This is a genomic window from Planococcus sp. MSAK28401, from assembly GCF_018283455.1.
Lineage (GTDB): Bacteria > Bacillota > Bacilli > Bacillales_A > Planococcaceae > Planococcus > Planococcus alpniumensis.
In genome coordinates, this window is sequence record NZ_JAAMTH010000001.1 from 2,135,590 (window position 1) to 2,250,932 (window position 115,343).

Consider the following 115,343-nt stretch of genomic DNA (forward strand, 5'->3'; position numbering starts at 1 on the left):
GTCACAGCGATCAACTTCGTCCCGCTGCCAGCAAGCCCACGTTTTGCGGCTTCCATCATGGCAAGGCCGCCCGCTGCATGGACATTGACCATATCGACGCCGAGTTCTGCGATGCGGCGCATGGCAGATTCAACGGTATTTGGGATATCGTGTAATTTCAAGTCGAGGAAAATATCATGGCCGTAATGATTTAATGTCTGAACGAGTTCCGGCCCTTCCTGATAGAACAATTCCATTCCGACTTTCAAGAACAAGGGTTCCGTGAACTCCGATAAAAATTCTTCCACATCGAGCTTCGACGGGAAATCGAGTGCGATGATCGGTTTGCTGGTCATAGGCGGTGGCTCCTTCCGGTGAGTTCTTGAACAGATTCATAGCCCAGTTCATGCAAGCGTTCCGGCAGTTTATCGATCAGTTCCGGGCACACGAACGGATTGACGAAGTTTGCAGTACCGACCGCGACAGCATTCGCTCCCGCTGACAAAAAGTCGATGACATCATCCACTTCCGCGACGCCGCCCATGCCGATGATCGGCAAATCTGTATGGCGTCTCACTTCGTAAACCATGCGCAATGCCACCGGTTTGATCGCCGGGCCTGACAAGCCGCCTGTAATATTGGCGATGACCGGGCGTCCCGTTTTCGGGTCGAGCCGCATGCCGAGCAGCGTATTGATCATCGTGATGCCATCTGCCCCGCCTTCTTCAACTGCTTTGGCCAATTGGACGACATCGGTGACGTTCGGCGATAATTTCACATAAACCGGCACGTCCGATACGTCTTTAACCATGCGCGTCAATTCTTTTGCAACGTTCGGGTCTGTCCCGAAGGTGATGCCGCCTTGCTTGACGTTCGGGCAGGAAATATTCAATTCCAGCGCATGGACATTCGGTGCTTGTGAAATGGTTCTTGCCACTTCCACATAATCCTCTGCGAGCGACCCGGCGACATTGGCGATGATCGGCACGTCAAATTGATCGAGCCACGGCAGTTCCTCGCCGAACACTTTTTCAAGACCCGGGTTTTGCAGCCCGATGGCATTGAGCATACCGGATGAAGTTTCCGCAACGCGCGGTGTCGGATTTCCGAGACGCATCTCGGCAGTTGTCGCTTTGATCATGATCGAGCCGAGTTTCGACAAATCATAGAGCTGAGCGTATTCTTTCCCGAATCCGAAACAGCCGGATGCCGGCATGATCGGGTTTTTCAAGTCGAGGCCAGGCAATTTCACGCTTAAATCCGTCATGAAATCACCACCCCTGCTGGAAATACGGGGCCATCTGAACATACTTTGATGTAATCCGTTTCGCTTCTAGTCGTCCGGCAGACGCACGCAAAGCATGCCCCGATGCCGCAGCCCATGCGCTGTTCATAAGATAAAAACCCTTTTTTCTGCGGGTAAGCCCATTGCACCGCTTCAAGCATCGGCGTCGGCCCGCAGGAATAATAGGTATCGAAATCGTTCGGCAAGGCATTCAAAATATGGGTCACGAAACCTTCCGTCCCGTGTGAACCGTCGACTGTCGCAATATGCGTATCGCCGAGAGCGCGGAATTTGTCTTCATAAAACACCGCTTCGCTGCTTTCGAAGCCGAGAATGTGGACGGTTTCTACACCTCTCGCATTCAATTGCAATGCCAGTTCGTATAGCGGCGGCACGCCGATCCCCCCGCCGATCAAATAAGCTTTTTTTCCAGCTTCCTCAACCGGGAAACCATGTCCGAGTGGCCCCAGGACATCCAGTTTGTCGCGTTCTGTCTTTTGGGACAATAAGCTGGTCCCGCGTCCTTCCGACCGGTAGATCATCGTGAAGCTCGATGCTTCCTTGTCGATTTTCGCCACCGAGATCGGCCGGCGCAGTAATGGCTCGAAGCTGTCCGCTACGCGCACATGGACAAATTGCCCCGGTTCGTTCATTTCCTGCACTAAAGATCCTGCTACGGTCAGTTCAAAAATGTTCTTTGCGATTTCAGTTTGGGAGACAATCGCCATTTTCTCCTGTTTGATCATACACCTGCCCCCATTTCCTCTGCTTGGAATGTCATCGATTCGATGACTCTGAGCATCGCTTCCGCTGTATCGAGTGAAGTCAGGCACGGCACTCCGTTTTCAACCGATTCCCGGCGAATGCGGAATCCGTCACGTTCCGGTTGCTTGCCTTTTGTCAGCGTGTTGATGACGATCTGCGCGTCGCCGTTTTGGATGACGTCCAGCAAAGTACGGCCTTCCGCACCGATTTTTCCGACTTCAGCAACGGCAATGCCTGCAGATTCGAAAGCTTGAGCCGTTCCGCCAGTTGCCATAATTTGGTACCCGATATCCCTGAAGCGCTTCGCCAGTCCAACCGCTTCTTCTTTGTCCTTATCCGAGACGGTCAGAAGCACGGTGCCATGGTCTTTTACTTCCATGCCAGCCGCAGCCAATCCTTTATAGAGTGCTTTTTCAAGCGTGACGTCTTTGCCCATCACTTCTCCGGTCGATTTCATTTCCGGCCCGAGCGTAATGTCGACGCGGCGCAGTTTCGCGAATGAAAAGACCGGTACTTTGACGTAGACGCTTTTTTTCAGCGGCGCCAGACCCGTAGTATAGCCTTGTTCAATAATGCTCTGCCCTAAAATTGCTTTTGTTGCGATGTTCGCCATCGGAATGCCGGTGATTTTGCTGAGGAACGGCACCGTACGGCTTGAGCGCGGATTGACTTCGATCACGAACACCTCGCCTTTCGAGATGACGTACTGGATGTTCAACAGGCCGACGATGTTCAAGCCTTTGGCAAGCCTTGTCGTGTAATCCGTCAAAGTCTCGATTTGCTGTTGCGAGATATTTTGCGGCGGATAGACGGCAATCGAGTCACCGGAGTGCACGCCTGCCCGTTCGATATGTTCCATGATTCCCGGAATCAAGACATTCTCTCCGTCGCAGATGGCATCAACTTCAATTTCCTCGCCTGTCAAATAACGGTCAACTAATACCGGATGTTCCGGGCTTGCTTCAACCGCGTGTTCCATATAATGAATCAAGTCGTCTTCGTTATAAACAATCTCCATCGCACGGCCGCCGAGCACGTAAGACGGGCGGACCAGCACCGGATACCCAATGTCAGACGCGATGACCACCGCTTCTTCTGTCGATACCGCCGTTTTGCCGAGCGGCTGCGGGATGCCGATTTCATGGAGCGCCGCTTCGAATTTGTTGCGGTTTTCTGCTCTATCGATATCTTCAAGCGTCGTGCCGAGAATTTTCACGCCGTTTTTCTCGAGCTTGTCGGCCAAGTTGATCGCCGTCTGCCCACCAAACTGGACAACGACGCCTTTTGGTTGTTCGAGGTCGATGATGTGCATGACATCTTCAATTGTCAACGGTTCGAAGTAGAGCTTGTCGGAAATGGAGAAGTCGGTCGACACCGTCTCCGGGTTGTTGTTGATGATAATCGCCTCATAGCCGGCTTCTTTGATCGCCCAGACGGAATGGACCGTTGCGTAATCAAATTCGACGCCTTGGCCGATGCGGATCGGACCGGATCCGAGCACGATGACACTCTCTTTGTCTGTGCGGATCGACTCGTTTTCATCTTCGTAGCTAGCGTAAAAATAAGGCGTTTCCGATTCGAATTCCGCAGCGCATGTGTCGACCATTTTATAGACCGGCATCAAACCTTGCTCTTTGCGCCATTCATATACTTTTGCTTCTTGCGTATCCCATAGTTTGGCGATCGTTCTGTCTGCAAAGCCCATGCGTTTGGCTTTTCTCGTTGTCTCATAGTCAAATGGGGTTTGCTGCAAAACCTCTTCAAAGCGGACGATTTTATCGAACTTCTCCAGGAAGAACAAATCGATTTGGCTCCAGTCGTGGATCATTTCGATCGTCACCCCGCGGCGGAGCGCTTCGCCGATAAAGAACAGCCGCTCGTCGCCGGCTTTGCGGATGCGTTTTTCGATCCATTCGTCGCTCATCGTGTCGCCATTTTTCAGTTCCAGATGGAATTGCCCGGTTTCAAGCGAACGGACCGCTTTCAGCATCGATTCCTCGAACGTCCGGCCCATCGCCATGACTTCGCCGGTTGCTTTCATTTGCGTGCCGAGGTTGCGTTTGGCCGATTCGAATTTATCGAACGGCCAGCGCGGGATTTTCGATACCACATAGTCAAGCGCCGGTTCGAATGCGGCGTAAGTACGCCCCGTCACCGGGTTCATCATTTCCCCAAGTGTTAAACCGACCGCGATTTTAGCCGCCAGTTTGGCGATCGGATAGCCGGTCGCTTTGGATGCCAGCGCAGAGGAACGGCTGACTCGCGGGTTCACTTCGATGATGTAATAATCGAAGCTATGCGGATCGAGCGCGAGCTGGACGTTGCAGCCGCCTTCAATCTTCAAGGCGCGGATGATTTTCAATGATACATTGCGGAGCATCTGGTATTCGCGGTCCGATAAGGTCTGGCTCGGTGCAACGACAATCGAGTCGCCGGTATGGATGCCGACAGGGTCGATGTTTTCCATATTGCAGACGACGATGGCGGTATCTTCCGCATCGCGCATCACTTCGTATTCGATTTCCTTGAATCCGGCAATCGATTTTTCCAGCAAGCATTGTGTCACCGGGCTGTATTTCAAGCCTGATGCCACGATTTCGTGTAATTGCTCGTCGTTATGGCAGATGCCGCCGCCCGTTCCGCCAAGTGTGAAGGCTGGACGGACGATGACCGGATAGCCGATTCTCTCTACAAACCGCTTTGCTTCTTCCATATTGTGGATGATGTCAGAATCCGGTACCGGTTCGCCGAGTTCGTTCATCAAGGTGCGGAACAAATCGCGGTCTTCCGCTTTATGGATCGCTTCCAGCTTGGTTCCTAAGATTTCAATATCCAGTTCATCCAAAATCCCAGATTCGTCCAATTCGATGGCCATATTCAGCCCTGTCTGCCCGCCGAGGGTCGCAAGCAGTGCATCCGGCCGTTCCTTGCGCAAGATGCGGCTGACAAATTCCAAAGTGATCGGCTCGATATACACTTTATCGGCGATTTCGGTATCGGTCATGATCGTTGCCGGATTGGAGTTGATCAAAATGACGCGGTAGCCTTCTTCTTTCAAGGCGAGGCAGGCTTGTGTGCCCGCGTAGTCGAATTCTGCAGCTTGGCCGATGACGATCGGGCCTGAACCAATTACGAGGATGCTTTTGATATCTTGTCTTTTAGGCATATTGTTGCTCCTTCCGCTGTGCGTTCATCATTTCCAAAAATCGGTCGAATAGATAATTCGAGTCTTCCGGACCCGGTGAGGATTCCGGGTGATATTGCACGGTGAAAGCTGGGTAATCGAGATGCGCCAGCCCTTCATTCGTTCCGTCGTTGAGTGCGGTATGCGTCACTTTCAAGCGTGTGCCTTGCAAGGTTTCTTCATCGACAGCATAGCCGTGGTTTTGCGAGGTGATTTCGATTTTGCCGGTCACCAGGTCGCGCACCGGGTGGTTGCCGCCGCGGTGGCCGAATTTCAGCTTGAACGTCTCGGCGCCGCACGCTCTTGCGAACAATTGATGGCCGAGGCAAATTCCGAAAATCGGCACTTCGCCGAGCAATTCGCTGACGACTTCTACACATTCGGGAACGTTTTTCGGGTCTCCCGGGCCGTTTGACAGCATGACGCCGTCCGGGCCCCAGGCGAGAATTTCCTGCGCGCTTGTATTATGCGGCACGACGATGACGTCGCATTTGCGTTTGTTCAATTCACGCAAAATCCCGTGCTTCATGCCGTAATCGATCAATACGACACGCTTGCCGCGTCCCGGGCTTGGATAAGGGCGCGTAATCGATACTTGCGCCACTTGGTCGGTCGGCAAATGGGTTTCTTTCAGCTTCTCGACCACTTGTTCCACATTCGGCTCTTCCCCAGCAGCCGTTAAAATGCCTTTGATCGATCCGTTGACGCGGATCAGCCGCGTCAGCTTTCGTGTATCGATTCCTGCGATGCCCGGGATGCCCTTTTTCTCGAGCAATTCGCTCAAGCTCATCGTGCTTCTGAAATTCGACGGGAAATCTGCTGCTTCCCGGACGACCATGCCTTTGACGGCTGGGTCGATCGATTCGAAGTCGTCGCTGTTGATGCCGTAATTGCCTTGCAGCGGGTAAGTCATCGTGACGATCTGCCCGCAATAGGATGGGTCGGAGAGGATTTCCTGATAGCCGGTCATGCTCGTGTTGAACACCACTTCCCCGAATGATGCCGCTTGTGCGCCGAATGCTTCCCCTGCGAATACTGTGCCGTCTTCTAAGATTAAATAACGTTTCATCAGTTTTCCTCCTGCCATGCGATGTCACCGCCGAAAATGGTCATTACTGGCCAGCCGGTGCAAGTTTGTCCGCCAAATGGCGTATTCGTTCCTTTGGAAAGGAAATCTTCCGTGCGGATTTCCTGCTGTTTGTCCAAGTCGAGCAGCACCAGGTCGGCCGCTTGCCCTGCCTCAATCGTCCCGTAAGGAAGGCCGAACACATCCGCCGGCTTTTTCGTCAGCCAGCCGATCAATTGCCCGAGAGTCCATTTGCCGCTTTGGACAAATTCCGTATACAGGAGCGGGAACGCCGTTTCGAATCCGACGATGCCGAATGGCGCTTTTTCCATGCCGTTCGCTTTTTCTTCCGCAGCATGCGGGGCGTGGTCAGTCGCAATGAAATCGAGTGTGCCGTCGAGCAGCCCTTCGTGAAGCGCTTCGTAATCTTCCTGTGCGCGAAGCGGCGGGTTCATTTTGTAATTCGCGTCGTCGCCTGGGATGTCATCTTCCGTTAGCAATAGATGATGGGGCGTCACTTCCGCCGTGACGCGGACGCCTGCCCGTTTTGCGTCGCGGATGACGCGAACCGACTCTTTCGTGCTGACGTGGCAGACGTGATAATGGGCGCCAGCCGCCTCAGCGAGCAGGATGTCGCGTGCGATATGCACTGATTCCGCAACAGACGGGATTCCAGGCAAGCCCAGCTCGCGGCTTCGCTTGCCATCATGCATGACGCCGCCGTAGATCAGGCTATTGTCTTCGCAATGTGCGACGACAGCCATGTCGAGCGCTGCGGCCTCTTTCATCGTCTCGAGCATCATTCCTGCTTCCTGGATGCCAACGCCGTCGTCCGTGAACGCAAAGGCGCCGTGTTCTTTCAGTTCCTTCAAATTGGTCCGTTCTTTGCCCGCTTCGCGGATCGTGATGGATGCATACGGCAAAACCCGGATGAGCGCATTTTTTTCGATCAAGCCGTTGACGTGATCGAGATTTTCTTTCGTGTCGGGTACCGGCCGTGTATTCGGCATGGCGCAGATGGTCGTATAGCCTCCGCGTGCCGCTGATTTCGTGCCGCTTTCGATGGTTTCCTTTTTTTCTCCCCCCGGTTCACGCAGATGGACATGGACGTCCACAAATCCTGGTGCGATCATTCGGCCTTTGCCGTCGATTTCCGTTTCTCCCTGCCCGTTCAACTGTGCGCCAATCTCCTCGATGCGGCCATCCTTGACGCGAATGTTCGTTTCCTCCAATTGTTCCCCGTTCAACATCTTTACGTTCTTAATGAATAATCCCATTTTATTCTCTCCCTTTCATTGCATATTCGAGAACGGCCATCCGGACGAAGACGCCGTTTTCCATTTGTTTGAAGATTCTTGAACGCTGGCATTCGACGAGCGAATCCGCGATCTCCACTCCCCGATTGATTGGTGCCGGATGCATGATGATGGCGTCTTTTTTCATTTTGCGCTCGCGTGCTTCTGTCAACCCGAACTCAATATGGTAGCGTTCTTTGGAAAATAGTGCGGAGACGGCGTGCCGTTCATGCTGCACGCGGAGCATCATAACGACGTCCGTTTCGCCGATCAAGGCATCCAAATCATCGGTTGTGTCGTACTCGCCGCTCCATTCCTCCGGGCACACGAAGCTGACTTTCGCGCCGAGCTGTTTCAGTGCGGCTGCATTCGACTTGGCGACACGGCTATGGGCGATATCCCCGACAATCGTTACGTGGATGCCATCGATGCGGCCAAACTCCTGATGGATCGTGTACAGATCGAGCAGCGATTGCGTCGGGTGCTGGCCAGAGCCATCACCGCCGTTGATGACCGCTACCTTGCAGCCTGCTAGCTGCTGGTAATATTCTTCTTCCTCGTGGCGGATGATGACCGCCTTGACGCCGATCGCTTCCATCGTTTTCACCGTGTCATAGAGCGTTTCGCCTTTTAGAATACTGGAAAAGGCTGTTTCGAATGGCAATACGGATAGCCCAAGCCGATGTTCAGCCATCTCAAAGCTCATTTTCGTCCGAGTGCTTGGTTCGAAGAATAAATTGACGACCGCCCCGTCGAGTGAGGCCTTTTCGCCTCTTTCAAACCGCTCGGCACGCTTCAGCAAGTTCATGATTTTTTCGTTTTCGAGATTGTTCATTGTTAACAGATTCGGCAATTTGCTCACGCCCTTTCATTGACTGTACAAAAAAACACCTTCCCAGGGGCAGGAAGGTGTAAGGAAATAAGGGTAGACTTCACCCCTATCCATAACCCTTTCCATGCCTCTCTGGACATTCCTTAAAAGGTAAGTTTATTCAGTTCCATCATCCAATTCCTGTTTATCAAGCCCAGGGAGGATTATGTTCAGTATCACACCGACGATGGCGGCCAGCGCCATTCCTTCGATTGCGAACGATTCGCTGAACTCGAGTTTCGCGCCGCCGATCCCAATGACCAGAATGACCGACGAGATAACCAAGTTGCGGTTGTTGCCGAAGTCGATGCCGTTATCGACAAGCATCCTCAGGCCTGACGAGGCAATGATTCCAAACAATAGGATTGAAATGCCACCGAGTACCGCGGTCGGGATGGTGTCGATGACCGCCATCAGTTTTCCGAAGAAAGAAAACAAGATCGCGAATACCGCAGCACCGAGAATGACATAGACACTGAACACTTTCGTGATGGCAAGTACGCCGATGTTCTCGCCATATGTTGTTTTCGGCGGGCCCCCTACAAGCGAGGAGATGAACGTTCCGATGCCATCACCTAGAATCGAGCGATGAAGCCCCGGATCTTTTATGTAGTTGCGGTCAACAATTTTGCCGAGTACGAGCTGGTGCCCGATATGCTCGGAGATCGTGACAATCGCGATCGGCACCATGACGAACAGCAGTGTCGGTGTCACTTGGAAAGAATAATCGATTCCCGGCAAGAGAAATTCCGGGACTTGGAACCAACTAGCCGCCGCCACTGGAGCAAAATCAATGATGCCGATCAGTGTCGAGTACGCATAACCCGCGATGATGCCGATCAAAATTGGCATGAGCGAGATGATGTTCTTAAAGTAAATATTGCAGATGATCGCCGTAGCGAGCGTGACCAAAGCGGCTGAGAAATGCAGCAGGCTGTACTCAGAGCCGCCGTCTGCTGTCGGGATGTTCATGGCCATGTCGACCGCCGTGCCGGACAGTGCCAGCCCGATGACAATGATGACTGGGCCGACGACAATCGGCGGCAGCAGTTTCATGAGCCATTTGTAGCCGGTCTTCCATATGATCAGCGAGACGATTGCGTAGACGAGCGAGACGAACATCGCGCCGATCATCGCCGAACCGATGCCGCCAGTTTCCGTCGCAATCTGTATCGGGACGATGAAGGCGAATGAAGACCCGAGATAAGCGGGTACTTTAAACTGTGTGATGAGGACAAAGATGATGGTGGCGATGCCGCTCGTCAATAGCGCAATCGCAGGGCTCAAGCCGACCAGTTGCGGCACCAGGATCGTTGCGCCGAACATGGCGAACATGTGCTGCAGGCTAAGGGAAATCCATTGCCCCGTTTTTGGTTTATCGTGTATGTCTAGAATGGCATTGCTCAAGCTGTTTCTCCCCTGTCTCTGTAATGATTCTTAGTCGTTAATCGTAACGCGGTCGGTGCTGTCGCTTTCTGTCATCTCGACGACGATGCGTTCTTCACTCGATGTCGGAATGTTTTTCCCGACATAATCGGAGCGGATCGGCAATTCCCGGTGTCCGCGGTCGATTAGTACGGCGAGCTGGATTTGAGATGGACGCCCAAGGTCCATGACTGCGTCCATTGCTGCTCGCACCGTGCGTCCCGTATAAAGCACATCATCGACCAGGATGACTTTCTGGTCTTTGATGCTATGCTCGATATCGACTTGCTGGACAAGCGGTTCCTGGCCTGGATTTTTTTGGCTTAAATCGTCCCGGTAAAGCGTGATGTCCAGTACGCCTGTCAGAATGGGCTTGCCTTCGATTTGTTCGATTTTCTCCGCCAGACGCTTGGCGATGAATGCGCCCCGGGTTTTAATGCCGACTAAAATGCAGCCGTCGATTCCTTTATTGCGCTCGATGATCTCATGGGCGATCCGTGTGATCGCGCGCCCGATTGCTTTGTCATCGAGAATGACCGCTTTTTCTGCCATGTGTTCCACTCCTTTATGATTGCATCGAAATTTCTGCATGAAAAAACCCTCCGCCAAAGAGGCGAAGGGTGCATAAGCGCAGAAAAAAACCTTCCGGAAGACATACTTCCGGCTTTGCGAATATCCCTTTTCAGCCTCTCTGGACTGTTCTTAAAGGTGATGCGTATTCAGTTGACTGGTCTAAGTATAAAGAACAGCCATTTCATTTGTCAACCCCCTCAGCGGAGAGTCTCGAGAAGTTCTTCGAATTCTGTCGGCAGTGGAGCCGAGAATTCTAAGTACTCCTTCGTCCGCGGATGGATAAAGCCGATGACGCCAGCATGCAAGGCTTGGCCGCCAACATCCATCGTTTTTCTCGGGCCGTATTTCGGGTCCCCGACAAGCGGGAAGCCGATATAGCGCATATGGACGCGGATTTGGTGGGTGCGTCCTGTTTCGAGTCGGCATTCCACCAATGTGAAATCGCCGAAACGCTCAAGCACGGTGAAATGAGTTACTGCGTGCTTGCCTTTATCGACCACAGCCATCTTCTGACGTTCTTTCGGGTCGCGGGCGATCGGCGCTTCAATCGTACCTTTATCGTGCGCAATATGTCCATGGACGAGCGCCAAATATTTGCGCGTCACGGATTTTTCGACCAATTGATCCACCAATGAAGTATGGGCGAGGTCATTTTTCGCGACCATCAGTAAGCCAGACGTATCTTTATCGATGCGGTGGACAATGCCTGGGCGCACGATTCCGTTGATGCCCGAAAGATCGGTGCAATGGTACATGAGGCCGTTGACGAGCGTCCCGCTCGCGTGTCCTGGCGCCGGGTGGACGACCATGCCTTTCGGTTTGTTGACAACGAGCACGTCTTCATCTTCATAGACGATATCGAGGTCTAGGTTTTCCGGTTCTGCATCCAATTCTTCAAGCAGCGGCGGCGTGATGAGGATCTCATCTTGCAGGCGCACCTTATAATTCGGTTTCACCGTTTCGCCGTTCACTTTGATATGGCCATCTTTGACCCAATTGCTGATCTGTGAACGCGACCATTCTTCATCGACGGCAGAGATCACTTTGTCGATCCGTTCGCCTTTTTGTTCTTCTGTAATGTGTATCGTCAGTTCTTCCATTAAGACACCTTTTTCTTTTGTTGTTTTTCATCCATGATCACGTAAATGACCATTAAGACGACACCAATGGTCAATGCAGCATCCGCTACATTGAAGATCGGAAAGTCATAATTGATTATTGGAATCAGCACATCGACAAAATCGACCACTTCCCCGCGGTACATCCGGTCGATAAAATTACCGATTGCGCCTCCCAATAGCACCATCAGCGCCAATTGAAACAGCGGCTGCCCTCCGGCATGCTTATGGAAATAATACAGAATCGCCACGATCACCACGACAGTGATGATAGCGAACAGCCACATCTGCCCTTCCAGCATCCCCCACGCCGCGCCGCGATTGCGGTGGGAAAGCCATCCCAGATACGGTTCGAGCACAGGAATCCGTTCCCCGAGCTCCATATTTTTGACGACCAGCCATTTGGTCAATTGATCCAATGCAATAATTAGTAGAGCAATCCCATAATAAATCACTTGTATTTCCTCCGTCATTCATCAGTCTATTCATTTTAACACAGAGCGGGCGAAAAAAGAAAAAAGTCCGAAAACCGGACAACCGGCTTTCGGACCGTTCAAACTTAAGCGTATTCGATTTCAACGACTTCCGCACAACGCGGGCATAGCTCTGGGTGTGCTTCTGATTCCCCGATATGCTTGGAGATCGTCCAGCAGCGGCCGCATTTCTCGCCTTGCGCTTTTTCTACGATGACTGACACTTCATCGAGTGACAATGCATTTTCCGGCGCTTGCTCTCTCGCCCCGCCGAATTCATATTCGGAAACGATGAACAATTGCGCCAGATTCGAATCGATCGCTGGCAATAAGTTTGCCAACTCGTCACTTGCAAAGACCGTTACTTTCGCTTCGAGCGATTTCCCGATCGTTTTCGCCGCACGCGCTTCTTCCAAAGCTTTCAAGACATCGTCGCGAACGTCCATGAAACGGCTCCATTTCGCTTCAAGATCCTTGAATTCAGGACGCTCCACTGCTTCTGGGAAGTCCGTCAACTGGACACTTTCTTCAGATGCGGATTCCAAATACGACCACATTTCATCCGCCGTATGTGGGATGATCGGCGAAGCAAGCTTCACAAGCGCCATCAAGCTGTCGAACATGACTGTTTGCATCGCACGGCGATGTGGATGGTCGGCACGTTCGATATAGACGACATCTTTTGCGACATCCAGGTAGAACGAGCTGAGATCATTCGCGCAATAGCTGTTCAATGCCAAATAGACAGAGGCGAATTCATAATTGTCATAGCCTTTAGTGGCTGTTTCGATCAGTTTGTTCAATTTCATGACCATGTACTGGTCCATTTCACGCATGTCTTCAAACGGCACGCGATCTTTTGTCTCATCGAAATCAGCCAAGTTGCCGTGAAGGAATTTCAGCGTGTTGCGGATCTTGCGGTACACTTCGGAAACTTGTTTGAAGTTGTCATCCGATACGCGCACATCCGCCGTGTAGTCCACAGAAGAAACCCATAGGCGCAGGATGTCCGCACCCATTTGGTTCATGACTTTCGCCGGCACAATGGTATTGCCGAGCGATTTACTCATTTTGCGGCCATTGCCATCCAATGTAAAGCCGTGGCTCAAGACCCCTTTATACGGGGCGATGCCGTTGATGGCGACGCTCGTCGTAAGCGATGAGTTGAACCAGCCGCGGTATTGGTCAGAACCTTCAAGGTAGAGGTCAGCAGGGTATTGCAGGTCTTCGCGCTCATCGAGCACTGCCTGGTGGGACGAACCAGAATCGAACCATACGTCCATGATGTCCATTTCTTTCGTAAAGATGCCGTTCGGGCTGCTCGGGTGCGTAAAGCCTTCCGGCAATAATTCCGCTGCCGTGCGCTCGAACCAGATATTCGATCCGTGCTCGCGGAATAAGTCGGCAATATGCGCAATTGTTTCTTCCGTGATGACCGGATCGCCGTTTTCTGCATAAAATACCGGAATTGGAACACCCCATACGCGCTGGCGGGAAATGTTCCAGTCTCCGCGGTCGCGCAACATATTATAAAGGCGGGTTTCGCCCCACGCCGGTGTGAACGATGTTTCATCAATCGCTTTTAAGATCTGGTCGCGGAACGCATCAATCGATACGAACCATTGCGCCGTTGCACGGTAGATAACCGGCTTTTTCGTGCGCCAGTCATGCGGATAGGAGTGGGTGATAAATGATAGTGCTTCTAGTGCGCCTGCTTCGTCGAGCGCTTCGGTGATCGATTTGTTCGCTTTGTCATAGAACTCACCAGCAAATCCTGGCGCTTCGTCTGTCATGACGCCGCGCTCATCGACTGGGCAGAGCACGTCCAAGCCGTATCTCTTGCCGATCAAAAAGTCATCTTCCCCGTGTCCAGGAGCGGTATGGACGCAGCCTGTACCGGAATCGGTCGTGACGTGGTCGCCAAGCATGACGAGTGACGTGCGGTCGTACAATGGGTGTTTTGCCTGGATATGCTCCAGTTCCTGGCCTTTCACTGTGCGGACGACTTCGTAATCCGTCCATTCTAGCTCTTTCGCCACTTCTTCGAGCAAATCTTTCGCAACGACGAATTTCGAACCGCCGTGAGCGACTTCCACGTAATCCAAATCAGCATGTACAGAGATTCCGAGGTTGGCAGGGATTGTCCAAGGCGTCGTCGTCCAGATGACCAGCTTAACGCCTTCATCCAATACGCCTTTTCCGTCTGCAACCGGGAATGACACGTAAATCGAAGGTGATTTTTTATCGTGATACTCGATCTCCGCTTCAGCAAGCGAAGATTCACTGGATGGGGACCAGTAGACCGGCTTCAAGCCTTTATAGATATAGCCTTTATTGGCCATTTTGCCGAATACTTCGATTTGGCGTGCTTCATAGGAAGGCTTCAAGGTGACGTATGGGTTTTCCCAGTCACCGCGCACGCCGATCCGCTTGAATTGCGAGCGCTGGCTGTCGATTTGTTCGTACGCGTACTCTTCGCAGAGCTTGCGGAATTCCGCAAGTGACAATTCTTTGCGGTTGACACCTTTATTGGTCAACGCCTGCTCGATTGGCAAACCGTGTGTATCCCAGCCTGGGACGTACGGGGCATGGAAGCCCATCATGCTGCGCGAGCGGACGATCATGTCCTTCAATACTTTGTTCAATGCATGGCCCATGTGAAGGTCGCCGTTTGCATATGGCGGCCCGTCATGAAGCACGAAGAACGGACGTCCTTTTGTCCGGTCCTGGACTTTTTTATAGATGTCCATTTCTTCCCATTTCTTTTGCATTTCAGGTTCCCGGTTCGGCAAATTGCCGCGCATCGGAAACTCGGTTTTTGGCATCAATAATGTATCTTTATAATCCATTTTCCATTCCTCCTGTAAGCATAATAAAAAGCCCCCATCCCTGGAAAGGGACGAGAAGCTCGCGGTACCACCCTTGTTGCAGCTGTAAGCTGCCAACTCTACACCGTAACGTGGCGGGGACGGGCCCGGTTACTTGCGTTCACCGGTCCAGCTCAGGAGTGATTTTCCAAGACGGCACCGCGCCAGGCTTCCACCGCCCCCGGCTCGCTCGATCGGATTTCCGTTTCGTACTGTCTCCATCAATGCGTTTATAAGTATGTCGTAATTATAGAAGCAGAATAGGCCTCCGTCAAGAGCGGGCTTATTCCTTCGCCGCGCTTCCTGATTCTTTCTTTTCGAGCTGGTCGATATTTTCTGTATCCAGGTCGTATTCCAGCAAGGTGTTCCAGTCTTCCGTTTCGATCAAGTCCAGCTGTGCTTCCACCAGCATCTTGAAACGGTTGCGGAAAATCTTCGACTGCTTTTTCAACTCTTCGATTTCGGTCGCGATGCGGCGCGCTTTCGCAAGGGATTCATTGACGATGCGGTCTGCATTCTTCTCCGCTTCCTGGACGATCAAATCCGCTTCTTTCTGGGCGTTTCGGCGGACTTCTTCTGACGCTTCTTGAGCGACGAAGATCGATTTCTGCAAAGTCGTTTCCAGATTCGTGAAATGGCCCATGCGCTCATCCGTCGATTTCATGCGCTCTTCCATTTCAGTGCGTTCTTTAATGACTTTTTCATAATCCTTCATGATTTGTTCGAGGAATTCATTGACCTCATCTTCTTGATAACCACGGAATGCGCGGCTGAACTCTTTATTATGTATATCTAATGGTGATAAAGGCATCGTATCTCTCCTTACTCTCTGCATAGTTACACTCATTATACCGCTCATGGCGAGAAATTTCAGTAATATTCACCACATTCGCTGGTGTTTTATTTTTTCAATTCCAATTTGCCGACCTGCAGGCGGATCTTGTCCTTTTTCGTTCGCCCTTCAATCGCGATGATTTGCACGCGCCCGAGCCCTCTCGCTGAAATCAAATCGGATTCGTGGAGTTCAAACGACACACTTTCTTGTGCTGTCCAATTGACTTTCACTTTACCGCCATTAATCAATGCGGCTGCTTTCTGGCGGGAAATCTTATAGACCGAGCTCATGACCGTGTCGAGCCGCAGCGAACTGACCGTATGCGCCTCTTCCGTCCACTCCTCGATGACTGGGAGATAGTTGGCGGGGTCGGTCACTTCTTCGAGCTGGACTTTCACTTTGCCGGCGCTAATAAAATTGGCGCGCAAATACGGCGCTATTTCTGTCATCACTGCGAGCTGCACGGTGCCGTCGCCAATTCGGATATCCCCGAATTTTCCCCGCTCCAAGCCGAGCGACATGAGCGCACCGAGAATGTCCGGATGCTTCAATGTAACGAATTTGACAGGATACCGCAATTCGAACATGGTGACTTGGAAATCACTTTCTTCCGGAACGTAATACGAAGGATGCAGCAAGACGCGCTGGCGCTCTGCTTGGTTGAACAAGCCGGAAGCAGCCATTTCCACATCCCTGCCGCCGATCAGCGATTTGACGATAAAGCGCTGGCGCGGGTCCAGAAAATCCGTGAGCTTCGGTGCATACATATCTTCTACATCTCGCAGCCAGTCGGATGCCTGCTCGATAAATTGTTGTTCATCTTTGCGGAAATGCTGGAATATCTCTTCCATGTGCCGTTCCCTCCGGTTCTTGGATTCATTCGTTGTTTAACAAGCATTCTACAAACAGAAGAAAAACCCTCTCGCTGTTTGCTGCAAATAAAAAAGACAGAGAAATGGATTCTCCGTCTTCCTATATCAGCTGCTGTTGGTTCAGCTTCTTATCAGAGAAGGTAGTCAGCCAATGTGAGGATTCCTTGGCTTGCGAGGCTCAATGTGAAAATGGCCACAATCGGCGAGATATCGATCATGCCGATCGGCGGGATAAAGCGGCGGAAAATATCCAGATAAGGATCGGTGATGCGGGAAATGGCCTGCCCGAAAGCAGATTCCTTGATACTCGGCACCCAGCTCATGAAGACACTGATGATCAGCAAATAGAAATAAATGTTTATAGCTCCAAGTAGTATATTGATAAGAAGAATCATTCGATTTTTAGCACCTTTCTATTGTTGATCGTCGTGATAATAATCGGAGATGGCGCCATCCACTTCGACCGTGTCCGGCACGCACAGGAAGATGTCGGTCCCAATGCGCTGAATGTCCCCGCCTAGTGCATAAACAGTGCCGCTCAGGAAATCGATGATCCGGAGGCCTTGGTCCCGTTCAATGCGCTGTAAGTTGACCACGACGGCCTGTTTTGTTTTCAAGCTCTCCGCAATATCCTGCGCTTCCGCATAGACACGCGGTTCCGCCAAGCTGACTTTTGATGAAGAAGCAGATGAATTCTGCAAATTGACTATATTCTGCACGGTAGGTTCCTCCAAATTCTCACGGCGTTCTTTCATTGGCTTTGGTGCTTTCTTCTGCGGCTGTTCGGCAGCTGCTGCCGGGGCCGGCTTCTCATAACGCTGCACAGGACGCTGCTTGCGTTCTTCCTGGACAGGATCTTCCTCGTACTCATCCAGGTAAAAGAAATTCTTGAATTTATCCTTCATGCTCATCTTTCCGCCTCACTTTCCGACCCTACCAATGCGGTCCCGACGCGGACAAACGTCGCGCCTTCTTCAGCCGCAATCAAGTAATCATTCGACATGCCCATCGACAATTCTGTGCAAGGGGCGTGCGCCCATTTCTTGGCTGCAATTTGCTGCTGCAACTCTTTCAATCCTTTAAAAGTCGCTCTCAATAAAGCTTCATCATCTGTGTTCGGTGCCATGGTCATCAAGCCGACCACACGCACCTTATCGAATTCCTTCAAGGATTCGATAACAGCAGGAACTTCCTCAGGAGGAAAGCCGCTTTTGGAATCCTCACCGGAAACATTGACTTGGATAAAGCAATTGACAGGCTGATCGGCACGTTTTTGAATTTCTTTCGCCAAACTCATACGGTCCAGGGAATGAAGATAATCGATGAGACCAATCACGTCCTTGACTTTCCGTGACTGAAGCGTGCCGATATAATGCCAAACGACATCGCCTTTGATCTCCCCGTGTTTCAGCTTGAGGCCTTCCGGACGGTTTTCGCCCAGGTGGCGGATACCCGCATCAACGGCTTCCTGTGTTCTGTCGATTCCAACTTGTTTTGTGACTGCGACGATTTCAATGCCGCTATTGATTTCATTTAATGTATGGGCCATTTCTTCAAATATCGGTTTAATCGCTTTCATCTGCTCACAACTTTTCTATAGACGTTCACTTTATTGTACCAAGCCAAAGCAAATTTATCAATTCAGCCCGGCATTAAAACAATAAAGACAGCTATTTTTCAACGAATTTATGAAGGAATCGTGGCAACCGACTTTTTAAAAACCTCCATGCCCTCCTAAAAGAAAAAACAGCTGCCGAATCGGCAGCTGTTTTCGTATTAACGGCGTTTTTGTCTGTTGCGTAGGAATGTCGGGATGTCCAACGCATCTTCACTTTGCTTATCCTGGCGCTGAGGCTCCTGGTTGTAATAAGGAGTTTGCTCTTCGCGGCGCTGGGACTGTTCTTCGCGGCGTGCTTCACGAATAGAAGGAGCCGGGTTTTGCTGCTGAATCGACTGAATGCGGTTTGCGTTCAATCCAGATCCGCGTGGTGCGCGTCCAGCAGGGTTCAATTGTTCTTCGTTGAATCCAGTAGCGATAACCGTGACGACGATTTCATCTTTCAAGTTATCGTTGATAACGGAACCGAAGATCATGTTCACTTCTTCATCTGAAGCGGATGCGACGATATCGGCAGCCTCCTGTACTTCATACAAGCTCAAGTTCGAACCGCCAGTAATGTTCATCAAGACGCCTTTTGCCCCATCGACAGATACTTCAAGCAATGGGCTTGATACGGCTTTTTTCGCAGCTTCGGCAGCGCGGTTTTCTCCTGAAGAGACACCGATACCCATAAGCGCTGAGCCTTTGTTCGACATGATCGTTTTCACGTCGGCGAAGTCAAGGTTGATAAGGCCAGGAACCGCGATCAAATCAGAGATGCCTTGTACACCTTGGCGAAGGACATTATCCGCTTCACGGAATGCTTCAAGCATCGGCGTGTTTTTGTCGACGATTTCGAGTAGACGGTCATTCGGGATGACGATCAATGTATCGACTGATTCTTTCATTGTCGCGATTCCGCCGATAGCCTGAGTCGAACGCTTGCGGCCTTCGAATGTGAACGGACGAGTAACGACGCCCACTGTCAATGCGCCAAGTTCTTTAGCGATACCTGCGATGACCGGTGCAGCACCCGTACCGGTGCCCCCGCCCATGCCGGCAGTTACGAAGACCATATCGGCTCCGCGCAAAGCTTCTTCGATTTGTTCTTTGCTTTCTTCTGCTGCTTTTTTCCCGACATCCGGGTTAGCGCCGGCGCCAAGTCCGCGTGTCAATTTTCCGCCGATTTGCAGGCGTGTTTCTGCTTTCGAAAGGTTCAAGGCTTGCGCATCTGTGTTGACAGCGATGAATTCCACCCCTTGAACTCCATGTTCGATCATCCGGTTGACTGCGTTGTTTCCGCCGCCACCGACACCAATGACTTTAATTACGGCTAATGCATCGATATTTGTATCAAATTCCAACATTCTTTTTCCTCCTAAGATTGCTCAGCTTTTGAACATAAGCCGGACACAATGATGATTTTATTCAAAAAAACGATCAAACATTTTTTTGGCTTTGCTTACGACACCTTCGTTATCCTGTTTCGGTTGTTTCGGCTGTTTTTGCTTTTTCGGCTGCTGCTCCACATACTCAGGTTTCTGCGAATGTGCAGCTGCTGAACTATGGCCGACGTTTCCGTAGAACAAATCTTCTGCGTAAGCGTATTGGATCAATCCAACCGCTGTTGTATACTGCGGCTCGCGAACTCCGATAAACTCAGGCGTGAACAGGCGCACCCGCGTTTGGAGAATGCTTCTTGCCAGTTCTGGAAGGCCGTCCATTTTGGCCATCCCGCCTGTCAATACGACACCGCCAGGCAGCTCATCGATGCCAAGGCGATATAACTCATCCAAAATCAATTCGAAAAGTTCTTCCATGCGAACTCCGATTATTTCAGATATGTATTTTTGGCTATATTGTTCTCTTGAATCCGAACCGATCACCGGCACTTCGAATACTTCTTCTTCAGAAGCGTCGTCAAAGAACGCGTGGCCATGTTCGAGCTTGATTTTTTCAGCTTGCTCTGTCGGGGTTTTCAAGACAATCGACAAATCTTTCGTCACATGGTCGCCTCCGACGGGAATGACCGATGCCGCACGCAGGTGGCCATCACGGAATACTGCGATTGAAGTCGACCCACCGCCAATATCGATGCAGGCCGTTCCGTGGTTCTTTTCATCTTCCGTCAACGCATAGCTTCCGGCTACTAGCGGCTGAACATAAATCTCGCGGATTTCAAGACCCGCGCGTTCAACACAGCGAAGCACATTGTGCAAGACCGTTTTCGAAGTCGTTACCATTGTACCATCCATTTCAAGACGGATGCCGATCATGCCTCTAGGGTCTTTGATCTCGCCAAGGTGATCGACGACATATTCTTCAGGAATGATATTGACCAATTCACGTTCTGGCGGAATCGACATTACTTGTGCCGCTTCCAACACGCGTTCCAGGTCCTCATCCGTGATTTCACGGTTCTCGCTGTTTACTGCAACGATTCCTTTAACCGGCTGCAATGCCACTTGGTTGGCTGGAATGCCCAGCACGACTTCGTGGATTTCTTTGCCGATCATTCGCTCTGCCTGATCGACAGCTTTTTTGATGGACTGGACAGTTGCATCTATATCAACAATCGCACCTTTTTTAATTCCATTAGATTTGACGTTGCCGACGCCGATGACGTGCAACGATTTATTGGTCATTTCTCCGATTAATACTTTAACGGAGGAAGACCCGATATCCAAACTTACATATAATTCTGATTGACTCAACTCGTGGCACCTCCTTATAAAACTTCTCTACATTACATTCTATTGTAAAATACACACCTTGTCTAAGTAAAATAGCGAAACTTAGAAAATTTTCCTGCAATTCGTCAATTCGCCTCACCAAGCTTGTTTTTTTCGGTCCATTTCGAAAGCAAAATGCGGCGGATCACCGCAATATTCTGGAATAGCCGGACGCCGAATGCGAAAATGGCTGCCAAATACAAATCTACACCTAAATGGACACCGAGAAAAGCGAGGCCTGCGGCAAGAACAATATTGAAGAAAAACCCCGAAACAAAAACTTTGTCGTCGTATACTTGCTGCAAGTGAGCCCTTATGCCTCCAAAGAGTGTATCCAGGGAAGCAAGTACCGCTATCGATAAATAACTGGCGTATTCAGGCGGTATTTGGATATCCGTCAACAAGCCAAGCGAAATGCCCAACAGCAATCCAAGAATCGATATCCACATCCCTACTCCCCCTCCACAGCTTGTAGATGCTCCATGTTGATTTCTTTGTCAAAAGCCGGCAGCACCAATTCTTCCTGCAGCTCTGAAATAGTTATCGTCAAATCGTCTATGTAAAAATCATCATGAATCGCGGATGCCGTCAGATGACTTGCAAGTTTCCGCGCTTCCTCCATGCTCGTTGCCGTAATGCCGATTGTGAATGGCGGCGTCGAGATGGGGTCTGCGTTGACCGTGGTGTAGCCATTGATATCGCGTATTGCGGTCGTGTTGATGATACGCTCCCCTGCAATCGCTAACTCAATGCCGTCAAAGCGGTTGATTTCATTCACCAAACGAATCAATAAATCCGGCGGAATTTCCGTTATCTCGGTTCCAAGCGCAATCGCTTCAAGTGATGGGCGGATCTCGAGTTCGATTCCCGGCCCAGTCACTTGCGAAAAACCAGCGGTGCTCCGTAAATCTGCAACCGTTTCTTTCAAAACCGCTTCCGGGTCTTGAGTCGCTTCGTCGCTATACTTGCCAAGTGTGTCTTCAAGCAAACTGATTTCTGACAGCAGTTCCGAATAAAGTTGCTTTTCCCTTGATAATTGCTGGCGGATTTCCCACGTATCGCGGGAATCCCGGCTATCATCCGTATTTATAGTATTGTATTGTGTCGCTGTCATAAAACCGATAATAAAAAGAATGACCGTAAAACGGCCCGTGATTCGTTTTTGCATCCTCATCCTCCTGCCTCCAACTCCGACAAAAGTGCCGGCATGCGGATGACTTGCCCTGAATCAAGCGTAACAGTGAGGTTATCGTTGACGAGCTGATCCTGAACGCCGCCTGACAGCTGCATGGAGGCAGTCAACACCTCTGGACTGCCGATCGCTTCGATCATGAATGGCGCAGGATGCTGGATGCCGTCGACTGTGATGACAGGACCCGTGCAGACAATATGGGAATTGCCGTGAATCCGCTGCCCATTCACTGCAATCGCCTCGGCTCCGGAAAGATAAAGTTCGTTGATCACTTGAAATACATGGCTTTCATGGACAATATAGTCGTTCGGATTCACATTGTCAGCCGTGTAATCGCCGTCCTGCAAAGTCACTTTCAAACCTTGCCCTTTAACCGGAACAAGCCCGAGGAAGCGTCTCAACTCTTCTGCCTCCCGGGCGTAAACCATATAATTTTCCTCGCCATCCACCACAGAGCGCTCAAATTCCTGGACAGCTTTTTGCTTATCATCCAGCTCGTCGCGCAATTCTTTATTGCGCTCTTGCTGTTCGATCAATTCTTTCCTGTATTGTTCTTTTTGCTCGAAAAAACTGGCTCCCGTGAAATTACTTTCCGCTTCCTGCTGGTTCGACAAACTATACGAATAGGCCATGATAAATCCGAGAACCAAGAAAACGAGCGAGAAGACGATCGACTTGCTGATGCTTTTGCGGTCATTGTTCTTCGATGTTTTCAAGTTCCTCACCCGCTTCCGCCAATCCGAACACATCGTTATAGGAACGGAAATAGATGCCGACTTCCATATCGATAATGCCTTTGCGGTCTTCGAGTTGGGCGGTGACAGAAGGATAATAATTAATCTTTTCTGCCAAAGTCGATAAAATCGCCTTGATTTCGTTTCCGTCATTCATATAAATCGTGATGTAATCCGCGCGTTCCCGTTCCGTATCCAAAATGACTTGAGAGATGAGATTTTGCACTTCTGGGTCAGTTTTGACCAACTGCTCAATTAGCGCTTCACGTTTCGCTTCATCTTCGAAATTCAAAAAGATCGGTCCTTCCACGACGCTGATCGGCTGGTTGAGCACGACACCATTCGACAAGACCACCTGGTAGCTATTGCCTTGATCCAAATACCCCATCTCGACAAATTCCTCGATTTCGATTTCAACAGAGCTCAGCCATTTCTTTTCGACAGTTGCCGATTCGACCCATTCGAGCGATTCGATTTCTTGTTCAATCTCTCCGCTGTCAAATGACCACATCGAATCCCCAACTGCCAAAGTGCTGGCCTGCTCATAGCTCTCGCCATCGAATAATTCAGCGCCTGTCACTTTGATGTCACGGATCTCGCTATAAGTGGACTGGCTGTATAAAAGAATGAACAGCAACGAAAGAAAAACGGTCAATAAAGCCGCAAACTTGCGGTTCGACCTTTTTCTGCGCCGCTCCCGGAGCGTTGGTATGCGTTCTTCGATGTCTATAACTTTGTCCATAACCGCCGCTCCTTCGCCTTATTCGTTCGCTTCTGTATATTTTCGGGCCGCTTCAATGAACGCATCGCCCCGAACTTCAAAACTTTCGTATTGATCCCAGCTCGCACAAGCAGGAGACAATAGGATCGTATCCTCTGGCGACGAATTGCTGACCGCTTTTTCGACAGCATCGTCCATCAAGCCGGCTTTGATAATGTTTGGGACATGGCAGCTTTCTGCAAATTCAGCAAAACGATCCGCCGTCTCGCCGAAAGTGACAAGCACTTTCACGCGGTCCATGAATGGGCGCAATTCTTCTAAGGAATGCTGGCGTTCCAATCCGCCTGCAAGCAAAACGATGTTATCGTTGAAAGCTTCTAGCGCACTTTTGGTAGCAAGTTCATTCGTTGCCTTCGAATCGTTATAAAACCGTCTGCCTTGCCATTCCCCAACAAATTGTGAACGGTGCTTGACCCCAGTGAAAGAAGTTAGCACGCGGATGATGGTCTCTTTCGTCCCTCCGGAAAGAAGTGTCGCCGCAGTGGCGGATAAAATATTCTCGAGGTTGTGCTCACCTGCCAGCATGATCCGTTTGCGCTCGATTAACGGTTCGCCTTGCCAATAAATATATTCGCTGTCTGCGCTGATGCTTTCTTCTGTACGGCCTTTCAACGTGAAAGGAACACCTTGTGCTTTAACTGTCTTGGCATGGTCCACGAGCATCTGCTGATCGGCATTGTAGATGAAATAATCTTCAGCTGTCTGGTTTTCCGTGATTTTCTTTTTCGATCCGATATAATCTTCCAACGATCCATGATAATCCAGATGCGCTTCATATAAATTGGTGATGATCGAAATGTGCGGGCGGAAGGATTCCGTCCCTTTTAGTTGGAATGAAGAAAGCTCTGTGACGATAACGTGGTCAGCTGTCGCTTTTTCTGCCACGCCGCTTGCCACTGTGCCGATATTCCCTGCAATAAGCGGTGACTTGCCGTCCTGGTTGAGCATATGGAACAACAAAGTCGTCGTTGTGGTTTTACCGTTCGATCCTGTAATGCCGATAAACGGCGCTTCGCTGATGCGGTAGGCCAGCTCAATTTCCGTCCACACCGGAATGCCTTTTTCCAAAGCTTTCTGGATCAGCAGGTTTCGGTAAGGAATCCCTGGATTCTTGATGACAAGTTCAAAACCTTCATCCAATAAATCTTCCGGATGGCGCCCGCAAATGACAGTAACGCCCAAATTTAATAGCTCCTGGGCTTCGGGATTTTCTTCGAAGGGCTTGGAATCATTGACCGTTACGAATGCCCCGAGTTTATGTAACAGGCGGGCAGCTGTAAAGCCGCTTTTCGCCAATCCGAGTACAAGCACTTTCTTTTGATGCAATTGCGGCAAATCTTTCATTTACATGACCTCCAATAAAACGGCAACCGCGGCACTGATGAAACCGACACCCCAAAATACGGTGACCACTTTCCATTCAGACCAGCCGCTCAATTCAAAATGATGGTGGATCGGGCTCATTTTAAATATGCGTTTTTTCCGTAGTTTAAAACTTCCGACCTGCAAAATGACAGAAGCGGTTTCAATGACGAACACCAAACCAATCAAGAGCAGGAGCAATTCCTGTTTCAATAGGATCGACACCATGGCTAACGCACCGCCAAGAGCCAAAGACCCTGTATCGCCCATGAATACTTTTGCTGGGTATTTGTTGAAGATGAGGAATCCGATCAATCCGCCTGCTACCGTAAACGTGAACAAGGCAATTCCGGTTTCCTGCTGGACGATTGCCAGTATGCCGAACGCAGCAAAAGCGATGGATGCCGTTCCTGCGACAAGCCCATCAAGCCCGTCCGTCAAATTGACGGCGTTTGAGAAGCCGACCAACCAGAACACGATGAACAAGACGTATACCCAGCCGAGTTCGATGGATGCATCTGTGAACGGAATGCCCAGTGCCGTATTAAATTCGTTTGCACGCAGCAAAAAGAATGATAAAACGGCAATGACGATTTGCGCCAGCAACTTCTGAAGCGAAGTCAGCCCAAGATTGCGCTTAAGCACCACTTTGATGAAATCATCCAAAAATCCGATCAATCCGTAACCGAATAGGACAATCAATAATATGACTACTTGAGTACTCAATTCGCCATTGAAGGCGGCCACTAAGATGACCGTCACGATAATGGAAATCAGGAACACCAATCCGCCCATCGTCGGTGTCCCCGTTTTTTTCAAATGTGATTCCGGACCTTCCTCGCGAATGCTTTGCCCGAATTTCATGCGTTTCAATAGCGGGATGAATACTGGCATCAATGCGACGGTCATGATCAATGCGATCCCAAATCCAAATATACTTATACCTTCCATAAATAGAGCTCCTTTAAAGACGAGTACACTCGTTCATTTATTCGTTTTCATTATCCACCGGTTGTTCCGTTTGTTCTGCTGCTGGTTCTTCTGTTGCTTCTTCCGCTATTGGTTCTGTTGCGGGTTCTGTTGCTTCTTGGCTTTCCGCTCCAGCTGGATCCGTTTCAGTCTGTTGCTGTGCTTCTTCGGCATTCAGCGATTGCTCCGGATAGAATACTTCTGGCGGCTGCAATTCGATGATAACAGATTCTCCCTTTGCAGGCACTGCGCCTTCAGCAACGCTTTGCGTCATGGCAAAGCCTTGCCCTGCGATTTCAAGAGGCAATCCACTGAGCGCCTGGAATGCCAGCAGTTCACGTTTTGACCAGCCTGTGAAATCTGGAATTGCCGTGGTGCCGCTGGTTCTCAAAATGATGTTTTCACCGGCCAGCAATTTTTCACCGGCTGCTGGGTATTGATCACTTATTTGAGAATTATCACCAGCAACAACTGGGTTCACTCCCTTGGCTTTCAACTGCGAAACCGCCTCTTCCATGGCAAGTCCTTTGTAGTCTTCAATTTCAACAGTCTTTGCTTCCACAGAATTCTCAGGTGCAATGTTCAAATACTTCAAGCCATTTTCCATGACGGACGTGAAGATTTTTGAAACCGGAACAGAACCATATTCATCTGCAGGCAATTGAGGCTGCTGCACGCCGATATAAATTAACAATTCCGGATCATCTGCCGGGGCCATTCCGAGGAATGAGAACAAATAATTATTCCTGCCCGTCATGTAGCGGTCGTCTTCTCCAGGAACTTGCGCTGTACCGGTTTTACCGGCGACAGAATAATCCTGCAATGCGAAGCCTTGCGCAGAACCAACTTCCGAAGTGACAGTGGAAGCCATGATTTCACGGACTTTTTTTGCTGTTTCTGGTGAGATCGGTGTACCTGCTTCTTGAGGTTCAGATTTCACGGTCACGTCGCCTGTATCAGGATTCTTGATTTGATCGATGATATATGGCTTCATCATCGTGCCATCTCCGGCCAGCGCTGTCGCTGCCTGGATCATCTGGATCGGCGTAACCGTCGATCCCTGTCCATAGGAAGTAGTTAATTTATTGATCGGGTATTGATCCAGAATCTTCCCTGCCGCTTCATTCGGCAAATCGATGCCGGTTTTTTCGCCGAAACCGAATGCATCGATGTAATTCATGAAATTATCCGCGCCGAGGCGTTCAAGCAAATAGCCCATCGATACGTTGGAAGAACGCTGGAAGCCTTCAAGGAATGTGATGCTTCCCCATCCACGGCCGCTGTTGTGGTCGCCGATCGTGCGGTCCAACAATGTATAGGTTCCGGAATTATAATAAGCATTCGGATCCCATTTGCCTTCTTCGATAGCAGCTGCCAATGTGAAAACCTTCATCGGCGAGCCAGGCTCAATCGTTAGCTCAATACTTTCGTTCAACCAGTTGTCGGATAAACCTTCGCGCGTGTTTGGATTGAAGGTCGGGCGCTGAGACATGCCGAGGATCTCGCCGGTATCCGGATCAGCGATCACTGCGATCATGCGTGCCGGGTTGTATTCCTCCTGGACACTCGACATAGCATCTTCCAGAAAGTTCTGAAGCGTGCGGTCCAGCGTCAATTGGAGATTGGACCCGTCGACAGCGGGAGTGACCGCTTCTTGGCTATTCGGCAATAGATAGCCCCATTTGTCGGTATCGAACTCCATCTTGCCGTCTTTGCCTGTTAGGACTTCATCGTGGATCGATTCCAAGCCCATCTTGCCTTTTGTCTTGACTTGGCCATCCTCTAATTCTTCTTTCATGGCGAAGCCGATCAGATGGGAGGCGAATACACCGTTTGGGTAAAGGCGTTTAAGGTCCTTGACGAACAATAAGCCCGGCAAATCTTTTTCTTTCATCTCGAGCATCTGGGTGTGGCTGATTTCGCGTCCGGCTGCACCGAACTCCACTTGGTGACGGTCTTTTTCGATTCCATTCTCCAAAATGCTTAACAATTCTTCTTTCGGCGTACCCAATTGTTCAGACAAGTACGCCGCTGTTTCCTCGGCATCGATCACGTGGTTCGGTTTTTCAGGATTCGTCGTCATCGATTCCTCCAACACCGCCACTAATCTATACGTTAATGTGTCTTCTGCAATAATTTCCCCGTTGCGGTCCAAAATTTTTCCGCGTTCTGCGGTCAGTACTTCTTCCTGGCTGTATTTGGCAGCTGCTCTGGCAGCCAATTCCTGCCCTTCCACTTTGCCCGTCGCTTGAATTGTGATTATTCTGGCCATTAAAAGGAAAAAGAGCCCTGCAAATAGTAAAAATAGCAGAAAGGCTCCTCCTTGAAAACGAAATTTTTTCTTCATTGTCCCGGCACTACCTTTACATTTCGCTCATTTAATTTTAAGCCGTAATCCTTTGCTTTCGACCAAATGCGCTCATATGAAGACAGTTCACTTACTTGCACGGACAAATCGGTATTTTGTTTCGTTGTTTCATTGATTGAATTTTCAATTGTCTGGATTTCCTGCGTGGAAGCTTGGATTGTCGACTGATTTTGCAAGACGAGCAATGCACACATGATACAAACAGCCAGGAAAGCTGTGTAAAGGATTTTTTCGCCTTTTGTGATGCGTTTTTTCTTTTTTGCCGGCTGTCTATTCGGACTTTGCGGAACGGCCGGCTGCTGGATGTAGGTTTGGGTTCTCGCATTCAACGCCATTTAAACACGTCCTTAGAGTTTGATTTTCTCCGCAATCCGCAACTTAGCGGAACGCGACCGATTATTATGTGCCAATTCTTCTTCCGATGGCAGTATTGGTTTTCGTGTAATTAATTTCAATTTTGGTTCTAGCCCATCCGGGATGACCGGCAAGTTCGGAGGCAGTTCCGGAAGCGATGACGCTTCTTTGAACAACGCCTTTGTCAAGCGGTCTTCGAGCGAATGGAAAGTGATGACGCTGATTCTTCCGCCGATAGCGAGCATGTCGATCGCATCCTGCAAAGAAGTTTCAGCAGCCCCGAGTTCATCATTAACTGCGATGCGGATCGCCTGGAATACGCGTTTTGCCGGATGGCCGCCTTTACGCCTTGCTGGGGCCGGAATGCCGTCTTTGATGCATTCCACCAGCTGCGCGGTCGTTTCGATCGGTTGCTTGTCCCTGGCAGCTTCGATTTTACGCGCAATCTGCTTGGAGAATTTTTCTTCACCGTAACGGTAGAAAATGCGTACCAAGTCTTCGAAACGCCATTCGTTCACGACATGGTAAGCGCTCAGTTCCGCACTTTGGTCCATACGCATGTCGAGCGGTGCATCGTGATGATAGCTGAATCCACGTTCCGGCGTATCGAGCTGAGGCGATGAAACGCCCAGATCGTACAAAATGCCGTCAACTTGCTCGATTCCGCGGTTTTCCAGCTCTTCCTTTAAATCCTTGAAGTTTGCATGGATAAAAGTGATCTTATGTAAATGGTCTTTCAGTTTTTCTTTTGCATGTTCGATTGCTGTTACATCCTGATCAAAGCAGTACAGATGTCCCTGATCGGATAGCTGCTGGGCCAAATATTCACTATGGCCGGCACCGCCGAGTGTACAATCTACATATATGCCATCAGGACGAACGTTCAGCCCATCGACAGTTTCATGCAGCAAAACTGTAGTGTGATTGAACAACCCAGTCCCCCCGTTCGTTAATTAAAAATCAAAGTCAGTTAAGTTTTCGGCAATTTCATTAAAGGATTCTTCGGATTCTTCGAAATACGCTTCCCATGCATCTTTCGCCCATATTTCGAACCGGTTGGAGACGCCTAGAATGACGCATTCTTTTTCGATTTTGGCATATGACAAAAGGTTTGCAGGTATATTGACGCGCCCCTGCTTATCAAGTTCCACTTCCTGGGCCCCTGAGAAGAAAAAACGGGTAAATGCGCGTGCGTCTTTTTTCGTAACTGGCATTTCTTTTAATTTCTCTTCAATTTTATTCCATTCATTCATTGGATAACCAAATAAGCACTGATCCAGGCCTCTAGTGATCACAAAATGCTCACCAAGCAGTTCACGGTATTTTGCAGGAACGATTAATCTGCCCTTAGCATCAACATTGTGTTGAAATTCGCCCATGAACATGCCTTTCACCCCACTTATTATAATTAATGTACCACATTCCCCCACATGCCACCACTTGTTTTTGAAATATTTCACTATTGTTACAGCATTTCATCTCAAAGAGTTTACTTGACATAAAAAAAGCCTGCATATGCAGGCTTTTCCAAGTTAAAGAATGACAATTTTGTGGGTAACATCATATTTCATCGGCAGCGCTAGTAGGTCTTCCACTAAAGCTTTGCCATATTGGTTCAGATATGGGATCGGGTTATAAATTCGTTCCTGCAACCCTGATTCCGGCAATAAAGCATTTTCGATCGCTGCGAGTTGGTTGAATTGTGTGCTGTTCTGGATCGCCACTTCGTCTTGCAGCTTGTTTTTCAGAAAATCAAGCTGAGCCAAGTGGATGCGCAAATTCTTCTCAGCCAGAGGCGTAAGCCCGGCGCTGACCGCTGTAAAGCGGCCAATCAGTTCTTCGTATTCTTCAGTTAAACTGTTTTTGACTTTATCGATTTTCGCTTCCGTCTCGGCGTCTCTTATGTGGTCGAATAGTTCATTGCGCAGCTGGGGGATTTTCCGCTCAACGACGACCTCTTCGAAACTTAAGTCCCGTTTCTCCAACAGCGCCGCAGTCCGGCGGTCAATCAAGCTGACGCTGAGCCTTGGCATGACGATCGGCATCTCCATTCCCATGACTTCGAATGCGCCTTTTAACGCCGCCCAATATGCGATCTCGCCTGGACCTCCGACAAAAGCCAGCACCGGAAAGACGAGATCCTGCATCAACGGCCGTGTCACAACATTATTGCTGAGACGCTCCGGCTCATTCTTGGCAATTTCCAAAAGTTCCTGTTGTGTATAGGTGAGCGCCGTATTTTTGACGACAAAACGGCTTCCGTCCCGCTCAAGCAATAAGCGTTCGCCTTCGATCGTGATGAAGAGATGCGCCGCTTCCTCTTTGGCATCGATCCCTGCTGTATAGCCATCTTCTTGAAGCGCCGTTTCAGTTTCCACGACCGTTTTCGCTATCGCTTGGCTATTTTCAACGATCTTTGAGAAAAAGCTTGATTCATAAACACGCAATTGTTCGTAGGCAGCGTCAATATAAAGCAGGCCTTCTTTCTCGAAGAAATGGTTGAGCAGGCTCGCAAAAAATGACGTGAATGTATCAGATTTCTCGAGATGGGCGAATACTAAGGAATGAATTTCCTTCGTATGAGCGGTTTCAGGTAAGCTGCGGAAGTATTCTTCCAAAAACGACTCGATTTCATCCGCTTTAAGTGGCGCGTGTGAAGCAGCGCATTTCCCGAGTTTGGCATGCGGGTAATTCAGTTTTTCGACACGCCCGTTCGTTTCCCGGTAAATATGGCAAATCTCTGCCAAATCATGATCCTCACCGGCGATCCAAAACACTGGCACGACCGGTGTATCCAGTTTTTCAGTAGCTTCTTTCGCCAATAAAATCGAAGAAATCGCTTTGTGCACCGTATACAATGGACCGGTCAATAGGCCAGCCTGCTGGCCCGTCACGACGACCGATGCGCCTTCTTCGAAATACGCCAAATTTTGCTTGGACGCTTCAGATATGCCGAAAGGCTCCATATAATTTGAAATGATGGATGACAGTTTTTTTCGGTCGACCGGATGGCTTTCAAGGTTTTTAAGCCTGTTGCGGGCTTGTTCCAAAGAAGGCTTATAGGAAAAGTATTGCACTATCTTTTGTTCTTCGTTCGTATAATCAGCCATCAATTTGGAGGATGGCGGTATGTATTTCTCCTTTAATTTCATGAAGTTGAATCCCCTTTTCGCTTTACATTCAAAGACTACTATAACAAAAGGAGGATTGCTTGAGAAAAAATCCGCCTAGCGGAATGATTGAACTGCTAAAAAGATGAGGCCGGCAAGCCAAGTGACTGCATAAATTGCCGATAAAGCCAAAAAACAAATACGCCAGACTTTGCGCAGGAACTTGATCACTTCCAATTCCTTTTGAGTCTTCCATTCACGGATCAGCAGAATAATCGCAAACAATAAAGCCGCCATGAAGATGAACGGCTGAATTCCTAAGCCAAACAGCAATTCGATCGATGCCGGCACTGAAAAGAACAAGAGAAAAGCCGTAACATCAGCCGCGATGCCGAGCGCCTTGCGTTTTTGGGATTTATAGGTCAATGCGTAGACAAATAAAAACAAGATAAACGGGATGTATAGCAATACGTTCCCGGCAGTAGATATCCATTCCATCAGTTTTCCTCAACAGTCTTCAATAAATGATAGAACGCTTTGAATAAAGGCAAATCCAATTTCGAAATCTGCAGGATGTACAGCATCAGTCCATCCACATCCATTGGGTCCCCCGCCACGCGGTCTGCAAGCATGGCAGATATTTCTTCCGGACGTGATGCGCAATAGGCAGCGACGCGCTCGATCGGCTGCAAGCTTTCGATTTCCGGAAATGCCAAATACATCTCGTTGTACAGATTGCGGAACAGTTCGTAGGCATTCGGATCGGTGATCAAACGCCCTTTTTCGATTTTCATCAATGCCGTCAACGGGTTAATGAGGCTATCCCTCAATAGCTGTTCGAACAACCGATTCTCGATATCCTCTGTCCACTGAACCTTCATTTGATCCACTTTCGTGAGTGGTTCGAATTGTGCAGGCTCGCCTTTCAACACGCCAAGGCTGAGCTGAGGCGTTTTCGTATACTTTATTTCATGCGCATTAACTTTGACTGCATCGCAATCCAATGTGGCAGCCGCGATTTGGCGATGTGCCAATAAACGGGCTTTTTCGATGTAGAGCATCCCTTGCTGGACAAACACGAGCGGATTGCTCGGCCGGCGAATTTTCAACAACCTTAATATAGGCGGCAATTCTTCTGAATGAACCGTAATAAATATATATGCATCTGGGTCCACCTGTTCAAAATCGGTATAAACGGCGATTCGCTGTTGTTCTGTTCCACATATGAGTCCATGCGCGTTAAGCTCCGCGGCTTGTTCTTCATTCGTGATGATCAGCTGCACATCGCCTTCTTTTCTTAGTAGATGAGCCAGCAGCAATGCCTGGGCGTTTCCGCCGATAATTGCGAATTTCATGGAAACCCCTCCTTTTTTTCAGAGCAATCGTAGGCAGCAGACGCCGCCTTGTCTTGAGCGTCTGCTAAAAAAGAAGCCTGCCTTATTAGGCAGACTCCACGTCTATTACTCATTATACAGGAATGATCGGATGTTTTCGATATGGCAAAGGCAAATCTTTCGATGCATAAATCGATAAGCGCTTGGACAACTCTTCGCGAAGTGCATACGGCGCGACGATTTCATCGACAATAAGCTCTGATGCCAACCGGTAAATATTAATTTCTTCTTTATATTCCTGATGTTTTTGCTGGACGTAAGCAAGTCGTTCTTTCGGGTCTTCAATTGCTTCAATCTTGTTGGAATAGACCGCATTGACTGCCGCTTCAGGGCCCATGACGGCAATTTGTGCTGTCGGAAGCGCAATGCATACATCCGGCTCAAAGGCAGGACCAGCCATCGCATACAAACCAGCGCCATATGCTTTACGCACGACGACTGAAATCTTCGGCACAGTAGCCGCACTCATTGCAGAGATGAACTTAGCGCCGTGGCGGATGATGCCTGCGCGTTCCACTTTCGTGCCGATCATGAATCCAGGCACATCGGCTAGGAACAAGAGCGGAATCGAGAAGGCATCGCATAGATTGATGAACTTGGCGCCTTTATCGGCAGAATCCCCGAACAACACGCCGCCTTTTACTTTCGGCTGGTTGGCGATGATGCCGACCGCTTGGCCGTCGATGCGCGCAAGGCCAGTGATCAATTCCGGCGCAAACAGCTTTTTGATGTCGAAGAAGCTGTCTTCATCGATCAATTGGTCGATCAATTCATACATATCAAACGGCGCGTTCTGGTTTTCCGGAATGATCTCTTCCAGGCTGCGGCCCGCTTTTTTCGCTTTCGCTTCGAGCACTTCAGGCTTGCCGGCAAAATTCGCCGGGAAGAATGCCATATAGCGCCGCGCTTCCGAAATCGCTTCTTCTTCAGTGGATACGAGAACATCGCCGACGCCGCTCACGGTACAGTGCATGCGGGCTCCGCCCATTTCCTCGAGCGATACTTTTTCACCGATGACTTTTTCAGCCATGCGAGGTGAACCCAGATACATCGAAGCATTTCCTTCAACCATGATAACGATATCGCAAAACGCCGGGATGTAGGCCCCGCCTGCAGCAGATGGGCCGAACAATAAGCAAACTTGCGGCACCATGCCGGACATACGCACTTGGTTGTGGAAAATGCGCCCAGCGCCGCGGCGATTCGGGAACATCTCCAATTGATCGGTGATGCGGGCTCCTGCAGAATCGACCAAATAGAGCATCGGCACTTGCATCTTTTCAGCCGTTTCCTGGATACGGATGATTTTCTCCACAGTCCGTGATCCCCACGAGCCTGCTTTAACAGTGGAATCGTTAGCCATGACGCATACCGTTTCACCATTCACTTTGCCGATCGCTGTCACGACGCCATCTGCCGGAAGATCGCCCGCTTCCACATTCGCGAAACGCCCGTCTTCGATATAATCACCATCATCAAAAAGCAAATTCAAACGGTCTCTGACAAATAGTTTATTGCTTTCTTTCAATTTGTCATGGTATTTCTCTTGCCCGCCCGCGAAAATCTTGGAAAGCTTTTCTTCGAGCCTTGTATTATATCCTGTTGTTTCAGTCGTTTTCGTCATTTCTTCCACCCCTTTGGATTCAAATGCCTTATTCGCCGAGCGTCACCAATGTGTCCCCTTCGTTGACAAAGCTGCCAACCTCCACATCGACTTTTTCAACGTTTCCGCCAAATTCCGCTTCTACCGGAATCTCCATTTTCATTGATTCAAGGGTCATGACGGTTTGTCCCGCGGATACGGAATCCCCTTCGGATACTGCAATGTTCAAGACCGTTCCGGCCATAGATGCTGTTAGTTGTTTCATACTGTTTTTTCCTCCTTTTGTTGTGTAAGCCACTGAGCCAATACAGCGGTCGCATAATTTCCTTCTATAAATGGTTTGGATTCAATGAATTGGTCGAAGAGCGGCAAATTGGTCTTCACGCCTTCAATCGCTGTTTCATCAAAGAACTTCCTGGACTTCTCCAAGACCTCTTCTCGCGAAGCTCCTGTCAAAATCACTTTGGCGATCATCGGATCATAGAATGGCGTCACTTTATTGCCTTCTTCGTATCCAGTTTCAATGCGGGCGCCAGTGCCCCAGTTTAAGACAGCTAGCGTCCCTGGTGACGGAAAGAACGTTTTCGGGTCCTCCGCATAGATGCGGTACTCGATCGAATGGCCGTTTGAATGGATCGTATCTTGCCCAGGCAAAGTTTCGCCCCTTGCCACATTGATTTGCCATTCGACGAGATCGACGCCTGTCACTTCTTCTGTAATCGGATGTTCCACTTGCAGGCGGGTATTCATTTCCAGAAAATAGAAATCATTATTTTCATCGACAATGAATTCGACTGTCCCAGCATTTGTATAACCGACCGCTCGGGCCGCTTGAACGGCTGCTTCGCACAACTTGGTTCTGGCGGATTCTGGCAAATCCGGTGACGGCGATTCTTCAATGACCTTTTGGTTGCGGCGCTGCACAGAGCAATTGCGCTCATACAAATGGACGATATTGCCCGACTCATCCCCAAAAATCTGAACTTCGATATGGCGTGCATTGGCAATGAATTTCTCCAAATAAACGATATCGTTTCCAAAGTACGCTTTAGCACGGTTTTTCACCGAATCAAACTGCTGAGTGAGCGCTTGCTCATTTTCACACAGCACCATGCCGATGCCGCCGCCTCCCGCACTCGCCTTCAACATCAGCGGATAACCGATCGCTTTCGCTTCCAAGACAGCCGCATCAATGTCTGATACCCCTTCAGCTGTCCCAGGAACGACCGGCACGCCGGCTTGTTTCATCGTGCGCCGGGAGCCGAGCTTATCGCCCATCGTTTCGATGACTTCCGGTTCCGGGCCAATGAAGATCAGTCCCGCTTGTCTGACTTTGCGCGCGAAATCCGCGTTTTCCGATAGCAGGCCATAGCCTGGATGGATCGCTTCAGCGTTGCGCTTTACCGCTTCCTCAATGATTTTATCTGCTTGTAAATACGATTGCGCGACCGGGTTCGGGCCGATCGCTGCCGCTTCTGTCGCTTCACTCACATAAGGCAGATCCCCATCTGCCTCGGAGTGGGTCGCGATGGTTTCGATGCCGAGGCGGTCGCATGTGCGGATGATGCGCCGTGCAATTTCGCCTCGGTTGGCAATCAGGATTTTTTTCATGTATGAAATACCCCCTAAGTTTTCTCCCTCCTCTAGCATATACGAATTTTGTAAGCGATTTCAACTATTGAAAAAAATATTTTCCATAATGTTCCGTCTGTTCGCTTCATTCATAAGAAGATGGCATTGTTTTCCCATATAAAAAAAGACCCCTTAGGAGCCTTATTTTTTGCTTTTATTCAAAAACCCATCCACGGCTTGATGATGGGCTTCTTGTGCCCACAATCTGGCGCACTCGTGGATCTCCTGATCGACCCGCTGCTTTAATTTCGCTTCCTGCCATTTACGTATCGCAATCTCTTTATACGCACGATGCACGGACGGCAGCACACGGTTCATCGATGCCAGAAACTGTTCGATATCTCCGTCCTCTTTGATGATGGCACTGGCCCAGCCGTTCTCAAGCAATTCACCTGCCGAGTAGGCACGCGCATCACTGAGCATCTTCAGTGCCGCGTCATGCTTCAAAGTTTCAAAAAGATAAGTGCCGCCTCCCCACCCGCTCGTGATGGCCAGCGTCCCTTGAATAAAGCCGCATTTGGCGTGGCTCTTCACCAGCCGGTAATCGCACGCTGTCGCAATCTCACAGCCCCCGCCGACCGCGGTGCCGTTGACGAGCGCAATGACCGGGACGGGGATCGTCTTGATGCGATACAAAGCTTCGCCCATGCGGCTGAGCATCGGCCAAGCCTCCTGTTCTGTTTTCAGTTCATGGAACACAGACAAGTCGCCGCCTGAACAAAATGCCTGCTCGCCTGTTGCCGTGATGATGACATAGCGGATGTCTTCTTCTCTGGCACGTTTAGCGAGTTCTTCAAACCCTTCCATCACTTCGTTATTGATAGCGTTGCGGATATGGGGACGGTCGATCGTAAACGTCATTACCTGATTTTTGGTTTCGATTATGTATGCCATGTTTTGACTCACCTCTGGCTCTAGTTTACCTGTTTTTCGGCAAATGAAAAAGGTTATCCGGAGCCATGGCCTCCAGATAACCTTTTTCTAAGCAAATACTGTTTTATTTGCTAGCTACTACTTCTTTGCCTTTGTATGATCCACATGCTTTGCAGACATGGTGAGCCAATTTACTTTCGCCACAGCTTGGGCACGCTACCATACCAGGTACGGAAAGCTTGAAATGCGTACGGCGTTTTCTTTTAGCGGTTTTGGATGTTCTTCTGAACGGTACAGCCATTGGTGACACCTCCTTACAATGATTCTATTCATCTGTCTGATCGAAATACTTGGCTAAATCAGCCAGTCTTGGATCCGGTTTTGATTGTGCTTCTTCCTTCTCGGCCTGAACTTCTTCGTCTGACAAATAAGACCAGTCGTTGCCGCCTTTGATGACGGTTTGTTCTGAGTCTTCCTTGAAGACCTGTATAGGGACTTCAAGGGCGATCAGCTCTTCCAATATCGGCTGAAGATTAATGACTTCAGTCGTTACCGTGTGGACATATTCGTCCTCGCCTTCTTCACGGCCTTTTTCAGACCAATCGAAGATTTCCACGGTGTCGATGCTGATCGGGTATTCGACATCTTCCCAAGTTCGTGCACAGGGCAGCGTAAGCGTCCCTTCAAGATGGAGCATGCACGTCATTTGTTGCGAACCAATCGTACAGTGTCCTGTGACGTGTATAGGAGATACGGCGCGAATATCGCTATTGCGCTTTTTCGCCTCATCCAATTGAACATACTGGTCAATTGGCATCCCGTCGTTACGATACTTTTGTAGCTGTTGAATCGCTATTTTCATAAGTAATCACCTCAAGACAACAAAGTTGATTATATAATGTAGAACAAACGATGTCAAGAAAAAATCTTGTCACTATAATTCGCTCATCGTTATACTAGAACTAATCATACCAAAAGAAGGTGCTGTAATGAAAGCGACAGGAATCGTTGTTGAATATAACCCTTTCCATAATGGCCATTTGCATCACGCGGCAAAAGCAAAGGAACTGTCAGGCGCCGATGTGGTCGTCGCCGTTATGAGCGGCCAATTTCTCCAGCGTGGCGAGCCGGCGTTTGCGGACAAGTGGACACGCACGGAAATGGCACTGTCGGCTGGCGTCGACGTGGTCATCGAATTGCCCTATGCCTTTGCGACTGCCCAGGCTTCTGAATTTGCACGCGGCGCCATCGAATTGCTTGATGCAGCAGGATGCTCTTCTTTTTGCTTCGGCAGCGAACAAGGCGAGATCGAACCATTCCTGAGCACCTTGGAATTATTGGGCAAAGAAAGAGAGCAATACGAAAAAATCATCCATGACAGGGTCCAAACGGGCATCAGCTACCCGAAAGCGCTCAATGAGGCTTACCTTTCTTTAACGAAAGGCAGCAGCCGGTATGCCGACTTGACCAAACCGAACAATATTCTCGGGTATCATTATATAGAAGCCGCCCATACAATCAACAGCGCGATGGCACCGCTTACGATCCAACGTATCGGTGCAGGCTTTCATGATCCATTAGAGCCCGGCGTCGCAATCGCCAGTGCGACCGGAATCCGCAATGCCTTTTTCGAAGGCGAAGAGCTCGGGGAGCTAGCGCCGTATTTACCGTCGAGCAGCATCCGCTTGCTCGAACGTGTTCACGCGGAGCAGCAAGGATTCGTCGATTGGCAAAGATTTTATCCGCTGCTGCGTTTCACGATTTTGCGCGAAGGGCCAAAAGCACTTGCCCGCTTTGCCGAAATGACGGAAGGCATTGAAAACCTGATCCACGAGTCGGCAAAGCGCTCGGAAACGTTCGAAGTATTCGTCAACCGGGTGAAAAGCAAACGCTTTACCCGTACGCGCATACAGCGCATGCTAACCCATATCTTTACCGGCTACACACAGCAGGAAGCACAAGCTGCCAAACACCCTGAATACATCCGCTTGCTCGGCATGACGCAGAACGGCAGGCGTTATTTGAATGAACGAAAAAAAGCCATCCCGCTCCCTGTCATTAGCCGCGCTGCGGATTTGACTGGAAATATGGGACAGCTTGATATCCGTGCATCAACGCTTTACCTTCAAGCAATCGGTTCCGACTCATTGAAAAAAGAATACACGACACCGCCTATTTATCTTGGCGATAGTTCAGACAAATAATCAAGGGCCGCATCGATGTCCGTAACCGGGACAATATCCATCTCGGTGCCGATTTCTTCTGCCGTTTCCACCGCGACATCAAAATTGCTCGGCCTTTCGGATTCGCCCTCGTTGTCGGGTGCGAAGAAAACATCGATGCCTGCACGGTCTGCTGCAATGACTTTTTGGTCGATCCCGCCGATTGGCCCGACCGTACCGTCGCTTTCCATTGTGCCGGTCCCGGCGATGTCGTATCCGTGGGTAATGTCCTCATCGAGCAATTGATTCAGGATTTCCAAGGTGAACATTAATCCGGCGGACGGCCCGCCGATGGTGTCGGAATCGATCGAAACGTCCGGAGTCGTTTCGATTTCTTTGTCTTCCACAAACGAAATGCCGATGCCTGCACGTTCAGGCTCTGTCGGCAATGGGGCCAATGTGACTGTTTGCTTAATCGTGCGTTCATCACGCTCGATCACCAATTCCACTTCATCTCCCACCTTTTTGGTGCTCAAATAATCAAGGAAATCTTCCATCGAACCATAAGCTTGACCATCTATTTCCAACAACCGGTCGCCCGGCGACAATAAACCCGCAGCCGCCCCGTCTTCCAGCACGTTTAGGATGAATACGCCGTTGCTCGATACTTCATAAGGCTTCCCTGCTTCTTCAAAGGCCACTTGCAGCGCATTGACCTGTGAATCAGACATCAGCTTTAATTGCCTTACATTATATTCCTCATCGCTTTCATGGGGGCTTCTCACTTGTTCCGGGTCGAGCACCTTATAGCCTTCCTGAAATTGCGCCATGATATACAAAGCTGGAGTCGCATTGAACATCGTCACGGTCATCAAGCTGAGCGTACCTTCGTCGCCTTCATCCCGTCCTTCGACCTCTACTAGCGGCGATAGTTCGTATGCGTCGCCCGGTCGTGAAATGTAAGCATCCAGCCGGTAGGAGCTGACAAACACGACGAGCGCCATCACCAGCACAAAAAACCATAGTTTTTTATTTTTCATCGCATACCCTCTCCTTTTCGTTCGAACCACAACAAAAAGCCACGTGTCACGTGACTTATTTGAATTTTTCTATTAATGCTTTTTCCACAGCGTCCGGCACCAGCCCCGAAATATTGCCTTGATATTTCGCTACTTCTTTGACGATGCTCGAACTAAGGAATGAATATTGGTTGTTTGACACCATGAACAATGTTTCAATGTTTTCATTCAAAAAACGGTTCATGGATGTGATTTGCATTTCGTATTCAAAATCCGACACGGCCCGCAAGCCACGGATGATCGCATTCGCTTTTGCTTCCACCGCATAGTCAATCAGCAAGCCGGCGAAAGAATCGACGGTCACATTCGGAATGGCTTGTGTCACTTCTGCAATTAAAGCCATCCGCTCATCCACATCAAATAATGGATTTTTCGACGAGTTGTTCATGACCACCACTTTCACTTCATCAAAAATCGATGATGCCCGTTTGACGATATCCAAATGGCCCATTGTAATCGGGTCGAAACTCCCCGGTACTACTGCAATTTTAGTCAATGCGTTCTCCCTCTTCCCCCTGGTAACGGTAAATTGAAATAATAGTATTCCCATATAATTCCTTTTTAAAACGGACGCATCCGGCAGTTTCATCCGGCAATTCGATATCGCGCTCATGTTCGCAGACGATGATCGCGTCGTCCTCAAGCAAGCCGAATTCAACCGCTTTTGCCATCAGCCCATACGCTTTTTCCATATGGTAAGGTGGATCGAGAAACAGCAAGCGCGCCTTCACTCCATTTTTCTTCATGGCTTTCAATCCGCGTTCCGCATCGGCGCGGTACACTTCCGCTGATTCTGTCAACTTGGTTTTTTCCAAATTGGCCTGGATGGTCTCCACGGCTTTTTTGTCTTTATCGGTAAAAATCACATGGTTGATACCGCGGCTCAAGGCTTCGATTCCGAGCCCACCGCTTCCGGCAAACAAATCCACTGCCGTTCCGCCATCAAAAAACGGGCCGATCATATTGAAGATGGATTCTTTTACTTTGTCAGTCGTCGGTCTCGTCGAATTCCCGGGAACCGCTTTTAAAGGCAGGCCTTTCGCCTGTCCTGCTACTACACGCATACAATCGCCTCTTACTTTATCATTTTAGTACTGCAAATACCGCCCTTAATGTTAGAATGGATTCTGGAAAGGACGTGTTTTAGATGATACAACGTTTTATCGAACTTGGAGAAGGGTACGGCGATATATATGAACTTCGCCAATTGATGGAAAGCAATCGAGAACGGTTTATGCATGGGTTCGTTTTCGTTTCAAAAACAAAAGACGGCCAACCCGTCGTTTCCATCGCCGCTGCATTCCGGCCAGCCCCAGAAGGCAATTTCATGCCGATCTATCTGTGCCGAGAAGGTGTACCGGATGGGTCAAAACGATTGGCCGTGTTCGAGGATGCGGTCAAGGAGATGGGCCATGAGCCGATTCGCATGGACGTCAAGCATTCTTCACAATACGCAGACACCAAACTTTATTTCGGCCATCTCATCGCCATTCTCAGGCTCAACCATTATATTCCGCCGATGCAATGATCACAAGCCGATTTTATAATCGTATTCTTTCGCTTTATCAGGCTTGGCATTTTCATATTCCGTCTTAAGGAAAGGGCGCTGGGACTCCAGCACTTTCTTGACATACGGCAGTTTAGATAGTTTTTCTTTCGTGGCTTCGATTTTGTCCTGGTCCATATAGACGACGACATATTTCAATTTGCGGGAAATAAAATGGACGTGTCCATACTTCCGCAGCGATTTTGCTTGTTTTAGCTGATGCACATAGACAATCAGACCTTGGCGATCATGCATATCTATCCCTCTTTTCTAAACTCTAGAATACCATAGGTCTAAAAAAAGCCGCAACCGAATAAACTGACAGCAAGTGAAGCCTTCCGCTATAATGTGGATACTACCAAAACAGGGGGTTATACATATATGGGTAAGAAAACGAAAATCGGCCTGGCCGCAGCTGCTGTTGGCGCAGCGGCATGGGCCGGCTCAAAAGCATTTACAGAACCACAGAAACGGCCGCAAAAAGCGGTTCTTGATTATCAGCACCCGATTGTCCTGGCCCACCGCGGCGGCAGCTCGCTCGCACCGGAGCATACGATGGCAGCCTTTGACCGTGCCGCAGAACTCGGCGTACACGGGTTTGAAATCGATATTCGCATGACCAATGACGAAGAGATCTTAGTTTTCCACGATGAATTTGTCGACCGTACTTCCGGATCAGCCGGCCGCGTAGCCGAAATGACACTAGATGAATTGCGTGAGCTTGATCTCGGCTACCATTTCGTCGATGACAAGGGTGAAAATTCATACCGCGGCAAAGGCGAAAAAGTCGTCCTGCTTCGTGATTTACTGGAAAAATTCCCACAGATGTACGTCAATATCGACATCAAAGACGCACCTGATACGTATGAAGGCAGTTTGGTGCCATCGAAACTGTGGCGTCTGATTGAATCACTTGGTGCGGAAGACCGTGTCGTCGTCACCAGCTTCTACGACGAACAAATCGACCGCTTCAATCTATACGCCCAAAACCGAGTCGCTCTCGGCGCTGGAGAAAATGAAGTGCGCAAAGCTTTCACTTCCTTCAATAGCCAATTCGGCCATCTTTATACGCCGCGTGCGGATGTCGTGCAGATTCCGGTGAAACATTCGGTATTCCGCCTTGACTCTGCACGGTTCATTGCCTTCCTGGAACGACTGAATGTCCCGGTTCATTATTGGGTCATCGACAACAAGGAAGCGATGGAAAAATTGATCAACGCCGGAGCCAAAGGCATTATTACCGACCGGCCTGATATCGCTATCGAAATGATTTCGGCACTAGAAGAACAACGCTAATAAAAAAAGTGCAACCCGGTGGGGTTGCACTTTTTTTATTATGCGGAACAGGAACAGCCGCCGCCTGTGCCGCAGCCGCTTCCACATGAGGAATCCGAAGAAAAGAACGGATTGCTCGAAGGGATCTTAACGGCTTCCGACACTGACCGGCCAAGGATGAAACTCACTTGGTCCATCAAGTCCTGCAGCTCATTTTCCGCGAGCCGCAGCTCGGCCACCTTTTCATTGAGGTCCAGCCGGCGTTTATCCACGCGGATTTGCTTCATCACCCGTTTGTAATCCGGGTGGTATTTGCCAAAGCGCTGCACTTCCTCGTACAGCTCCTTCAGCCTGGCGAAGTCATGGATCTCCTTCGCCAATAGTTTATCGCTATAGACAGAATCATAGGCATCGCGGTATGTCGCAGCCTGTTCTGATTGCAGTATCATTTCACTCAGCTCGTCCGAAGAGTCAGTTATACCGACCCATTCGTAGGTCATGATCACTTTGCATTCCTCCTCTACGCTTCCATCATAGCAGATTGTTTTCCAGATTCATACACTGTTTATTCCTGAAAATAGCTGAAAGTAAAGGCTCGCCCTATTGGCTTTCATAAACGCCGGGATCCTGTTTTAATAGGATCTGGCTATAATACTTGCCGAATACGCCGACACCGACCTGGTTATACTGTGTATTCAATAAAGTTTCCCTATGGCTTGGCGAGTTGAACCAGCCATGCAATGTCTCAGCTGCATCGTAATAGCGTGAAGCCGTGTTGATGGCCGCCAGATCGAATAGAATATCCGCACCTTGCAGGCGAGCTTCCAAATCGGATACTTCCATCTCTACGGAAGTGAATTCCATGCGCGCCATTTCCTCACTCGTCTGCTCGGCCAATAAACTGATGCCGACGTTCTCCTTAACTAAGGAACGCTGATGGCGAAGCCGGTAGACATTGGTCAAATCGACCAATTGTTTTGCATTGGCATCATCAATCGACCGCTGCAAAGTCGATGATGGCCTTGGCGTCACCAATAAATCTCCCGAATACATCATATCGTAAGGCTGGTGGCGGATGAGCGTTTCTGCGTCCATGAACCTGACTGCCTCTAACTGCTGATCTTCTGCATCGATATACAATTGTGCATAGAGATCTTCAAAACTAACCAATATCCGTTTATCCATGTCCTGCTCGCTCAAATTAAAGGTATAGGTATTGGTGCCGTATTTCACAGTCACCTCGTTCTCAACGATTGTGAACCTGTACAAATCGGCTAGCGTTTGCCCGATTGTGTAAGGCTCTACATCCGTAGACTCCCCAGCTGCATATACTTGGATAACGCGCCCTTCCTTCACCCCGACCATGACAAAATTGGAATACGCGGCATCGTACACCCACCATTCATACCCAAAAGCAGATGGCTCGATGCGGTCGGGCTTGCCATGCTCTGCCAGCCATTCTTCCGATGACTCTCCGATATGTACGGAAAGCCCGCTCGTCGGCCGTTCAATATCCATCGCCGAATCCGTCAAATTATCGGCTGGCAAAGGATCCGCCGGCCGCGGAGCTTCCAGCAATTCATTTTCACTGATTGACGGGTCCAAGTAAAACAGTCCAATTAGGACAATCGCCAAGAAAATCATGATGCGTAACAAGTCCTTCACTGAATCAGCTCCTGACACCCATTTTCCCCATTATAACAGCCGCCTGCATTCTGACACAATCTAGCCATTGCATGTACCTAAAATATGATCTATTATTAAAGGAGCATTCAGTCTTTTTTTGTTATAGAGGAGGAGATCCCATGTATTTTGAAAATACAGGACTAGAGAACATCGAAGTGGATATTACATTGCTTGAAGACATCATGAACAAGCATGGCTTAACGAAAGAAGGCCAGTGGGATTATGAGCGTGTCACTTACGACCGCAAATTCATCGTCCGTGAAGGCACTTATTACTTGCGCGTTTTCGCTTACGCAATCGATGGAGACGTCGATGCCAACGATGCGACTATGCGTGTCTTGAAGCCGGTCATCGGCAAGCATTACTACCCGCACGGCATTGAATATGGTGAAGACGAGCATTTCCCGGATCACCTATTGAAAACTGGCGCTGAAATTTTGGCTTCCATCAAAAAAGAAATTTCCGAGTTCGAAATCAAAGCGTAAAATCTCCGCAGTTCAATACGAACTGCGGTTTTTTTAAACAAATGCTTTTTTCGTTTAATTTCACCTAGCCAATTGAAGGAGGTTTATTGTGGGCAAGTGGTTTAATAAAAAACTGGCAACGCTGTTGCTGGTCATCGCTATTGTGGTTTTAATCTCTATATACATATTGCCGATTGCCGTTCCGCTGATCATCGCTTTGCTCACCGCCATCTTCCTCGAACCTTTTGTCAAATTTGTTCAGAAAAGGTTCAAATGGCAACGCAAAGGTGCAGTCATCACGGTGTTTATTCTTTTCCTCGTCATTGCTTCGGGCTTGGTTTACTGGATTATCACACAGTTGGTCGGACAAATTATACAATTCTCAAAAATGGTTCCAGAGTATACAAATTCCCTCTCACATATGTGGGGTGAAGTGGAAGCCTTCTTCCTGCGCTCTACCGCCGAAATGCCGGTGGAAGTCGTCAATTCCTTCGAGACGGAAATGATCGCTTTTGCAGAAGGCATACGCGACTGGATCTTAACATTCGTCAATTACGATACGGTGACCAATTTATTGACGGGCATCCCTTCTTTTTTGGTCAGCTTTATCGTCTTCCTCATTGCCTTGTTCCTGTTCATGCTCGATTTGATGGATTTGAAAGGCATGCTATTCAACCGCCTGAAGGAATCGACGGCTGAAAAAGTGCGCTTTATGAGCGCAAGGCTGAACAATGTCGTCTTCGGCTTCCTGAAAGCCCAATTCCTTGTCAGCTTGATTATCTTTGCAGTTTCATTGATCGCCTTGTTGTTCATCGCGCCGGAATATGCTTTGGTCATGTCGCTCGTCATCTGGGTCATCGACTTCATCCCGATCCTCGGTTCGATTATCGTATTGACCCCTTGGTTCATTTATATGTTCATTGTCGGCGATATCGTCCAAGGAACGCAGCTTGCGATTTTGGCCTTAGTGCTACTGGTCATCAGAAGAACAGTCGAACCGAAAGTGATGGGTACCCAAATCGGGCTATCCCCCCTTGCCACATTGATCGCCATGTTCATCGGCCTTCAATTGATCGGTTTTCTTGGCTTCTTCATCGGACCGCTACTGGTCATTCTCTTTACTTCAGCACGTGAAGCCGGCATCATCAAAATGGAGTTTAAAGTTTAAAATGCAAAATAAAAGCACTGAGCAAATTATGCTCAGTGCTTTTTCAGAGTGTGGAAGAAATCTGAAATCGCTATAAATGAAAAAGGAGACCGCTTATTCCACATTCAAAAATCAATGTTCTATGCAAGTATTTGGAGAAGCGCTCGCTCGACTCCTGTGGATCAGCGAGACGACCGAGACCCCGCAAGCAGCGTAGCGGCTGAGGAGGCTTGGGCGCGAGCCCACGGAAAGCGAGCGATAAGCTTCGGAAAATACGGTGTCTAACCTTTCTCGAAAACCGAAAAAGCACTGAGCGAGTTACGCTCAGTGCTTTTTTTATCCACCCAGAATCGCTTTGAAAACCGAAGTCGTGTGTCCGCCTTCGTAGAATACATAAAGCAGTAAATAAACGGTAACTCCTGTAATTGCGGTGAAGAACCACACAACACTGGTGAATGGGCCGATCTTGCGGTGTTTGTCGAGGCGATTTTTCAATCCCCAATAGATGGTCACCAGCCCCATTACCGCCCCGATCGTTGCGAGCGTGATATGGAAGATCAGAAAGACGGTGTAGTAAATCTTCAGCTCATCCGGTCCCCCGAATGCTGTGTTTCCGACAAATAGAGTGCGCGAGACATAGATGATGAAAAACGTCAGCGCAGCGGCCCCAGCGCCAAGCATCACTTTTTTATGTGCTTCGATGCGGCGTTTGAGAATCAAGTTCCATCCGATCGCCACCAATATGGCGCTCAAGACGATAAAGAATGTACTGATGGTTGGCAATAGCGGCAAATTCATTTAATTAAACTCCTTTTGGGTCATTGCCCATTATGTCTGAAATACGCCATATCTTTGCGGTCTTGCAAAACTTTAGCGGTAATCTCATCGGCATTGGCTGTTTCATTTTTGAGCCATTCATGGAAGACCAGCCAAATGAATACGGTGAATACCAATTCCTGGATAATCTTCATTGTAATACCGCCAGTGCGTTGGTCTTCAATCAGCGACATGTTCGTGAAGAGTTCGGGGCCTGACAAGTTCAGCTGGGCCAATGTCCCTGCAGGTACGCATAAAGCCATCGCCTGCATCCAAGCTTCCCCGTCTGAATACGTTGCATAAAACGGTGTCGTGCTGAAAATGATCAAAGCACAAGCTGGCGTCATCAAAACGCTCAAACCGAATAAATAGCCCAATTTCTTGAGTCCGTGGAATTTATGCATGCCTTCTAGATTATTGACCACCGGCCACCAGTAAAGAAGTGCCGACACGAATAATAAAGTGCTGACGATGCTGTGGATCAGCATGTCCTGCTTGACGAAATCGAAGACAAGCGGCAAATGGTAAACGGAGAAAAACAAACTGAATAGCAGCAAGGCAATCAAAGGCTTTGTGAAAAACATGAACAGAGGGTTGATGACGGGTAACTCGATGAATGCCCGCCAAATATATGAAGGAATCCCCATGATCACCAGAGGGGCAGCCAATAGCAAGAGCAGCGCCATCTGAACCATATGCATCGTCAAGGTAATATGGCCAAGCAAGTCGACCGGCGAGCCTTTCAGGATGTAGATCAGGGCCATCCCTGAAACGAAGAGCAATGCCTGTTTGGTTTGAAGCGGTTCACTAGCAGTGAATTTATGTCTCCACTTAGTGGTGACCAGAAAATATAAAAGCGTAATCAGTACGAGAAATCCAAAATACCAGGGGCTCCATAACGCTTCGAAGCCAAAAATGCTTATTGGCATTAGACCGTACCTCCTTTTCCTTAAGTAACCTCATTATATAGGGGTTATCACGCTATATCAATGAACGAATCATGACATTTGCCTCTTCTCCCCTGCGTTAAAACAGAAAAACACTCCGGACTTGAAAAGTCCGGAGTGTTTTTTTGATTTTACCACCAAACGATAGTGACCATCGCAAGGACCGTCAAGAAAGCGACAAACATGCCGCTGAACATGAAGAATGCCATCATGCCGTGGCCTTTATTGCTCATGTGCATGAAATTATAAAGCTGAAGCACTACTTGGATTGCAGCCAATAACAAGATAATCGGCACGATCAAGTAATTCGAAAAATCTGCTGCTACTACAGTGAATGCGATTAGCGTCAAGAAGATCATCATAGCGAATGATGTCAACTGGCTGCGCATCTCGGTAGCGCGTTTTCTCTTGATAAATTCAAATTCTGCTCTGGATCTGTGAATATCGTGAGTATCGTGTGCCATATTAACCGATCACTCCCATCAAGTAGACTACAGTGAAGATGAACACCCATACTACGTCAATGAAATGCCAGTAAAGAGCGGCAAGGTAGAACTTCGGCGCATTGTACATGTTCAAGCCACGTTTAGCGTTACGGAGCATCAACGCGATGAACCAGCTAAGCCCGAAGACTACGTGCGCCCCGTGCGTTCCGACTAACACATAGAAGGCGGAACTAAAGGCACTATTGGTAAAGCCAAAGCCTAGATGAACATAATGGTTAAACTCATAAATCTCCAAGCCTAGGAACGCAAGCCCCAAAAGCACGGTAATTCCGAGCCATGCCTGCATTGCCTTGAAATTATGATTCTTCATATGATACATCGCGTAGACACTTGTCAACGAAGACGTCAAAAGAATCATCGTCATGGCAAAAACAAGCGGCAGTTCGAACAAGCCGGAAGCGGAAAATTCCATTCCGCTTGGGCCTTTATCTTTCAACGCAAGATAAGTTGCGAAGAGAGAGGCGAAGGTGACGGTCTCAGCTGCCAGCAGCAACCAGAAACCAACGAACTTGTTCTTCCCTTCGAGCGTCGCCGTTTCAGGATGATCGGGCCAAGTTTGTGGGGTATATCGTTTATTTAAGTCCACCTTTTTTGCCTCCTTCCAGCGCTCTTGCTTCTCTTTGAATGCGTTCGTTATCCGCAATCAATTCTTCTTTTGTTACATGGAAACCAAGGTCATCTTTCAAAGAACGCACAAGCATTGAACCGAATGTGATCGCAAGACCGCCGATCAATACAGGAAGCGCCCATGCATGCCCATCCATATGGTACATTGCGCCAAACGCTGCAATGAACATGCCGAGTGAGATGACGAAAGGAATGAATGATCCGTTCGGCATGTGGATATCGCCGAGTGGCTCAGCATAGACCATGCCTTCTTTATTGCCTTCCATTTTCTCGATCCAATACGGGTCAAGTCCACGGACAAGCGGTGTTTGTGCAAAGTTATAGAATGGAGGTGGTGACGGGATTGCCCATTCAAGCGTACGTCCGTCGCCCCATGGGTCGTTACCGACGCGTTCGCCCTTAACAACTGTCATGACGACATTGACGAGGAGGATGATAACCCCGATTGCCATGAGCAAGGCACCAGCCGAGCTGATTGCGTTAAATAGATCCCAGCCTTGGTCTGCTCCGAACGTATAAACGCGGCGAGGCATCCCCATAAGACCGAGGAAATGCTGGATAAAGAATGTCAAATGGAATCCAGTGAAGAAGAACCAGAACGTCCATTTTCCAAGTTTTTCGCTCAACATCGTACCGAACATTTTCGGCCAGTACAAATGCGTACCTGCCAAAATTGCGAGCACAACACCACCAACGATTACGTAGTGGAAGTGGGCGACGATAAAGTAAGAATCGTGCAATTGGTAATCAAGCGGCGCAATTGCCTGCATAACGCCTGTTACCCCACCGGCTACGAATGACGGGATAAACGCAACTGCGTAGATCATCGGCACTGTGAAGGAAATGTTTCCTCCCCAGATCGTAAGTAGCCAGTTAAAGATTTTAATACCAGTCGGAACTGCGATGATCATCGTTGCAAGGGCGAAGACCGCGTTTGCTGTCGGTCCAAGACCAACTGTAAACATGTGGTGAGCCCAAACCATGAATCCGTAGAAACCGATCAGGATTGTCGCAAAGACCAATGCCGTGTAACCGAATAGGCGTTTGCGGGAGAAGATCGCAAAGATTTCAGAGAAAATACCAAATGCTGGCAAAATCAAGATATAAACTTCCGGGTGGCCGAAGATCCAGAAGAAGTGCTCCCAGATAATGGTGTTACCGCCCATTGTTACATCAAAGAAATTAGCCCCGAACAAGCGGTCGAATACCATGAAGAAGATACCGACAGTCAGTGGAGGGAATGCCAAAAGAATCAACGCGGACGCTACGAAAGTCGTCCAAGTGAAAAGCGGCATTCTCATGTACGTCATACCCGGAGCACGCATATTGATGATCGTAACAAGGAAGTTAATCCCTGCGATCAATGTACCGAAACCGGATATCGTCAAACCAAGCGAGTAGAAATCGATTCCGTGGCCTTCAGAGGCAAGTGCCAAAGAAGCATAGTTTGTCCATCCTGCATCCGGTGCCCCGCCCAAGAACCACGAAAGGTTCAAGAATACGCCACCGAAGAAGAATAGCCAGAACCCAAGTGAGTTCAGGAAAGGAAACGCCACATCACGCGCACCGATTTGCAAAGGTGAGACGGCGTTCATGAATGCCAAGAGAATCGGCATCGCCGCTAGGAAGATCATGGTCGTTCCGTGCATTGTTAAAACTTCGTTATACGTTCCGGCGCTGAGGAAATCGTTTCCGGCTTTCATAAGCTGAATCCGGATCATCATCGCTTCTACGCCGCCGACTAGGAAGAAGAATCCGCCGGAGATCAAGTAGAGGATCGCGATTTTCTTATGGTCTACTGTTGTTAAGTAGTCCCATATTGTAGCGCCGAAACCCTTTTTCTGAGAGTTAGAACTCACAATAGTTTACCTCCTTTTTTAACTTTTACTCTTCAACTTTCAAGCTCATCAAATATGCAGCAAGTGCATTCAGCTCTTGATCGGAAAGTTCTTCGCCATTATTCAATGAAGCTGCGTCAGGCATCAAGTTGCCTGGCTTGTATTGCTGAGGGTCAGCAATCCAGTTTTTCAATGTTTCTTCATCATGCTCCATGAAACCGGCGATTGTTGTACGGTCACCGAAGGTTGTTAAGTTTGGTCCAACTCCTGTTGGCGCACCAGCACTGTTAACTGCGTGACATTGAATACAACTCAAACCATCTGGGCCAAATAGTTCTTCACCCTCTTGAGCAAGTGTTTCAGTAGGAGATTCTTGTTCTTCTTGCATTGCAGCTACCCATGCATCAAAGTCTTCGCGGTTAAGCGTTTTGACTTTGAAATCCATCAACGCGTGGGAAGGGCCGCAAAGCTCGGCACATTTACCGAAGTAAACGCCTTCTTCAAGTTCTGAAGATTCTTTATCGAATTCCAAATAGAAGGTGTTGACGTTTTCAGGGTTGACGTCGAGTTTACCGCCAACAGAAGGAATCCAGAACGAGTGCTTAACGTCTGCAGCAATTAAATTGAAGTAGACGCGTTCGCCAGTCGGGACGACCAGTTCCTGTGCAGTTCGAATTTCCTGTTCAGGATACTCGAATTCCCACCAATAAAGTTTGCCGGTTACATTGACCGTCAAGTTTTCAGCCGCGCCGTCTTCATCCTTTGCGTCCATCGCCGTGACATCAGCCAAGTCGAATGTTGAATAGACCGTCGGAACAGCAAGGATCAAAAGCAGGACGATTGGAATGGCTGTCCAGATAAACTCAAGACGCGCGCTTCCTTCGACTTGTTCAGGAATCATGTCCTCCCCTACTTTTGAACGGCGGAATTTCACAATTGCCAATACATAGATGATAGTGACGACGATAATAACGAATAACATGACAATGGATGACAAAATCAGCAAGTTGAACTGATCTTGTGCAACCTTACCAGCCGGTATCAGCGTCGAGATCTCTTCGCGCCCGCAGCCTGAAAGAAAAACAAGCAAAGCGGTCATCAATGCGAAGAGGCGCCATTTCTTAGGTCCTTTCATCATAGCTTTTCATACCCCTCTCTGAATAAAATGTTTTACAGTTAAGTAAAAGAGAAATTTAGACGAATACTGCGAAAATGATCATCGAGACAAATAAAATCGTCATATAGTTCAACGAGTAGATGAACATTTTCTTCGCCCATTTCAAATCATCCGCTGCTTTAAAGCCTTGTATCGCAAGGACAAGCCATCCGATATTCAAAGCTGTAGCTAAGATGATAAAGCCTATCCCAAGTTCCATAAGCAGGAACGGCAATGGGAAAAGCAGTAAAACCCATGCAAGCATCGATTTTTTTGTCCGGTGGAATCCTTTGACCACCGGAAGCATCGGAATATTTGCAGCCCGATACTCTTCCGTCCGTTTCATGGCAAGCGCATAAAAATGCGGCGGCTGCCAGATGAACATAATCAGAAACAGTGCCCATGCGCCCGTACCGAGCGTCGGCTCCACCGCAGCCCAGCCGATTAGCGGCGGGATTGCGCCGGAAATGCTGCCGACGATCGTGTTGCCGACATGCCGTCTCTTCGACCACATCGAATAGAGCACAACATAAGCCAAGATGCCGGCGATTCCAAACAGACCTGCTGAAACAGAAGCGGAAAACAAAAAGAGTTCGCCTATAACGATGAAAGAAATGGCGAGTGCCAAGACAGCGGATGGCTTGAACCGGCCCGTAACTGTCGGACGGGCTCTTTTGCTAGCCATCAATGGGTCAATATCTGTGTCGATATAATTATTCATCGCCGCTGACCCCGCAATGATCAATGCCGAACCGACGATGGTGTAGACGAGAATATCCATATGATCAAGGAAATTCTGATCCGAAAACTGGAAAGCGAGCCACAGTCCCGTAAAGACGGTAATTAAATTGGAATTCACAATCCCAATCTTAATAAGTGCCAGAAAATCTTTAGTGAACGTGCTCGATTCTACAGCATCGGTCGGTTCTGCAGACAAAGACCGGCCGTTTGACATATAACTCCCTCCTTTCAAAGTTGTAAGCATATTCCGCTAACCATAACTATATCTAAAATCCAGCTTGTTTTCTACATATTACTGAAATTTCCTGATATAAATGATGATTTCACGTAATTGGTCTTACAAATATTCATCTCTAATGATACAGTAGCCTCCTCGTTATTTTAAGATAGAAAAAACGTTGTTTTTGAACAGTTTGTGAAGGTCGCTATTATTATGTCCAATTCTTGAAACTTTAGGCGAACGCCCATTTCTCGTTGTATTTTAAACGTAGTTTCGCTATCATCGAGTATGCAGGTAATCGTTAACGCTAAAAGTTTTTCTAAAAAAAGTAGGTGGCATTTTGAAAAGCAACATTTATATAAAAATATTCGGTGTCTTGGCATCTGTCGGCATGCTGCTCATCCTCCTCGGCGGGGCTTTGGTGACCAAAACCGAGAGCGGCATGGGGTGCGGCCGCAACTGGCCGGACTGCAACGGCAATTTGATTCCGCGGGAAATCACTCCTGAAGTGCTGATCGAGTTCTCCCACCGCCTGGTAACAGGAGTAGTCGGAATTTTGATCGTTGTCTTGGCCGTATGGGCTTGGCGCAAGTTCGGCCATGTGCGGGAAACGAAGTTCCTCGCCTTCATGGCTGTTTTCTTCCTCGTATTGCAAGCATTGATCGGCGCTGCACAAGTGCTATGGGGCCAAGGCGATTTCATTTTAGCGCTCCACTTTGGGATCTCCCTCCTGTCGTTCGCCGCTGTCCTGCTGTTGACCTTGCTCATTTTTGAAGTGGATCGTAAATTCGATGCGGACCGCGTGCAAATCGGCCGCACGTTGAAGTTTCACACGCTCGGCGTAGCGCTATATTCTTATGTTGTCGTCTACACTGGCGCTCTTGTCCGCCATACGGAATCGAGCTTGATTTGTTCCGATTGGCCTTTATGCCGCAATGATCAGTTCGCGCTGCCAAGCAATATGTATGAATGGGTTCAGATGGGCCATCGCTTCGCAGCTGCGCTCATCGTTATCTGGATCGGCGTGATTGCGCTCCACGCGTATCGCCATTACCGCGACCAGCGCGTCATTTATTGGGGTTGGCTTATCGCCTTTACGATCGTGCTTCTCCAAGCCACATCCGGAATGCTCGTCGTCTTGACGAAATTGAATCTGGCGGTCGCCTTGCTCCACTCCTTGCTCATCTCGATGCTTTTCGGATTGTTATGTTATATGGTCCTTCTCGTATCCAGAAGCAAGTTCATTAAATCCAAATAAAAAAATCCGGTGCGAATTCGCACCGGATTTTTTTATTTTATTTTGCTTCCATTTCAATGAGCAGATCGCCCGTTGAAATGCCGTCGCCGGCTGTTACGTAAATTTCCTGGATCGTGCCGTCAAATGGTGCTTGAACGGTGGTTTCCATCTTCATCGCTTCTGTAACCAAAAGATGGTCGCCGCGCTTCACTTTCAAGCCTTTTTCCCCGACTACTTTCAGGACAGTGCCAGGCATTGTCGCTGCGATGTGGTTCTCTTTTGTCGGGTCGGCTTTCGGTTTTGCTGCCGAATCGGTTTCCACTGTCATATCTTGAATGCTGATTTCACGCGGTTGGCCGTTCAATTCGAAATAAATAATGCGCGTGCCGTCTTTTTGCGGTTCGCCGATGGACACCAGCTTGATCATCAAAGTTTTGCCTTTTTCAATCTCGACTTCGATTTCTTCGCTGAGGCGCATGCCGTACAGGAAGGTCAAGGTATCAAGTACCGATACATCCCCGAAGGTCTGATTCGTCAGGCTGTACTCTTCAAATACTTTTGGGTATAGCGCATAGGCCAGCACTTCATGGCTTGTGACCGGGCGCTCCAGCCGCTTAAACAATGTCTCGCGGATCGCGTCGAAATCGGCAGGCTCGAGCAGTTCGCCCGGACGCACTGTAATCGGATCGCGTTCTTTCAAGATCACTTTTTGCAATTCTTTCGGGAAGCCGCCGTGCGGTTGGCCAATATAGCCTTCAAAGAACTCGATGACCGATTCAGGGAAGTCGATATTCTCTCCGCGTGTCAACACCGTTTTCTCATCCAATTCGTTCTGGACCATGAACAAAGCCATGTCCCCGACGACTTTCGATGACGGTGTCACTTTCACGACATCGCCGAATAGCATATTTACGCGGGAATACATTTCCTTCACTTCTTCCCAGCGCATGCCGAGGCCGACCGCTTTTGCCTGCTGCTGCAGGTTGCTGTACTGCCCGCCTGGCATTTCGTGGACATAAATCTCGGAATGCGGGCTGTTCATGCCGCTTTCGAAATCACTATAATACTTGCGGACATCTTCCCAGTAATGGGACATGGTCTCAAGAGACTCGATATCCGCTCTGATTTTCCGCTTGCCGCCGCTCATCGCATAGTACAGCGAGTTGGCACTTGGCTGCGATGTAAGCCCGGCCATTGTGCCAAGAGCAGTATCCACGATGTCGACACCTGCTTCAATCGCTTTAGAATACAGGTAAATTCCGTTTCCGCTCGTGTCATGCGTGTGCAAATGGATCGGCAAGGAAACCGTGTCCTTTAGTTCAGAAACGAGGCGGTACGCAGCTTCCGGCTTCAATAGGCCGGCCATGTCTTTGATTGCCAGGATATGGGCGCCTGCTGCTTCCAGCTCTTTCGCCATATCCTTATAGTATTGAACCGTATATTTATCGCGGCTCGGGTCCAAAATGTCACCTGTATAGCAAATCGCAGCTTCTGCGACTTTGCCCGAGTTGCGGACTTCATCGATGGCAACTTCCATCCCTTTAATCCAGTTGAGGCTGTCGAAAATACGGAATACGTCGATGCCAGCTTCAGCCGATGTCCGTGCAAACTCGCGGATGACATTATCCGGATAGTTTTTATAGCCAACTGCGTTCGCTCCGCGGAACAACATCTGGAACAAGACGTTCGGAATGTCTTCGCGCAATTTGATGAGGCGCTGCCACGGGTCTTCCTTCAAGAAGCGGTAAGAGACATCGAATGTCGCCCCTCCCCACATCTCCATCGAGAATAAATCACTTTGAAGCCTGGCAGTTTCTTTTGCGACTGCAAACATATCGTGTGACCGCATGCGCGTTGCAAGCAGCGATTGATGCGCATCGCGTAAAGTCGTATCCGTTAGCAGCACATCGTCTTGCTCGAGTATCCACTTTGTCAAACCTTCTGGACCGCGCTCATCGAGGATTTGCTTTGTGCCTTGTGGAACTTCCGTAATGATGTCGATTTCCGGTTTGCGCGGTGCGGCATGGATCGGTTTCTTTTTCTGCTCGATTCCTGGGAAGCCATTTACCGTCACATTGCCGATATAGCTAAGCAATTTCGTTCCACGGTCTTGGCGCACAGGGAATTTGAACAATTCCGGTGTTGTGTCGATAAAACTCGTGTCAAAATCTCCATTAATGAAATTTTTGTGTTTTACCACATTTTCAAGGAACGGGATATTCGTTTTGATGCCGCGGATACGGAATTCCTGTAAATTGCGGTCCATCTTCGCTGCCGCTTCTTTGAACGTTGTTGCCCAAGTGGACACTTTAACGAGTAATGAATCGTAATATGGGGAAATGACCGCTCCCTGGAAACCGTTTCCGGCATCCAGGCGTACGCCAAATCCGCCGCCTGAACGGTAGACCATCAGTTTTCCGGCATCCGGCATGAAATCATTCAATGGATCTTCTGTGGTCACGCGCGATTGAATGGCGAATCCGAACAATGGGATATCTTCTTGTTTCGGAATGGCAATCGTTTCGCTATGCAGCATATGCCCGCGGGCAATATGAATCTGCGCATGGACGATATCGATGCCTGTAACCATTTCGGTGATCGTGTGTTCAACCTGGATGCGGGGATTTACTTCGATAAAGTAAAATTCATCTCCCGCTACCAGAAATTCCACTGTCCCGGCATTTATGTAATCGATGTTTTTCATTAATTTAACAGCAGCGTCGCAAATTTCATTGCGTAATTTATTGCTGATCGAGTTGGATGGCGCGATTTCCACGACTTTCTGGTGGCGTCGCTGAATGGAGCAGTCACGTTCATACAGATGGACGACATTTCCTTCTGCATCACCAAGGATCTGCACTTCGATGTGTTTCGGTTTGTCTACGAATTTTTCCACATACATTTCGTCGGAACCGAAAGCAGCTTTCGCTTCGGATTTCGCACGTTCGTAAGATGACGACAATTCACTGGCGTCTTTGACGATGCGCATGCCGCGTCCGCCACCACCTAGTGATGCTTTGATCATCAACGGGAATCCGGCTTGTTCAGCAAATGCCTCTACTTCAGCCAATGATTCGACAGGGCCATCCGTTCCCGGAATGACAGGGATGCCGGCAGCGATCGCCTGGTCACGGGCTTTGACTTTATCGCCAAACATATCGAGATGGCGGGATGTCGGCCCAATGAATACGATGCCTTCTTCTTCACAGCGACGCGCAAAATGCACGTTTTCGGATAAAAATCCGTACCCTGGGTGAATGGCATCCACGCCTGAGTCCTTGGCGATGCGAATGATGTCTTCAATGTCCAAATAAGCATCGATCGGCTTTTTTCCTTTGCCGACTAAATACGATTCGTCAGCTTTGTAACGATGAAACGAACCGCTGTCTTCCTGCGAATAAATCGCAACTGTCCGAAGATTCAGTTCTGTACAGGCGCGGAAGATCCGAATGGCAATTTCTCCGCGGTTGGCTACTAAGATCTTGTTAATCTCTTTCACTCCGACGCACACCCTTTACTTTTTCGTTTTTTCGTATTTATTGAACATGGAAACATTCATTAATACTCCCATAGCTAACGATAACAAAATTACCGAAGTTCCGCCATAGCTGATAAATGGAAGTGTCACGCCAGTCAGCGGGATGATGCCCGAAAGCCCGCCAAGATTGACGAAGGACTGGATGCCGATCATGCTTGCAACACCTGCTGCGAGCATGCGCGCAAGTGGGTCGCTGGTGGTCATGGCGATCCACAACCCGCGCAGGACAACGAAGCCCAATCCGCCGATAACGACGAAGACACCCAAAACGCCGAGCTCCTCAGCGATGACCGACATGATGAAATCCGTATGGGGCTCTGGCAAATAGCCGAGCTTCTGGATGGATTGGCCAAGGCCGAGGCCGCTGAGCCCTCCAGAGCCGATAGCCAAATACCCGTTGACGATCTGGAAGCCGAATCCGAGTTCATCGGAAAATGGATTGAAAAAGGCGTCGATGCGCCCCATGCGCTTTTCAGTAAAAATAAGATCCTGTGCGAATACCATCATGGGCACAATGACCACTGCTGTTGCAGTGATTACAATACCGGCTAACTTTACGAAGGGCTTCAAACGCACCCCGGAAGCAGCCATAACGCACAGGCCTACTGCGCCAATAATGACCATGGAACCCAGGTCCGGTTCGAAAAACACTAAAATTAATACAGCTGTCAAAATGATAACCGGCGGGATGATCGATTCATTCAGTTTGTTGATGGACCCGTTGCGGTATTTATTTGAAAACACCCCAGCCAAATAAAAGATCAAGCCGACTTTGGCGACTTCAGATGGCTGGATATTGACGAAACCAAGGCTGATCCAGCTTTTCGCACCACCTGCCGCAAATCCGATCATATGGACCAGTATAAGCCCGGCAAAAATGACAGCGAGCACCGTCGCCATCATCCATTTTTTCTTGAAATGTTTATAGGGGAATACAGCGGCAAGCAGGAATACTGGATAAGCGATGGCCAAGTTGACCAATTGCTGTATGTAGAAGCGGTCCGGTGAATCGTTATAATAGTTAACAGACCAGGCCATGCTGGAGGAGTAAATCATGATCAGGCCAAAAATGGTCAGCGCCAGGTATGCAAAGAGAAGCGGGTAGTCTATGTACTTGCCGTATTTCTTGATGTAGGATTTCATTGTTTTTATACCTCATTCAATTGGATTCATTAGTAAAAAAACTCAAACTGGAATCGTTTGAGTTTTAGGTCATTTATTTGTATACGCGTCATGGAGGATGGACAGTTTCTTCTCCAGCGTATCCATTAAATTTTTACCGGTCTCACGTTCGATCAAGCCAAGTTTGACAGCGAAATCGATTTCCCGTGATAAGCCAAACATTTGCGTATCAAGAACTTCTTCATATAAAGGGCAGGAAGGCAATGTAAGATGATCCATCTGCACCTTGATCAATTGCTCAATTTTCTCTGCATCAGCTTTAAGGAGTTCCAGCGCTTTTTCCTGATAAGTCTGTTCTTCTGTATGTTCCATGAGGACTCCCCCATCACTTGTATTTCTGCTCCATTAGCCTGTTTAAAGTGTATCTTCTACAGTGTCAAATTGCAAGTCTCTCATGAAAGGGATTAAACCCTTTGGGAATTGTATGTGAACAGTTATACTGAAGAAGAGAGATACTATAATGGAGGGTTTTATTTATGGAATTCATCATACCGTTCAAAGGGCAAGTCACATACAAACTGACCTTGGATCCAACCGTATGGATTTTTGACGACCGCAAACTGGATCTTAAGACATTCTTCACAGAAGAGCATGTCGACAAGGATGATCTTGAAGAATACAAACGCGGCATGGGCGAACATTGGTCGCGTGAAATCATGGAAGGCGCCACGGTTCCGCCAACCTTGAACTCCGAAAAGAAATACAAGCGCCAGGAAAAGCAAGACATGCTGACAGGTACATTCGGCATGCGCTTCCAGCCATTCCTCGACAATGCAGAGCCGGCTGATGGCGCATCGAAAGTTGTGTTCGAAACCACCTCAGGTGAACATGATTTCCCGATTGAAGATGCCAAGCAATTGATCTTTAAATTCAGCCAGGATGGAAAGCCGCTTCGCGAAGACGGGCCGGTCCACATCCTGTTGCCGGACGGCTCGAATGTTGATCAGCCGATTACCCACGTCTCTGCCATCCGGGTCGAATAGGAGGAATGACTATGCGTGTTCAATGCGTCATTTGCGATAAGATCGAAGAATTGGAAGACGATACGCTGCAAGCCAAGCGCTTGCGCAACCGGCCGATCCACACCCATATGTGCGAAGAATGCCACGACCGCATCACCAAACGGACCGAAGAACGGCTAGCGACGGGCCATTTCCATTTTTTCCGCAGCTCCCGCAGCATCGAGGATGATTTCTGATGAAAATACTCAAAGGCTTATGGATCGGTTTCTGGAGCGGCCTCATTCTTGGATTGTTGCTGAAGTGGATGCAGGCAGTGACCGGCGTCCGAAATTATGAATTGCTGTTGAATGTCGACTTCATCCCGCTGGTTAATCAAGTGAATTGGTCGGAACTGACCGAATTCGTATTTCATTTGATTATTTCACTGGTAATCGGCATCGTTTATGTGTATATCGCCAAGCGCCGCCGTTATACGTTCGGCCAATTGACGATTATCAGCCTGGTGCTGACCTTGCCAACCTATATCCTGTTTTTCCCGCTGTCCATGCTGGCGGTAGAAGCCGATGTTCCGGCACCGACCGATATGGGGGCATTCCTTTATTGGATTCTGGCCCATCTGACATATGCACTACTCTTGCCAATACTCTACAAAATGTTTGAACGCAAAAACGCTGCTTCTCATTGAGAAGCAGCGTTTTCGCGTTTTTCACGCCATAGGCGAATTTTGTAAAGGATGAGAATCAATGCGGCAATAACCAAGCCCTCGACAACGGGCAGGAAAAAGGCCAAGAATGTCAGGCCTAATCCTCCCGCAGCCAAGAACAAGATAATGACTGCATTTTTTCCGATCGATAATTTTTTGGCAAAGCCCAGCTTGTACACAAGTGCCGATAGCAGGAAGATGACTGCAAACAGTGCATATCCTGCCATTTCATAACTCGGCAAGTTTTGATAAAGCACACGGGCTACCGGATACATATTTTCATAGACAAAAGCCTGCTCGTCCACGGATTATACATCCTTCCAGTTGTTTATTCTTCGATGGCTACTTTCTTTTTCTTCGCCATGCGCTCGCGTTCATTCTTATCAAGAATTTTCTTGCGCAAACGGATTGACTGAGGAGTGATTTCGCAGTACTCGTCATCGTTCAAGTATTCCAATGCTTCTTCAAGGCTCATAAGACGCGCTTTTTTCATCGTAGTCGTCTGGTCTTTGTTGGCAGAACGGATGTTAGTCGCTGCTTTGATCTTGACGATGTTGACTGTCAAATCGTTGTCGCGGTTATGTTCACCGACGATCATGCCTTCATAGATTTCAGTTCCGACTTCAACGAATGAAGTTCCGCGATCTTCGATGCCCATCAAGCCGTAAGTTGAGGATTTGCCGCGTTCCATAGAAACGAGCACGCCTTGGCGACGGCCGCCTACGCGTCCTGAAGCAACTGGCTGATAGCTGTCGAATGTGTGGTTGATGATTCCGTATCCGCGTGTTTGCGTCAGGAATTCAGTTGTGTAGCCGATCAATCCACGGGCTGGTACGTTGAATACCAAACGGACTTGTCCGCTTCCGTTATTGATCATGTCGAGCATTTCACCTTTGCGTTCACCAAGTGACTCGATGATTGCGCCAGTGTATTCTTCAGGAACATCTACTTGAACGCGTTCAACCGGTTCACAGCGGACGCCATCCACCATGCGGACGATAACTTCAGGTTTCGACACTTGAATCTCGAATCCTTCACGGCGCATGTTTTCAATCAAGATCGATAGATGCAATTCGCCGCGGCCCGAAACGACCCATGCATCAGGGGAATCAGTAGGATCGACGCGCAAGGAAACGTCTGTCTCCAATTGAGCATCCAATCTTTCCTGGATTTTTCTTGATGTGATGAACTTGCCTTCTTTACCGGCGAACGGGCTGTTGTTGACAAGGAATGTCATTTGCAGCGTCGGTTCGTCGATGCGGAGAATCGGCAATGCTTCTTGATGGTCTTGTGGGCATACTGTCTCGCCGACGTTGATGTCTTCGAGGCCAGAGATTGCGATCAAGTCGCCTGCTTCGGCTTTTTGGATCTCAATGCGCTTCAAGCCCATGAATCCGTGGATTTTCGTGATACGGAAGTTTTTGACAGAGCCGTCCAGTTTCATCAAGGAAACGGATTGCCCAACTTCGATCGTACCGCGGAATACGCGCCCGATACCGATACGGCCGACATAGTCGTTGTAATCAAGAAGTGCCACTTGGAATTGCAATGGCTCATCGCGGTTATCGATCGGTGCCGGTACGTGGTCCATGATGGCATCATAGATGACCTGCATGTTTTCTTCTTGGTCAGATGGGTCAGATGATAGACTTGCCGTTCCGTTCATGCCTGATGCAAAAATAACCGGGAATTCCAATTGATCGTCATTTGCTTCAAGTTCGATGAACAATTCGATGACTTCATCGACAACTTCATCAGGACGCGCGAAATCGCGGTCAATTTTGTTGACGACTACAATCGGTTTGAGGTTTTGCTCAAGCGCTTTTTTCAACACAAAGCGTGTCTGTGGCATACAGCCTTCGTACGCATCGACAACGAGCAAGACACCATCAACCATTTTCATGATACGCTCTACTTCACCGCCGAAATCGGCGTGTCCAGGAGTATCCAAAATGTTGATTTTAGCGTCTTTATATTGAATCGCGGTATTTTTCGCTAGGATTGTGATTCCGCGTTCTCTTTCAATGTCGTTTGAGTCCATCGCCCGCTCATCAACATGTTCGTTTGATCGGAAGATTCCTGATTGCTGAAGCAACTGATCCACCAATGTCGTTTTGCCGTGGTCAACGTGTGCGATAATTGCAATGTTTCGTAAATCGTTTCTAAGGTTAGTCATACTTTCACTCCAATATTCTTTTTTCGAGCCTATAACTGTGCTAGTATAGCACATATAGGGGAAAAACCCTACGATTTTATTTTCTTGTATGCAGGAGGTTAAATGGTATGAAAGAAGCGATCATAGAATCATGGCATAATATAAAATGGATTTTTGTATTATATTCATTCGCGGCAATTGGGGCAATGGTGCTCATCGGCGTCGCAGTGGCACTTCGCAGCGTAACCGGCGTTTTCCTCTCCATCCTATTGCTATTGGTCATCATGGGCTTTGGATTCAAACGCAAAAAAGAAATGCGCGATGCAGGCGTATTATAAACAAAAAAAGGGGCTGCCCAAAAGGTCATATTCCATGACCTTTTGGGCAGCCCCTTCTTGCTTTCTAGCAAAGTATAAAAAAATCGCCCTTTCTGTTAAATGGGCATTGCCCCCCTCCTGCAGAAAGAACGATTTTATGCGCAATCCATTTTCAGCTTTATTATGTTTGCTTCGGCTTGATATAATCCTGGAGCAGTTTTCCGTGAATAGACGGATTAGCAGCTACGAAGGTATCCGATTTCAGGAGATTTGCCGCTTCACCTGAAAAATTACTCGCGACAGCCCCGACTTCTTTAGCCATGACCAAGCCACCGGCAATATCCCAAGGCGATAGCCGCATGGAAATATAGGCGTCGAGGCGACCGCTTGCAAGATAGGCGAGTTCAAGCGCCGCAGAACCATAAGAACGCATGCCGCGCGCTTCATGGACGAGGCGTATTGTCGCTTCATGCTCTACGTGCCGGTTCGGCGTTGCCCACATGGTGTTCATGCCGATAATCGATTCGCTGATATCTGTCTCGATCAAAGGCTTCAGCCGTTCATCGTTGTAATAAGCTCCGCCGCCTGCAATTGCATGATATAAATCGTCATTGATGACGTCATAGATATACCCCATCTTCCCTACGCCATCTTCATAAATACCGAGAGAAATGGCGAAATTGCGTCTTTGGTGCACAAAATTCATCGTGCCGTCTATTGGATCGAGCATCCATACAGTGCCGCTCAAATCCTCGATTCGATCTCCAAAACCCTCCTCACCGAAAACGCGGTGGCCAGGAAAATCTTCCCGGATATGCTGAATGAAGAATTTCTCCACTTCTTTGTCTACATTTGTGACTAAATCGTTTGCATGAGCTTTCGTATCTACTGAAATATCACTGAGAAATGAATTTCGGATCCGATGCCCCGCCTCTTTAATCATCGATTTTATGTAACGATCCATTGCGTGCTGGTCCATGTATGAGCTCCTCCTTGTTTGTTTACAGTATAACGAAAAAAGCATCCACTGTCTTTTGCCAGCAGATGCTTCTACGGTATAGGTCTTTGTTTACAATGCATGAAGAGCCTCCAGTTCTACTTGTATTTCTGCCAGCCGTTTCTTGCTCTTGTCCTTCTGGCTGCTATCATTTTGCTGCATGGCATCATACAAGGTGGCCAATTCGTAATCAAGCTCCAGCTTCAACGTGTTGATATACTCTTTTTCTACATCCGCTTTCCGGATGATCTGTATCATCTGTTTCATAAGTGAGCGCCCCCCTTCCCTCATAATCGGAATATTCCGATTGTGATGTTTGTTACACATCTTTACCCCGTTTTTTCCTGCTGAAAACTTATTTATATTCATTCTTCGCAAACTTCGTTAAAATAAAACCTGATGATTATTTAAGGAGGGGATGTCCGTGAATCCATACTGGACTGAACAGGATTTTGAAGTATTCGAAACCCCAGGCCTCGAGGCGCGCATGGAAGCATTATCGTCGCATGTGCGGCCAAAATTCGAATCATTGGGCCAAGACTTTTCCGCTTATTTCTCCGGGGAAACCGGGGATGAATTTTTCCCGCATGTCGCGAAACACATGCGCCGGACCGTCAATCCGCCCAATGATAGCTGGGTAGCATTTGCGCCTTATAAACGCGGCTATAAGGCCGTGCCGCATTTCCAGATCGGGCTTTGGGAAAGCCATGTATTTGTCATTCTTGCTGTCATTTACGAAGCGCCCGGCAAACCGCAAATGGCGAATCAACTGATTTCCACTGGGGCATTAGCCGACTTGCCAGCCGAATTTGTCGTTTCGGGCGATCATATGAAACCTGAAGCCGAAGCCATCGCATCGCTCGGCGAAGAGGGCATCGAAAAGCTGCTGACACGCCTGCGCGATGTTAAAAAAGGGGAACTCGTCATCGGCAGGCATTTGGCACGTGCTGATGCTGCTGCGCTTGATAAAGACGGATTCTATGCTTTTGCAGAAGAAACATTCCGCGAGCTGCTTCCGGTTTACCGGAATTTGCTCCAAGCAAACGAAAAAAACCGCCGTTCATCGCTGAACGGCGGTTTTTTTATCTTTTGATGCGGATCAATTCATCGCCTGAAGCTTCTTTCATCTTCTTGACGACCGCATAACTGACATAACCGCTTTCTTCTTCGAATTCACGGAAGTATGTCTTTTCTTCAGCCATCGATGGCACGACTTTCTTGAACTTGCGGTATTTGTCCATCAGTTCCTGCCGCTTGATTCCTTTTTCGCAAGCTTTTTCTATCGCCTCAAAAAATTCAACGACATCAACGATCTCATCGGTCGTCCAATCGATGGAAAATGGATATGAATATTCCATGGCCTTCACCTACCCTCTTTCAATAATCCCCCAGCGTTTTCGGATTTCTTCAGTTTGCTGGATCATCCGGTCGAACAATTCCTGAACAGTCGGCACATCCTGGATCAAGCCTGTCACTTGCCCTGCCCAACCGAATCCTTTTTCTCGCTGCCCGTCATAGATGTAGCGTTTATTGGCCGTGCCGCTGATATAATCTTTCAGCGCTTCATAGCTCGGTGTCTCTTTTTCGATTTCCAAGATGCGATCCGTCCATGCATTGGACAAAGTACGGGCCGGTGCACCGATGCTGCGCTTGATAATAACTGTATCGTTTTCTGTGCTGTCAATCAACTGCTGTTTATACAGCTGGGACGCGTGAATGCATTCTTTCGTTGCAATGAAGCGCGTGCCCATTTCAATTCCTTCTGCTCCGAGTGCATGCGCCGCCATCCACCCGCGGCCATCGCCAATGCCGCCTGATGCGATCACGGGAATCGATACAGCATCAACGACTTGCGGAATCAGGACCATTGTTCCGATATCATCACGGCCGAGATGACCACCACCTTCATGCCCGACGACCATGACGGCATCCGCACCAAGCGATTCTGCCTTTTCAGCTTGGCGCCTTGCTGCCACCAACACCAATTTCTTGATATCGGTGCCTTCCAATTGTTCAAAGATCGGTGTCGGGTTGCCGCCAGTCATTGATACCACAGGCACCCGTTCTTCGATTGCTACATCGAGCATATGCGAAAATGCCCGTCCATGCTCGCCAATCGCAAAGTTTACACCGAACGGCTTGTTTGTCAATTCACGGACTTTGCGGATTTCTTCACGCAATTCTTCTGGCCCCGGCAAACTCATCGCCGTAATCTGCCCAAGTCCTCCGGCGTTCGAGACAGCTGCGGCCAGGTCCGCATATGCCAAATATGCCAATCCTCCTTGGATGATCGGGTAGTCGATTCCAAGCAGTTCGGTGATTCTTGTCTTAAATGCCATAATCCCACTCCTTTTTTGTCCTCTATTTGTCTATTCGCTTCAATTTTAAAATTCCCTTTTCAATGCATGCAGCTTGTCCCGCACGGACGAAAATAACTCAGGCATCGATGCTATAGGTATAGTAACGCAGCGTCTTGCATGCTATAATTTCTCTTGTTTTCATTTTGATAAAGTGAGGTGCACGTCCCATTGTCACAACTCGAAACTCCGCTCTTTGATGCTCTATTGAAGCATCGGAACCGGCATCCTATACAATTTCACATTCCCGGCCATAAAAAAGGCCAAGGAGTCGATCCCGCTTTCCGGGAATTTGTCGGCGATAATATCCTGTCAATCGACTTGATCAATATAGCACCACTCGATGATCTGCATTCACCAAAAGGCGCTATTAAACAAGCGCAGGAATTGGCAGCGCAGGCATTCGGTGCAGACCATACCTTCTTCTCGGTCCAAGGAACGAGCGGCGCCATCATGACGATGATTTTGAGTGTCGTCGGGCCGAACGATAAAATCCTCGTCCCGCGCAATGTTCATAAATCGATCATGTCAGCGATCGTTTTTGCCGGCGCCATTCCCGTCTTTATCCATCCGGAAGTTGATCCGGAACTCGGGATTTCTCATGGCATTTCGCCTGAATCGGTGGAGAAAGCCTTGATTGAATATCCCGATGCCAAAGCAGTGCTCGTCATCAACCCGACTTATTTCGGTGTCGCGGCTGATTTAAAACGCATCGTCGATATCGCCCATGGCAAATCCATTCCAGTGCTTGTCGATGAAGCGCATGGCGTCCATATCCATTTCCATAAATCCTTGCCGGTTTCCGCGATGGCAGCTGGAGCGGACATGGCTGCCACCTCCGTGCATAAACTGGGCGGCTCCATGACACAGAGTTCTGTGTTGAATGTGCGTGAAGGATTGGTGTCGCCGAAGCGTGTCCAGGCAACTCTATCGATGCTTACGACGACATCCACTTCTTATCCGATATTGGCATCGCTCGATACGGCACGGCGCCAGCTCGCGATCCACGGTTTTGACCTAATCGATCAGACAATCCGGTTGGCCCAGGATGCGCGCAAGCGGATCAATAAGATTCCGCATCTATTATGCGTCGGAAAAGAATTGCTCAATTCTTCCGCGACTTACGATATGGATCCGACCAAATTATTGATCAGCGTTAAAAATCTCGGCATCACCGGCCACCAGGCGGAAGAATGGCTGCGCGAGAACGCCAATATCGAAATTGAACTATCCGATTTGTATAACATCCTCTGTCTCGTCACGCTCGGCGACAGCCGGAAAGAAATTAATTTGCTTGTCAATGCCTTGCAGCGTATGAGCGAAGCTTTGGAGACCGAACATGCGATTTCAGAACCGATTGTCTTATTGCCTGAAATTCCACGGCTTGCGATGACGCCTCGCGATGCTTTCTACGCAGAGACGGAAATCATTCCGATCGATGAAGCGGTAGGACGCATCTCAGCCGAGTTCATCATGGTTTATCCACCGGGCATCCCGATTTTTATTCCGGGGGAAATCATTACCGAGGAAAACATTTCCTACATCCATACAAACGTCAAAGCCGGGCTGCCGGTACAGGGGCCTGAAGATGATTCGTTGCAAACACTTCATGTCATCAAAGAACATCATGCATTCCGTTGACAGAAAGCCAAAAGGATCCAGCGCAAATTGCGCCGGATCCTTTTTTAGGATTGGATTTCTTCTATTTCATCCGGATCTACAAATTCATAGCCTTTGTCGCGCAGCCCTTCGATGATTTGCGGCAGCGCTTCATTCGTCCACTCCCTGTCATGCATCAGCAGATTCCCGCCGCTATTGAGTTCCGGGGCGTTGACCATAATTTCCGTCAAAGCTTGCGGCTCCATATAGCCTTGCATGAAATCGTAGCCGTACGTCCAGTTCATGCGCACCATACCCTGTTCTTGGGCGAGTGCTTTGCTGAACTCAGTGTTTACGCCAAACGGGGCACGGAAAAATTTCGGCGCCTCTCCGATGATCGCTTCCACATGCTCATTCAGTGAGACGATTTCATCTTGCTGGACGCTTTCTGTAGACTGCTTCAAATTCACATGGGTGTTGGTATGATTGCCGATCGCAAAGCCCATATCGTGAATTTTGGACAAGGTCTCTTGCTCTTCTTCTGTATCCAAGAAATGGCCATTGACGAAAAAGATCGCCGGGACATCAAGTTCTTTCAAGGTTTCGGCCATTTCAAGCGAATATGTATCCGGTGCATCGTCGATCGTGATCAAGACCGCTTGTTCATTCGCATCCCCAATCGGTTCGACTTTTGAATTTTCCGGATTGATGCGATAGCGCGGCTCGGTCGCTTTTTCGCTGTCTTCTTCCGAGGTTTGCTCTTCCTCGTTTTCCTGCTCGTCTATTTCTGCTTGATCGGACGAATCGGATTGTTCACTTGCGGATTGCTCTGACGCCACATCTTCCTCAACATCCGTTTGCGCCGATTGTTCTTGTGCTGTATCTTCCGGCTCTGAAGCAGCCTCATCAGAACAAGCCCCGAGCAAAAATATAGTACATGCTGGCAGCAGCCAATTTTGTTTTTTCATAATCATCCTCCTTATGTGAAATTTTAACATACTTAGGGCGTGCAAGGCATAGAAAAAAGGACCGCATTTTGCGGTCCTTCTATTACTTGTTTATTTAATGATGTGAATCGGCGTGCCTAGAGCCACTTCCGCCGCTTCCATTGTTGTTTCAGCCAAAGTTGGGTGAGCGTGGATTGTCATTGCAATATCTTCCACTGTCATGCCAGCTTCAATCGCCAAACCGATTTCTGCGACCATATCAGATGCGCCTGCTCCGACGATTTGCCCACCTAATAGCAAGCCATCTTCTTTACGAGAAACAAGTTTCACGAAGCCCTCTGCAGCATTCAATGACAAAGCACGGCCGTTTGCGCCGAACGGGAATTTCGCAGCAGTCACTTCAAAACCTTCTTCTTTAGCTTGTTCTTCAGTTAAACCGACGCTAGCAAGTTCTGGGTCTGTAAAGCAGACCGCTGGAATCGCCAAGTAATCGAGTTCTGATTTTTCACCAGCAATCGCTTCTGCAGCGATTTTACCTTCGTATGACGCTTTATGTGCCAATTGAAGGCCAGCCACAACATCACCGATTGCATAAATGCTTGGGATGCTTGTGCGGCATTGCTTGTCGACTTCAATTAAGCCGCGCTCGCCCATTTTGATGTTAAGCTCTTCAAGGCCCATTTCATCCGTGTTCGGACGGCGCCCGACAGTAACCAATACATAGTCAGCGTCGATTGTTTTCTCTTCGCCGCCAGCCTCGTAGGAAACGGAAACGCCAGAGTCTTTTTCTTCCACGCCTTTAGCAGACGCTTTTGTGATGACTTCTACGCCTTTTTTCTTCAAGCCTTTTTTGACGATGGACGTCATTTGCTTTTCGAATCCGGCAAGAATGTCCGGTGCACCTTCAAGAATTGTCACTTCAGAACCCATATTTGCATATGCAGTTCCGAGCTCAGTCCCGATATAGCCGCCGCCAATGACGATCAGTTTTTTCGGTACTTCTTTCAAAGCCAAAGCGCCAGTCGAATCGATGACGCGCTCTGAATACTTGAATGTCGGGATTTCAACCGGGCGTGAACCCGTTGCAATAATAGCATTTTTAAACTTATACGTTTGTGCAGAATCTGCGTCCATGATGCGAACGGTGTTTTCGTCTACGAAATACGCTTCACCGCGGACAATTTCCACTTTATTGCCTTTTAGCAAGGATTCGACGCCGCCAGTTAATTTCTTAACGACGCTGTCTTTGAACGCTTGTGCTTTCTCGAAGTTCAAGGAAACTTCTTTTGCCACGATTCCCATCTCATCAGAATGCTGGGCTTCTTCAAAACGGTGGCCGACAGAGATCATCGCTTTTGACGGGATACAGCCGACATTCAAACAAACGCCGCCGATGTATTCTTTTTCAACGATGGTCACTTTTTGGCCAGTTTGTGCTGCACGGATAGCTGCGACATAGCCGCCAGGGCCTGAGCCGATGACGAGCGTGTCTGTTTCGATTGGAAAATCTCCTACTACCATAAGTTTTACGCCTCCATTAATAGTAATTCTGGTTCACTTAACAAACGCTTGATGTGATTTAATGCGTGTTGTGCCGTTGCTCCGTCGATCATGCGGTGATCGAAGCTCAATGATAATGCTAACACAGGAGCTGCTACAATTTCACCATTTTTCACTACCGGTTTTTCAGCAATGCGCCCGATGCCCAAAATGGCAACTTCCGGGTGGTTGATGACTGGCGTGAACCATTGGCCGCCTGCAGATCCGATATTCGTAATCGAGCATGAAGCGCCTTTCATTTCAGCAGAGGACAATTTGCCTTCGCGCGCTTTGGTGGCGAGCTGGTTGATTTCATCAGAAATGGCGAAGACGGATTTGCGGTCTGCATTTTTGATGACCGGAACGAGTAAGCCTTTGTCCGTATCTGCTGCGATCCCGATATTGAAGTAATGCTTGTGGATCACTTCGCCGGTTTCGTCATCGAACGATGTGTTAAGCGCCGGGAATTCACGCAACGTGCTGACCAAAGCTTTGACGACATATGGCAAATACGTCAACTTGATTTCTTTTTCTGCAGCGATGTCTTTGAACTTTTTGCGGTGTGCAACGAGTTCGGTTACATCGACTTCGTCCATCAATGCGACGTGCGGAGCAGTGTGTTTCGAATGGACCATCGCTTTGGCGATCGCTTTGCGCATGCCGGACATTTTTTCGCGCGTTTCCGGGAATTCGCCTTCTGGAGCGGCTGCTGCAGGGGCTTCTGTTGTTTCTTGTGTTTCTTTTGAAGCTGTCTCCTGCTCTGCTGCTGGGGCTTCTTGTTGTTGCCCGCCATCCATAAATGCCTCGATATCTTGTTTCAGGATACGGCCGTTGTCTCCAGATCCTTTGACTTTCTTGATATCGACTTCTTTTTCACGCGCAAATTTACGCACAGATGGCATCGCGATGACGCGTTTATTCGGGTCACTGTCAGCTTCATCAGCTTGCGGCTGGTCGCCTGCGCCGGTTTCGCCTTCTGGCTTGCTTTCCGGAGCCGGCTCTTTTTCGACATTTTCACCAGATTCAGCTGTGCCTGCCTGGACCTGCTCTTCTGTTTCTTCCTGCGTTTCCTCTTGTTTTGCTTCAGGGGCAGGTTTTTCCTCGTCGTCTTTTCCGCCCTTGAAGTGGACGTCATCTGCATCCGGAGAATCGATTTTCACGAGTACATCTCCGACGACTGCGACTGTTCCTTCTTCAACAAGCACTTCTTCGATGGTTCCTGAAACAGGAGACGGGATTTCTACGACCGCTTTATCATTCTGTACTTCACACAGAATATCGTCTTCTTCGATCGTGTCTCCGGCCTTGATAAACCATTTTACTATTTCACCTTCGTGGATACCTTCACCGATATCCGGCAATCGAAATTCAAAAGCCATTCTAGTCACCCTTTCTAATTGTACATTCAATACGGCGCGCCATAAGGAATGCTGCTATTTAGCAATGATTCAGCACCGGCTTTCAGGATACGAAAGCCAGTTCAACTGAATTCAGGCTGTTTTCTAATTTTGCCTGGGAAAGAGCGGCGTTTTAAAGCCGCTATCCGGCAATTAGAAGTTCAGTACTTTTTTCGCTGTTTCTACTATATCCTTTGCATTCGGCAGCCAAACTTGCTCAGCTTGCGAGAATGGGAAGACAGAGTCCGGCGCTGTTACACGGAGCACAGGAGCTTCAAGGCTCAAGATTGCGCGGTCGTTGATCTCAGCTACGACATTCGCTGCAATTCCAGCTTGTTTTTGCGCTTCCTGCACAACGATTGCACGGTTCGTCTTTTCAACGGATGCGATAATCGCTTCGATATCAAGCGGCTGAACTGTGCGCAAATCGATAACTTCCACTGAATGGCCATCTTTTTCCAATTCTTCGGCAGCTTTCACGCTTTCTTGGACCATCGCACCGTAAGTGATGATGGAAAGGTCTGTACCTTCACGTTTCACATCGGCTTTACCGAGTGGGATCGTGTACTCTTCTTCCGGCACTTCTTGGCGGAATGAACGATACAATTTCATATGCTCAAGGAAAATGACCGGATCGTTGTCGCGGATCGCTGAAATCAACAAGCCTTTTGCATCGTATGGTGTTGATGGAATGACTACTTTCAAGCCAGGTTGTGAAGCCATGAGCCCTTCCAATGAATCAGCGTGCATTTCCGGCGTGTGTACGCCGCCGCCGAATGGTGAACGGATCGTTACCGGCGATGTCAACGTGCCGCCGCTGCGGTAGCGCATACGCGCCATTTGGCCGCTGATAGAGTCCATTACTTCGAAAACGAAGCCAAAGAACTGGATTTCCGGTACCGGGCGATAACCTTGCAATCCAAGACCGATCGCTAGACCGCCGATTCCTGACTCAGCAAGTGGCGTATCGAATACACGGTCTTCACCGAATTCTTTTTGCAAACCTTCAGTTGCGCGGAATACACCGCCGTTATTACCTACGTCTTCACCGAAAACCAGAACATTTTCATCGTTTTTCATTTCTGTTTTCAGAGCGTCCGTAATAGCTTGGATCATCGTCATTTGTGCCATGGCTTACTTCGACTCCTTTGCTTTATAGATATCGAGCTGTTCCTGTACATTAAATGGAACTTCCTCGTACATGATTCCGAGAAGGTCAGAAACTTTTTGTTTCGGCGTGCCATCTGCTTCTTTAATCGCCGCTTTAATTTCTTCTTTTGCTTTCTCGATTACTTCGTTTTCTTTTTCTTCATTCCATAGTTTTTTGGCTTCCAGGTATTTACGGAAGCGTACGAGCGGATCTTTTTTCTCCCACTCGCTGTCGATGTCTGAAGTACGGTAGCGTGTCGGGTCATCGCCTGCCATTGTATGCGGCCCGTAACGGTAGCACATTGTTTCGATCAATGTCGGCCCTTCGCCTTTCACAGCGCGTTCGCGTGCATCACGCGTCACAGCGTAAACTGCAAGTGGGTCCATGCCATCTACAAGCACTCCTGGAATCCCTGCTGATACTGCTTTTTGTGCAATCGTTTTTGCTGAGGTCTGCAATTCACGCGGTGTCGAAATCGCGAATTGGTTGTTTTGTACGATAAAGATCGCTGGTGCGCGGAATGCTCCGGCAAAGTTGATGCCTTCGTAGAAATCGCCCTGTGAAGATCCGCCATCGCCTGTATAGGTTACAGCGACCGCTTCTTTTTTACGCTTTTGCATACCGAGTGCAACACCGGCTGCCTGGATGAATTGGGCACCGATGATGATTTGCGGAGGCAAGATGTTCAAGCCTTCAGCCATCTGGTTTCCTTTAAAGTGTCCACGCGAGAACAAGAACGCTTGGTGCAACGGCCAGCCGTGCCAGATCAATTGCGGTACGTCGCGGTAGCCCGGCAAGATGAAATCATCTTTCTCCAACGCAAAATGGGAAGCCAATTGAGACGCTTCCTGCCCTGCAGTCGGTGCATAGAATCCTAGACGCCCTTGGCGGTTCAATGAAATCGAACGCTGGTCCAAAATACGCGTATAAACCATACGTCTCATCAATTCTTCCAATTGCTCATCGGACAAATTCGGATCGTAATCCTTATTAACAATTTCGCCTTCTTCGTTCAATACTTGAACCATTTCGAACTTTTCTTCGATCGCATTGAGTGTTTCCACCGGATCGAATTGCTGATTCTTTTTCGCAGCCATAAAAGCAACTCTCCTTTATCTGTATTAAAATTTTAACACTAGCTTAGTGATACAATCGCCACATTCTTTTTCAGTATACGCCACCACAATATTACGGTCAATCATAGAAGAACAATACATTATACGTGTATACCCGTTTTGGTAGATCTTAAAAATACCTGTAACTGTACTACAAAGAAAACGCCATCTGTATTATAATACACAATCATTCTGCTGCACTTTTATAGCACAGAAAAAAGCAGCCACAGCGGCTGCTCAATCGTTTTCTGCATTCATTTTTTCAATGGTTTCGTTTTTCAGCTCATTGAACTGTTCCGTTTGTTCGTTGAAAGCTGTTACGGCTTCTTGAACCAGCTCATTCTGTTCATTCACTTCATTGGTCTTGTCCTGTAGAGTAGCAAGATCCATATCTTCTTCAGCTACCATCGCATATAATTGTTTCTGCTGTTCGATAAGTGCCTGATAGGCGTCCGTGAATTCACCGTGTTTTGCAAAGCGTTCATTCATTTGCTCTTTCAGCGCTTGAAGATCCGCCTTAACGGCTTCTTCTTCCGTTTCTTCAATCAATTCGTCGATTCCATCGAATTCGTCGGCAGCGCTTTGCATCGATTCGCGTTCCGTCTCCAATAATTCAAGCCGCTCATCGGCGGAAGCAATCGCTTCCTGAGACTTCTCTTCCACTTCTGCCTGCTGTTCTTTGGTCAAAGCCATGATTGACTCGAAGATTTCTTGTTCGTTCTGTTCACGGCTCTGCAATTCGCTTTGCACATCACGGTACTCGGCTTCCTCTTCGAAAGTCGTCTCCAGAATTTCGTTCAGTTGTTCTTCTGTCGATGCCCCTGAACATGCCGAAAGAAAGAGTGTGCCGGTCAAAACCGTGGCGATGGCTATTTTCTTCACAATAAAGTCCCCCTTGATTTCCATGAATTAACTATAGAATGAATTTAGGTAAAATACAATAACGGAAAGAGCTTTTTCTTTTTTCAAAAATGCCATCATACGCTACAATAGGGATACTAGCGAGCACCATGAAAGGATGAACATAAGTGATTTTGATGAATGATATTGTCCGTGAAGGGCACCCCGCTCTTCGCAAGAAAGCTGAAGAGGTCAAGCTCCCGCTTTCAAAAGAAGACCAAAAACTCGGTGAAGAGCTTTTGGAATATGTAAAGAACAGCCAGGACGACGAGCTGGCAGAAAAATACGATTTACGCCCGGGCGTCGGAATCGCCGCCCCCCAGATTAACATCTCTAAACGGATTTTCGCTTTGCATTTTGACGAACATTCCGGCGAGAACTTAAGCTTGGTGGCAGTGAACCCGAAAATTGTCAGCCATTCTGTCGAGAAAGCCTATTTGTCTGGCGGCGAAGGCTGCCTATCCGTCGACCGTTCGGTTCCGGGATATGTGCCGCGTTATGCCCGCATCACCGTCAAAGGCTATACGCTTTCCGGCGAAGAGTTCAAGATTCGTTTAAAAGGACTTCCAGCCATTGCCTTCCAACATGAACTCGATCATCTTAACGGCATCATGTTCTACGACCACATCAACCCGAATGATCCTTTTCAGGAAGTCGAAAATGCTTCGCCCATCGATCTTCAAACCGAAACCGTGGAATGACAAAACCCCGCTCACCCAATTTTGGGGAGCGGGGTTTTGTATTTGAGTTTAAACTCCTGCACTAGCTAAAAATTAACGGCTCAAGCCGAGAAATTCGAACGCGCTGGCGAGCCCGCCTTCATTTACGTGCCCGGTGATATGGTTTGCGCGTTTCTTCGTCTCTTCGTGGCCGTTTGCCATCGCAACGCTGTAGCCGGCGATTTCCATCATTTGAAGATCGTTCAATCCGTCGCCGAACGCAATCGTATCTTCCAGGCGATGGCCTGTCGCGCGAATTAATTGCTTGATGCCTTCCGCTTTACTGCCGCCTTTCGGAAGAATGTCACATGATACGCGGTGCCAGCGGACAAAATCCACGTTGTGGAATTCATCATGGTATTGGCTTTCTTCATGCTCTTCACAGAATACCAGCGCCTGATACACATCGTTCGTGCGATAAAAGTCTTTATCCATTTCCGGGTGCGGGAACTTCAAGCTCTTGATGCTTTCGTCGATGTCCGGATGAAAATCAGTGGAAGAGACCATCTTATGCTCGTTCAAGAAAACCAACGGATGGTCGCGCTGCTCTGCAAATGCCAGCACTTTTTCCAAAGTCTCGGAATCGATGGCTTGTTTATGCACCGCTTCGTTTTCAAACGCGATGTACTGGCCATTGAACGTAATATACGTATCAATCGATAACTCCTCAAGCAACGAACCGATCATAAACGGCGCACGGCCCGTCGCGATGGCAAGCTGATGCCCGTTCGCGCGAGCTGCGACCAATGCTTGTTTAGTAGCTTCCGGCAATTGCTTGTTCGTATCGAGCAAGGTGCCATCGATATCCAATAATAATAATTTCGACATATCCCTATCTCCAATCTTTTGGGGCATTTCTCAATAAGCCCTCTTTGCTTTTGTCAGAAAAAACAGTATACTATACATAAGGAGTGATGAGCCATGCTGAAACGGTTGAAACGCAGACTACTCAGACAGCTCAACGGCATTATGAACAAAAAGAAGATAGCATAAGGTTTGTTTCGGCCCTTCTCAATAAATAGGAGGGCTATTCTTTATTTTAGAACAATGACATGATAATATAAAGAAAGTGCATTTATATTGAACGTGGAAAAAGGAGAGCAAAATATGATTTTTAAAGTATATTACCAAGAAAACCGTTTTGAAGTACCAGTTCGCGAAAACACACAAAGTTTGTATGTAGAAGCTTCCACCGAGCGGGAAGTCCGTCACCACCTCAAGGACCGCAACTTCAATATCGAGCTCGTGCAGCTTCTAGAAGGCCAGCACCTCGAATATGAACAAGCCTCGCAAGATTATCAAGTGGAGTCTATCGACGCCTAATGAAATTCGTGAAAAATGATCAAACAGCTGTTTTCGCGCTCGGCGGACTGGGCGAAATCGGCAAAAACACATACGGTGTCCAATTCCAGGATGAAATCATCCTTATTGATGCCGGCATCAAATTCCCGGAAGACGATTTGCTCGGAATCGATTACGTCATCCCGGATTACACTTATCTAGTTAAAAATGCCGATAAAATTAAAGGCCTGTTTGTCACCCACGGCCACGAAGACCATATCGGCGGCATTCCATACCTGCTCAAGCAAGTGAACATGCCGGTTTACGGCGGTAAGCTAGCACTTGGCTTATTGCGTAAAAAACTGGAAGAACACGGCTTGCTGCGCCAGACGAAAATGATCGAAATCGAAGAGGAAGATGTCATTAAATTCCGCAAAACTTCGGTCAGTTTCTTCCGCACGACCCACAGTATCCCGGATTCTTTTGGCGTAGTCGTCAAAACACCACCCGGCAGCATCGTCCATACAGGTGACTTTAAATTCGACTTCACTCCAGTCGGCGAACCAGCCAATCTATTGAAGATGGCCCAAATCGGCAGTGAAGGCGTATTATGTCTATTGTCCGACTCGACCAATGCTGAGATCCCGAATTTCACCATGTCCGAACGCAAAGTCGGCGAAACCATCAAAGAAATCATGCGGAAAGTCGAAGGGCGTTTGATTTTCGCTACGTTCGCTTCCAATATTTACCGATTGCAACAAGTGACCGATGAAGCAGTGCGCCAAGGCCGCAAAATCGCCGTTTTCGGCCGCAGCATGGATAATGCCATGACGATTGGCCGTGAACTCGGCTATATCACGGCTCCAGAAGATGCGTTTATCGATACGCAAACCTTGAACCGCATGCCGGCTGATAAAGTCGTCATCCTGTGCACCGGTTCACAAGGCGAACCGATGGCTGCACTGTCACGCATCGCCAACGGTACACATCGCCAAATCCAGATCCAGCCGAACGATACGGTCGTCTTCTCGTCTTCCCCGATTCCGGGCAATACGAGCAGCGTCAACCGCACAATCAACCTATTGTTCCGTGCTGGGGCTGATGTCATCCATGGCTCATTGAATGATATTCATACATCAGGGCATGGTTCACAAGAAGAAAACAAATTAATGCTTCGCTTGATCAAGCCGAAATACTTCATGCCGATCCACGGTGAATACCGGATGCAGGCTCAACATGCAGAACTCGCAGTCGACTGCGACGTTCCGCGCGAGAATACCTTCATTATGGAAAACGGCGATGTTTTGGCTCTTGGCCAAGACGAAGCTTCGGTTGCCGGCCGCATCCCTTCCGGTGATGTTTACATCGACGGCAGCGGAATCGGCGACATCGGTAATATCGTCCTTCGCGACCGCCGTGTGCTGTCTGAAGAAGGACTGGTCATCGTCGTTGTCAGCGTCGACAAGAAGAAAAGCCGCATGGTGTCAGGTCCTGACCTCATTTCACGCGGGTTCGTCTATATGCGCGAATCCGGCACGATGATCTACGAGGCACAGCAGATGCTGAATCGCCACTTGAACAAAAAAATCCACAGCAAAAATACTGACTGGGCTGAACTGAAGACCGAAATTTCAGATGTCCTCGGGCCGTATCTTTACGAAAAAACGAAACGCCGCCCGATGATTCTCCCAGTGATTATGGAAGTATAAAAAAAGAAGCCCTCAGCGGCTTCTTTTTTTGGTCTTATTTAGTTCATTACTTTCTTTTCGAAACGGTTGATGTCGGCATCGGATCCGATGATGATCAGGATATCCTCCCGTTCGATTTCCATATCCGCCTGCGGGGACACGATGATATCGTCCCCTCTTTTGATTGCGACGATATTGATGCCGTATTTGGCGCGGATATCCAATTCGATCAAGGTATAGCCCGCCAGTTTATCGTTCGCTTTGATCTCCATAATCGAATGCTCATCGGACAGCTCCAGGTAATCGAGCACATTATTCGATAGGATATTATGGGCGATTCGGATGCCCATATCGCGCTCCGGATGTACGACTTTGTCCGCCCCGATTTTATGCAGTACTTTGGCATGGTAATCGTTTTGGGCTTTGACGGTTATTTTTTTAACGCCGATTTCTTTTAGCATGAGCGTCGTCAGAATGCTCGCTTGGATATTTTCGCCGATTGCGACGATGACCTGCTCAAAGTTGCGGACCCCGAGGGATTTTAATACCGATTCGTCAGTTGTATCGGCAACAACAGCTTGTGTAGCGATCGAAGCGAATTCATCTACCCGCTCATGGTCTTTATCGATAGCCATCACGTCAGCTCCTTGTTCGATCAGTTCCCGGACGATGCTTCCGCCGAAACGTCCTAAGCCTATTACCACGAATTCCTTTTTCATGTCCATCCCCCATCTTCTTGTTTGCTCTTCTTCATCATATCCTTCTTTCGCCCATAAAAAAACCCCCGCTTATTTGCGGGGATCTAGTGGCCGTTCAGGTCGATTCTCGCAATATTCACAGCTGATGTCGCTGCAGCGCTCTTCGCGCCACTCGTTGCAGCTTGCGCAATAGCTTGCGTCGAATTCATTGTCGAAAGTCAGTGGGTCCATGCACGTATGGCAAAATGTGTGGACGTCCATCCAATTGATGAACTTCTTATCAGCTAATAGATAAAGTCCTTTTTCTTCTTGTTTATAATTCATAATGGATGGTTTTTGCGCTACCCGGTTTTTCGGGTCGAGGAAAAAATTCATCTTTCCGTTCAAGTTGATCACTCCCGTAGTTGGTTGGGCTTTTATATCCCTGTCATCTGTCAATTTTGCACAACCGAAAACTTCTATATCAGTCTTTGTGGACTTTTTGGCTTTTGCACTTTCTCTATAATAGTAATTGCTTTAGCTGATTGCAATAGATTCGGATTCATTTCCCAAAGTTTTTTCCCCTTGAATTTCAACGCAGGTTTTGTATAATGAATAAATACTTTAACTAAACTAAAAGTATATTTTTACTAAACTATTAGTTCTTCATTTATTGATTCAAGCAATTCGCATCTATTTCATACGAATGACGGGGCGTGCACCATCTCTCGCCAACCCCTTCTATATTGTACCATTACTGAAGAATCGAGGAGACTGTATGCAAATCGGGAAAAAGATTAAGAATCTGCGGCTAAAAAACGGCTTGACGCAGGAAGAACTTGGCTCGAGGACAGATTTGAGCAAAGGGTTCATTTCACAGCTTGAACGCGACATGAACTCCCCATCCATCGAAACGCTATTTTCGCTTCTTGAAGTTCTCGGAACGACTCCAAAAGAATTTTTCACAGACGCCGAAGAAGCAAAACTCGTCTTCAAGGAAGAAGATCATACGGTCCATATCGACCGTGAAGCCGGTTATGAAATCGACTGGCTCGTCCCGACATCGAATAAAAAGGAAATGGAACCAGTTTACTTAACTTTGGAACCGTCCGGGAAATTCAAAACATTTGAACCTTCAGCATCCGAAACTTTTGTCTATGTCCTAGAAGGCGAAGTCCGCCTGGATATCGGCAGCCGCTCCTATACAGCAAAAGCCGGTGATTCCATTTACTATAGCGCGGAACATGAACATCAATTAGCGAACCATTCGACGGGCCGTGCAGAAATGATTATCGTCGCGACGAAATCTTATTTATAATCCAGGAGGTATATTATGACGGACCAAGCGATCATCCGCTTTGATAATGTTGTCCAAACTTTCGAAGGTGCGGGCAATGTATTAAACAATATCAGTTTTGAAATGGAAAAAGGGAAATTCTACACTTTGCTCGGCCCTTCCGGCTGCGGCAAAACGACGATCCTGCGATTGATCGCCGGCTTTAACCAGCCAACCAGCGGCGACATCTACATCAAAGGCAAGAAAGTCAATAAAATTCCGGCAAATGAGCGGCAAGTGAACACGGTATTTCAGGATTATGCGCTGTTCCCTCATTTAAATGTATTCGAAAATGTCGCATTCGGCTTGCGCATCAAGAAAATCAAGAAAGCGGAAGTCGAGCGCCGCGTCAAAGAAGCTTTGGCTTTCGTCAATTTGAGCGGCTATGAAAACCGCGAAATCCACGAAATGTCCGGCGGCCAGCGCCAACGCGTCGCCATCGCACGTGCCATCATCAACGACCCGGAAGTGATTCTGCTCGATGAACCGCTGTCCGCACTCGACTTGAAGCTGCGTACCGAAATGCAATATGAATTGCGGGAGCTGCAGCAACGCCTCGGCAAAACTTTCGTTTTCGTCACACACGACCAGGAAGAAGCACTTGCGATGTCCGATGAAATTTTCGTCATGAATGCCGGAGAAATCCAGCAAAGCGGCACACCGATGGATATTTACGATGAACCGATCAACCGCTTTGTCGCTGATTTCATCGGGGAGTCGAATATCGCTGAGGGCGTCATGGTCGCTGATTACCGTGTGCGCTTTGCCAATAAGGAGTTTGAATGTGTTGATAGAGGATTGAGCCCAAATGAACAAGTGGAAATCGTCATCCGCCCGGAAGATTTGGAAATTACCCAACCTGAAACCGGCAAAATGGCAGTGCATGTCGACAGCCAATTGTTCCGCGGCGTCCATTACGAAATCTCCACTTACGACGAAACGGGTAATGAGTGGCTGGTCCATTCGACAAAACGTGTGGAAGTCGGCGCGCAGATCGGCCTTGATTTCGATCCGGAGGCGATCCACGTCATGCGCTTGAACGAATCCGAAGAAGCCTTCGATGCAAGACTCGAGTCTTACGGAGCCGTTTCCAATGACTAATCGTTCATCACGACCATGGTATTTGGCGCCTTATTATATATGGATTTTGTTATTTGTCATTGCCCCAATTGCACTCGTTGTCTATTTTTCGTTTCTCGATCTAGCCGGTGATTTTTCGTTGGAAAACTACGCGAATTTCTTTTCATCGACATATTTTCGCATGACGCTCAGCTCGTTCTGGTACGCCTTCCTCATCACCTTCATTTCGGTGCTGATTGCCTACCCAACGGCTTACTGGCTGACGAAAACCAAGCATAAGCAATTATGGCTGCTGTTGATCATCATCCCGTCATGGATCAACCTGTTGCTGAAAGCCTATGCATTCATCGGTATTTTCGGGCTGTACGGGCCTGCTAACCAATTGATCCAGTTTTTCGGTGCAGGGCCGCTTCAGATCCTGTTCACCGACTTCAGCTTTGTGTTTGTCGCAGTGTATATTTTCATCCCGTTCATGGTACTGCCGATCTTCAACTCGCTCGATAAAATCAATCCGGCTTTGATTGATGCATCGCGCGATCTCGGCGCTTCCCAGTGGACGACATTCCGACGCGTCATTTTTCCGCTGGCGATCAATGGCGTTAAATCCGGCGTACAAGCCGTCTTTATCCCAGCCTTATCCTTGTTCGTCATTACACGGCTTATTGCCGGCAACAAAGTGATTACGCTCGGTACTGCCATCGAACAGCAATTCCTGGTTACGCAAAACTGGGGAATGGGTTCGACGATTGCTGTCTTCTTGATCTTGTTCATGATCATCATCATGCTGCTCACAGGCCCGAAAGAGAAAGGAGGGGCATTGAATGGCAAAGCTAAGTAAACCCGCCAAAATCTATTTGGCATTGGTCTTTTTTATTCTCTATGCCCCGATTTTCTATTTGATTTTCTATTCATTCAATAGCGGCGGCACCATGTCCGGCTTTGAAGATTTCACGTGGGAGCATTACGCAGCGGTCTTCAATGACACGCGCCTGCTTATCATCGTCTTGAACACGGTCATCGTCGCTTTGCTGTCCGCACTCATCTCGACAGCGATCGGTGTGCTCGGCGCGATCGGCATCATTTTTCTGCGCAACCGGAAGATGCGCAACGCCGTATTGTCCTTGAATACCGTGTTGATCGTCAGCCCAGATGTCATCATCGGTGCCTCGTTTCTGATTCTCTTCACGATGGTCGGCGTCAAGCTCGGCTTCGCGTCCGTCCTTGTGTCGCATATCGCCTTCAGCATCCCGATCGTCGTCATCATGGTATTGCCGAAACTGCAGGAAATGAGCTCAAGCTTAATTGATGCGGCGACGGATCTCGGGGCATCGCAGCGTGATATTTTGACGCGAGTCATCATCCCTTACATCAAACCGGGGATATTCGCCGGCTTTTTCCTGGCGCTGACGTATTCACTCGATGATTTTGCCGTCACGTTCTTTGTCACCGGCAATGGCTTTGCGACATTGTCCGTTGAGATCTACTCGATGGCACGAGCAGGCATCACGCTAACCATCAATGCCTTGTCCGCTTTGATTTTCGTCGTGACGCTCGGCCTTGTCCTCGGATACTATTTCTTTAATCAGCGCTCCGGGGCGAACGCTGGAACAGGAGGAACTCGACCATGAAAGGCATCATGAGAGCAAGTGCAGCCATTATAATCATTTCCGCAGTCCTTTTCTATGCCGTCCATCTACTGGAGAGCAGCTCTGCCACCAGCGGCAGCGGCTCGATCTCGGTTTATAACTGGGGCGAATACATCGACCCTGAACTGATCAGCCAATTTGAAGAAGAAACCGGCATCCAGGTTATCTACGAAACCTTTGATTCGAATGAATCAATGATGACAAAAATTGAGCAGGGCGGAACGTCTTATGACGTCGCCGTCCCGTCGGAATACGCTATCGACAAGATGAAAGAAAACGATTTGCTGTTGCCGATCGACCACAGCAAGATCCCCAATCTTGAAAACATTGATCCATACTTTTTGGATTTGCCATTCGATCCGGGAAATGAATATTCGATTCCCTATTTCTGGGGCACCGTGGGCATCGCCTATAATCCAACTCTTCTCGAAGGGCAGACTTTCGAAAGCTGGGATGACTTGTGGAACCCAACGCTCGAACAGGAAGTCATTTTGGTCGACAGCGCACGCGAAGTCATTGGTATGGGCTTGAACAGCCTAGGGTATTCGCTGAATTCAACCGATCTTGAGGAGTTACGCGAAGCGACTGATAAATTGAAAACACTTGGGCCCAATGTCAAAGCGATCATCGGTGATGAAATCGTCGAAATGATGCGCCGCGAGGAAGCGGCGGTTGCCGTTACCTGGTCCGGGCAAGCGGCAGATATGATGTTTGTCAATGAAGACATCGATTATGTAGTCCCGGAAGAAGGCTCCAATCTTTGGTTCGATAACATGATCATCCCATCGACAGCCGACAATATTGACGGCGCCCATCAATTCATCAACTTCATGCTCGGTGCGGAAGTGGCTGCGCAAAATGCGGATTATGTCGGCTATTCTTCCCCCAATGCAGCGGCACTTGAACTGATGGACCCTGAAGTGACAGGAGATAAGCGATTTTATCCGACAGAAGAAATGCGCGACCGCCTCGAAGTCTACGAAAACCTTGGAGTCGAGATGCTCGGCATCTACAACGAACTGTTTTTGGAATTCAAGATGGATATGGAAAAATGACAGGCAGAACTTCTGCCTGTTTTTTTCTGTTTAAATGAGGTATAGTAAATAAGTTCATAACACCGAAATTTAGCCACACGAAATAAAAACGAGGGAAGGTTAGCCTCATGGCCGTCAAATCAACAAAATTCGCCTTATATATTCTCATGTTCAATATGTTTATCGCCATGAGCGGAATCGGCCTCATCATCCCGATCATGCCAGCTTATCTGGAAACATTCGGCGTTGCAGGCCAAGCGCTCGGCACATTAATCGCCACTTTCGCTTTTGCGCAATTTCTATTTTCGCCAATTTCCGGGGAACTCTCCGATAAATATGGGCGCAAGAACTTGATCATTTTCGGGCTGATCGTATTCGGCTTGTCGCAGCTGCTCTTCGGCATGGCAACCGAATTATGGGTCCTCTACCTTGCCCGCTTCTTCAGCGGCGTCGGCGGAGCATTCCTGATCCCGCCAATGATGGCATTTGTGGCCGATATCACGACCTACGAAGAACGAGGCAAAGGAATGGGGCTGCTTGGCGCTTCGATGTCTCTTGGTTTCATGATCGGGCCCGGCATTGGCGGCTTCCTTTCTGAAGTCAGCCTGCAATTCCCGTTCTATGTCGCAACCTCTGTCGCTTTACTGTCCGCTCTGCTATCCTTCTTTGCCTTGCCAAATGTCAAACCGGCGGTGCAGGCTGTGGACTATAAACGGGAGAATCTATACCAGCAGATGAAGCGCTCTGTCTACACACCGTATTTTGTCATGCTGCTGGTCATGTTCATCTTTGCATTCGGGTTGTCGAATTTCCAATCCACAATCGCCTTGTATGTTGATAAACAATTCCAATTCACGCCGAAGGAAATTTCGGTCGTCATTACTGTCGGTGGCTTTGTCGGCGTCATCGTCCAAACTTTCGTCATCGACAGCTTGTTCAAGCGTTTCGGCGAGATGCGCGTCATCCTCGTCAATTTAATTGTTTCAGCCGCAGCGATGATCGGTATTCTCTTCGTCAACACCTTCTGGACGATCCTGTTCGTGGCAGCTGTCTTTTTCACAGCCGCCTCTCTCCTGCGCCCAGCGATCAATACGCTCATTTCAAAACTCGCTGGCGACTCGCAAGGGTATGCGGCCGGGATGAACAACGCCTATATGAGCCTTGGTAATATGATTGGGCCAGCGCTTGCCGGGATCCTGTTCGATATCGACATGAGCTTCCCGTATATTACAGGGACTTTCATCTTGCTCTTCTGTTTCTTCATCGCCTTTAACTGGTCGACGAGAAAAAAAGAGTTGTTGCAGGAAAGCCGCAACACCTGATTCACCGATTAATCTAGATGCAAAAAAGCGAGACGCCATAGCGGCGTCTCGCTTTTTATGGGTGTAGAAGAAGTCTATTAATCCATAACGAACTAGAATGGAGTCATTTTTTCTACATTCAATAATCAATGATCTTTCTAAGTATTTGGAGAAGCGTTCGCTCGACTCCTGTGGTTGAGCGAGACGACCGAGACCCCGCAAGGCGCAAAGCGACTGAGGAGGCTTGGGCGCGAGCCCACGGAAAGCGAGCGATAAGCTTCGGAAAATACGATTTCTTACCTTTCTCGGCAGCCTGAAAAAGCGAGACGCCATAGCGGCGTCTCGCTTTTTTTATCGTTGCTTAAAATAATCGTAAATGAATCGTGGCATGAACGATAGGATTCTCTCGTCCGGCATCAGTTTTGAATGATGCAAGCCGTAATCGGAGCCGGCCCCTGCCCAAAACATCAAAGACGGCAGCCGTTCGGTGAAGTAACCGAAATCCTCACCTGTCATGGCCGCTTTGCTGCGGACAGCTTGTATGTCCGGAGCATCCTCTGCATAACGCAAAAATGACTCGGCAAGCTGTTCGTCATTGTCCACTTGGCGATAATTCGCCCCGTAATCGATGGACACTTGGCATTCATAGCCTTCCTCGATCGACCGGCACAGCGATTCGACGCGTTTTTTTACGCTTTCCATCGACTCGGGCGTTAGGGTACGGATTGTCCCTTCCAGGCGCGCCCGTTCGGCGATGATGTTCTGGACAGTGCCGGCAGACATCTTCCCGACCGTCAAAACGGCCGAATCCATCGGGTCGACATTGCGGCTGACGACTGTCTGCAATTGCATCAATAAAGCGGCTGCTGCCACCGCCATATCACGTGTCTGATGCGGATAAGCCGCATGGCCGCCTTTACCGTGCAGATCGATGAATAATTCCGATGTGTTAGCAAAAAAAAGCCCTGGCTTTGTCGCTACAGTGCCGGTTGGCAGTTCAGGTGCGATGTGCAAGGCAAAAAGTTCATCCGGCAAAAGATCCGGACGCTCTTTTTCAAGCCATGCTAAAAGCGGCTGTGCGCCGCCAGGCCCTTCTTCTGCAGGTTGGAACAAGATCACTACATCGTTCTCAAGCGGGTGTTCAACCACCTGTTCCAGCAAGCCGAGCGCCACCGTCATGTGGATATCGTGCCCACATGCATGCATGAACCCTTCGTGGCGTGAGGAAAATGGCAACGCGGTTTCTTCGCGAATTGGCAAACCGTCGATATCCGTGCGCCAACCGATTGTTTTCTCAGGCGAACTGCCCTTTACTTTGACGACGAGTCCTGTGCGCCATTCAACCAGCTCGATACGGCCCGGAGCCATTCGGGAAATGATCTCTTTTAAATAGCTTTGTGTTTTGAATTCCTGGAACCCGATTTCCGGAATTTCGTGCAATTCTCTCCTGATTTGAATAAGATCCATAGAATGGCCTCTTACAATTGGCGAAGTTCTTGCTTGATTTCTGTTTTCGAACGGGTCTTTTCATCCATCAGTTTCAACACGCGCGCTGGAGTACCGCCAACGACTGCGTTTTCAGGCACATCTTCGATCACGACAGCCCCTGCAGCGACGACAGAACCTTTGCCGATGCGGACGCCTTCCAATACTACTGCGTTTGCGCCGATCATGACGTCGTCTTCAACGATTACCGGTGTGGCAGATGCAGGCTCGATTACGCCTGCCAAGACAGCGCCAGCGCCGATATGGCAGTTTTTCCCGACTGTCGCGCGACCGCCCATAATTACGCCCATGTCGATCATTGTGCCATCGCCGATGACAGAACCGATATTGATGACAGCGCCCATCATGATGATGCAGTTGCTGCCAATCTCTACGTTTTCACGAATAAACGCACCTGGTTCAATCCGGGAATTGATGTTTTTCAAATCAAGCATCGGGATTGCTGAGTTTCTGCGATCGTTTTCCACTACGGAATCTTCGATGACTGAGGCGTGCTGGTCTAGTGCCTTCTCCACTTCAGCCCATTCGCCGAATACTGTTGCATGATTGCCTTCTCCGAATACTTTCGAGCCTTCGCCAAAATCAAGCGCAGCTACGCCTTCACCTTTGACATATACTTTTACAGGCGTCGATTTCTTCGCATTCTGTATGTACGAAATAATTTGATTTGCATCCATTTGTTCCATTGATTAAAACCTCTTTCTCTCGTGTAATGGTGTTATTATATCTGATTCAGTATAATAATACATCCTTTAGCTTAACAGAGTGGCATGTTTTTTGACAATATCGACAAATGCCTCGACCTGCCGAAGCTGGAAAGACGATTCATAGCCGATCAACCACGTATCCCGGGTCAACTCCAGTTCCTGTTCGCTATTCGTCAGCGGCACCGTATGGACATCCTCTGCACCTGTCAAGGTAATGGATGGCAAGATTGCATAGCCAATGCCGTTGACGGCCATCTGCTTACAGGTCTCAATCTGGTCCACCGTGATTTGGCGCTTCGGGTTGGAGGCGAAATGCTTTTGCCACCATTGCTGGATTTCCTCGTAATAGGTAGAATCGCTTTTGAATTGGATAAACGGCCGTTCGGTCTTCATGACTTCTTCTAGCGAACTGATTTCTTTATCGACCAAATACAAAGTGTCTTTGAATAAATGAATTTTCGGGCCTTTCCAGTCTGTCTGCCCCCGGACGATGCCAATATGGGCTTCGCCGTCGTACAAGGCACGGACGATTTCAGAACTCCAGCCGGTGATCAATTGCACTTTCGCTTCCGGATACAGGGTAATGAAATCTTTCAACACTTTTGGGAGCCAATTTTGGCCGATGATCGACGCACAGGCGATTTTCAAAGTGCCATGCACTTTTTCGCTTAAGGTATGCAGCTGTTCAAAAATCTCTTCCCGTCGCACCACGGCTTCTTTTGCGTATTGAATGACCAATTCACCAGCAGGAGTCGGCGTCAGCCCTTTTTGTGAACGAATGAATAATTGCTGGCCCCATTCCTTTTCAATCGATTGCAGCCGCTGCGACAGGGCAGGCTGTGACAAGAACAGCCGCTCTGCCGCTTTTCGCATATTGCCTTCTTCTGCGAGCACTTTAATAATCATTTCTTCATTTGACATCCGGTTTCACTCCTCTCAAACCACGCAAGCCGAAAATCAGCAAGAAACTGATCAGCGCGCAGATAAACGCTATGCTATAAACATTGCGCAGCCCAAAAGCCAAGGCTTCCTGCAGCACCAGCTTATCCGCTTCCGGAAGCTGCAGGCGGCTATCGATGCTTAAAATCGAGTTGACGGATTCCAGCGATAAATTGCTTGAATCGTCCAGCCGATTCAGTAGCGAGCTATTCAATATGCTGCCGAGAAGCGCCACGCCGATTGTGCTGCCAAGGTTGCGCATAAACATATTTGAAGCGGTTGCCGCTCCCCGCTTATCGTAGGACACTGCAGATTGGATGGAGACGATGAAGGCGGTGCTAGTCAATCCCATGCCGACACCGACAAAAAAACTCGACATTCCTGCCCATAATGGACCAAAGCCAGGTTGCATCGTTACAAACAAAGCGGTTCCGATGAGAAGGAAAGATCCCCCCATAAGCGAAGTGCGGAAATAGCCGATGCTGATCAAGAGCCTTCCTGATAGGACAGAAGCGATCGGCCATCCGATCGACATTGTCGTCAACGTGAAGCCAGCGATCGCCGCTGGCTGTTCCATGACGCCAGTCACATAAGCCGGCAAATAGCTGGAAATGCCGATCAATATAATTCCTGTCGCGAGCGAAACCAAATTCGCATAAAGAATCGCACGGTTTTGCCAAATTTCAAATGGCATCATTGGATCGTCTGACGCGCGCTCTGCTTTGATAAACCAAAACATGAATACAGCGCCGATAATGGCAAGTAAATAAGAAGGAGCCGAGAGCCAGCTAAAAGACACTCCTCCTTCGATAAGCAGGTACAATATGCTGCTAAGTGCAATCGTCAAGAACAAGGCCCCCCTGTAATCGACTTTCGCCCGCTCCATGCGCATCGGTTCTTTCAAATAAATCAAGATGCCGAGCAGCGACAAGATCCCCAGCGGCAAATTGACCCAGAATACGTATTGCCAGCCGATGGTCGCTACCAAAACACCGCCGATAGCAGGGCCGGCGATGGCCGAGATGCCCCATACGCTGGACAAGTACCCTTGGATCTTCGCCCGTTCTTCAGGAGAATAAATATCTCCCACAATCGTTGACGCAATCGGCATGATAGCCCCCGCTCCCGCTCCTTGAATAAAACGGAAAGCGATTAATTGCTCCATCGAATCGGCTAAACCGCAGAGGCCCGAGCCAATTAAAAACAATAACATGCCGAAAGCAAAAATTATTTTCCTGCCGACAAGATCGGCCAGCTTTCCATATAACAGCACAGTAACAGTGCTCATCAGTAAATAAGCAGAAAACACCCAACTGTATTTTGAAAACCCGCCGAGGTCTGCGGCAATGCTCGGCATCGCTGTCGAGACAATGGTTGCTTCGACCGCAGAAACGAACATAGCCAGCATGACCGCGATCAAGATGAGCGGGCGTTTCGTTTGCTCCATATCCATTCCTTCTTTCAACCAGCAGAAAAAAAGGCCTCAATGGATGAGACCTTTTTCAGGGCAATTATCGTTTGAACTGGTAAAGTTGTTTCTTCAATTGCTTCAAGACGATCCGTCTTGTCAAAATCCCCATGAACATTCCATCGTCATCCACTACACAAAGGAAATTCTGGTCGATCACCAGATCCAAAGCTCTTTGGAAGCGGTCATTCAAATGGATCAGCGGCAGGTCAGTCTGCATAATCTCTTCGACTCGAATATCGCCTAGTTTCTCGTATTCTATATGGTCCATTCCAAGAATGGCGTCTGTGATGCGCTGGGCATTAATCAAGCCGTGAAACCGGTACTTCGCATCCAAAACCGGGATGGCTGAATAGCCGGTCTTCGTCAAAACCAATAAAGCATGCTCGGCACTATTGCCGATTTGGACATGTGCTACTTTTTCGGACGAGATGACAAATTCTTCGATCGGGGTTTCAAGAAAATCTTTGCTCGGTAATGAAATCATGTGCTCTACTCCTTTTGCATCGCATGGTCTGATGCCGAAACACTTCGATTACATCATAACATAACACGATTCCCGAAACTATTTAATTGGGTGTTTTGGCTTAAAAAGGGAATTTATTTAACCACTGGCCACCGTCTAAGGTCACGATTTCCCCATTCATATAAGCCGCTTTCTCTGACATGATAAACGCTGCCAGATCTGCCACTTCTTCCGGTTTTCCAAGCCGGCCTAAAGGGACAGATTTCAAGGTCCGCTGCATCGCTTCTTGAGACTCAAAAAGTTTATCTGCGCCCCCAGTTCGTTCGATCGGGCCAGGAGCAATCCCGTTGACACGGATACCGTATTGCGTGCCCCATTCAACTGCGAGTGTCCGGGTTAACGACATGACCCCCGCTTTAGCGGCGGCGGAATGAGCGACCCCGGCACCGGCATTCCAGGCATACGTTGCCAGCATATTAAGTATATTCCCCTTTGTGCCATTTTCAATCCAATAATTGCCGACCGCATGAGAACAGAAAAATGTCCCATTCAAAACAATGTCAATAACTGAGCGCCATCCATTCGGCGATAATTTTTCAGCATGAACGATGAAATTACCCGCCGCATTATTGACAAGGCCATCGATCCGCCCGAACTTCTCGTGTGCGAAATTGACCATTGCCTTGGCATGTTCGGGTTCGCGCACATCCATCTGGAACGCTTCCGCCTGTCCCCGCAGCCCAGACAACTTCGTCAATGACTCATTCAGTTTTTCCATATCCCGTCCCGTAATGACGACGTTTGCGCCTTCAGTTGCAAATTTTTCTGCCATATGAAAGCCCATCCCACTGGAGCCCCCGGTTACGATTATTGTTTGTTCACTCAACATTTCAACATCCCCTTTTCGAATGGTTTCCTGCAGTTTGGCACTGGATTCGGTTTATGTACAGTGACTGAAAATTTTGATATGATAAACAAAGACTGATCAATCCATTATTGCGAAAGGAATGAGCCCATGTCCTTGACGACGAAAGATTCGGAAATCGCACAAGCTATTTTCACTGTCAACCGCCACGCTAAGACTGCTCCTGACAATCAATTTCTGTATGCATTAAAAAAACAGGCATTGAATCTGATGATTCAACAAAAACGGGCGCAAAAACTTGGCCTGCACTTCAGTAAAAACCCCCGGAAAAGCCAACAACAATCATCTGTCCTCGTGAAATGCGGAAATTATTATTTCCACATGCTCCCCAAAAAGGAAGATTTCCATTCACTTGAGCATTTTGGAGACTTGGATGAATCCTATCGCAATCCACCCAGCCGCATGAACTTGAAGCATGCGAAAGAATTGCTTCAAAATTACACCGGGCTGGAGGCGCCGGAAAAAAAGCCTGCCATCTCGGCTTTTTCCAAACGCTACGAACCGAAAGAAATGAATCGTTTCTATTCACCGAAAAAATCCTATTTTGATTGATCCTTCCGGCAGTCCTGCACTGCCGGTTTTTTCTGTTTATTTTTCCGCAAAATCAAAATGGCGGATTAATGCCTGGGTGCCAAGGTCCCCATCCCCTGCGCGTTCCAATTCCTCGTAAATGCCAAGTGATAATTTCAGCCCGGGAAGATCCAAGCCCCATCGCTCGGATTCCTCTACCGCTATTTTCATGTCCTTGATGAAATGCTTAATGTAAAATCCTGGACGGAAATCGCCTTCGATCATTTTCGGCGCTAAATTTGATAAGGACCATGACCCGGCTGCACCCGCCGAAATCGAGCGCAATACGTTCTCGGGATCGAGGCCTGCTTTCTTCGCGTATATAAGGGACTCACAGACGCCCAGCATATTATTTGCGATATTGATCTGGTTGCACATCTTTGTATGCTGTCCGGAACCCGCTGGACCTTGCAAAATAATATTGCCTGCAAACAAACGAAATAGCGGAAGCAGTCGATTGAAAACGTCTTCTTCGCCGCCGACCATGACGGAAAGCACCGCATTTTTAGCGCCAATATCCCCTCCAGAGACCGGTGCATCCAAAGCATGCAAGCCTTTCGCGCGTGCAGCATCGGCAATTTCCTGCGCCAGTTTGGGCTGGGAAGTAGTCAAGTCGATGAGCACCGTTCCTTCGGTAGCATTTGCCAGCAAGCCATTTTCCCCGAAATAGATTTCTTGTACATCCCTTGGGTATCCAACCATCGTAAAGATCACTTCGGCAGACTCAGCCAGCTCTTTCGGATTGTTTTTCCAGGACGCGCCTTGTTCCAGCAAATCCTCAGCTTTCTTGGCCGTTCTTGTGAAAACAGAAAGTTCATGTCCGCCTTCTAGCAAATGACGCCCGATGCTATTGCCCATGACTCCGGTACCGATAAATCCAATTTTCATTTTATTGCCTCCTCTATATTTCCATAATAGCAAAAATGGTCAGTCTATTCACTCTTCTTTTTGGCATAAAAAAAAGGCCGGTCCATAAAGGGCCGACCACAAAAGGGGGAAATGAGAATGTTGCTGTGTTCAAGTATACTATGCCCCCTCCAAACATAGGCTAAACCTTTTTTACAAAAAAAATTTCATTGTATGTTTTCTTGCGCCGCCATCTTGATTCAAGACGTTATTTAGACGGTTCTACCGTATATTCATATTGCGTTTTGCCATGATGGAAAGCCGTTCCCCTAAAGTGTTTGAAATCTTCCCGTTCCGTCAGAATCTTGCGGAACTCCAGAAATTCTTCTTTGGGAATATCGAGTGTGTCGATCTCGCCAGCTTTCAATCGATCCAGGTCGTTCGCATAATCAGTCATGAAATGTTCTCCTTTCCTTTCGTTATGTTAAAATCCTTCTGTTATAATACTATACGGACGAAACCATAGCCGTCCAGCCACATTGTGCTTTCCCTCTAATATGGGCGGCCTTTGTTGATTTTAGGAGGATTTTTTCTATGTTTACTTTATTAAAGCGCCATACGCTAATTTGGCTATTGCCGCTTTCGCTTTATTTGTATCATCTGGCTTTCGAAAATACAGCCATCTTCTGGTATATGTACACATTCGCTATTTTGGCCCTGATGTCAATCGCAATCGTCAATTATTCTGTATTCGACGAATTAAAAACCTGGAAATCATTAGTATACGGTGTGTTGTTCGGCAGCCTTATCTATACCGTCCTGGCACTCGGCTACCTAGTCTTCGATGTCCTGACGGTTAATGTAGAAGGACCGGTCTCTGCCCTTCAAACCTTATTTGCCCCAACCAGCATTTGGCATTACCTATTGTTGATGTTCGTCATCGTTCCAGGCGAAGAACTTTTCTGGCGCGGCTACATCCAACAGCAATTGAAGAAATACATGAAGTTGCCGTTCGCCATTCTCGGGGCATCGCTATTATTCGGCATTGCGCTTGCCTTCAGCGGCTTTTGGCCGGGTATTGTGGCAGGCGTGGTAGCAGGCGCATTACTCGGCATCCTGTATGAATGGAAGCGCAGCATGCCACTGTTGATCATTACTCATTTGGTTGTCTTGGTGCTCTTGTTCATCGTCATGCCGCTGCCGGTTTAGGATAAATGGCGGCTTTATCCAAATGACCCGAACGATCGAGCATATGCAGAAATAAAAAAGATCCTCCACAGCGGAGGATCTTTTTTAATAGGACAAATCTTTGATCGACAAGCCGATTTTCTTCATCAATTCGATGGCCTGCTCTTTTTCATCCGAAGATAAAGCAGCCGTCAGTTCATGAATCTTTTGCTCGTGCGCCGGGAAGATGTCTGCCATAAAGGCTTCCCCTTGTTCCGTAATTTCCGCATAGGTAATGCGGCGGTCGGTCGGGCAATTGACGCGCGTGATAAATCCGCGCTTTTCCAGCTTATCGATGACATAAGTAATCGACCCGCTGGCCAGCAGGATTTTGCCGCCGATTTTCTGCAACGGCTGCCGCCCTTTATGATAGAGCAGCTCCAACACCGCAAATTCTGTTGGATTAACGCCGTTTTCCTGGAAAAATTGGTTGGTTTGTTCTGAAATCGCTTTATGTGCACGGGACAAAACGATAAACAGTTTCAATGACTGTTTGATGTCTTCATTCATTTTCGTTCACTCATTTCCGCTATGATTACTCGATTACTTCAATTATATCCCTTTGACAGCCGAATAGCACGTGCAGTCGACTTATCCGATAATGACGCGTTCTTTCGGATAATGGAATTTCGTCGGATCCGTCTTGCCGCCGATGGTGAACAAGAAGGAAATCAAGCCGACTCGTCCGATGAACATCAGGACCATGACGATTACTTTGCCAATCGAGGATAATTCACTCGTCAGTCCGAGCGACATGCCGCACGTACCGAATGCTGAGGTAATCTCAAAGAGAATTTCCACGATGGATGCATTCGGTTCAGTGATGATCAACAGCATCGTCGCAACGATGACCATTGTGCCTGCAAGGAACAGGACCGCAAATGACCGGAACACATCAATCAACTCGATTTCACGGTTAAAGATCTGGATCGTGTTCTTGCCTCTCGCAAAATTAATCAAAAACAGGATAGCGATCGCAAAAGTGGTCGTTCGAATACCGCCGCCTGCCGAACTTGGTGAGGCTCCGATAAACATGAGCGCACTCATGAATACATTGGTCGCGTCGCTGAACTGGGTGATATCGATGGTGACCAAGCCGCCGGAGCGGGATGACACTGAATGGAACAGGGCCCCGAAAAAGGTCTGATGCCACGACATCCCCTTAAAGGCATTGACCGACTCCAAAATCAAGATCCCGACCGTGCCGACAACCAAGAGAATGCCGAAGATGCTCGTCGTGATTTTGGTAAACAGCGAGAACCGGAAATTTTTTGTCTCGTTCGACAAAAACTCTTTCAACTCGATCAATACCGGAAAACCGATCGCACCAAGGATAATCAGCAGCATATTGACGATCTGGACAAAATAGTCATCGACGTAAGGCTGCAGGGACGCGCCGGTAATATCGAACCCGCCATTAGTTGTGGCCGTGACCGATCCGAAAACGCCGTGCAATAGAGCTTCGCTGAAACTATAGAAATACTGCGTGAAATAGACGGTCAATATGAGCGCGCCGATCGCTTCGATCAACAATAGGATCTTGACAATTTCAGTGATCAATTTAACAACGCCGGACATGCTCGACTGGTTATGGTCGACCATGATCAATTGGCGCTCTCTCAGCCCAATCCGTTTGCCAAGCAGAATCCAGAAAAATGTTCCGATCGACATGATGCCGATGCCTCCGAATTGGAGGATGACCATCAACACAATTATGCCGAAAGTAGACAAAGTTTGGGAAACATCAATGACGGATAGGCCGGTGACGCTGACAGCGCTGACGGCGGTAAATAATGTATCGATATAGGTCATGCTCACCCCAGGCTGCAGGACTCCTGGAAGCCGCAGGAGCAAAAAGGAAAAAGCAATCGCTACGAAATAATACGCCACGATTGCCTGTGCAGGTGTAAGATTTCGGACACGTTGAAATGATTTATTCATAGGCGTAAAATTCCCTTCCGCAACTGACTCTCTTCCCATTCTATGTAAAGTACGGGGAAAAGAAAAGGGCTTTTTTGTAAAGCACAGTCTGCTTTATCTGTTCCAATGCAAAAGAGCCGCTTTTCCTGTCTTATTTTCCACTGCCGCAGAATAAGCGCTTATTCCTCTGAGTTACACCGCTGAATGCGGATTTGAAGGAATAAGCGCCATTTACAGAAGGCATTATGGATTTTTCTTATCTTGCTTGTCTGCTTTTGGAGGTTTCTTTTCATCGGTTTTGGGTGAATCCGAGACTCCCTTTTCCTTCACAGGGGGTTTGGCCTGTTCGGCTTTCAAGTCCTTTGGTTCCGCTGTCTTCGCCCCATCTGCTTTGGAAGAATTGCCGTTATTATTGTTGCTGTTGCTGTTGCTGTTGCTGTTGCTGTTGCTGTTGCTGTTGCTGTTGCTGTTGCTGTTGCTGTTAGAATTGTCTTTTTTACTGTCCTTTTCTTTTGGTTTGTCTTTGCCGTTATTGTCTTTTGGCGGTTGTTCAGTTTTGTTCTTTCCGGAAGAAGGAATTTCTTTTTTCGGTTTTGTTTCAGCTTTTGAATTCCCAGCGTTGTTGCCTTTTCCAGCATTTGGGTTTTTCGGTTTAGCAGGCTCAGGTTTTTCTGGTTTTTTCGGTACTTTTTTTGCTGCTGGAGCGTTGGAGCCAGATTCTTTTGGTTTGCTGTCAGATTTCTTTTCTGGAACAGATTTCTTTTCTGGAACAGGTTTCTTTTCTGGAACAGGTTTCTTTTCTGGAACAGGTTTCTTTTCCGGAACAGGTTTCTTTTCCGGAACAGGTTTCTTTTCCGGAGTAGGATTTGCCTGTGTATCCGACTTTTGTGTTTTGTTTGATTGGCTATTGCCTGGAGAGGAAGGCTCGTTTTTCGGGTTAGCCTTTGGAGTAGCAGGATCTTCAGCTTTCGAAGGGGCCTCCTGGCTATCCGGGGCTTGTTTTCTCTGCGTGTTTTTTTCTTCATTTTGCGCAGGCTGGACATCATTTTCTTGTTTCTTTGGCGACGTGAAAGTTCGGTCTTTTTCGATTAGCTTGGCGACTGGCACTTGTTGTTCTTTTGCCTCGCGCCATTGCTTTTTATTCGCTTCTTTCAAATGCACCCGCAAGTTTTTATTGCTGCCGGCAAACAGTGCCGCCAATGCGATCTGTTCCACGTTGATCGCGGCATCCGATTCTCCATCTCCTCGTATCGTGGTAATCGTCACATGCTCTGTATCTTCATCCACGGATAAGGCAAGCACGTTCTCTAAAACCACTTCGAGTTCACGATTTTCCCAATCGGTTAATTGAGCAATCAATTTTTTACCGTCCTCATTCAGCTCCCTCAGCGAAATGACGTGCCATGCCTCGTCTACGCCGAGTTCGATTCCCGGGTTTGATTCAACTTGTACATAGCCATAAGCTTCTTCGGCGGGGAGCATCCATGTGGAAATCAGTAAGAATAGAGCCGCGACCGACGCTATGAGCGGCACGGTAAACGGCTTGAATCGGCGGTTCGAAGCTTTTACGGATTCGAAATATGCCTCTTCGCCCACTACCGTACTCCCTGTCGGCCTGCCGGTTACAAAGCTGCCATCTGCAAGCATGTAGACAGAACGGTCTCCATCAAGTTCCATACATATGCCTTTTCGCATTCGCATCAGTTCAACCGCTCCTTTAAATAATCTTTTAAATAATGCAACTCGCTCATTATCAATAGCGACATTGCAATTATGTATTTCCTGTTTCTCTCAATAGTTTTTCTCGAGACCTGGACAAGTTCCTCGATATGTTTGACCGGCAGTTTTTTCTTATCAAGCAAGAAGTGTTTGTATTCATCCGTTTCCGCTACCAATTGCGCGATTTGGATTGCATTTCTCCTGGCGTCTTCATGTGCAGGAGAAACTTTGGCGATCATTTGGAAAGATAAGCCGAACTCTGAGAGCATTTCCTCGAATTGGACAATCTCTTCACGCCGCTTGGCAATCTGCTCCTGTTCTGAATAGAGAGCCGATGATGCCCGGTCGCCGATATGGTTGTGATGGTCTTCATTCGGCGATGCTGTGAAATCATGGCTGAATTCCAGACGCTTGCTTTCTTTCCGGATATGGTCAATTACTCTGCGCCTGATGACCATATGCGCGAAAGTTAAAAACGATGCCTCATGTCCCGGACGGTATTGGCGCATTGCCTCATGAAATGCCAAGAGCGCGATGCTGAATTCATCCTGATTATCATCGATGAACCGCTTGCATACTTGTGCGGCGGTTTTTTTCACGAACGGGATATGTGAAGAAATCAATTGCTCTTCGGCCTCTTCATCGCCTTGTTGTGCGAGCTTCACCAATGTTTCAGCGGGCATTTCTGCTCCATATCCAAACAAACCGCCCAAAGCAGTCAATAGCATGCAACTCACCTCATTTCAATTCCTTTTTCTCTATTGTATCTTTCAGTCCAGGAATTTGGAAGATTGAGGCGGTCTTGCTAAGTATTACATTCGTGTGACAGCGAGTGTTTGTGTCCGTCTTGTTATGGATTGCATGAAAATAGCCTTACGGAGAAAATGCTCCGCAAGGCTATTCGACCAATCTTTATTCAATTAAGCGTTTTGTTCTTTATTCTTTTTAAGACCTGTAAACACTCCGGTCAAGACGATCCCTAAAAGCACAAGCCAGAACGTAATTGTCCACGGCGTCGAATGCGGAAAATCATGCGGCAGAACGTTCAATTTTTCGTGTGATAAGGTCAAAACGACCAATTTGACCCCTACCCAACCGACCACGACAAATGCCGCTGTTTCGAGCTGCGGGTATTTCTCCAACAGCCGGACGAATTTATGCGCAGCGAAACGCATAATGATGACACCAATTAAACCGCCTGCGAGCATCACGCCAAACTGGCCGCCATTGATGCCGCCGATGTCAAAATCGCCGAGATGCGGCAATGTTACCGCGAGTGCAACGGCCGCAAGCATAGAGTCAATGGCAAAGGCGATATCTGCCAGTTCCACTTTTAAGACGGTCATCCAGAATCCCGATCCTTTTGTCGTTTCGGGTTCTATTGTATGTTCTTTCCCTTTGCGCTGGTCATAGATATGCTTGACCGCGATAAACAACAGATAGGCGGCGCCAAGGGCCTGAATCTGCCAGATGTTCACCAAGAATGTGATCATGAACAAAGCTGCAAAACGGAAGATAAAAGCACCTGCCAAACCATAGAACAAGGCTTTCTTCTGTTGGGGCTTTGGCAAATGCTTGACCATGACAGCCATGACCACCGCATTATCTGCAGCGAGCAAACCTTCCAGCCCGATGAGCACAAGCAGCACCCATGCGTATTCCAATAAGATAGTATCCATAATTTCCCTCCTAATTTTACCCGACAAAAAAAGACCCATGCCTAATAAAAGGCAAAGGTCTTGCTAAGCGTTCTGATGTGCCGCTATCACAACCGATGGCCAGAAGCCACGTCTTGACGACTGTGAAATAGGTTTCCCTATAGCTACTCCCCTTTGTCGAGAGTTTGTATTATTGGTCTGTAGATGTATTATAGCACTTGTGCTGGAACTGTAAACATCTAGGCAATCGTGACATGGTATTTTTGATATCCCTTATGTTCATTATAGAAGGCCACCATTGCCGGGATCGTTTCCAGAAAATCAGCCGGCCGGATGCCGCTTCCTTCCAATAAGGACTGGGCGTTGCGCGTATCGAATTGCGCCTGCCAGTCCATGTAATCCAAAGTCTCGGCTTCAACGCCGAGATACTTGCGGATGGCCGGTGTCTTCATCGAGATGGCCGCAAGTTTTTTCGGGACCCGGCCTTTCGGATACTTTCCAGTCATTTCATGGACCATTGCCCGGTATACTTCTTCTACAGGATGAGGATTGGGGTCAGTCAAATGAACGGTTGCCGATTCGGCTTTTTTAAGGCCGCTCAAATAAATAGAAGCTTCTAAGATGTAGTCTACCGGTACAACGTTGATGGTTGTGTACGAATGCCCGATATACGGAATCGCAGGCAACCGTTTCATCCGGTCGATCATATTCAAAAAGAAATACGGGCCGTCGAACTTTGAGGTCTCTCCGCTTATGGAATGGCCACGGACAATTCCTGGACGGATGATGGTCGTCGGCACTTGTGTTTTCAATTGTTGGACGAGCAATTCTGCTTCAAATTTTGTTTCTTCATAATGGTTCTTGAATGTCTGCGGACGGATAAGCTCATCTTCGAGCAACAAGCCCTCTCTTCTGCCCGCCACATAAGCCGTACTGAAATACATATAGCGCTCCAGCTGATCAAGTGTCTTGACTAGATCGTTAACGTTTTGCGTACCTAAGATGTTGATTTTTTTTGCGATAGCTTGCGGCACCGCCAAATCATAGATGGCTGCCAAGTGCCAAAAGATGAGCGGCTGGTTTTCTAGCCAGGACCGGTCTTGCTGCGAAAGCGCCAACCCTTCTATTGTAATATCTCCCGTCAGCAGTCGAATCCGCCCACAGCCGGTCTTTTCCTCAATGCTGATTGCCTGCCTTTGCGCTTTCTCTATTTCACTGGGCAGAACGATTGCCGCCAATTCCCAGCCTTTTCGGGCACATGATTCCATTAAACGTGTTGCGATAAATCCGGGAAACCCGGTAAACACCATCGTCTTCATCCATTCACACCCCTTTTCTGTATTCTACTAAAAAATGGATAGCTGCGCCCTTAAAATATATAAAAAAATCCTGTGCAGAATCATCTGCACAGGATGGGTCATTCCTCTGTTTTTGCTTGTTTTCTCTTCTTGCTGTTCATGAAACGTGTGTCCCGGTCAAATATACTGTAGACGACTGGCACGACATATAAGGACAAGAAAGTCGAACTGATCAGTCCGCCGATGACAGCAATTCCCATCGGCTGGTTGATTTCCGTACCTTCACCGATGCCAATGGCTAACGGCAAGAGGCCTAGAATCGTCGTCAGGGCCGTCATCAAGATCGGCCTTCTGCGGTCATGGACTGCCGTTATAATCGCATCAAAGGAACCTAATCCATCTGCTTTCCGTTGATTGATGTAATCGACGAGCACGATTCCGTTATTGACGACAATCCCGACGAGCACCAGCACGCCGATAACAGCGGTAATGCTGATCGGTGTTTGTGTCACGAATAGCGCGATAGAGACCCCGATGACCATCAATGGCACTGTGAACATGATAACCAATGGGTATTTGAACGATTCGAACTGTGCTGCCATAACGATATAGACCAGGACAATTGCCAATACGACCGCGAGTAGCATATCATCGATCGCATCATCGAACAGCTCTCGGTCTCCTCCGAACGAGACTTCTGTCTGTTCAGACAAATCAAGATCCGCTATGGCTGTGTCGACAGCAGTCGACATATCGCCCAAAGTCTGGTCGGATGGGTATTGCAGTGTAAAGGATACACTTTCCGCTTGGTCGACGCGGCTGATGGAAACAGGTCCTTGTGCGACTTCAATGTCGGCCAGTTCCTGCAATTCAACAAATGCACCGGATGGCGTACGAAGCGTCAATTCGCGCAAACTTTCTACACTATTGCGCTGTTCCTCATCGTAAGAGACAAAGACACTGAGCACTTCGTCTTGTTCATCGATGACTTGAGTCGCGAGGACACCGCGCGTAATGTTATTGACCGTTTGGGCAATTTGTGCCGGCGCCAGGTTATTTTCAGTCGCCGCTTCGCGGTCGATTGTCATCTGGATTTCATCGATGGTTTCTTGCCGGTCGTTCGTCAATTCAATCACATTCGGCAAGCTCGACAATTCTTCATCAATTGCAGCTACCGCTTCATCGAGACGCTGTTTATCAGTGTCCGTCACGGTAAAGCTTAATGTATTCGGTGTAGAACCGGCAGCTGTTTGAAGATTAAAGCTGACAAGCGCATCGTCGCCGATTTTCTCCAGTACTTGCGGCTGTATGTCATCCACAAATTCAAAGACTGACCGATCGCGTTCATCCAACGGCAATAATTTCACGTAAATTTCTGCCGTATTGGATTCCGCACTGCCTTGCGCCTGTCCTTGTTGAGTCGTACCGATTAAGCTGACGTACACATCAACATCCTCTTCAGCCTTCAATTCTTCTTCGATACTCTGGACCACTTCATTGGTCGCAGATGTCGAAGAACCATTTTCAAGTTCGACAGTAACGCTGACAAATCCTTCATCCGTCGCCGGCAAGAACTCAGTTCCCACTTGGGAGACGCCGTACGCGCCAATTCCGAGGAACACGAATGCCGTCAAGAGCACGAGAATGCGGTGGCGCAGCGCCCACAAGACACTCTTTTCAAAGCGCTGGACGCCCTTGGAATCTGCCTTCACCGGCTTTTGTACGCCATCTTTCTGGCCGAGCATCCTTGATGCCATCATCGGGATGACGGTCAAGGCCACAGCGAGCGAGGCGATCAAGCTGAACGAAATCGTCAATGCGAATTCGAAGAAAATTTCTCCAATCAAACCGGAGATGAAAATAACTGGCACGAATACGGCGATAGTCGTTAATGTCGAAGCGGTAATCGCCCCAGCTACTTCACGTGAACCGTCGGATGCCGCTTTTTTAGGCTTTTTGCCCATCGCGAGATGCCGTTCAATGTTTTCGATGACAACAATGGCATTATCGACGAGCATCCCGATGCCAAGCGCCAAGGCACCGAGCGTCAAGATATTCAAAGCGAAATCGGCAAAGAACATCAAGACAAAGGTCACGATGACCGAATAAGGGATCGCTACGCCGATAATGATCGGGCTCTTGATCCCGCGAAGGAAAAAGAACAAGACGAGCATCGCGAATATGCCGCCGAGGATCAAAGTCTGGCCGATATTATTGATGGCGAGTTTAACGTAATCCCCCTGGTCGAATAGGATATCGGCTTCCACTGCCGAAAAACGCTCTTCAGCAAGCAATTCATCTAAGCGCTCCTGGAATGCTGTCGAAACGTCTGCTGTATTGCCTCCAGACTCCTGCAGCACTGATAGCAAAACGGCAGGCTCTTCATTGGCACGCGTTTCGCTGTTGGTCTCCCGTTCTGTTACCGCCACTTCAGCTACATCAGCCACTGTGACATTATCTCCAGACATTGGATCGACCGTCACGATGAGATCTTCAATATCTTCTACACTTTCCAAAGTGCTGACGATGCGCGTCGTTAAATTACGCCCATCTTCCGTTTCAATCGGGTCGCCCGGCAAGGAGATATTGTTCGCTTGGATCAGCTGGACAATATCCGCCTGCTGCAAACCACGCTCTTCTAGTTCTGCCGGATCCAACTGGATTGAAATATCTTCAATCAACGAGCCCGAAACATTTACGCTCGCCACGCCGTCCGTCTGGCGCAACTGTGTTTCCAATTCCTCTGCTATTACCCGGACGTCTTGCTCTGCGTCAGTCGCCCGCAAGGATAATTGGATAATCGGGAATTGCGAAGGGTCGAACTTCAAAAAACGCGGGTTATTCGAGTCATCTGGAATCGGCGTCTGGTCAATTCGCTGCGTGACTTCCGCCTGAACATCGTCGATATCCGTGTCCCATCCGAATTCCAGTAAGATAAAGTTCGTTCCTTCCTGGCTGTTCGACTGAATCGATTCAATTCCCGGCAATGTTGCCAAGCTCTCTTCCAGCGGTTTTGTCACTTTTTCGTTCACTTCCGTCGGGCTGGCCCCTGGATAGTTCGTGACCACTACGCCAATCGGCGGATTCAACTCTGGAATTAAGGTGACAGGTATGCGGAGAAATGACACTGCCCCTAAAATGATGACCAACAGCATGGTAACAATGGTCAATACTGGTCGTTTGATGGAAAAATCGCTTAATTTCATCTGTTCAATCCCTCTCTATGCCTGGTCCCTTTATCATAAGAAAAAATGCCCTATACCGCAAACTTGAGAGCGTCTGTTCACAAGAACGCCATGTTTTTCCTGGTCCTATAAAAGCATGATGCGCTACGGCAAATTATTCGCCAAATGCAAAACAGCCCGCTGGAAAAGCAGGCTGTTTTGATTCCATTTCTATAGGAGGCTGTAAAGGCGGATTTCCGGATTCTTGTCCTGGAACCAACGTGTGGCAAAATCATTTTCGAACAAGAACACCAAGTTGTCGTAGCGGTCTTTGACCAGCATCGAGCGTCCGCTCGACATCGACTCTTTGACGTCTTCTTCGTTTTCGATCCAACGTGCAATTTTATTGCCGACTGGCTCCATTCTTACATCGACATTGTATTCGTTCTTCATGCGATGCTCGAATACTTCAAACTGAAGCTGCCCGACCGCACCGAGAATGACTTCTTCCAGGTGCAGCGTTTTATAGTACTGGATCGCGCCTTCTTGTACGAGCTGCAGAATCCCTTTATGAAAATGCTTTTGCTTCATGACGTTTTTCGCCGTGACTTTCATGAACAATTCCGGAGTAAACTGAGGCAAGGCTTCGAATTCGAATTTCTTGCCGCTTGTAATGGTATCACCGATCTGGTAATTTCCGACATCGTGGAGGCCGATAATATCACCAGCGACGGCTTCGGATACCATTTCCCGGTCATCCGCCAAAAATTGCGTCGTTTGGGACAACTTGAACGATTTACCGGTTCTGGATAGGGTAACGTTCATGCCGCGGTCGAATTTTCCTGAGACGATTCGGACAAAAGCGATGCGGTCGCGGTGCGCCGGGTTCATATTGGCTTGAATCTTGAAGACGAATCCGGAAAACGGCGTTTCCACCGGTTCAACGATGTCTTCTTCTTTTGTTAGGCGAGGCTGGGGCTGCGGCGCAAATTGCAGGTATGTCTCGAGGAAGGTTTCTACACCGAAATTCGCCAGTGCAGAGCCGAAGAAGACCGGCGTCAATTCCCCTCTTTTCACACTTTCGATGGAAAAATCGTTTCCTGCTTCTTCCAGCAACTCGATATCTTCAAGCGCTTGTGTATAATAGGAAGTTTTCGTCATTTCGTGTTCACCAACGAGATGCCCGTTCTCATCGAGTTCCATGAAACGGTCCCCATCCGTGCGGAATGGTTCCACGCGTTTATTGTAACGGTCATAAATCCCCATGAATTCTTTCCCCATGCCGATCGGCCAGTTCATCGCGTAGGATTGGATACCGAGCACTTCTTCCAACTCTTCCATCAACTCAAGCGGCTCTTTTCCTTGGCGGTCCATTTTGTTGATGAAGGTAAAAATTGGAATGCCGCGCATTTTACAGACTTTGAATAATTTCACAGTCTGTGCTTCGATCCCTTTGGCGACATCGATAATCATGACAGCACTGTCTACTGCCATTAGCGTCCGGTACGTGTCTTCACTGAAATCTTGGTGACCAGGCGTGTCGAGGATGTTGACCCGGTGCCCTGAATAATCGAATTGCATAACGGACGATGTAACTGAGATGCCGCGCTGCTTTTCGATTTCCATCCAGTCGGATGTGGCGAATTTCCCGGTCTTTTTCCCTTTGACCGTCCCGGCATCGCGAATTGCGCCGCCGAACAGCAAGAGTTTCTCGGTTAAGGTCGTTTTCCCAGCATCCGGGTGGGAGATGATGGCGAAGGTTCTTCTGCTTTCAATTGCTTGTTGTAATTGGTCTGACATTGTATACGCTCCTTTAATTTCCTCTCTCTATCTTAGAGAAGGGACGTGCAAAAAACAAGAACTATCGCCTGAAGTTGCGGAAAGTGACAGCGGCAAAAACGCAAAAATGAACGGAGAAAAATACTTCGATTTTTCTCCGTTCCATTTTATGATCCGAATTTACGCTGGGCTTCTTGTTCTGCTATTTCTTTATCGCTATGCGGATATTTCGTATTTTCGATAATCTGGTAATCTTCGTGCCCTTTGCCGGCCAAAATGATGATATCGCCTGCTTGCGCTTGCTGCACGGCGTGGCGCACCGCTTGTTCACGGTCGCCGATGCACGCGTATTGGTCGTGCTGCATACCGGCTGCCAAGTCATTTAGAATGCTGTCATACGGTTCATAGCGCGGATCGTCTGTCGTCAACACGACGTAATCTGCGACCGAAGCTTTTTCTGCCATGATCGGCCGCTTCGTCTTATCGCGGTTGCCTCCCGTACCGACTAAGAAAATAAGACGGCCGGTCTTGAAATCCTCAACAGCGGCAATGGCTTTCTCTATGGCGTCCGGTGTGTGTGCATAATCGATGAAGACCGATACCGGGGCATCGATTTCCGCTTTTTGCATGCGGCCTTCGACTGGCGAAATGGCTTCGAGCGCGGCAATCACCTGCTTGATTGAATAGCCTTCTGCAGACAATGCCGCAATAGCCGCCAGCGCATTATAGACGTTGAAATGGCCAAGCAATTTCATTTCAACCGGAAATTCTCCCTCTGGGCAAAGCAATGTAAAGGACGTCCCTTTCGCTTCTAACCGGATATCCGCGGCACGGAACATCGCTTCATTTTCCAAGCCGTAAGTATAGACGGGAAAAGGCGTCATGGCCGCAAACTTCTCTGACCATTCATCGTCTGCATTCAGCACCGCCCGCTTATTCTGCGTCAAATCCTGGCCAAGCTGCGAGAATAGCAGCCCTTTGGCGTGTCCATATTCTTCCATCGTTCCGTGGAAATCCAGATGATCATGCGTCAAGTTCGTAAAAATCGCCGTATCGAATTCGACACCGGCCAAGCGGCCCAATACGAGGCCGTGAGAAGAAACTTCCATCGTCATATGGGAACTGCCTGCCTCTAAAGCACGGCTGATCATTTGCTGGGTGGTGAGTGCATCGCTCGTCGTATTTGCAGACGGGTGCAATTCCCCGTTTAAATTAAAGCCGATCGTGCCGGTTAAAGCCGATGTCTTCCCAAGTTTCATGAGCATCGCGTGCAGCATGCCAGCGACGCTTGTTTTGCCGTTTGTCCCCGTCACGCCGATCATATTCAATTTTTTCGAAGGGTGTCCGTAAAAACGCGCCGCTAGAATACCGAGTGTACGGCTCGTATCCGCTACCATGACGACCGCTGCGCCTTCTATTGCCAGCGGTTTTTCCGCCAATATAACCGTTGCGCCCTGCTTTACCGCTTGCTCAGCAAAATCATGCCCGTCGACTGTATAGCCTTCAATGCAGACAAAAAGAGAGCCTGGAACAATTTCCCGGGAATCCATCGTCATATGCGAAATGGATTGCGGCAATTCTCCTTTTATAGATGAAATGGGGATATTTAAAAATAGTTGCTTGCTGTCCATCTGAAATCCTCCTAGTGTTATGACCCGAGCGGTGAGTTGATATACGCGTGAAGAAGCGCTGCCGTCGCTTTCAATGAATCGGTATGCGTTCGTTCATACGCATGGGATGCTTCGATTCCAGGGCCGAACAAGGCGTGTTTCACATCTGCACCTGCCCCGATTGCTGCAGAAGCATCGGATCCATAATACGGGTAAATATCCACTTTGTGATCGATTTCCTGATCTTTAGCCAAGGCGATCAATTGGCGGGTCAGCCCGTAATGATAAGGGCCGCTTGAATCTTTTGCGCAAATGGAGACCGTGAATTCATCTGAAGCCTGCCCATCTCCAATCGCCCCCATATCGACAGCAATATATTCTTCGGTCTCAAGCGGAATATTGGAATTGCCGCCATAGCCGATTTCTTCATTATTGGAAATATAGAAATGAGTCGTCTGAGGCAAGGGTTCACCGTTTGCCGCTTGCTTGGCCAATTCCAACAACAATGCCGTACTCGCTTTGTCGTCCAAATGACGCGATTTGATAAAACCGCTTTCCGTTTTGGTGAAGCGTGGATCGAATGAAACGAAATCGCCCACTTCGATGCCCTGCTTGCGGACATCTTCTACGGAATTGCATTTGATATCCAAGCGTACTTCCATATTATCTGCAGAACGTTCCGCTGTTCCGGAATCGCGGTACACGTGGACAGTCGTCTGATGAAGCAAGATTGTGCCGGTGATGGTTTCGCCGCTAGCTGTGTGAATCAGGCAATTTTCGCCTTCGATGGCATTGAATTTGAATCCGCCGACAAGCGATAGCTTCAAACGTCCCGAAGGTTTGATTTCCTTCACCATTGCGCCAAGTGTATCGACATGTGCCGTAAGCAGGCGATGGCGTTTATCGTCTTGTCCTTTGATTGTGGCGATAACACCGCCTTTATTGCTGATTATGTATGGAATTGCTGCTTGGTCGAAAAAATCCGTGACGAAATCCATCACTTGCATCGTGTAGCCTGAAGGGCTTGGAATTTTCACCAGTTTCTCCAATGTGCTGATCGTTTCTTGTTCTTTCCAGTTAAAAGCCAATTTAATCACTCCCTGATTTTTTAATCATATCAAAAACTGCCATTTTCGCACAGTCCCGACTATAGTAAGATGAGTAAGACTCTTAGCATGATGAGGTGCAATTATGGAACGCTCACTGACAATCCGCAAGCGCAATCAATTATTTATCCATCTATTCGGCTTTGGCAGCCTTGCCCATTTAGTGCTGAATTATTTTGTCGACTTCAACGCTTCCATTATAGCGCCGATCTTCGGCATGCTGGCCTACTCAGTACTATTCACTCTACTATATACGAAATTACCCCCTTCACGGTTGCGTTTTGCGATATTGTTTGCGTTAAATGCCTATATTTTGATTTTGCAATTTGAATCGCTGTCGTTTGTCACGGCCATTTACTTTATCATTCCAATCGTTGCGGCCTCGCTTTATAACGATACACGGTCCATCATCGCGCTCTCGCTCTTGACCATCATCGAAGTGGCTCTTCTGACATTTGTCTTCGGCCGTTTTCAAACGAGCGGTTCATTAGAGTACATCCATGTTTCGATGCTGATGTTTTTCGGCCTGGTGATGCTGCTGACGATTTTGCATAGTTTTTATTTCAGCAATTACTGGCGCCAATTGGAACTGCGCAATGCATCAATGGAAAAAGCGCTCACTTCAAAAGAAGGCTATCTCGATTTGTTTTTCCAAGCCGCCAAAGACGCGATTGCCGTATTTGATTTCGAAGGGCGCATCATTGCCATCAATCCCGCTTTTGTCCAATTATACGGCTGGACAGCAGAAGAATGCCTCGGAAAAGTGCTTGCGCTTTACCCGCCGGAACATGCAGAAGCGGCGGAATTGCGCGCCGAAAAAGTACGGCAAGGCGAAAGTTTCACCCTTGAAACAGACGATATCAAAAAAGATGGCACGCGTTTTCCGGCACAAATCACGCTCTCCCCGATTTTCGATTCACAGGGGCAGGTCATCGCGACGTCTGTCATTTCCCGGGACATCAGTTACCGGAAGGAAACCGAACGGATGCTGTTGCAAACGGAAAAACTGAAGATGGCGGGGGAAATTGCCGCTGGGGTGGCACATGAAATCCGCAACCCGATGACGGTCATTTCAGGCTTTGTCCAAATGATGCACAATGACCCGAATCACCGCTACCCGAGCTATACATCGCTGATGCAATCGGAACTCGACCGCATCAATCTGATCATCAGTGAATTCCTGTTCCTTGCTAAACCACAAGCGTCTCAAAAGAAGCAACTCGATATCGGGAAAATACTCGACGAATGCATTTTCCTGTTCGGGCCCGAATTCGTGCTCCATGACATTTCGGTTAAAGCGGAAATCTCAGGCCCGTTTATCGCAGAAGGCGAAGAACATCATTTAAAGCAAGTATTCATTAACTTATTGAAGAACGCCATCGAAGCGATGGAAGACGGCGGAATATTGAGAATTACTGCCATTCGCGACGCAACGGTATTGAAGGTCCATTTCAAAGATGACGGCCCCGGCATCCCTCCTCAACTTGCGGAACGTGTTTTCGAACCGTTCTACACGACAAAAGCTACAGGCACCGGCCTCGGCTTATTGATTTCCCAAAAGATTACGCAAGAACATGGCGGCAGCTTGGCGATCGACAACACGGAAGAAAAAGGCGCCTGCGTCATCGTCACTTTGCCGCTATTGCCGGAACAATGAAAACCTCCCGCCCTAAAAACAGGCGGGAGGTTTTTGAATTTCTAATCATTCATCGTCGTTGTCATCATCGTCATCATAATCATCGTCGTTGTCGTCATCATCATTGTAATCGTCGTCGTTGTCGTCGTTATCTTCGTCGTCCGCTTCTACCGACACCACAGCGCCGTCAGAGGCATCTATAATGACATCGTATTCGGCTTTGCCGTCTTTAAGCTCCACTTCATAAAGTACCCAGCCGTCTTCGTTCTCACGCTCGATGTCCTCTACTTGTCCTGGGGCTGCGCTTTGTGCTGCTTCGATCGCTTGCTGCTCCCCGATAAACTGTTTTACGGATTGCTCCTCCGCGCTGGATTCTGCTGTTGCAGTACCAGATGCCGATGGATTGTTCGAGCTATCAGTTGGTGCATTATTCAATAGCTGTTGACCTTGAACACTCTGCGTCTCCAACTTCACTCCAGTATCATCCGTATCTGCGAGAACAATGCCGCCGAACACCAAAAGGCCTACCGCTGCTGAAACATAGATTAATTTTTTCAATTTAATCTCCTCCTGTTCTGTCGTTACTTTGAATATAACCACTGAAGCTTAAACTGTGCTTAGACAAAGATGAGAAATTCATGAGAACAGGCGGATTCAGCACAATCTATTCAAAAAAATACCGTTTTCAACTCGAATCGGAGTTAATTTGCCATCAGCTCCGATTTCGTGAAAACGGTTTTCATTCAATTTTTCTCAATCATCCCATTCCACGGTCATCGTCTCTCCACGAATTGCATGGATTTGAATCGTCGCTTCCCGGTCGGATTCGTCATCATCCATTTCAACCAAATAATAGCCGCCGTCCGTTGTCTGAACAAATTCGACTTCGTCAACTGTTCCATCCAAAGTCTCTTTTGCGATAGCGATTGCTGCATCCTGGCTGATGATGCGTTCCGGTTCTTGTTGTGCGGGTGCTGAATCCGGTTCCGGCTCAGCCGGAGTTTCCAGCGCTTCTGTTTGGACATCCAGTACTTCCCCGCTTTCTGCGGAAATGGCCAAGATTTTCCGTTCCGTCTCGCTATGGATTTCCACTTCGTAACGATTATCCGATTCTATATATTGGATTTCTTTTATTTCCCCTGGCTCCGCTGCTGAGGCTGCTTCACTTGCTTGCTCTTCAGAAAGTGCTTTTGCAGGACCGGTTTTCTCCAGCAATTCCAGCGATTCGACCTGTCCATCGGCGCGGTTGATGGCCGCTAAATAGGTGCCATCGTTACGCTTGAATTCGATTTGGTAAAACCCTTCCGTTTCAGTAACATTTTCAATCGCACCGCCGTAAAGCTGTTCAATTGATTGTGCCGCTTCATCCATCGTTACGGAATCAGCAGCGGTCCTCGGAAACAGGAAAAAGGCCAGTGCCGCGATGGAAAATACGATGACGACTATTCCGATAGCCCACCATTTTCGCATGCTCATCCCTCCTGCCCTGATTGTAACTCTCCAACATTAAAATTCCCTGAGAAAACGATGGTCACCGTCGTCCCCAATTGTTCAATGCTGTCTATCTCGAGACGAAGATGAAGCGAATCCGCCAATTCTTTGGCGAGTGAAAGGCCAAGCCCAAATCCGCCAGTCTCGCGGTTTCTCGCCTTGTCGACGCGGTAAAAGCGTTCAAAGACATGAGGCAGCGATTCCTTCGGGATGCCTACACCGTAATCACGGATTTTGATATATACCGCACCATCTGTCCCCGCCTCCATATCAATGCTGTCTTCACTATATTTGCGGGCATTGTCGAGCAAGATATAGAGCAATTGCTTGAGCTGCTGGACATCGGTTTCGACAATCAGCGGCTGTTCGGACTGGAGGCGGAATTCCCTGTCATAGGAAGCGTTCATAGCTGTCATGACTTGTTTTAGCACCGGATCCAGATCGGTTTTTTGCCAATCCATTTGAGCTTGGCTGCGCCTCGCGATATGCAATAATTGTTCAATCAGTTGGCGCATTCGTTCCGTTTCAGTGCGTATGGCCGTCAAAGCTTCATCCTGCAATGCCGGGTTCTGTGCACCCCTGCGCTGCAATAAATCAGCATAGCTAGAAATGACAGTCAGCGGCGTTTTCAGTTCATGGGAAGCATTTGAAACGAATTCTTCTTGTTTGCGGTAGTTTTCTTCCAGTAAACCGATCATTTCATTAAAAGTAACGCCCATTTGGCTTAGTTCATCCCGCGATTCTCCCGCGACAGGCAGCTTCTCGAAAGAGCCGTCGCGCTGGATGCGCCGCATCGTCCCGGTAAGCCCTTCGATCGGGCGGGTCAATACTCGGCCAAGCAACGCACTCGATAAGAAAATCGGGATCATCGCAAGCATCGTCACGGAAATGAGCACCAAGCGCAAAGTCGAGAGGTTTGCGGTCACTTCACCTAGCGATTGGGCGACGATCAATTCCAGCACTTCACCACCGGGCCAAATCACGGGCGCCGTGACGTAGGCAAATTGTTCTCCTTCAACAGCCATTCTTCCCGAAGTCCCTTCGACATCATTTGGAAATTCTACATTGACGGATGGATCCTGGATAATTGTATTCAGCAAGCCGCTACTTTGGTTTTTCTCTTTGATCAAGCCGTCTACCGGCACATAGGCGCGCAAGATAGTATCTGGCGATTCTTCAGTATTATTGGCATTGAATGTCGCAACCATCACTTCCACTTCAGCTTCCAGCCGTTCGACTTCTGTTTCATAAGCCAGGCTGCTGAAGGAGACGTAAATGACGACCGCCAGGATCATTAGCACAAAGAACATCAATAAAGTCGAGGACAGGTGAATCTTATGCTTGAGCTTCATGCGGCTGCTCCTTCAAGACGTACCCGACGCCTCGCACTGTCTGCAAATAGGTGGCATCTTCACCGAAATCAATCTTTTTGCGCAAATAACGGATATAGACATCGATAACATTCGTGTCGCCATAATAATCATAGCCCCACACCGCATTCAGCAATTGTTCACGGCCCAGCACTTGTTTCGGATGACGCATCAGATACAATAGCAGATCGAATTCACGAGGCGTCAATTCGATTTGCCGCCCTGCCCTTACGACTTCCCTAGTGCTTTCATTGAGTGTGAGCTCTTCAAAACGGTGCAAATTTCCATCAACTGGATTTTTCTCCCTTAAGTTGGCACGAATTCTGGCAAGCAGCTCCTCGATTTCAAACGGTTTTGTCACATAGTCATTTGCACCAAGATCAAGCCCAGCCACTTTGTCTTTGACATCGTTTTTAGCGGTCAGTAAAATGACCGGCAACTTGGCATCAGATGCACGGATCCGTTTCAAGACATCGAGTCCATAAATTTCCGGCAACATCAAATCGAGCAGCACCAGATCCCATTCCTGCTCCCGGAAATGGATCAAGGCTTCCGAACCTGTCAAAGCGACCGCAGTTTCATAGCCTTCGAATTTCAGTTCCAACTCAAGGACACGGGCGATGCTTTTTTCATCTTCCACGATCAAAATGCGCTCCGTCATCTGCACACCCCCTTTTTTCCTTAATCATAGCAGGTTCAAAAAGAAAAAAGCGACCTAAAGGCCGCTTTCTACTTCAATACTGTCCGGATCCATTTCGCCCGGTTTTTATAAGGAGGGTATGTCAGATTGGTCGACAATTTCGTGGACTTTTTGACGATCGATTTGGCATGGGTAAAGGTCTCAAAGCTTGATTTTCCATGATACGAATTCATGCCCGATGGCCCGACGCCACCGAATGGCAAGTAATGGCTGCCGACATGTGAAACCGTATCGTTGATGCAGCCTCCGCCGAATGGCAATTGATCCAGGAAGAACCGGACGGCCCGATCATTCTCAGAGAATAGATAGGCAGACAGCGGCTTCGGCAAACGCCGGATGTCCCGCAGCAATTGCGGCAAATCGTTATAGGTGATGATCGGCAAAACTGGTCCGAACAATTCGTCTTCCATTGATGGGCTTTTCCAATCGATGTTGTCGAGCAATGTCGGTTCAATATAACGGTCAGCTCTATCGAAGTCGCCGCCATAGACAATATGGGCTTTTTCTTTTTCAATGATTCCAGTTAGCCGGTCATGATGTTTTTCATTGACGATGCGGCCGTAATCCGGACTGTCCTGGGCGTTGTCGCCATAAAACTTACGGATTGTCTGGATGAAGATCTTCATGAAGTCCGCCTTTACCGACTCATGGACACAAAGATAATCCGGTGCCACACATGTTTGTCCGGTATTCATGAATTTGCCCCAGGCGATGCGTTTGGCCGCAAGCTCCAAGTTGGCCGTCTGGTCGACAATTGCCGGGCTTTTGCCGCCGAGCTCTAACGTAATCGGGGTCAATCGTTCGGATGCCGCTTTCATGACCACTTTCCCGACCGGCACGCTGCCGGTAAAGAAAATAT

117 protein-coding genes and 1 other annotated feature (2 of these 118 only partly in view) are annotated in these 115,343 nt (G+C 48.4%); of the genes, 25 read left to right on the top strand and 92 right to left on the bottom strand.

The window, feature by feature from the left end:
• From pyrF to G3255_RS11110, 38 genes are all read right to left on the bottom strand, one after another.
• Positions 1 to 335: the beginning of an orotidine-5'-phosphate decarboxylase gene (pyrF, locus tag G3255_RS10925; RefSeq protein ID WP_211654485.1), read on the bottom strand. Its footprint begins 358 nt before the window's first position; only the first 335 of its 693 coding nucleotides appear in the window; its start codon is at positions 333 to 335; its stop codon lies off the left edge, out of view.
• The gene (locus G3255_RS10930; RefSeq protein WP_211654486.1) at positions 332 to 1,246 is read right to left on the bottom strand and encodes a dihydroorotate dehydrogenase; all 915 of its coding nucleotides are present in this window, start codon (positions 1,244 to 1,246) and stop codon (positions 332 to 334) included. The genes pyrF and G3255_RS10930 overlap by 4 nt, the downstream gene beginning before the upstream one ends.
• Positions 1,243 to 2,010 carry a dihydroorotate dehydrogenase electron transfer subunit gene (locus tag G3255_RS10935; protein ID WP_211654487.1) on the bottom strand — a complete coding sequence of 256 codons (768 nt, stop codon included), beginning with the start codon at positions 2,008 to 2,010 and terminating at the stop codon, positions 1,243 to 1,245. The genes G3255_RS10930 and G3255_RS10935 overlap by 4 nt, the downstream gene beginning before the upstream one ends.
• Positions 2,007 to 5,195 carry a carbamoyl-phosphate synthase large subunit gene (gene carB, locus G3255_RS10940; RefSeq protein ID WP_211654488.1) on the bottom strand — a complete coding sequence of 1,063 codons (3,189 nt, stop codon included), beginning with the start codon at positions 5,193 to 5,195 and terminating at the stop codon, positions 2,007 to 2,009. Before carB ends, G3255_RS10935 begins: the two co-directional genes overlap by 4 nt.
• The gene (locus tag G3255_RS10945; protein WP_211654489.1) at positions 5,188 to 6,282 is read right to left on the bottom strand and encodes a carbamoyl phosphate synthase small subunit; all 1,095 of its coding nucleotides are present in this window, start codon (positions 6,280 to 6,282) and stop codon (positions 5,188 to 5,190) included. Before G3255_RS10945 ends, carB begins: the two co-directional genes overlap by 8 nt.
• Positions 6,282 to 7,556: a dihydroorotase gene (pyrC, locus tag G3255_RS10950; RefSeq protein WP_211654490.1), complete on the bottom strand. Its 1,275-nt coding sequence runs from the start codon at positions 7,554 to 7,556 to the stop codon at positions 6,282 to 6,284. The genes G3255_RS10945 and pyrC overlap by 1 nt, the downstream gene beginning before the upstream one ends.
• Before the next feature lies 1 nt (position 7,557).
• Positions 7,558 to 8,427: an aspartate carbamoyltransferase catalytic subunit gene (locus G3255_RS10955; RefSeq protein WP_211654491.1), complete on the bottom strand. Its 870-nt coding sequence runs from the start codon at positions 8,425 to 8,427 to the stop codon at positions 7,558 to 7,560.
• Positions 8,428 to 8,562: 135 nt separating this feature from the next.
• Positions 8,563 to 9,852 (bottom strand): solute carrier family 23 protein, encoded by a 1,290-nt coding sequence (locus G3255_RS10960; RefSeq protein WP_211654492.1) that lies wholly within the window; start codon positions 9,850 to 9,852, stop codon positions 8,563 to 8,565.
• A gap of 30 nt (positions 9,853 to 9,882) precedes the next feature.
• Positions 9,883 to 10,422: a bifunctional pyr operon transcriptional regulator/uracil phosphoribosyltransferase PyrR gene (gene pyrR / locus G3255_RS10965; RefSeq protein ID WP_211655835.1), complete on the bottom strand. Its 540-nt coding sequence runs from the start codon at positions 10,420 to 10,422 to the stop codon at positions 9,883 to 9,885.
• 218 nt (positions 10,423 to 10,640) lie between these two features.
• The gene (locus tag G3255_RS10970; RefSeq protein WP_211654493.1) at positions 10,641 to 11,543 is read right to left on the bottom strand and encodes an RluA family pseudouridine synthase; all 903 of its coding nucleotides are present in this window, start codon (positions 11,541 to 11,543) and stop codon (positions 10,641 to 10,643) included.
• On the bottom strand, positions 11,543 to 12,016 hold the full coding sequence (gene lspA, locus G3255_RS10975) for a signal peptidase II (RefSeq protein WP_211654494.1): 474 nt from the start codon (positions 12,014 to 12,016) through the stop codon (positions 11,543 to 11,545). Before lspA ends, G3255_RS10970 begins: the two co-directional genes overlap by 1 nt.
• Before the next feature lie 104 nt (positions 12,017 to 12,120).
• Positions 12,121 to 14,883: an isoleucine--tRNA ligase gene (ileS, locus tag G3255_RS10980; RefSeq protein WP_211654495.1), complete on the bottom strand. Its 2,763-nt coding sequence runs from the start codon at positions 14,881 to 14,883 to the stop codon at positions 12,121 to 12,123.
• Positions 14,884 to 14,926: 43 nt separating this feature from the next.
• Positions 14,927 to 15,135, bottom strand: a binding site (T-box leader).
• Positions 15,136 to 15,184: 49 nt separating this feature from the next.
• Positions 15,185 to 15,712, bottom strand: a complete 528-nt coding sequence (locus G3255_RS10985; RefSeq protein WP_211654496.1) for a DivIVA domain-containing protein — start codon at positions 15,710 to 15,712, stop codon at positions 15,185 to 15,187.
• Between the two features lie 89 nt (positions 15,713 to 15,801).
• Complete coding sequence (locus G3255_RS10990; RefSeq protein ID WP_211654497.1) at positions 15,802 to 16,587, bottom strand: YlmH family RNA-binding protein; 786 nt, start codon at positions 16,585 to 16,587, stop codon at positions 15,802 to 15,804.
• A 152-nt stretch (positions 16,588 to 16,739) separates the two neighbouring features.
• Entirely contained in the window at positions 16,740 to 17,003 is a 264-nt protein-coding gene (locus G3255_RS10995; protein WP_211654498.1) for a YggT family protein, read from the bottom strand.
• Positions 17,004 to 17,021: 18 nt separating this feature from the next.
• Entirely contained in the window at positions 17,022 to 17,519 is a 498-nt protein-coding gene (locus G3255_RS11000) for a cell division protein SepF (protein WP_211654499.1), read from the bottom strand.
• On the bottom strand, positions 17,516 to 18,187 hold the full coding sequence (locus tag G3255_RS11005) for a YggS family pyridoxal phosphate-dependent enzyme (protein WP_211654500.1): 672 nt from the start codon (positions 18,185 to 18,187) through the stop codon (positions 17,516 to 17,518). Before G3255_RS11005 ends, G3255_RS11000 begins: the two co-directional genes overlap by 4 nt.
• A gap of 197 nt (positions 18,188 to 18,384) precedes the next feature.
• The gene (ftsZ, locus tag G3255_RS11010) at positions 18,385 to 19,575 is read right to left on the bottom strand and encodes a cell division protein FtsZ (protein WP_058383516.1); all 1,191 of its coding nucleotides are present in this window, start codon (positions 19,573 to 19,575) and stop codon (positions 18,385 to 18,387) included.
• Positions 19,576 to 19,632: 57 nt separating this feature from the next.
• Positions 19,633 to 20,922 (bottom strand): cell division protein FtsA, encoded by a 1,290-nt coding sequence (gene ftsA, locus G3255_RS11015; RefSeq protein WP_211654501.1) that lies wholly within the window; start codon positions 20,920 to 20,922, stop codon positions 19,633 to 19,635.
• Positions 20,923 to 21,026: 104 nt separating this feature from the next.
• The gene (locus G3255_RS11020; RefSeq protein ID WP_211654502.1) at positions 21,027 to 21,389 is read right to left on the bottom strand and encodes a small basic family protein; all 363 of its coding nucleotides are present in this window, start codon (positions 21,387 to 21,389) and stop codon (positions 21,027 to 21,029) included.
• Positions 21,390 to 21,391: 2 nt separating this feature from the next.
• Positions 21,392 to 22,108: a DUF881 domain-containing protein gene (locus tag G3255_RS11025; protein WP_211654503.1), complete on the bottom strand. Its 717-nt coding sequence runs from the start codon at positions 22,106 to 22,108 to the stop codon at positions 21,392 to 21,394.
• A gap of 2 nt (positions 22,109 to 22,110) precedes the next feature.
• Positions 22,111 to 22,848, bottom strand: a complete 738-nt coding sequence (locus tag G3255_RS11030; RefSeq protein WP_211654504.1) for a DUF881 domain-containing protein — start codon at positions 22,846 to 22,848, stop codon at positions 22,111 to 22,113.
• Entirely contained in the window at positions 22,826 to 23,608 is a 783-nt protein-coding gene (locus G3255_RS11035; protein ID WP_211654505.1) for a cell division protein FtsQ/DivIB, read from the bottom strand. Before G3255_RS11035 ends, G3255_RS11030 begins: the two co-directional genes overlap by 23 nt.
• An 18-nt stretch (positions 23,609 to 23,626) precedes the next feature.
• Positions 23,627 to 24,991 (bottom strand): UDP-N-acetylmuramoyl-L-alanine--D-glutamate ligase, encoded by a 1,365-nt coding sequence (gene murD / locus G3255_RS11040; RefSeq protein WP_211654506.1) that lies wholly within the window; start codon positions 24,989 to 24,991, stop codon positions 23,627 to 23,629.
• On the bottom strand, positions 24,992 to 25,960 hold the full coding sequence (gene mraY / locus G3255_RS11045) for a phospho-N-acetylmuramoyl-pentapeptide-transferase (RefSeq protein ID WP_211654507.1): 969 nt from the start codon (positions 25,958 to 25,960) through the stop codon (positions 24,992 to 24,994). It abuts the gene before it with no gap.
• A 37-nt stretch (positions 25,961 to 25,997) separates the two neighbouring features.
• Positions 25,998 to 28,325 (bottom strand): penicillin-binding protein, encoded by a 2,328-nt coding sequence (locus G3255_RS11050; protein ID WP_211654508.1) that lies wholly within the window; start codon positions 28,323 to 28,325, stop codon positions 25,998 to 26,000.
• Complete coding sequence (gene ftsL / locus G3255_RS11055) at positions 28,322 to 28,681, bottom strand: cell division protein FtsL (RefSeq protein ID WP_058383507.1); 360 nt, start codon at positions 28,679 to 28,681, stop codon at positions 28,322 to 28,324. Before ftsL ends, G3255_RS11050 begins: the two co-directional genes overlap by 4 nt.
• A 12-nt stretch (positions 28,682 to 28,693) precedes the next feature.
• Complete coding sequence (gene rsmH / locus G3255_RS11060; RefSeq protein WP_211654509.1) at positions 28,694 to 29,632, bottom strand: 16S rRNA (cytosine(1402)-N(4))-methyltransferase RsmH; 939 nt, start codon at positions 29,630 to 29,632, stop codon at positions 28,694 to 28,696.
• A 21-nt stretch (positions 29,633 to 29,653) separates the two neighbouring features.
• Positions 29,654 to 30,085 (bottom strand): division/cell wall cluster transcriptional repressor MraZ, encoded by a 432-nt coding sequence (gene mraZ / locus G3255_RS11065; RefSeq protein WP_101805122.1) that lies wholly within the window; start codon positions 30,083 to 30,085, stop codon positions 29,654 to 29,656.
• A 147-nt stretch (positions 30,086 to 30,232) separates the two neighbouring features.
• Positions 30,233 to 31,852 (bottom strand): bacillithiol biosynthesis cysteine-adding enzyme BshC, encoded by a 1,620-nt coding sequence (gene bshC / locus G3255_RS11070; protein WP_211654510.1) that lies wholly within the window; start codon positions 31,850 to 31,852, stop codon positions 30,233 to 30,235.
• 75 nt (positions 31,853 to 31,927) lie between these two features.
• Positions 31,928 to 32,308: a DUF3397 family protein gene (locus G3255_RS11075; RefSeq protein WP_211654511.1), complete on the bottom strand. Its 381-nt coding sequence runs from the start codon at positions 32,306 to 32,308 to the stop codon at positions 31,928 to 31,930.
• On the bottom strand, positions 32,308 to 33,165 hold the full coding sequence (locus tag G3255_RS11080) for a ketopantoate reductase C-terminal domain-containing protein (RefSeq protein WP_211654512.1): 858 nt from the start codon (positions 33,163 to 33,165) through the stop codon (positions 32,308 to 32,310). Before G3255_RS11080 ends, G3255_RS11075 begins: the two co-directional genes overlap by 1 nt.
• Positions 33,166 to 33,277: 112 nt before the next feature.
• On the bottom strand, positions 33,278 to 34,828 hold the full coding sequence (locus tag G3255_RS11085; RefSeq protein ID WP_211654513.1) for an acyl-CoA carboxylase subunit beta: 1,551 nt from the start codon (positions 34,826 to 34,828) through the stop codon (positions 33,278 to 33,280).
• Positions 34,829 to 34,856: 28 nt separating this feature from the next.
• Complete coding sequence (locus tag G3255_RS11090) at positions 34,857 to 35,072, bottom strand: acyl-CoA carboxylase biotin carboxyl carrier protein subunit (RefSeq protein WP_121297770.1); 216 nt, start codon at positions 35,070 to 35,072, stop codon at positions 34,857 to 34,859.
• Positions 35,069 to 36,418, bottom strand: coding sequence for an acetyl-CoA carboxylase biotin carboxylase subunit (locus G3255_RS11095; protein WP_211654514.1), 1,350 nt, complete (start codon positions 36,416 to 36,418; stop codon positions 35,069 to 35,071). The genes G3255_RS11090 and G3255_RS11095 overlap by 4 nt, the downstream gene beginning before the upstream one ends.
• Positions 36,419 to 36,580: 162 nt before the next feature.
• Positions 36,581 to 37,333 (bottom strand): enoyl-CoA hydratase/isomerase family protein, encoded by a 753-nt coding sequence (locus G3255_RS11100; RefSeq protein WP_211654515.1) that lies wholly within the window; start codon positions 37,331 to 37,333, stop codon positions 36,581 to 36,583.
• A gap of 103 nt (positions 37,334 to 37,436) precedes the next feature.
• Complete coding sequence (gene rpmF, locus G3255_RS11105) at positions 37,437 to 37,613, bottom strand: 50S ribosomal protein L32 (RefSeq protein WP_082799159.1); 177 nt, start codon at positions 37,611 to 37,613, stop codon at positions 37,437 to 37,439.
• Positions 37,614 to 37,637: 24 nt separating this feature from the next.
• Positions 37,638 to 38,174: a YceD family protein gene (locus G3255_RS11110; protein ID WP_121297773.1), complete on the bottom strand. Its 537-nt coding sequence runs from the start codon at positions 38,172 to 38,174 to the stop codon at positions 37,638 to 37,640.
• Positions 38,175 to 38,301: 127 nt separating this feature from the next.
• Between G3255_RS11110 and G3255_RS11115 the strand changes: the two genes are divergently transcribed.
• Positions 38,302 to 39,516 (top strand): nucleotidyltransferase, encoded by a 1,215-nt coding sequence (locus G3255_RS11115; RefSeq protein ID WP_211654516.1) that lies wholly within the window; start codon positions 38,302 to 38,304, stop codon positions 39,514 to 39,516.
• Here G3255_RS11115 and G3255_RS11120 read toward each other — a convergent pair.
• Genes G3255_RS11120 through rsmD form a run of 3 tightly spaced genes read right to left on the bottom strand, consistent with a single transcriptional unit; the run spans position 39,489 to position 41,617 of the window.
• Positions 39,489 to 40,514, bottom strand: a complete 1,026-nt coding sequence (locus tag G3255_RS11120) for a SepM family pheromone-processing serine protease (protein ID WP_211654517.1) — start codon at positions 40,512 to 40,514, stop codon at positions 39,489 to 39,491. The two genes, G3255_RS11115 and G3255_RS11120, sit on opposite strands and share 28 nt — an antisense overlap.
• A 55-nt stretch (positions 40,515 to 40,569) precedes the next feature.
• Positions 40,570 to 41,049 carry a pantetheine-phosphate adenylyltransferase gene (gene coaD / locus G3255_RS11125; protein ID WP_211654518.1) on the bottom strand — a complete coding sequence of 160 codons (480 nt, stop codon included), beginning with the start codon at positions 41,047 to 41,049 and terminating at the stop codon, positions 40,570 to 40,572.
• A complete protein-coding gene (gene rsmD / locus G3255_RS11130; protein ID WP_211654519.1) occupies positions 41,042 to 41,617 on the bottom strand; it encodes a 16S rRNA (guanine(966)-N(2))-methyltransferase RsmD in 576 nt (191 codons plus the stop codon). The genes coaD and rsmD overlap by 8 nt, the downstream gene beginning before the upstream one ends.
• An 83-nt stretch (positions 41,618 to 41,700) precedes the next feature.
• On the opposite strand from rsmD, the gene G3255_RS11135 reads away from it, so the two are divergent.
• Positions 41,701 to 42,081, top strand: coding sequence for a DUF7147 family protein (locus G3255_RS11135; protein WP_211654520.1), 381 nt, complete (start codon positions 41,701 to 41,703; stop codon positions 42,079 to 42,081).
• Here G3255_RS11135 and G3255_RS11140 read toward each other — a convergent pair whose 3' ends face one another.
• Positions 42,082 to 42,354, bottom strand: coding sequence for a YlbG family protein (locus G3255_RS11140; protein ID WP_058383491.1), 273 nt, complete (start codon positions 42,352 to 42,354; stop codon positions 42,082 to 42,084).
• A 126-nt stretch (positions 42,355 to 42,480) separates the two neighbouring features.
• Between G3255_RS11140 and G3255_RS11145 the strand changes: the two genes are divergently transcribed.
• The gene (locus tag G3255_RS11145; protein WP_211654521.1) at positions 42,481 to 43,395 is read left to right on the top strand and encodes a glycerophosphodiester phosphodiesterase family protein; all 915 of its coding nucleotides are present in this window, start codon (positions 42,481 to 42,483) and stop codon (positions 43,393 to 43,395) included.
• 38 nt (positions 43,396 to 43,433) lie between these two features.
• Here G3255_RS11145 and G3255_RS11150 read toward each other — a convergent pair whose 3' ends face one another.
• The gene (locus G3255_RS11150) at positions 43,434 to 43,880 is read right to left on the bottom strand and encodes a YlbF/YmcA family competence regulator (protein ID WP_349291432.1); all 447 of its coding nucleotides are present in this window, start codon (positions 43,878 to 43,880) and stop codon (positions 43,434 to 43,436) included.
• A 94-nt stretch (positions 43,881 to 43,974) separates the two neighbouring features.
• A complete protein-coding gene (locus tag G3255_RS11155) occupies positions 43,975 to 45,039 on the bottom strand; it encodes a CAP domain-containing protein (protein WP_211654523.1) in 1,065 nt (354 codons plus the stop codon).
• 140 nt (positions 45,040 to 45,179) lie between these two features.
• Here G3255_RS11155 and G3255_RS11160 point away from each other — a divergent pair, with 140 nt between their 5' ends.
• Together G3255_RS11160 and ytvI are read left to right on the top strand one after the other, a co-directional pair.
• Entirely contained in the window at positions 45,180 to 45,545 is a 366-nt protein-coding gene (locus G3255_RS11160) for a YugN family protein (RefSeq protein WP_058383487.1), read from the top strand.
• Positions 45,546 to 45,633: 88 nt separating this feature from the next.
• Positions 45,634 to 46,692, top strand: coding sequence for a sporulation integral membrane protein YtvI (ytvI, locus tag G3255_RS11165; RefSeq protein WP_211654524.1), 1,059 nt, complete (start codon positions 45,634 to 45,636; stop codon positions 46,690 to 46,692).
• A gap of 315 nt (positions 46,693 to 47,007) precedes the next feature.
• On the opposite strand, the gene G3255_RS11170 is transcribed toward ytvI, so the two are convergent.
• The 7 genes from G3255_RS11170 to cyoE all read right to left on the bottom strand — a co-directional run bounded on the left by G3255_RS11170 (position 47,008) and on the right by cyoE (position 53,516).
• A complete protein-coding gene (locus G3255_RS11170) occupies positions 47,008 to 47,469 on the bottom strand; it encodes a DUF420 domain-containing protein (protein ID WP_211654525.1) in 462 nt (153 codons plus the stop codon).
• A gap of 20 nt (positions 47,470 to 47,489) precedes the next feature.
• Complete coding sequence (gene ctaG, locus G3255_RS11175; protein WP_211654526.1) at positions 47,490 to 48,416, bottom strand: cytochrome c oxidase assembly factor CtaG; 927 nt, start codon at positions 48,414 to 48,416, stop codon at positions 47,490 to 47,492.
• Between the two features lie 149 nt (positions 48,417 to 48,565).
• Positions 48,566 to 48,898 (bottom strand): cytochrome c oxidase subunit IVB, encoded by a 333-nt coding sequence (gene ctaF, locus G3255_RS11180; RefSeq protein WP_211654527.1) that lies wholly within the window; start codon positions 48,896 to 48,898, stop codon positions 48,566 to 48,568.
• Between the two features lies 1 nt (position 48,899).
• Positions 48,900 to 49,526 (bottom strand): cytochrome (ubi)quinol oxidase subunit III, encoded by a 627-nt coding sequence (locus tag G3255_RS11185; RefSeq protein ID WP_101190599.1) that lies wholly within the window; start codon positions 49,524 to 49,526, stop codon positions 48,900 to 48,902.
• Positions 49,513 to 51,426 (bottom strand): cytochrome c oxidase subunit I, encoded by a 1,914-nt coding sequence (locus G3255_RS11190; RefSeq protein ID WP_211654528.1) that lies wholly within the window; start codon positions 51,424 to 51,426, stop codon positions 49,513 to 49,515. Before G3255_RS11190 ends, G3255_RS11185 begins: the two co-directional genes overlap by 14 nt.
• Positions 51,427 to 51,451: 25 nt before the next feature.
• Entirely contained in the window at positions 51,452 to 52,543 is a 1,092-nt protein-coding gene (coxB, locus tag G3255_RS11195) for a cytochrome c oxidase subunit II (protein WP_211654529.1), read from the bottom strand.
• 55 nt (positions 52,544 to 52,598) lie between these two features.
• Complete coding sequence (cyoE, locus tag G3255_RS11200) at positions 52,599 to 53,516, bottom strand: heme o synthase (RefSeq protein ID WP_211654530.1); 918 nt, start codon at positions 53,514 to 53,516, stop codon at positions 52,599 to 52,601.
• Between the two features lie 346 nt (positions 53,517 to 53,862).
• On the opposite strand from cyoE, the gene G3255_RS11205 reads away from it, so the two are divergent.
• On the top strand, positions 53,863 to 54,780 hold the full coding sequence (locus G3255_RS11205) for a COX15/CtaA family protein (RefSeq protein WP_283092918.1): 918 nt from the start codon (positions 53,863 to 53,865) through the stop codon (positions 54,778 to 54,780).
• A 37-nt stretch (positions 54,781 to 54,817) separates the two neighbouring features.
• Here G3255_RS11205 and pyc read toward each other — a convergent pair whose 3' ends face one another.
• The 3 genes from pyc to G3255_RS11220 form a co-directional block, all read right to left on the bottom strand.
• Entirely contained in the window at positions 54,818 to 58,258 is a 3,441-nt protein-coding gene (gene pyc / locus G3255_RS11210) for a pyruvate carboxylase (protein WP_211654531.1), read from the bottom strand.
• A 15-nt stretch (positions 58,259 to 58,273) separates the two neighbouring features.
• Positions 58,274 to 59,440 carry an FtsW/RodA/SpoVE family cell cycle protein gene (locus tag G3255_RS11215; RefSeq protein ID WP_211654532.1) on the bottom strand — a complete coding sequence of 389 codons (1,167 nt, stop codon included), beginning with the start codon at positions 59,438 to 59,440 and terminating at the stop codon, positions 58,274 to 58,276.
• Between the two features lie 69 nt (positions 59,441 to 59,509).
• The gene (locus G3255_RS11220; protein ID WP_058383475.1) at positions 59,510 to 59,791 is read right to left on the bottom strand and encodes an Fpa/YlaN family protein; all 282 of its coding nucleotides are present in this window, start codon (positions 59,789 to 59,791) and stop codon (positions 59,510 to 59,512) included.
• A gap of 164 nt (positions 59,792 to 59,955) precedes the next feature.
• Between G3255_RS11220 and G3255_RS11225 the strand changes: the two genes are divergently transcribed.
• The 3 genes from G3255_RS11225 to G3255_RS11235 are packed head-to-tail and all read left to right on the top strand — an operon-like array spanning position 59,956 to position 61,126.
• Positions 59,956 to 60,462, top strand: a complete 507-nt coding sequence (locus tag G3255_RS11225; protein WP_211654533.1) for a peptidyl-prolyl cis-trans isomerase — start codon at positions 59,956 to 59,958, stop codon at positions 60,460 to 60,462.
• A gap of 11 nt (positions 60,463 to 60,473) precedes the next feature.
• Entirely contained in the window at positions 60,474 to 60,677 is a 204-nt protein-coding gene (locus G3255_RS11230; protein ID WP_058383473.1) for a YlaI family protein, read from the top strand.
• On the top strand, positions 60,677 to 61,126 hold the full coding sequence (locus G3255_RS11235; RefSeq protein WP_211654534.1) for a hypothetical protein: 450 nt from the start codon (positions 60,677 to 60,679) through the stop codon (positions 61,124 to 61,126). The genes G3255_RS11230 and G3255_RS11235 overlap by 1 nt, the downstream gene beginning before the upstream one ends.
• On the opposite strand, the gene G3255_RS11240 is transcribed toward G3255_RS11235, so the two are convergent.
• A complete protein-coding gene (locus G3255_RS11240) occupies positions 61,120 to 61,449 on the bottom strand; it encodes a YlaH-like family protein (RefSeq protein ID WP_058383471.1) in 330 nt (109 codons plus the stop codon). The genes G3255_RS11235 and G3255_RS11240 overlap by 7 nt on opposite strands.
• Before the next feature lie 23 nt (positions 61,450 to 61,472).
• Positions 61,473 to 63,320 carry a translational GTPase TypA gene (typA, locus tag G3255_RS11245; protein WP_211654535.1) on the bottom strand — a complete coding sequence of 616 codons (1,848 nt, stop codon included), beginning with the start codon at positions 63,318 to 63,320 and terminating at the stop codon, positions 61,473 to 61,475.
• Positions 63,321 to 63,427: 107 nt separating this feature from the next.
• Between typA and G3255_RS11250 the strand changes: the two genes are divergently transcribed.
• Positions 63,428 to 63,637: a YlaF family protein gene (locus G3255_RS11250; protein ID WP_211654536.1), complete on the top strand. Its 210-nt coding sequence runs from the start codon at positions 63,428 to 63,430 to the stop codon at positions 63,635 to 63,637.
• A gap of 160 nt (positions 63,638 to 63,797) precedes the next feature.
• Here the strand turns inward: G3255_RS11250 and G3255_RS11255 are convergent, their stop codons facing one another.
• Positions 63,798 to 64,595, bottom strand: coding sequence for an inositol monophosphatase family protein (locus tag G3255_RS11255; protein ID WP_211654537.1), 798 nt, complete (start codon positions 64,593 to 64,595; stop codon positions 63,798 to 63,800).
• Between the two features lie 90 nt (positions 64,596 to 64,685).
• Complete coding sequence (locus tag G3255_RS11260) at positions 64,686 to 64,880, bottom strand: YkzI domain-containing protein (protein ID WP_058383467.1); 195 nt, start codon at positions 64,878 to 64,880, stop codon at positions 64,686 to 64,688.
• Between the two features lie 157 nt (positions 64,881 to 65,037).
• Between G3255_RS11260 and G3255_RS11265 the strand changes: the two genes are divergently transcribed.
• Positions 65,038 to 65,706, top strand: a complete 669-nt coding sequence (locus G3255_RS11265; RefSeq protein WP_442757079.1) for a YktB family protein — start codon at positions 65,038 to 65,040, stop codon at positions 65,704 to 65,706.
• Here the strand turns inward: G3255_RS11265 and G3255_RS11270 are convergent.
• Together G3255_RS11270 and G3255_RS11275 are read right to left on the bottom strand one after the other, a co-directional pair.
• Positions 65,696 to 65,971 (bottom strand): UPF0223 family protein, encoded by a 276-nt coding sequence (locus G3255_RS11270; RefSeq protein WP_211654539.1) that lies wholly within the window; start codon positions 65,969 to 65,971, stop codon positions 65,696 to 65,698. The genes G3255_RS11265 and G3255_RS11270 overlap by 11 nt on opposite strands.
• Before the next feature lie 9 nt (positions 65,972 to 65,980).
• Complete coding sequence (locus G3255_RS11275; protein WP_211654540.1) at positions 65,981 to 66,952, bottom strand: NAD(P)H-dependent flavin oxidoreductase; 972 nt, start codon at positions 66,950 to 66,952, stop codon at positions 65,981 to 65,983.
• A 189-nt stretch (positions 66,953 to 67,141) separates the two neighbouring features.
• Between G3255_RS11275 and G3255_RS11280 the strand changes: the two genes are divergently transcribed.
• A complete protein-coding gene (locus G3255_RS11280) occupies positions 67,142 to 68,611 on the top strand; it encodes an aminotransferase class I/II-fold pyridoxal phosphate-dependent enzyme (protein WP_211654541.1) in 1,470 nt (489 codons plus the stop codon).
• Between the two features lie 44 nt (positions 68,612 to 68,655).
• On the opposite strand, the gene G3255_RS11285 is transcribed toward G3255_RS11280, so the two are convergent.
• From G3255_RS11285 to G3255_RS11310, 6 genes are all read right to left on the bottom strand, one after another.
• A complete protein-coding gene (locus tag G3255_RS11285) occupies positions 68,656 to 69,537 on the bottom strand; it encodes a polysaccharide deacetylase family protein (RefSeq protein ID WP_211654542.1) in 882 nt (293 codons plus the stop codon).
• 90 nt (positions 69,538 to 69,627) lie between these two features.
• Positions 69,628 to 71,037 carry a dihydrolipoyl dehydrogenase gene (gene lpdA / locus G3255_RS11290; protein WP_211654543.1) on the bottom strand — a complete coding sequence of 470 codons (1,410 nt, stop codon included), beginning with the start codon at positions 71,035 to 71,037 and terminating at the stop codon, positions 69,628 to 69,630.
• A gap of 5 nt (positions 71,038 to 71,042) precedes the next feature.
• Positions 71,043 to 72,434, bottom strand: coding sequence for a dihydrolipoamide acetyltransferase family protein (locus tag G3255_RS11295; RefSeq protein WP_211654544.1), 1,392 nt, complete (start codon positions 72,432 to 72,434; stop codon positions 71,043 to 71,045).
• Positions 72,435 to 72,605: 171 nt separating this feature from the next.
• A complete protein-coding gene (locus tag G3255_RS11300) occupies positions 72,606 to 73,583 on the bottom strand; it encodes an alpha-ketoacid dehydrogenase subunit beta (protein ID WP_211654545.1) in 978 nt (325 codons plus the stop codon).
• A gap of 3 nt (positions 73,584 to 73,586) precedes the next feature.
• Positions 73,587 to 74,699 (bottom strand): pyruvate dehydrogenase (acetyl-transferring) E1 component subunit alpha, encoded by a 1,113-nt coding sequence (gene pdhA, locus G3255_RS11305; protein WP_101190620.1) that lies wholly within the window; start codon positions 74,697 to 74,699, stop codon positions 73,587 to 73,589.
• A 255-nt stretch (positions 74,700 to 74,954) separates the two neighbouring features.
• Positions 74,955 to 75,599 (bottom strand): YkyA family protein, encoded by a 645-nt coding sequence (locus tag G3255_RS11310; RefSeq protein WP_349291433.1) that lies wholly within the window; start codon positions 75,597 to 75,599, stop codon positions 74,955 to 74,957.
• 146 nt (positions 75,600 to 75,745) lie between these two features.
• Between G3255_RS11310 and def the strand changes: the two genes are divergently transcribed.
• On the top strand, positions 75,746 to 76,318 hold the full coding sequence (def, locus tag G3255_RS11315) for a peptide deformylase (protein ID WP_211654547.1): 573 nt from the start codon (positions 75,746 to 75,748) through the stop codon (positions 76,316 to 76,318).
• 72 nt (positions 76,319 to 76,390) lie between these two features.
• Here the strand turns inward: def and G3255_RS11320 are convergent, their stop codons facing one another.
• Complete coding sequence (locus G3255_RS11320) at positions 76,391 to 77,164, bottom strand: Cof-type HAD-IIB family hydrolase (protein ID WP_211654548.1); 774 nt, start codon at positions 77,162 to 77,164, stop codon at positions 76,391 to 76,393.
• Between the two features lie 279 nt (positions 77,165 to 77,443).
• On the opposite strand from G3255_RS11320, the gene G3255_RS11325 reads away from it, so the two are divergent.
• Positions 77,444 to 77,659: a DNA-dependent RNA polymerase subunit epsilon gene (locus tag G3255_RS11325; protein WP_211654549.1), complete on the top strand. Its 216-nt coding sequence runs from the start codon at positions 77,444 to 77,446 to the stop codon at positions 77,657 to 77,659.
• Positions 77,659 to 79,326, top strand: a complete 1,668-nt coding sequence (gene rnjA, locus G3255_RS11330; protein ID WP_121297811.1) for a ribonuclease J1 — start codon at positions 77,659 to 77,661, stop codon at positions 79,324 to 79,326. Before G3255_RS11325 ends, rnjA begins: the two co-directional genes overlap by 1 nt.
• Before the next feature lie 38 nt (positions 79,327 to 79,364).
• Here rnjA and G3255_RS11335 read toward each other — a convergent pair whose 3' ends face one another.
• Both G3255_RS11335 and G3255_RS11340 read right to left on the bottom strand, forming a co-directional pair.
• Positions 79,365 to 80,024 carry a potassium channel family protein gene (locus tag G3255_RS11335; protein WP_211654550.1) on the bottom strand — a complete coding sequence of 220 codons (660 nt, stop codon included), beginning with the start codon at positions 80,022 to 80,024 and terminating at the stop codon, positions 79,365 to 79,367.
• A 69-nt stretch (positions 80,025 to 80,093) separates the two neighbouring features.
• The gene (locus G3255_RS11340) at positions 80,094 to 80,390 is read right to left on the bottom strand and encodes a hypothetical protein (protein WP_211654551.1); all 297 of its coding nucleotides are present in this window, start codon (positions 80,388 to 80,390) and stop codon (positions 80,094 to 80,096) included.
• Between the two features lie 370 nt (positions 80,391 to 80,760).
• Here G3255_RS11340 and G3255_RS11345 point away from each other — a divergent pair, with 370 nt between their 5' ends.
• The 6 genes from G3255_RS11345 (at position 80,761) to G3255_RS11370 (ending at position 86,400) form a co-directional block, all read left to right on the top strand.
• Positions 80,761 to 81,300, top strand: coding sequence for a helix-turn-helix domain-containing protein (locus tag G3255_RS11345; RefSeq protein WP_211654552.1), 540 nt, complete (start codon positions 80,761 to 80,763; stop codon positions 81,298 to 81,300).
• 15 nt (positions 81,301 to 81,315) lie between these two features.
• Positions 81,316 to 82,419, top strand: coding sequence for an ABC transporter ATP-binding protein (locus tag G3255_RS11350; RefSeq protein ID WP_211654553.1), 1,104 nt, complete (start codon positions 81,316 to 81,318; stop codon positions 82,417 to 82,419).
• The gene (locus tag G3255_RS11355) at positions 82,412 to 83,236 is read left to right on the top strand and encodes an ABC transporter permease (protein ID WP_211654554.1); all 825 of its coding nucleotides are present in this window, start codon (positions 82,412 to 82,414) and stop codon (positions 83,234 to 83,236) included. Before G3255_RS11350 ends, G3255_RS11355 begins: the two co-directional genes overlap by 8 nt.
• Positions 83,220 to 84,026, top strand: a complete 807-nt coding sequence (locus G3255_RS11360) for an ABC transporter permease (protein ID WP_211654555.1) — start codon at positions 83,220 to 83,222, stop codon at positions 84,024 to 84,026. The genes G3255_RS11355 and G3255_RS11360 overlap by 17 nt, the downstream gene beginning before the upstream one ends.
• Positions 84,023 to 85,099 carry an ABC transporter substrate-binding protein gene (locus tag G3255_RS11365; protein ID WP_211654556.1) on the top strand — a complete coding sequence of 359 codons (1,077 nt, stop codon included), beginning with the start codon at positions 84,023 to 84,025 and terminating at the stop codon, positions 85,097 to 85,099. Before G3255_RS11360 ends, G3255_RS11365 begins: the two co-directional genes overlap by 4 nt.
• Positions 85,100 to 85,206: 107 nt before the next feature.
• The gene (locus G3255_RS11370) at positions 85,207 to 86,400 is read left to right on the top strand and encodes an MFS transporter (protein WP_211654557.1); all 1,194 of its coding nucleotides are present in this window, start codon (positions 85,207 to 85,209) and stop codon (positions 86,398 to 86,400) included.
• Positions 86,401 to 86,730: 330 nt separating this feature from the next.
• On the opposite strand, the gene G3255_RS11375 is transcribed toward G3255_RS11370, so the two are convergent.
• The 6 genes from G3255_RS11375 to fadH all read right to left on the bottom strand — a co-directional run bounded on the left by G3255_RS11375 (position 86,731) and on the right by fadH (position 92,354).
• Positions 86,731 to 87,846 (bottom strand): N-acetyldiaminopimelate deacetylase, encoded by a 1,116-nt coding sequence (locus tag G3255_RS11375; RefSeq protein ID WP_211654558.1) that lies wholly within the window; start codon positions 87,844 to 87,846, stop codon positions 86,731 to 86,733.
• Positions 87,847 to 87,857: 11 nt separating this feature from the next.
• Positions 87,858 to 88,571, bottom strand: coding sequence for a 2,3,4,5-tetrahydropyridine-2,6-dicarboxylate N-acetyltransferase (gene dapD, locus G3255_RS11380; RefSeq protein WP_211654559.1), 714 nt, complete (start codon positions 88,569 to 88,571; stop codon positions 87,858 to 87,860).
• 66 nt (positions 88,572 to 88,637) lie between these two features.
• Entirely contained in the window at positions 88,638 to 89,513 is an 876-nt protein-coding gene (gene ccpC / locus G3255_RS11385) for a transcriptional regulator CcpC (protein WP_211654560.1), read from the bottom strand.
• A complete protein-coding gene (locus G3255_RS11390; RefSeq protein WP_211654561.1) occupies positions 89,503 to 90,978 on the bottom strand; it encodes an MDR family MFS transporter in 1,476 nt (491 codons plus the stop codon). The genes ccpC and G3255_RS11390 overlap by 11 nt, the downstream gene beginning before the upstream one ends.
• A gap of 64 nt (positions 90,979 to 91,042) precedes the next feature.
• Complete coding sequence (gene cbpB, locus G3255_RS11395; protein ID WP_058383441.1) at positions 91,043 to 91,486, bottom strand: cyclic-di-AMP-binding protein CbpB; 444 nt, start codon at positions 91,484 to 91,486, stop codon at positions 91,043 to 91,045.
• Positions 91,487 to 91,586: 100 nt separating this feature from the next.
• Entirely contained in the window at positions 91,587 to 92,354 is a 768-nt protein-coding gene (fadH, locus tag G3255_RS11400; protein WP_211654562.1) for a 2,4-dienoyl-CoA reductase, read from the bottom strand.
• A 126-nt stretch (positions 92,355 to 92,480) separates the two neighbouring features.
• Between fadH and G3255_RS11405 the strand changes: the two genes are divergently transcribed.
• Positions 92,481 to 92,942: a YkyB family protein gene (locus tag G3255_RS11405; protein WP_211654563.1), complete on the top strand. Its 462-nt coding sequence runs from the start codon at positions 92,481 to 92,483 to the stop codon at positions 92,940 to 92,942.
• Positions 92,943 to 92,978: 36 nt separating this feature from the next.
• Here the strand turns inward: G3255_RS11405 and G3255_RS11410 are convergent, their stop codons facing one another.
• Both G3255_RS11410 and ykzS read right to left on the bottom strand, forming a co-directional pair.
• A complete protein-coding gene (locus G3255_RS11410) occupies positions 92,979 to 93,848 on the bottom strand; it encodes an NAD(P)-dependent oxidoreductase (RefSeq protein ID WP_211654564.1) in 870 nt (289 codons plus the stop codon).
• Positions 93,849 to 94,074: 226 nt separating this feature from the next.
• Positions 94,075 to 94,263 carry a protein YkzS gene (ykzS, locus tag G3255_RS11415; RefSeq protein ID WP_211654565.1) on the bottom strand — a complete coding sequence of 63 codons (189 nt, stop codon included), beginning with the start codon at positions 94,261 to 94,263 and terminating at the stop codon, positions 94,075 to 94,077.
• Positions 94,264 to 94,400: 137 nt separating this feature from the next.
• Between ykzS and G3255_RS11420 the strand changes: the two genes are divergently transcribed.
• Positions 94,401 to 95,015 carry a CPBP family intramembrane glutamic endopeptidase gene (locus tag G3255_RS11420; RefSeq protein ID WP_211654566.1) on the top strand — a complete coding sequence of 205 codons (615 nt, stop codon included), beginning with the start codon at positions 94,401 to 94,403 and terminating at the stop codon, positions 95,013 to 95,015.
• Positions 95,016 to 95,099: 84 nt separating this feature from the next.
• Here G3255_RS11420 and G3255_RS11425 read toward each other — a convergent pair whose 3' ends face one another.
• The 3 genes from G3255_RS11425 to G3255_RS11435 all read right to left on the bottom strand — a co-directional run bounded on the left by G3255_RS11425 (position 95,100) and on the right by G3255_RS11435 (position 98,435).
• Complete coding sequence (locus G3255_RS11425; RefSeq protein ID WP_211654567.1) at positions 95,100 to 95,543, bottom strand: MarR family winged helix-turn-helix transcriptional regulator; 444 nt, start codon at positions 95,541 to 95,543, stop codon at positions 95,100 to 95,102.
• A gap of 81 nt (positions 95,544 to 95,624) precedes the next feature.
• Positions 95,625 to 96,974 carry a TrkH family potassium uptake protein gene (locus G3255_RS11430; protein ID WP_211654568.1) on the bottom strand — a complete coding sequence of 450 codons (1,350 nt, stop codon included), beginning with the start codon at positions 96,972 to 96,974 and terminating at the stop codon, positions 95,625 to 95,627.
• Between the two features lie 222 nt (positions 96,975 to 97,196).
• Positions 97,197 to 98,435: an anti-sigma-I factor RsgI family protein gene (locus G3255_RS11435; RefSeq protein WP_442757089.1), complete on the bottom strand. Its 1,239-nt coding sequence runs from the start codon at positions 98,433 to 98,435 to the stop codon at positions 97,197 to 97,199.
• Between the two features lie 4 nt (positions 98,436 to 98,439).
• On the opposite strand from G3255_RS11435, the gene G3255_RS11440 reads away from it, so the two are divergent.
• The gene (locus G3255_RS11440) at positions 98,440 to 98,604 is read left to right on the top strand and encodes a hypothetical protein (protein WP_211654570.1); all 165 of its coding nucleotides are present in this window, start codon (positions 98,440 to 98,442) and stop codon (positions 98,602 to 98,604) included.
• Positions 98,605 to 98,653: 49 nt separating this feature from the next.
• Here the strand turns inward: G3255_RS11440 and sigI are convergent, their stop codons facing one another.
• The 7 genes from sigI to G3255_RS11475 form a co-directional block, all read right to left on the bottom strand.
• Positions 98,654 to 99,400, bottom strand: a complete 747-nt coding sequence (gene sigI / locus G3255_RS11445) for an RNA polymerase sigma-I factor (RefSeq protein WP_211654571.1) — start codon at positions 99,398 to 99,400, stop codon at positions 98,654 to 98,656.
• Positions 99,401 to 99,592: 192 nt separating this feature from the next.
• Positions 99,593 to 100,351, bottom strand: coding sequence for a TerC family protein (locus G3255_RS11450; RefSeq protein ID WP_211654572.1), 759 nt, complete (start codon positions 100,349 to 100,351; stop codon positions 99,593 to 99,595).
• A gap of 218 nt (positions 100,352 to 100,569) precedes the next feature.
• Positions 100,570 to 101,649: an SDR family oxidoreductase gene (locus tag G3255_RS11455; protein ID WP_211654573.1), complete on the bottom strand. Its 1,080-nt coding sequence runs from the start codon at positions 101,647 to 101,649 to the stop codon at positions 100,570 to 100,572.
• 98 nt (positions 101,650 to 101,747) lie between these two features.
• Complete coding sequence (locus G3255_RS11460; protein ID WP_211654574.1) at positions 101,748 to 104,834, bottom strand: efflux RND transporter permease subunit; 3,087 nt, start codon at positions 104,832 to 104,834, stop codon at positions 101,748 to 101,750.
• A 189-nt stretch (positions 104,835 to 105,023) separates the two neighbouring features.
• Positions 105,024 to 106,592 carry a peptide chain release factor 3 gene (locus G3255_RS11465; RefSeq protein WP_211654575.1) on the bottom strand — a complete coding sequence of 523 codons (1,569 nt, stop codon included), beginning with the start codon at positions 106,590 to 106,592 and terminating at the stop codon, positions 105,024 to 105,026.
• A 146-nt stretch (positions 106,593 to 106,738) separates the two neighbouring features.
• On the bottom strand, positions 106,739 to 108,202 hold the full coding sequence (locus tag G3255_RS11470) for a UDP-N-acetylmuramoyl-L-alanyl-D-glutamate--2,6-diaminopimelate ligase (protein ID WP_211654576.1): 1,464 nt from the start codon (positions 108,200 to 108,202) through the stop codon (positions 106,739 to 106,741).
• A gap of 17 nt (positions 108,203 to 108,219) precedes the next feature.
• Positions 108,220 to 109,269, bottom strand: coding sequence for a M42 family metallopeptidase (locus tag G3255_RS11475; protein WP_211654577.1), 1,050 nt, complete (start codon positions 109,267 to 109,269; stop codon positions 108,220 to 108,222).
• A gap of 103 nt (positions 109,270 to 109,372) precedes the next feature.
• Between G3255_RS11475 and G3255_RS11480 the strand changes: the two genes are divergently transcribed.
• Complete coding sequence (locus G3255_RS11480) at positions 109,373 to 110,944, top strand: ATP-binding protein (protein WP_211654578.1); 1,572 nt, start codon at positions 109,373 to 109,375, stop codon at positions 110,942 to 110,944.
• 45 nt (positions 110,945 to 110,989) lie between these two features.
• On the opposite strand, the gene G3255_RS11485 is transcribed toward G3255_RS11480, so the two are convergent.
• From G3255_RS11485 to G3255_RS11505, 5 genes are all read right to left on the bottom strand, one after another.
• Positions 110,990 to 111,481, bottom strand: a complete 492-nt coding sequence (locus G3255_RS11485) for a PepSY domain-containing protein (protein ID WP_211654579.1) — start codon at positions 111,479 to 111,481, stop codon at positions 110,990 to 110,992.
• A 195-nt stretch (positions 111,482 to 111,676) separates the two neighbouring features.
• Positions 111,677 to 112,393 (bottom strand): PepSY domain-containing protein, encoded by a 717-nt coding sequence (locus G3255_RS11490; RefSeq protein ID WP_211654580.1) that lies wholly within the window; start codon positions 112,391 to 112,393, stop codon positions 111,677 to 111,679.
• A 2-nt stretch (positions 112,394 to 112,395) separates the two neighbouring features.
• On the bottom strand, positions 112,396 to 113,766 hold the full coding sequence (locus G3255_RS11495; protein ID WP_211654581.1) for a sensor histidine kinase: 1,371 nt from the start codon (positions 113,764 to 113,766) through the stop codon (positions 112,396 to 112,398).
• On the bottom strand, positions 113,750 to 114,445 hold the full coding sequence (locus G3255_RS11500; RefSeq protein WP_211654583.1) for a response regulator transcription factor: 696 nt from the start codon (positions 114,443 to 114,445) through the stop codon (positions 113,750 to 113,752). The genes G3255_RS11495 and G3255_RS11500 overlap by 17 nt, the downstream gene beginning before the upstream one ends.
• Before the next feature lie 68 nt (positions 114,446 to 114,513).
• Positions 114,514 to 115,343, bottom strand: partial view of an aldehyde dehydrogenase gene (locus G3255_RS11505; RefSeq protein ID WP_211654585.1) — the 3' portion only. It continues 559 nt past the right edge of the window; the window shows 830 of its 1,389 coding nt (coding positions 560–1,389); its start codon lies off the right edge, out of view; the stop codon is at positions 114,514 to 114,516.

Coding starts and splice junctions, on each gene's coding strand:
- G3255_RS10930 (WP_211654486.1), bottom strand. CDS start 1,246: ATGACGGATTTAAGCGTGAAATTGCCTGGCCTCGACTTGAAAAACCCG.
- G3255_RS10935 (WP_211654487.1), bottom strand. CDS start 2,010: ATGATCAAACAGGAGAAAATGGCGATTGTCTCCCAAACTGAAATCGCA.
- carB (WP_211654488.1), bottom strand. CDS start 5,195: ATGCCTAAAAGACAAGATATCAAAAGCATCCTCGTAATTGGTTCAGGC.
- G3255_RS10945 (WP_211654489.1), bottom strand. CDS start 6,282: ATGAAACGTTATTTAATCTTAGAAGACGGCACAGTATTCGCAGGGGAA.
- pyrC (WP_211654490.1), bottom strand. CDS start 7,556: ATGGGATTATTCATTAAGAACGTAAAGATGTTGAACGGGGAACAATTG.
- pyrR (WP_211655835.1), bottom strand. CDS start 10,422: ATGGCAGAAAAAGCGGTCATTCTCGATGACAAAGCAATCGGGCGCGCG.
- G3255_RS10970 (WP_211654493.1), bottom strand. CDS start 11,543: ATGGAAGAACTGACGATACACATTACAGAAGAACAAAAAGGCGAACGG.
- ileS (WP_211654495.1), bottom strand. CDS start 14,883: ATGGATTATAAAGATACATTATTGATGCCAAAAACCGAGTTTCCGATG.
- G3255_RS10985 (WP_211654496.1), bottom strand. CDS start 15,712: ATGCCTTTATCACCATTAGATATACATAATAAAGAGTTCAGCCGCGCA.
- G3255_RS10990 (WP_211654497.1), bottom strand. CDS start 16,587: ATGGAAGAGATATTCCAGCATTTCCGCAAAGATGAACAACAATTTATC.
- G3255_RS10995 (WP_211654498.1), bottom strand. CDS start 17,003: ATGATTCTTCTTATCAATATACTACTTGGAGCTATAAACATTTATTTC.
- G3255_RS11000 (WP_211654499.1), bottom strand. CDS start 17,519: ATGAGCATGAAGGATAAATTCAAGAATTTCTTTTACCTGGATGAGTAC.
- G3255_RS11005 (WP_211654500.1), bottom strand. CDS start 18,187: ATGAAAGCGATTAAACCGATATTTGAAGAAATGGCCCATACATTAAAT.
- ftsZ (WP_058383516.1), bottom strand. CDS start 19,575: ATGTTGGAATTTGATACAAATATCGATGCATTAGCCGTAATTAAAGTC.
- G3255_RS11020 (WP_211654502.1), bottom strand. CDS start 21,389: ATGTGGATATCGATTCTTGGATTGCTGTTGGGCATTTCGCTTGGCTTG.
- G3255_RS11025 (WP_211654503.1), bottom strand. CDS start 22,108: ATGCAAAAACGAATCACGGGCCGTTTTACGGTCATTCTTTTTATTATC.
- G3255_RS11035 (WP_211654505.1), bottom strand. CDS start 23,608: ATGGACAAAGTTATAGACATCGAAGAACGCATACCAACGCTCCGGGAG.
- murD (WP_211654506.1), bottom strand. CDS start 24,991: ATGAAAGATTTGCCGCAATTGCATCAAAAGAAAGTGCTTGTACTCGGA.
- mraY (WP_211654507.1), bottom strand. CDS start 25,960: ATGGAAGGTATAAGTATATTTGGATTTGGGATCGCATTGATCATGACC.
- G3255_RS11050 (WP_211654508.1), bottom strand. CDS start 28,325: ATGAAGAAAAAATTTCGTTTTCAAGGAGGAGCCTTTCTGCTATTTTTA.
- ftsL (WP_058383507.1), bottom strand. CDS start 28,681: ATGGCGTTGAATGCGAGAACCCAAACCTACATCCAGCAGCCGGCCGTT.
- mraZ (WP_101805122.1), bottom strand. CDS start 30,085: ATGTTCATGGGCGAATTTCAACACAATGTTGATGCTAAGGGCAGATTA.
- bshC (WP_211654510.1), bottom strand. CDS start 31,852: ATGAAATTAAAGGAGAAATACATACCGCCATCCTCCAAATTGATGGCT.
- G3255_RS11075 (WP_211654511.1), bottom strand. CDS start 32,308: ATGGAATGGATATCTACTGCCGGGAACGTATTGCTATACATCCCGTTT.
- G3255_RS11080 (WP_211654512.1), bottom strand. CDS start 33,165: ATGAAATTCGCAATTATCGGCGGAAACGCCCAGGCATTGCTGCTGGCT.
- G3255_RS11085 (WP_211654513.1), bottom strand. CDS start 34,828: ATGACGAAAACGACTGAAACAACAGGATATAATACAAGGCTCGAAGAA.
- G3255_RS11090 (WP_121297770.1), bottom strand. CDS start 35,072: ATGAAACAACTAACAGCATCTATGGCCGGAACGGTCTTGAACATTGCA.
- G3255_RS11095 (WP_211654514.1), bottom strand. CDS start 36,418: ATGAAAAAAATCCTGATTGCCAACCGAGGCGAAATTGCACGGCGCATC.
- G3255_RS11100 (WP_211654515.1), bottom strand. CDS start 37,333: ATGGCATACATAATCGAAACCAAAAATCAGGTAATGACGTTTACGATC.
- rpmF (WP_082799159.1), bottom strand. CDS start 37,613: ATGGCTGTACCGTTCAGAAGAACATCCAAAACCGCTAAAAGAAAACGC.
- G3255_RS11110 (WP_121297773.1), bottom strand. CDS start 38,174: ATGAAAATAGCGATTCAACAGCTACAAAAGTATCGTAACGACGGGATG.
- G3255_RS11115 (WP_211654516.1), top strand. CDS start 38,302: ATGAAAGCGACAGGAATCGTTGTTGAATATAACCCTTTCCATAATGGC.
- G3255_RS11120 (WP_211654517.1), bottom strand. CDS start 40,514: ATGAAAAATAAAAAACTATGGTTTTTTGTGCTGGTGATGGCGCTCGTC.
- rsmD (WP_211654519.1), bottom strand. CDS start 41,617: ATGCGTGTAGTAGCAGGACAGGCGAAAGGCCTGCCTTTAAAAGCGGTT.
- G3255_RS11135 (WP_211654520.1), top strand. CDS start 41,701: ATGATACAACGTTTTATCGAACTTGGAGAAGGGTACGGCGATATATAT.
- G3255_RS11140 (WP_058383491.1), bottom strand. CDS start 42,354: ATGCATGATCGCCAAGGTCTGATTGTCTATGTGCATCAGCTAAAACAA.
- G3255_RS11145 (WP_211654521.1), top strand. CDS start 42,481: ATGGGTAAGAAAACGAAAATCGGCCTGGCCGCAGCTGCTGTTGGCGCA.
- G3255_RS11160 (WP_058383487.1), top strand. CDS start 45,180: ATGTATTTTGAAAATACAGGACTAGAGAACATCGAAGTGGATATTACA.
- G3255_RS11170 (WP_211654525.1), bottom strand. CDS start 47,469: ATGAATTTGCCGCTATTGCCAACCATCAGTACATTCTTTATCGTCTTG.
- ctaG (WP_211654526.1), bottom strand. CDS start 48,416: ATGCCAATAAGCATTTTTGGCTTCGAAGCGTTATGGAGCCCCTGGTAT.
- ctaF (WP_211654527.1), bottom strand. CDS start 48,898: ATGGCACACGATACTCACGATATTCACAGATCCAGAGCAGAATTTGAA.
- coxB (WP_211654529.1), bottom strand. CDS start 52,543: ATGATGAAAGGACCTAAGAAATGGCGCCTCTTCGCATTGATGACCGCT.
- cyoE (WP_211654530.1), bottom strand. CDS start 53,516: ATGTCAAACGGCCGGTCTTTGTCTGCAGAACCGACCGATGCTGTAGAA.
- G3255_RS11215 (WP_211654532.1), bottom strand. CDS start 59,440: ATGAAATCCTACATCAAGAAATACGGCAAGTACATAGACTACCCGCTT.
- G3255_RS11220 (WP_058383475.1), bottom strand. CDS start 59,791: ATGGAACATACAGAAGAACAGACTTATCAGGAAAAAGCGCTGGAACTC.
- G3255_RS11225 (WP_211654533.1), top strand. CDS start 59,956: ATGGAATTCATCATACCGTTCAAAGGGCAAGTCACATACAAACTGACC.
- G3255_RS11230 (WP_058383473.1), top strand. CDS start 60,474: ATGCGTGTTCAATGCGTCATTTGCGATAAGATCGAAGAATTGGAAGAC.
- G3255_RS11235 (WP_211654534.1), top strand. CDS start 60,677: ATGAAAATACTCAAAGGCTTATGGATCGGTTTCTGGAGCGGCCTCATT.
- typA (WP_211654535.1), bottom strand. CDS start 63,320: ATGACTAACCTTAGAAACGATTTACGAAACATTGCAATTATCGCACAC.
- G3255_RS11250 (WP_211654536.1), top strand. CDS start 63,428: ATGAAAGAAGCGATCATAGAATCATGGCATAATATAAAATGGATTTTT.
- G3255_RS11255 (WP_211654537.1), bottom strand. CDS start 64,595: ATGGACCAGCACGCAATGGATCGTTACATAAAATCGATGATTAAAGAG.
- G3255_RS11260 (WP_058383467.1), bottom strand. CDS start 64,880: ATGAAACAGATGATACAGATCATCCGGAAAGCGGATGTAGAAAAAGAG.
- G3255_RS11270 (WP_211654539.1), bottom strand. CDS start 65,971: ATGGAATATTCATATCCATTTTCCATCGATTGGACGACCGATGAGATC.
- G3255_RS11275 (WP_211654540.1), bottom strand. CDS start 66,952: ATGGCATTTAAGACAAGAATCACCGAACTGCTTGGAATCGACTACCCG.
- G3255_RS11285 (WP_211654542.1), bottom strand. CDS start 69,537: ATGAAAAAACAAAATTGGCTGCTGCCAGCATGTACTATATTTTTGCTC.
- lpdA (WP_211654543.1), bottom strand. CDS start 71,037: ATGGTAGTAGGAGATTTTCCAATCGAAACAGACACGCTCGTCATCGGC.
- G3255_RS11295 (WP_211654544.1), bottom strand. CDS start 72,434: ATGGCTTTTGAATTTCGATTGCCGGATATCGGTGAAGGTATCCACGAA.
- G3255_RS11300 (WP_211654545.1), bottom strand. CDS start 73,583: ATGGCACAAATGACGATGATCCAAGCTATTACGGACGCTCTGAAAACA.
- pdhA (WP_101190620.1), bottom strand. CDS start 74,699: ATGGCTGCGAAAAAGAATCAGCAATTCGATCCGGTGGAAACACTCAAT.
- G3255_RS11320 (WP_211654548.1), bottom strand. CDS start 77,164: ATGTCGAAATTATTATTATTGGATATCGATGGCACCTTGCTCGATACG.
- G3255_RS11325 (WP_211654549.1), top strand. CDS start 77,444: ATGATTTTTAAAGTATATTACCAAGAAAACCGTTTTGAAGTACCAGTT.
- rnjA (WP_121297811.1), top strand. CDS start 77,659: ATGAAATTCGTGAAAAATGATCAAACAGCTGTTTTCGCGCTCGGCGGA.
- G3255_RS11335 (WP_211654550.1), bottom strand. CDS start 80,024: ATGAAAAAGGAATTCGTGGTAATAGGCTTAGGACGTTTCGGCGGAAGC.
- G3255_RS11345 (WP_211654552.1), top strand. CDS start 80,761: ATGCAAATCGGGAAAAAGATTAAGAATCTGCGGCTAAAAAACGGCTTG.
- G3255_RS11350 (WP_211654553.1), top strand. CDS start 81,316: ATGACGGACCAAGCGATCATCCGCTTTGATAATGTTGTCCAAACTTTC.
- G3255_RS11355 (WP_211654554.1), top strand. CDS start 82,412: ATGACTAATCGTTCATCACGACCATGGTATTTGGCGCCTTATTATATA.
- G3255_RS11360 (WP_211654555.1), top strand. CDS start 83,220: ATGGCAAAGCTAAGTAAACCCGCCAAAATCTATTTGGCATTGGTCTTT.
- G3255_RS11365 (WP_211654556.1), top strand. CDS start 84,023: ATGAAAGGCATCATGAGAGCAAGTGCAGCCATTATAATCATTTCCGCA.
- G3255_RS11370 (WP_211654557.1), top strand. CDS start 85,207: ATGGCCGTCAAATCAACAAAATTCGCCTTATATATTCTCATGTTCAAT.
- G3255_RS11375 (WP_211654558.1), bottom strand. CDS start 87,846: ATGGATCTTATTCAAATCAGGAGAGAATTGCACGAAATTCCGGAAATC.
- dapD (WP_211654559.1), bottom strand. CDS start 88,571: ATGGAACAAATGGATGCAAATCAAATTATTTCGTACATACAGAATGCG.
- ccpC (WP_211654560.1), bottom strand. CDS start 89,513: ATGTCAAATGAAGAAATGATTATTAAAGTGCTCGCAGAAGAAGGCAAT.
- G3255_RS11390 (WP_211654561.1), bottom strand. CDS start 90,978: ATGGAGCAAACGAAACGCCCGCTCATCTTGATCGCGGTCATGCTGGCT.
- cbpB (WP_058383441.1), bottom strand. CDS start 91,486: ATGATTTCATTACCGAGCAAAGATTTTCTTGAAACCCCGATCGAAGAA.
- fadH (WP_211654562.1), bottom strand. CDS start 92,354: ATGTTGAGTGAACAAACAATAATCGTAACCGGGGGCTCCAGTGGGATG.
- G3255_RS11405 (WP_211654563.1), top strand. CDS start 92,481: ATGTCCTTGACGACGAAAGATTCGGAAATCGCACAAGCTATTTTCACT.
- G3255_RS11410 (WP_211654564.1), bottom strand. CDS start 93,848: ATGAAAATTGGATTTATCGGTACCGGAGTCATGGGCAATAGCATCGGG.
- ykzS (WP_211654565.1), bottom strand. CDS start 94,263: ATGACTGATTATGCGAACGACCTGGATCGATTGAAAGCTGGCGAGATC.
- G3255_RS11420 (WP_211654566.1), top strand. CDS start 94,401: ATGTTTACTTTATTAAAGCGCCATACGCTAATTTGGCTATTGCCGCTT.
- G3255_RS11425 (WP_211654567.1), bottom strand. CDS start 95,543: ATGAATGAAGACATCAAACAGTCATTGAAACTGTTTATCGTTTTGTCC.
- G3255_RS11430 (WP_211654568.1), bottom strand. CDS start 96,974: ATGAATAAATCATTTCAACGTGTCCGAAATCTTACACCTGCACAGGCA.
- G3255_RS11435 (WP_442757089.1), bottom strand. CDS start 98,435: ATGCTCCCCGCCGAAGAAGCTTATGGCTATGTACAAGTTGAATCAAAC.
- sigI (WP_211654571.1), bottom strand. CDS start 99,400: ATGCTATTGACTGCTTTGGGCGGTTTGTTTGGATATGGAGCAGAAATG.
- G3255_RS11450 (WP_211654572.1), bottom strand. CDS start 100,351: ATGGATACTATCTTATTGGAATACGCATGGGTGCTGCTTGTGCTCATC.
- G3255_RS11455 (WP_211654573.1), bottom strand. CDS start 101,649: ATGAAGACGATGGTGTTTACCGGGTTTCCCGGATTTATCGCAACACGT.
- G3255_RS11460 (WP_211654574.1), bottom strand. CDS start 104,834: ATGAAATTAAGCGATTTTTCCATCAAACGACCAGTATTGACCATTGTT.
- G3255_RS11465 (WP_211654575.1), bottom strand. CDS start 106,592: ATGTCAGACCAATTACAACAAGCAATTGAAAGCAGAAGAACCTTCGCC.
- G3255_RS11470 (WP_211654576.1), bottom strand. CDS start 108,202: ATGGACAGCAAGCAACTATTTTTAAATATCCCCATTTCATCTATAAAA.
- G3255_RS11480 (WP_211654578.1), top strand. CDS start 109,373: ATGGAACGCTCACTGACAATCCGCAAGCGCAATCAATTATTTATCCAT.
- G3255_RS11490 (WP_211654580.1), bottom strand. CDS start 112,393: ATGCGAAAATGGTGGGCTATCGGAATAGTCGTCATCGTATTTTCCATC.
- G3255_RS11495 (WP_211654581.1), bottom strand. CDS start 113,766: ATGAAGCTCAAGCATAAGATTCACCTGTCCTCGACTTTATTGATGTTC.
- G3255_RS11500 (WP_211654583.1), bottom strand. CDS start 114,445: ATGACGGAGCGCATTTTGATCGTGGAAGATGAAAAAAGCATCGCCCGT.